Source organism: Streptococcus sanguinis (assembly GCF_019929145.1).
In the GTDB taxonomy this organism is placed as follows: domain Bacteria; phylum Bacillota; class Bacilli; order Lactobacillales; family Streptococcaceae; genus Streptococcus; species Streptococcus sanguinis_U.
Genome location: NZ_JAHZOW010000003.1, coordinates 1 through 115,343 on the forward strand (window position 1 = coordinate 1; position 115,343 = coordinate 115,343).

Annotated in this window: 102 protein-coding genes, 2 tRNA genes and 3 pseudogenes (1 of these 107 running past the window's edge); 13 read left to right on the top strand and 94 right to left on the bottom strand. The window is 43.4% G+C overall.

The window, feature by feature from the left end:
* Positions 1-223: 223 nt before the first annotated feature.
* The 7 genes from K1I94_RS07575 to K1I94_RS07605 form a co-directional block, all read right to left on the bottom strand.
* Complete coding sequence (locus K1I94_RS07575; RefSeq protein WP_223314951.1) at positions 224-1,150, bottom strand: ATP-binding cassette domain-containing protein; 927 nt, start codon at positions 1,148-1,150, stop codon at positions 224-226.
* A gap of 10 nt (positions 1,151-1,160) precedes the next feature.
* Entirely contained in the window at positions 1,161-2,228 is a 1,068-nt protein-coding gene (locus tag K1I94_RS07580; RefSeq protein WP_223314952.1) for an ABC transporter ATP-binding protein, read from the bottom strand.
* Positions 2,229-2,236: 8 nt separating this feature from the next.
* Entirely contained in the window at positions 2,237-3,163 is a 927-nt protein-coding gene (oppC, locus tag K1I94_RS07585; protein WP_002920135.1) for an oligopeptide ABC transporter permease OppC, read from the bottom strand.
* Positions 3,163-4,659, bottom strand: a complete 1,497-nt coding sequence (locus tag K1I94_RS07590) for an ABC transporter permease (protein ID WP_223314953.1) — start codon at positions 4,657-4,659, stop codon at positions 3,163-3,165. The genes oppC and K1I94_RS07590 overlap by 1 nt, the downstream gene beginning before the upstream one ends.
* A gap of 64 nt (positions 4,660-4,723) precedes the next feature.
* Entirely contained in the window at positions 4,724-6,700 is a 1,977-nt protein-coding gene (locus tag K1I94_RS07595; RefSeq protein ID WP_168956492.1) for a peptide ABC transporter substrate-binding protein, read from the bottom strand.
* Between the two features lie 233 nt (positions 6,701-6,933).
* Entirely contained in the window at positions 6,934-8,904 is a 1,971-nt protein-coding gene (locus K1I94_RS07600; protein WP_223314954.1) for a peptide ABC transporter substrate-binding protein, read from the bottom strand.
* 173 nt (positions 8,905-9,077) lie between these two features.
* A complete protein-coding gene (locus tag K1I94_RS07605; protein WP_223314955.1) occupies positions 9,078-11,033 on the bottom strand; it encodes a peptide ABC transporter substrate-binding protein in 1,956 nt (651 codons plus the stop codon).
* Positions 11,034-11,325: 292 nt separating this feature from the next.
* Here K1I94_RS07605 and pbp3 point away from each other — a divergent pair, with 292 nt between their 5' ends.
* Positions 11,326-12,594 (top strand): D-alanyl-D-alanine carboxypeptidase PBP3, encoded by a 1,269-nt coding sequence (gene pbp3 / locus K1I94_RS07610; RefSeq protein WP_223314956.1) that lies wholly within the window; start codon positions 11,326-11,328, stop codon positions 12,592-12,594.
* Between the two features lie 139 nt (positions 12,595-12,733).
* Here pbp3 and sufB read toward each other — a convergent pair whose 3' ends face one another.
* The 9 genes from sufB to K1I94_RS07655 all read right to left on the bottom strand — a co-directional run bounded on the left by sufB (position 12,734) and on the right by K1I94_RS07655 (position 22,986).
* On the bottom strand, positions 12,734-14,146 hold the full coding sequence (gene sufB, locus K1I94_RS07615; RefSeq protein WP_002893631.1) for a Fe-S cluster assembly protein SufB: 1,413 nt from the start codon (positions 14,144-14,146) through the stop codon (positions 12,734-12,736).
* 17 nt (positions 14,147-14,163) lie between these two features.
* Positions 14,164-14,601, bottom strand: coding sequence for a Fe-S cluster assembly sulfur transfer protein SufU (sufU, locus tag K1I94_RS07620; RefSeq protein ID WP_223314957.1), 438 nt, complete (start codon positions 14,599-14,601; stop codon positions 14,164-14,166).
* Entirely contained in the window at positions 14,588-15,820 is a 1,233-nt protein-coding gene (locus tag K1I94_RS07625; RefSeq protein ID WP_223314958.1) for a cysteine desulfurase, read from the bottom strand. The genes sufU and K1I94_RS07625 overlap by 14 nt, the downstream gene beginning before the upstream one ends.
* A gap of 40 nt (positions 15,821-15,860) precedes the next feature.
* A complete protein-coding gene (sufD, locus tag K1I94_RS07630; RefSeq protein WP_002898868.1) occupies positions 15,861-17,123 on the bottom strand; it encodes a Fe-S cluster assembly protein SufD in 1,263 nt (420 codons plus the stop codon).
* Between the two features lie 41 nt (positions 17,124-17,164).
* The gene (sufC, locus tag K1I94_RS07635; RefSeq protein ID WP_002893635.1) at positions 17,165-17,935 is read right to left on the bottom strand and encodes a Fe-S cluster assembly ATPase SufC; all 771 of its coding nucleotides are present in this window, start codon (positions 17,933-17,935) and stop codon (positions 17,165-17,167) included.
* Between the two features lie 89 nt (positions 17,936-18,024).
* The gene (locus tag K1I94_RS07640) at positions 18,025-19,191 is read right to left on the bottom strand and encodes a glycosyltransferase family 4 protein (RefSeq protein ID WP_317627939.1); all 1,167 of its coding nucleotides are present in this window, start codon (positions 19,189-19,191) and stop codon (positions 18,025-18,027) included.
* Entirely contained in the window at positions 19,182-19,934 is a 753-nt protein-coding gene (mecA, locus tag K1I94_RS07645) for an adaptor protein MecA (protein WP_002911767.1), read from the bottom strand. Before mecA ends, K1I94_RS07640 begins: the two co-directional genes overlap by 10 nt.
* Before the next feature lie 174 nt (positions 19,935-20,108).
* The gene (locus K1I94_RS07650) at positions 20,109-20,951 is read right to left on the bottom strand and encodes an undecaprenyl-diphosphate phosphatase (protein ID WP_223314959.1); all 843 of its coding nucleotides are present in this window, start codon (positions 20,949-20,951) and stop codon (positions 20,109-20,111) included.
* 139 nt (positions 20,952-21,090) lie between these two features.
* Positions 21,091-22,986: a DUF2207 domain-containing protein gene (locus tag K1I94_RS07655; protein ID WP_223314960.1), complete on the bottom strand. Its 1,896-nt coding sequence runs from the start codon at positions 22,984-22,986 to the stop codon at positions 21,091-21,093.
* A gap of 131 nt (positions 22,987-23,117) precedes the next feature.
* Here K1I94_RS07655 and K1I94_RS07660 point away from each other — a divergent pair, with 131 nt between their 5' ends.
* Both K1I94_RS07660 and K1I94_RS07665 read left to right on the top strand, forming a co-directional pair.
* Positions 23,118-24,683, top strand: coding sequence for an ABC transporter substrate-binding protein/permease (locus K1I94_RS07660; RefSeq protein ID WP_002908067.1), 1,566 nt, complete (start codon positions 23,118-23,120; stop codon positions 24,681-24,683).
* Complete coding sequence (locus tag K1I94_RS07665) at positions 24,680-25,420, top strand: amino acid ABC transporter ATP-binding protein (protein WP_002908066.1); 741 nt, start codon at positions 24,680-24,682, stop codon at positions 25,418-25,420. Before K1I94_RS07660 ends, K1I94_RS07665 begins: the two co-directional genes overlap by 4 nt.
* A 93-nt stretch (positions 25,421-25,513) precedes the next feature.
* Here K1I94_RS07665 and K1I94_RS07670 read toward each other — a convergent pair whose 3' ends face one another.
* From K1I94_RS07670 to K1I94_RS07915, 50 genes are all read right to left on the bottom strand, one after another.
* Positions 25,514-25,729: a capsule biosynthesis transcriptional regulator gene (locus K1I94_RS07670; RefSeq protein WP_002893653.1), complete on the bottom strand. Its 216-nt coding sequence runs from the start codon at positions 25,727-25,729 to the stop codon at positions 25,514-25,516.
* 108 nt (positions 25,730-25,837) lie between these two features.
* Positions 25,838-26,770 (bottom strand): SPFH domain-containing protein, encoded by a 933-nt coding sequence (locus K1I94_RS07675; RefSeq protein ID WP_002908065.1) that lies wholly within the window; start codon positions 26,768-26,770, stop codon positions 25,838-25,840.
* A gap of 56 nt (positions 26,771-26,826) precedes the next feature.
* Entirely contained in the window at positions 26,827-28,077 is a 1,251-nt protein-coding gene (gene ilvA, locus K1I94_RS07680; RefSeq protein ID WP_223314961.1) for a threonine ammonia-lyase IlvA, read from the bottom strand.
* 99 nt (positions 28,078-28,176) lie between these two features.
* Positions 28,177-29,199 carry a ketol-acid reductoisomerase gene (ilvC, locus tag K1I94_RS07685; protein WP_049547612.1) on the bottom strand — a complete coding sequence of 341 codons (1,023 nt, stop codon included), beginning with the start codon at positions 29,197-29,199 and terminating at the stop codon, positions 28,177-28,179.
* Positions 29,200-29,263: 64 nt separating this feature from the next.
* Positions 29,264-29,740: an acetolactate synthase small subunit gene (ilvN, locus tag K1I94_RS07690; RefSeq protein ID WP_002898887.1), complete on the bottom strand. Its 477-nt coding sequence runs from the start codon at positions 29,738-29,740 to the stop codon at positions 29,264-29,266.
* Entirely contained in the window at positions 29,733-31,433 is a 1,701-nt protein-coding gene (locus tag K1I94_RS07695) for an acetolactate synthase large subunit (protein ID WP_223314962.1), read from the bottom strand. The genes ilvN and K1I94_RS07695 overlap by 8 nt, the downstream gene beginning before the upstream one ends.
* A gap of 260 nt (positions 31,434-31,693) precedes the next feature.
* Complete coding sequence (locus K1I94_RS07700; protein ID WP_223314963.1) at positions 31,694-32,293, bottom strand: response regulator transcription factor; 600 nt, start codon at positions 32,291-32,293, stop codon at positions 31,694-31,696.
* Entirely contained in the window at positions 32,290-33,390 is a 1,101-nt protein-coding gene (locus tag K1I94_RS07705; RefSeq protein ID WP_223314964.1) for a sensor histidine kinase, read from the bottom strand. Before K1I94_RS07705 ends, K1I94_RS07700 begins: the two co-directional genes overlap by 4 nt.
* Positions 33,391-33,394: 4 nt before the next feature.
* Positions 33,395-34,129, bottom strand: coding sequence for an ABC transporter permease (locus K1I94_RS07710; protein WP_009660063.1), 735 nt, complete (start codon positions 34,127-34,129; stop codon positions 33,395-33,397).
* Positions 34,130-34,139: 10 nt separating this feature from the next.
* On the bottom strand, positions 34,140-35,015 hold the full coding sequence (locus K1I94_RS07715) for an ABC transporter ATP-binding protein (RefSeq protein WP_223314965.1): 876 nt from the start codon (positions 35,013-35,015) through the stop codon (positions 34,140-34,142).
* A 416-nt stretch (positions 35,016-35,431) separates the two neighbouring features.
* Positions 35,432-36,040: an SP0191 family lipoprotein gene (locus K1I94_RS07720; RefSeq protein ID WP_223314966.1), complete on the bottom strand. Its 609-nt coding sequence runs from the start codon at positions 36,038-36,040 to the stop codon at positions 35,432-35,434.
* A 109-nt stretch (positions 36,041-36,149) separates the two neighbouring features.
* A complete protein-coding gene (locus K1I94_RS07725; protein WP_223314967.1) occupies positions 36,150-37,814 on the bottom strand; it encodes a DAK2 domain-containing protein in 1,665 nt (554 codons plus the stop codon).
* Positions 37,815-37,816: 2 nt separating this feature from the next.
* Positions 37,817-38,182, bottom strand: a complete 366-nt coding sequence (locus K1I94_RS07730) for an Asp23/Gls24 family envelope stress response protein (protein WP_002893676.1) — start codon at positions 38,180-38,182, stop codon at positions 37,817-37,819.
* 141 nt (positions 38,183-38,323) lie between these two features.
* On the bottom strand, positions 38,324-38,512 hold the full coding sequence (gene rpmB / locus K1I94_RS07735; RefSeq protein ID WP_001140948.1) for a 50S ribosomal protein L28: 189 nt from the start codon (positions 38,510-38,512) through the stop codon (positions 38,324-38,326).
* A gap of 130 nt (positions 38,513-38,642) precedes the next feature.
* Entirely contained in the window at positions 38,643-39,317 is a 675-nt protein-coding gene (locus K1I94_RS07740; protein ID WP_002908050.1) for a LiaF transmembrane domain-containing protein, read from the bottom strand.
* Positions 39,318-39,321: 4 nt separating this feature from the next.
* On the bottom strand, positions 39,322-39,768 hold the full coding sequence (locus K1I94_RS07745) for a LytTR family DNA-binding domain-containing protein (RefSeq protein WP_002908049.1): 447 nt from the start codon (positions 39,766-39,768) through the stop codon (positions 39,322-39,324).
* 170 nt (positions 39,769-39,938) lie between these two features.
* Positions 39,939-42,626 (bottom strand): hypothetical protein, encoded by a 2,688-nt coding sequence (locus tag K1I94_RS07750; protein ID WP_223314968.1) that lies wholly within the window; start codon positions 42,624-42,626, stop codon positions 39,939-39,941.
* A gap of 586 nt (positions 42,627-43,212) precedes the next feature.
* Positions 43,213-45,009 carry a hypothetical protein gene (locus tag K1I94_RS07755; protein WP_223314969.1) on the bottom strand — a complete coding sequence of 599 codons (1,797 nt, stop codon included), beginning with the start codon at positions 45,007-45,009 and terminating at the stop codon, positions 43,213-43,215.
* Between the two features lie 175 nt (positions 45,010-45,184).
* Positions 45,185-45,257: transfer RNA gene (locus K1I94_RS07760), tRNA-Thr, on the bottom strand.
* 51 nt (positions 45,258-45,308) lie between these two features.
* Positions 45,309-45,767, bottom strand: coding sequence for a GNAT family N-acetyltransferase (locus K1I94_RS07765; protein ID WP_002893679.1), 459 nt, complete (start codon positions 45,765-45,767; stop codon positions 45,309-45,311).
* A 50-nt stretch (positions 45,768-45,817) separates the two neighbouring features.
* Complete coding sequence (locus K1I94_RS07770) at positions 45,818-46,603, bottom strand: ABC transporter permease (RefSeq protein ID WP_002920174.1); 786 nt, start codon at positions 46,601-46,603, stop codon at positions 45,818-45,820.
* Between the two features lies 1 nt (position 46,604).
* Positions 46,605-47,423, bottom strand: coding sequence for an ABC transporter permease (locus K1I94_RS07775; RefSeq protein WP_223314970.1), 819 nt, complete (start codon positions 47,421-47,423; stop codon positions 46,605-46,607).
* A 1-nt stretch (position 47,424) separates the two neighbouring features.
* Positions 47,425-48,417: an ABC transporter ATP-binding protein gene (locus K1I94_RS07780; protein WP_223314971.1), complete on the bottom strand. Its 993-nt coding sequence runs from the start codon at positions 48,415-48,417 to the stop codon at positions 47,425-47,427.
* Positions 48,418-48,621: 204 nt separating this feature from the next.
* A complete protein-coding gene (locus K1I94_RS07785) occupies positions 48,622-49,503 on the bottom strand; it encodes a class II fructose-bisphosphate aldolase (RefSeq protein WP_223314972.1) in 882 nt (293 codons plus the stop codon).
* 177 nt (positions 49,504-49,680) lie between these two features.
* Positions 49,681-49,766, bottom strand: a tRNA-Leu gene (locus tag K1I94_RS07790).
* Between the two features lie 144 nt (positions 49,767-49,910).
* Entirely contained in the window at positions 49,911-50,321 is a 411-nt protein-coding gene (locus tag K1I94_RS07795) for a GyrI-like domain-containing protein (RefSeq protein WP_223314973.1), read from the bottom strand.
* A 70-nt stretch (positions 50,322-50,391) separates the two neighbouring features.
* Entirely contained in the window at positions 50,392-52,005 is a 1,614-nt protein-coding gene (locus K1I94_RS07800; RefSeq protein WP_223314974.1) for a CTP synthase, read from the bottom strand.
* A 197-nt stretch (positions 52,006-52,202) separates the two neighbouring features.
* A complete protein-coding gene (locus tag K1I94_RS07805; protein WP_223314975.1) occupies positions 52,203-52,889 on the bottom strand; it encodes a B3/B4 domain-containing protein in 687 nt (228 codons plus the stop codon).
* Positions 52,890-53,009: 120 nt separating this feature from the next.
* The gene (gene rpoE / locus K1I94_RS07810) at positions 53,010-53,600 is read right to left on the bottom strand and encodes a DNA-directed RNA polymerase subunit delta (RefSeq protein WP_002898937.1); all 591 of its coding nucleotides are present in this window, start codon (positions 53,598-53,600) and stop codon (positions 53,010-53,012) included.
* 183 nt (positions 53,601-53,783) lie between these two features.
* The gene (tig, locus tag K1I94_RS07815; protein ID WP_223314976.1) at positions 53,784-55,067 is read right to left on the bottom strand and encodes a trigger factor; all 1,284 of its coding nucleotides are present in this window, start codon (positions 55,065-55,067) and stop codon (positions 53,784-53,786) included.
* 79 nt (positions 55,068-55,146) lie between these two features.
* Positions 55,147-55,710 (bottom strand): TIGR01440 family protein, encoded by a 564-nt coding sequence (locus tag K1I94_RS07820; protein ID WP_223314977.1) that lies wholly within the window; start codon positions 55,708-55,710, stop codon positions 55,147-55,149.
* 12 nt (positions 55,711-55,722) lie between these two features.
* Positions 55,723-56,205 (bottom strand): ECF transporter S component, encoded by a 483-nt coding sequence (locus K1I94_RS07825; protein WP_223314978.1) that lies wholly within the window; start codon positions 56,203-56,205, stop codon positions 55,723-55,725.
* Positions 56,195-56,956, bottom strand: coding sequence for a bifunctional hydroxymethylpyrimidine kinase/phosphomethylpyrimidine kinase (locus K1I94_RS07830; protein ID WP_223314979.1), 762 nt, complete (start codon positions 56,954-56,956; stop codon positions 56,195-56,197). Before K1I94_RS07830 ends, K1I94_RS07825 begins: the two co-directional genes overlap by 11 nt.
* Positions 56,946-57,695 carry a tRNA pseudouridine(38-40) synthase TruA gene (gene truA, locus K1I94_RS07835; RefSeq protein ID WP_223314980.1) on the bottom strand — a complete coding sequence of 250 codons (750 nt, stop codon included), beginning with the start codon at positions 57,693-57,695 and terminating at the stop codon, positions 56,946-56,948. The genes K1I94_RS07830 and truA overlap by 11 nt, the downstream gene beginning before the upstream one ends.
* Positions 57,696-57,949: 254 nt before the next feature.
* Positions 57,950-63,682 (bottom strand): ZmpA/ZmpB/ZmpC family metallo-endopeptidase, encoded by a 5,733-nt coding sequence (locus tag K1I94_RS07840; RefSeq protein WP_223314981.1) that lies wholly within the window; start codon positions 63,680-63,682, stop codon positions 57,950-57,952.
* A 320-nt stretch (positions 63,683-64,002) separates the two neighbouring features.
* Positions 64,003-65,136, bottom strand: coding sequence for a molecular chaperone DnaJ (gene dnaJ, locus K1I94_RS07845; protein WP_004192278.1), 1,134 nt, complete (start codon positions 65,134-65,136; stop codon positions 64,003-64,005).
* 198 nt (positions 65,137-65,334) lie between these two features.
* The gene (locus tag K1I94_RS07850) at positions 65,335-65,967 is read right to left on the bottom strand and encodes a DJ-1/PfpI family protein (RefSeq protein WP_223314982.1); all 633 of its coding nucleotides are present in this window, start codon (positions 65,965-65,967) and stop codon (positions 65,335-65,337) included.
* 227 nt (positions 65,968-66,194) lie between these two features.
* Positions 66,195-68,024: a molecular chaperone DnaK gene (dnaK, locus tag K1I94_RS07855; protein WP_223314983.1), complete on the bottom strand. Its 1,830-nt coding sequence runs from the start codon at positions 68,022-68,024 to the stop codon at positions 66,195-66,197.
* Between the two features lie 137 nt (positions 68,025-68,161).
* Entirely contained in the window at positions 68,162-68,698 is a 537-nt protein-coding gene (gene grpE / locus K1I94_RS07860; protein ID WP_002927775.1) for a nucleotide exchange factor GrpE, read from the bottom strand.
* A 35-nt stretch (positions 68,699-68,733) separates the two neighbouring features.
* Complete coding sequence (gene hrcA, locus K1I94_RS07865) at positions 68,734-69,768, bottom strand: heat-inducible transcriptional repressor HrcA (RefSeq protein WP_223315062.1); 1,035 nt, start codon at positions 69,766-69,768, stop codon at positions 68,734-68,736.
* 163 nt (positions 69,769-69,931) lie between these two features.
* Positions 69,932-70,660 (bottom strand): ABC transporter permease, encoded by a 729-nt coding sequence (locus K1I94_RS07870; protein WP_223314984.1) that lies wholly within the window; start codon positions 70,658-70,660, stop codon positions 69,932-69,934.
* Positions 70,653-71,510: an ABC transporter ATP-binding protein gene (locus K1I94_RS07875; RefSeq protein WP_223314985.1), complete on the bottom strand. Its 858-nt coding sequence runs from the start codon at positions 71,508-71,510 to the stop codon at positions 70,653-70,655. The genes K1I94_RS07870 and K1I94_RS07875 overlap by 8 nt, the downstream gene beginning before the upstream one ends.
* A 23-nt stretch (positions 71,511-71,533) precedes the next feature.
* Positions 71,534-72,106 (bottom strand): DUF2812 domain-containing protein, encoded by a 573-nt coding sequence (locus K1I94_RS07880; RefSeq protein WP_223314986.1) that lies wholly within the window; start codon positions 72,104-72,106, stop codon positions 71,534-71,536.
* Complete coding sequence (locus K1I94_RS07885; protein WP_004184227.1) at positions 72,106-72,429, bottom strand: PadR family transcriptional regulator; 324 nt, start codon at positions 72,427-72,429, stop codon at positions 72,106-72,108. The genes K1I94_RS07880 and K1I94_RS07885 overlap by 1 nt, the downstream gene beginning before the upstream one ends.
* 214 nt (positions 72,430-72,643) lie before the next feature.
* Positions 72,644-73,432: a M15 family metallopeptidase gene (locus K1I94_RS07890; protein ID WP_223314987.1), complete on the bottom strand. Its 789-nt coding sequence runs from the start codon at positions 73,430-73,432 to the stop codon at positions 72,644-72,646.
* On the bottom strand, positions 73,419-74,117 hold the full coding sequence (locus K1I94_RS07895) for a histidine phosphatase family protein (RefSeq protein WP_223314988.1): 699 nt from the start codon (positions 74,115-74,117) through the stop codon (positions 73,419-73,421). The genes K1I94_RS07890 and K1I94_RS07895 overlap by 14 nt, the downstream gene beginning before the upstream one ends.
* Positions 74,118-74,216: 99 nt before the next feature.
* Entirely contained in the window at positions 74,217-74,918 is a 702-nt protein-coding gene (locus K1I94_RS07900; RefSeq protein WP_125409126.1) for a histidine phosphatase family protein, read from the bottom strand.
* Between the two features lie 136 nt (positions 74,919-75,054).
* Positions 75,055-75,951: a hypothetical protein gene (locus K1I94_RS07905; RefSeq protein WP_223314989.1), complete on the bottom strand. Its 897-nt coding sequence runs from the start codon at positions 75,949-75,951 to the stop codon at positions 75,055-75,057.
* 132 nt (positions 75,952-76,083) lie between these two features.
* A complete protein-coding gene (locus K1I94_RS07910; protein WP_002905355.1) occupies positions 76,084-77,421 on the bottom strand; it encodes a PFL family protein in 1,338 nt (445 codons plus the stop codon).
* 10 nt (positions 77,422-77,431) lie between these two features.
* Entirely contained in the window at positions 77,432-77,698 is a 267-nt protein-coding gene (locus K1I94_RS07915; protein ID WP_002905356.1) for an ACT domain-containing protein, read from the bottom strand.
* A gap of 255 nt (positions 77,699-77,953) precedes the next feature.
* On the opposite strand from K1I94_RS07915, the gene K1I94_RS07920 reads away from it, so the two are divergent.
* Positions 77,954-81,052, top strand: a complete 3,099-nt coding sequence (locus tag K1I94_RS07920) for an LPXTG-anchored zinc carboxypeptidase (protein ID WP_223314990.1) — start codon at positions 77,954-77,956, stop codon at positions 81,050-81,052.
* Positions 81,053-81,110: 58 nt separating this feature from the next.
* On the opposite strand, the gene K1I94_RS07925 is transcribed toward K1I94_RS07920, so the two are convergent.
* Positions 81,111-82,145, bottom strand: coding sequence for an NAD(P)H-dependent amine dehydrogenase family protein (locus K1I94_RS07925; protein ID WP_223314991.1), 1,035 nt, complete (start codon positions 82,143-82,145; stop codon positions 81,111-81,113).
* Positions 82,146-82,231: 86 nt separating this feature from the next.
* On the opposite strand from K1I94_RS07925, the gene K1I94_RS07930 reads away from it, so the two are divergent.
* Complete coding sequence (locus K1I94_RS07930) at positions 82,232-83,068, top strand: MerR family transcriptional regulator (protein ID WP_060976568.1); 837 nt, start codon at positions 82,232-82,234, stop codon at positions 83,066-83,068.
* A 150-nt stretch (positions 83,069-83,218) separates the two neighbouring features.
* On the opposite strand, the gene K1I94_RS07935 is transcribed toward K1I94_RS07930, so the two are convergent.
* Complete coding sequence (locus K1I94_RS07935) at positions 83,219-87,445, bottom strand: GH32 C-terminal domain-containing protein (protein ID WP_223314992.1); 4,227 nt, start codon at positions 87,443-87,445, stop codon at positions 83,219-83,221.
* Between the two features lie 277 nt (positions 87,446-87,722).
* Positions 87,723-88,037 (bottom strand): annotated as a pseudogene (locus tag K1I94_RS07940) (ATP-grasp domain-containing protein); the annotation flags it as partial.
* 200 nt (positions 88,038-88,237) lie between these two features.
* On the opposite strand from K1I94_RS07940, the pseudogene K1I94_RS11380 reads away from it, so the two are divergent.
* Both K1I94_RS11380 and K1I94_RS07945 read left to right on the top strand, forming a co-directional pair.
* A pseudogene (locus tag K1I94_RS11380) lies at positions 88,238-88,475 on the top strand (hypothetical protein).
* Positions 88,465-89,601: a YcjF family protein gene (locus K1I94_RS07945; RefSeq protein ID WP_002898983.1), complete on the top strand. Its 1,137-nt coding sequence runs from the start codon at positions 88,465-88,467 to the stop codon at positions 89,599-89,601. Before K1I94_RS11380 ends, K1I94_RS07945 begins: the two are co-directional and overlap by 11 nt.
* A gap of 140 nt (positions 89,602-89,741) precedes the next feature.
* Here the strand turns inward: K1I94_RS07945 and K1I94_RS07950 are convergent, their stop codons facing one another.
* Entirely contained in the window at positions 89,742-90,254 is a 513-nt protein-coding gene (locus tag K1I94_RS07950; RefSeq protein ID WP_223315063.1) for a GNAT family N-acetyltransferase, read from the bottom strand.
* A 144-nt stretch (positions 90,255-90,398) separates the two neighbouring features.
* On the opposite strand from K1I94_RS07950, the pseudogene K1I94_RS07955 reads away from it, so the two are divergent.
* A pseudogene (locus tag K1I94_RS07955) lies at positions 90,399-90,578 on the top strand (tyrosine-type recombinase/integrase); the annotation flags it as partial.
* Positions 90,579-90,688: 110 nt separating this feature from the next.
* Here the strand turns inward: K1I94_RS07955 and rpsI are convergent.
* From rpsI to rlmB, 5 genes are all read right to left on the bottom strand, one after another.
* Positions 90,689-91,081, bottom strand: coding sequence for a 30S ribosomal protein S9 (gene rpsI, locus K1I94_RS07960; RefSeq protein WP_002902303.1), 393 nt, complete (start codon positions 91,079-91,081; stop codon positions 90,689-90,691).
* Between the two features lie 19 nt (positions 91,082-91,100).
* Entirely contained in the window at positions 91,101-91,547 is a 447-nt protein-coding gene (gene rplM / locus K1I94_RS07965) for a 50S ribosomal protein L13 (RefSeq protein WP_002893769.1), read from the bottom strand.
* A gap of 180 nt (positions 91,548-91,727) precedes the next feature.
* Positions 91,728-92,591: a DegV family protein gene (locus tag K1I94_RS07970; protein WP_223314993.1), complete on the bottom strand. Its 864-nt coding sequence runs from the start codon at positions 92,589-92,591 to the stop codon at positions 91,728-91,730.
* Positions 92,581-93,102: an NYN domain-containing protein gene (locus K1I94_RS07975; protein ID WP_002902298.1), complete on the bottom strand. Its 522-nt coding sequence runs from the start codon at positions 93,100-93,102 to the stop codon at positions 92,581-92,583. The genes K1I94_RS07970 and K1I94_RS07975 overlap by 11 nt, the downstream gene beginning before the upstream one ends.
* Positions 93,099-93,827, bottom strand: a complete 729-nt coding sequence (gene rlmB, locus K1I94_RS07980; protein WP_223314994.1) for a 23S rRNA (guanosine(2251)-2'-O)-methyltransferase RlmB — start codon at positions 93,825-93,827, stop codon at positions 93,099-93,101. The genes K1I94_RS07975 and rlmB overlap by 4 nt, the downstream gene beginning before the upstream one ends.
* A 152-nt stretch (positions 93,828-93,979) precedes the next feature.
* On the opposite strand from rlmB, the gene K1I94_RS07985 reads away from it, so the two are divergent.
* Positions 93,980-94,936, top strand: coding sequence for an aromatic acid exporter family protein (locus K1I94_RS07985; protein WP_223314995.1), 957 nt, complete (start codon positions 93,980-93,982; stop codon positions 94,934-94,936).
* A gap of 25 nt (positions 94,937-94,961) precedes the next feature.
* On the opposite strand, the gene K1I94_RS11385 is transcribed toward K1I94_RS07985, so the two are convergent.
* The 8 genes from K1I94_RS11385 to pnp form a co-directional block, all read right to left on the bottom strand.
* Complete coding sequence (locus K1I94_RS11385; protein ID WP_223314996.1) at positions 94,962-95,564, bottom strand: DUF6287 domain-containing protein; 603 nt, start codon at positions 95,562-95,564, stop codon at positions 94,962-94,964.
* 127 nt (positions 95,565-95,691) lie between these two features.
* The gene (locus tag K1I94_RS07995; protein ID WP_223314997.1) at positions 95,692-96,084 is read right to left on the bottom strand and encodes a Mini-ribonuclease 3; all 393 of its coding nucleotides are present in this window, start codon (positions 96,082-96,084) and stop codon (positions 95,692-95,694) included.
* Positions 96,077-97,420, bottom strand: coding sequence for a cysteine--tRNA ligase (gene cysS, locus K1I94_RS08000; RefSeq protein ID WP_223314998.1), 1,344 nt, complete (start codon positions 97,418-97,420; stop codon positions 96,077-96,079). The genes K1I94_RS07995 and cysS overlap by 8 nt, the downstream gene beginning before the upstream one ends.
* A gap of 17 nt (positions 97,421-97,437) precedes the next feature.
* Positions 97,438-97,959, bottom strand: coding sequence for a dihydrofolate reductase family protein (locus K1I94_RS08005; RefSeq protein ID WP_000301983.1), 522 nt, complete (start codon positions 97,957-97,959; stop codon positions 97,438-97,440).
* An 8-nt stretch (positions 97,960-97,967) separates the two neighbouring features.
* A complete protein-coding gene (locus K1I94_RS08010) occupies positions 97,968-98,732 on the bottom strand; it encodes a nucleoside phosphorylase (protein ID WP_223314999.1) in 765 nt (254 codons plus the stop codon).
* 13 nt (positions 98,733-98,745) lie between these two features.
* Positions 98,746-98,946 carry a YdeI/OmpD-associated family protein gene (locus tag K1I94_RS08015; protein ID WP_223315000.1) on the bottom strand — a complete coding sequence of 67 codons (201 nt, stop codon included), beginning with the start codon at positions 98,944-98,946 and terminating at the stop codon, positions 98,746-98,748.
* 49 nt (positions 98,947-98,995) lie between these two features.
* The gene (cysE, locus tag K1I94_RS08020; protein ID WP_002899011.1) at positions 98,996-99,613 is read right to left on the bottom strand and encodes a serine O-acetyltransferase; all 618 of its coding nucleotides are present in this window, start codon (positions 99,611-99,613) and stop codon (positions 98,996-98,998) included.
* Between the two features lie 91 nt (positions 99,614-99,704).
* Positions 99,705-101,906 (bottom strand): polyribonucleotide nucleotidyltransferase, encoded by a 2,202-nt coding sequence (gene pnp / locus K1I94_RS08025; protein WP_223315001.1) that lies wholly within the window; start codon positions 101,904-101,906, stop codon positions 99,705-99,707.
* A gap of 409 nt (positions 101,907-102,315) precedes the next feature.
* Here pnp and K1I94_RS08030 point away from each other — a divergent pair, with 409 nt between their 5' ends.
* Both K1I94_RS08030 and K1I94_RS08035 read left to right on the top strand, forming a co-directional pair.
* Entirely contained in the window at positions 102,316-103,677 is a 1,362-nt protein-coding gene (locus tag K1I94_RS08030) for an MFS transporter (protein ID WP_223315002.1), read from the top strand.
* Positions 103,678-103,753: 76 nt separating this feature from the next.
* Complete coding sequence (locus K1I94_RS08035) at positions 103,754-104,077, top strand: helix-turn-helix domain-containing protein (protein ID WP_223315064.1); 324 nt, start codon at positions 103,754-103,756, stop codon at positions 104,075-104,077.
* Between the two features lie 15 nt (positions 104,078-104,092).
* On the opposite strand, the gene K1I94_RS08040 is transcribed toward K1I94_RS08035, so the two are convergent.
* A complete protein-coding gene (locus K1I94_RS08040) occupies positions 104,093-104,539 on the bottom strand; it encodes a hypothetical protein (RefSeq protein ID WP_223315003.1) in 447 nt (148 codons plus the stop codon).
* A gap of 325 nt (positions 104,540-104,864) precedes the next feature.
* On the opposite strand from K1I94_RS08040, the gene pepF reads away from it, so the two are divergent.
* Entirely contained in the window at positions 104,865-106,661 is a 1,797-nt protein-coding gene (pepF, locus tag K1I94_RS08045) for an oligoendopeptidase F (protein ID WP_223315004.1), read from the top strand.
* A gap of 50 nt (positions 106,662-106,711) precedes the next feature.
* On the opposite strand, the gene K1I94_RS08050 is transcribed toward pepF, so the two are convergent.
* From K1I94_RS08050 to K1I94_RS08065, 4 genes are all read right to left on the bottom strand, one after another.
* Positions 106,712-107,122 (bottom strand): hypothetical protein, encoded by a 411-nt coding sequence (locus K1I94_RS08050; protein WP_223315005.1) that lies wholly within the window; start codon positions 107,120-107,122, stop codon positions 106,712-106,714.
* Between the two features lie 157 nt (positions 107,123-107,279).
* On the bottom strand, positions 107,280-107,594 hold the full coding sequence (trxA, locus tag K1I94_RS08055) for a thioredoxin (RefSeq protein WP_223315006.1): 315 nt from the start codon (positions 107,592-107,594) through the stop codon (positions 107,280-107,282).
* Between the two features lie 17 nt (positions 107,595-107,611).
* The gene (locus tag K1I94_RS08060; protein ID WP_002899027.1) at positions 107,612-107,833 is read right to left on the bottom strand and encodes a DUF4649 family protein; all 222 of its coding nucleotides are present in this window, start codon (positions 107,831-107,833) and stop codon (positions 107,612-107,614) included.
* Between the two features lie 188 nt (positions 107,834-108,021).
* A complete protein-coding gene (locus K1I94_RS08065) occupies positions 108,022-108,435 on the bottom strand; it encodes a YjdF family protein (RefSeq protein ID WP_223315007.1) in 414 nt (137 codons plus the stop codon).
* A 287-nt stretch (positions 108,436-108,722) separates the two neighbouring features.
* On the opposite strand from K1I94_RS08065, the gene K1I94_RS08070 reads away from it, so the two are divergent.
* Positions 108,723-109,649, top strand: a complete 927-nt coding sequence (locus tag K1I94_RS08070) for an alpha/beta hydrolase family protein (protein ID WP_223315008.1) — start codon at positions 108,723-108,725, stop codon at positions 109,647-109,649.
* A 577-nt stretch (positions 109,650-110,226) separates the two neighbouring features.
* On the opposite strand, the gene rpsO is transcribed toward K1I94_RS08070, so the two are convergent.
* The 6 genes from rpsO to K1I94_RS08100 form a co-directional block, all read right to left on the bottom strand.
* Positions 110,227-110,496, bottom strand: coding sequence for a 30S ribosomal protein S15 (gene rpsO, locus K1I94_RS08075; RefSeq protein WP_001018251.1), 270 nt, complete (start codon positions 110,494-110,496; stop codon positions 110,227-110,229).
* Positions 110,497-110,770: 274 nt separating this feature from the next.
* Positions 110,771-111,766 carry a hypothetical protein gene (locus K1I94_RS08080; protein WP_223315009.1) on the bottom strand — a complete coding sequence of 332 codons (996 nt, stop codon included), beginning with the start codon at positions 111,764-111,766 and terminating at the stop codon, positions 110,771-110,773.
* 320 nt (positions 111,767-112,086) lie between these two features.
* On the bottom strand, positions 112,087-112,809 hold the full coding sequence (locus tag K1I94_RS08085) for a transaldolase (protein ID WP_223315010.1): 723 nt from the start codon (positions 112,807-112,809) through the stop codon (positions 112,087-112,089).
* 8 nt (positions 112,810-112,817) lie between these two features.
* Complete coding sequence (locus tag K1I94_RS08090; RefSeq protein ID WP_223315011.1) at positions 112,818-114,200, bottom strand: PTS ascorbate transporter subunit IIC; 1,383 nt, start codon at positions 114,198-114,200, stop codon at positions 112,818-112,820.
* A 23-nt stretch (positions 114,201-114,223) separates the two neighbouring features.
* Positions 114,224-114,505, bottom strand: a complete 282-nt coding sequence (locus K1I94_RS08095; protein WP_032908242.1) for a PTS sugar transporter subunit IIB — start codon at positions 114,503-114,505, stop codon at positions 114,224-114,226.
* Positions 114,498-115,343, bottom strand: partial view of a BglG family transcription antiterminator gene (locus K1I94_RS08100; protein WP_223315012.1) — the final stretch only. The gene runs 1,206 nt beyond the window's last position; 846 of the gene's 2,052 nt are visible here — the last part of the coding sequence; its start codon lies beyond the right edge, outside the window; it ends in the stop codon at positions 114,498-114,500. Before K1I94_RS08100 ends, K1I94_RS08095 begins: the two co-directional genes overlap by 8 nt.

Genomic DNA, 115,343 nt, shown 5'->3' on the forward strand with positions numbered 1-115,343 from the left:
CACTTGGTTCGTCTTGTTCAGTTTTCAAAGGGCTTTGTCTTTCGCGACAACTATATTAGTATATCACCTATACCACCACCCTGTCAATACCTTTTTCCGATTTTTTTAAAAAAATTATTGTTTTTAAATTAGTGGTTGATATTACTTACCTTTGTGGCTGGTCAATTGACTTACATTCTATCTCTTTTTCATGAGCAAAAAAATGCCCTTTCGGACATTTTTTCTATTCTTGTTCTTGTTTATACTTTTCGAGTTCAGCTTTATTAGCCCAGACATAATGTCCTGGACGAATCTCAGACATTTCTGGCTTATCAACAGAATAATCGTGCTGTTCAGGATCATAGACCTTCAACACTTTTTTACGCTCTAAGATTGGGTCTGGGATTGGAACAGCCGAGAGCAGGGATTGTGTGTAGGGATGGACCGGATGGTTGAACAACTCCTCTGTCTCAGCCACTTCTACAATGACTCCTTTGTAAATTACGGCGATACGATCAGAAATGAAACGGACCACCGAAAGATCATGGGCAATAAAAAGATATGTCAAGCCTAATTCTTTTTGGAATTTTTTCAAAAGATTCAGAACCTGAGCTCGGACAGACACGTCCAAGGCGGAGATTGGCTCATCTGCAATTACGAAATCTGGCTGCATGACCAAAGCGCGAGCAATCCCAATCCGCTGACGCTGTCCACCAGAGAATTCATGAGGATAGCGGGTTAAATGCTCGGCCAACAAGCCGACTTCATTGATGATATCTTTGACTTTTCTTTGACGATCTTCTTCACTGTCAAACAAGTGATAATTGTAGAGACCTTCAGAAAGGATGTAGTCAACAGTTGCACGCTCATTCAGACTGGCAGCTGGGTCTTGGAAAATCATCTGAATCTTACGAATCAAGTCTGCTTCTTCTGCTTTAGACTTTTTCCCATTAATCTTTTTGCCTTCGTAGAAGATATCTCCTGCACTGGTGTCATTGAGGCCGATGATAGCTCTACCAATAGTAGTCTTACCAGAACCTGACTCTCCTACAAGAGAGAAAGTTTCCCCCTTATTGATGAAGAAATTTGCATTTTTTACTGCTACAAATTTCTTACTTCCTTCGCCGAAGGAAATTTCTAAATCTTTAATTTCAACTAATTTTTCAGTCATTTCCTTCCTCCTAAGCTTCTAATTGATTGAAGCCCATTTTTGAACGAATTTTTTCATGTAGGTTTTCGATAATCTCTGGTTTATGAACCTTAGGTGCATCTTCGTGGAGTAACCAGGTCTTAGCCCAATGAGTATCAGACACATTGAAAGGCGGCGCCGCTTCTTCAAAGTCAATTGACATAGCATAGTCAGACCGCAAAGCAAAGGCATCTCCTTTAATTGGCGAATAAAGGGACGGCGGAGTTCCAGGAATCGAGTAGAGCGCACCGTTTGCATCTGCTAGCTGAGGTAAGCTGGATAGCAAGCTCCATGTGTAAGGATGTTTTGGCTCGTAGAAAATTTCTTCAACTGTACCGTATTCGATAATCTCACCAGCATACATAACCGCAACCTTATCTGCAATACTAGCTACAACTCCAAGGTCGTGCGTAATGAAGATGGTTGTGAAATGATATTCTTGCTGCAAGGATTTGAGCAAGTCAATAATCTGCGCTTGAATGGTTACGTCAAGGGCGGTCGTCGGCTCATCGCAGATAAGAATATCCGGACGGCAAGCCAAGGCAATAGCGATAACAATCCGCTGACGCATACCACCTGAGTATTGGAAAGGATATTCTTCAAAACGTTTTTCCGCATCTGGAATTCCAACCTTACTCATGTAATCAATGGCCATTTTTTTAGCTTCTTTGGCTGATTTTCCTTGGTGCTTGATAATGACTTCTGTAATCTGGCTTCCAATGGTGTTAATGGGATCCAAGCTTGTCATAGGGTCTTGGAAGATAGTCGCAATTTTTGCACCGCGAATCGGCTCCCAATCCTTATTAGTCCGAAGAGTTGTCAAATCTTTGCCGCGGTAGTCAATGGTTCCTTTAGCTACACGGCCGTTTTCTTCTAACATACCAGTAAAGGTCTTGGTTAAGACAGATTTACCCGAACCAGATTCACCAACAATAGCCAGCACTTCTCCTTCAATCAAGTCCAATGAGACACCGCGAATGGCGGTTAAGACTCGGTCGCGAACATCGAATTCCACGACAATATCGCGAGCAGTCAATATTACATTTTCATTCTTTGTCATATTTACTCCTATCTATGCGTACGTGGATCGCTGGCGTCGGCTAAGTTTTGACCAACTACGAAGAAGGTAAGGGATACCAAAATCAGAGTTGTGAGTGGAATCCAAAAGAGGTAGGCATTGGTCGTCACGTTTTGAGAATAATCTGAGATCAAGCGTCCCAAACTTGGCACTGTTACAGGAAGACCTAATCCAAAGAAAGACAGAAAGGCTTCGTAAGAGATAAAGCTTGGCAGCATCTGTGAAGTAGTCGTCACGATAACGGATACTAGCTGCGGCATAATGTTCTTCGTTACAATCTTGAGAGTCGGTGTACCAAGGGTACGAGAGGCAAGGTTGTACTCCAAATCCCGATAGCGCATAATCTGCACACGGATAGTGTAAGCAATGCCAACCCAACCAGTAATCGTCATGGCAAAAATCAGATTCCAGAAACCAGCACCGATAGAGTAAGTCAAGACGATGACAATCAAGAGGGCTGGGATATTTGAAATGATATTGTAGACTTCCATCATGACGCGGTCAACTGTTTTGGAAATTCCCCAGATACCGCCGATGATAACTCCGATAGCCAGATTAATAACTGTCGCAATAATCGAAATAAGAATGGAGTTACGAGCACCAAACCAAACACCATCAAAGAGAGACTTACCATTACTATCTGTTCCAAACCAGTACTGAGCACTTGGCTTGATATAACGCATGCTAAAGTCGTTTACCTTACTCACGTCATTAAAGTCGAAGTTTGAAAACATTGGATAAATGAAGCTCATGAGAATAATGGCAATCAGAATCCCTAACATGGTAATGGTTGATTTCTTTTTCAGAAATTGACGCATGACTGATTTCCAGTAAGAGTAGGCTGGAGCATCAATCGTTTCAGAGGCAAAATCGTCACGTTTGACAAATTGGAATTTGCTTTTATCAATTGTAGCCATTATTTACCTCCTTTTGATGTTAACTTGATACGTGGGTCCAGTACAGTCATCAGAATATCACCCAGCAAGAGGGCAAAGATAGACAGACATGTGAAGATGAATACAAGACCAACAACCATAGAGTTATTGGATGCCTTAACGGAATCAATCAACATCTTACCCATACCAGGGAAAGCAAAGACTGTTTCTGTCAGAGTCGCACCTGCAATAACACCAACGATAGAAGCTGGGATACTAGATACCAGCGGCACCATAGCGTTTTTAAAGATGTGCTTGTTAGAAATTTCTTTTTCAGAGAGTCCCTTCGCACGCGCAAAGCGGACAAAGTCCTGAGACTGCAAGTCAATCATATACCGGCGAATCCAAACAGCTGTCCAAGGAGCACTCAAAAGCCCTAAAATAACAGCTGGAAGGACATAAGAACGCCAATCTCCCGCTCCCAAGATTGGGAAGGAGTCTGGAAGACCAACAGTAGACCCCGCCAAACGGACGATGTAGACCAAGGCGATGGTTGGAAGGGACATCATAAAGGTCAAGCCAGCAGTAGAAATGCTATCAAACCATGTATTCTTAAGTCGAGCCATGTAGGAACCGAGCGGAATAGCAATCAGATAAGACAGAGCCACACCAATCAAACCAATAATGGCTGAGCTGGTAATCATGGACGGATTTTGATAGTTGCTTTGAGTCGCTGTATAGGCATCTCCCTTACCAAACTTAGCAATGTCCTGTGAATCGGCTTTGCTTGGTGTCTTATAGGTACGAGAGTAAATGTTAACAGACGATGTCTTTTTACCTGTTGGGAATTGAACTTCAGAAGACTTAGTTTGTCCTTGTCCCTGTGTAATAACCTGCAGAACAGGGATATTAGCATAGGTCGGATAAGAATTACCTAAATTAAAGGTAATAAAGTTCTGGTGGACAAATGGAAACTGACCATTAAAGTAAAGCAAATATTTATGCTTGGTACCAGAACCCACAAGAGACCAGCCAACAGAAGGATCATTTTCAAACCGGATATAACGCTCTAGGTTTGGATTCTCCTCATCTTGGATAACATTTGGATGGTCAATTTGAATCAAATTAGCATAGAACTCAAAGACACGTTCATAAACAGGTACTTCACGTACAGCATAGAATTCTCCGCTCAGTGGGAATTTCTGCAATTTCCAGCCATTACCGAGTTTATCAATATACTTCTGATAAATCTTCTCGTTTGCTTCAGTAGCTTCTGTGGTAACAGAAGAATCTTCCTTACTGGCTTTCTCCTGCAGCTCCTTAGTATCATAATAGTCAATGTAACCCATCCGCTCAAAGATGGTGTTTTCATAGTTAGTCTTTTTATCTTTATTGGTCGCTATCTTATTATAGTTAGGATCCTGCTTGAAAATCAACCTTCTTGGCACCATAGTATAGATAATGGCATAAGTCAGGGTCGTCACCAAGAAAATCGACATAATTGAGCGTAAGATACGCATAAAAATATATTTTTTCATTTATCGTTTCCTTTAAATTCCAAAAGAACTTTCTCCTCTATTAGAGAAAGTTCTCTTAGCAAGCTTATTTCACGTGGTCTGCTAATTCTTCTTGAGCTTTTTTATTAGATTCCGCACGTTCTTTATTCCATTTTTCCTGAGCGCTATTATAATCTTTTGTCGTTACAGGCTCATCCTGCAATTTCATGTATTTATAACTTGCTGCTTCACGCGCCTTAGCACCAGACCAAGCAAACGGTGCTGAGAAAGGCACTACCTTAGTCAAGGTTGGACGACCTGTTCTAGAAGTTACCGGAATCAACAAAGCACTATCAGTCAGCCAAGCCTGAGCAGCCGCATATTTTTCATAACGCTTGTTCAAATCTTGCTTTTCTGCACCAGCTTCGTCAACCAGCTTGGTATATTCATCCAAACCAACTTGTTTCGCTGCGGCATTATCTGTGCCATCAAATCCTAAGAAGGTCTTGGTGTTTTCACCACCAGGTTTGATAACATCAAGATAGGTAGATGGATCTTGATAGTCCGGAGACCAGCCGACATTATCTGAAATATCCCAGTCCTCTTCAGCAGCAGAAGGAGCAAACAAGGTAATGTTAGTCACTTCATCCTTAGACAATTGGTGAACATCAATCACAACATTATCTGTTCCCAAAGTCTTCTCAATGGATTGCTTGAGGGATTGAACGCGCTGTACTTTAGAAGTAGCTGTTTGATCAACCGGAATGTCCAGATGAATTGGGAATTCCACTCCATCAGCTTTCAAAGCTTCTTTTGCTTTAGCGAATTCAGCCTTTGCTTTGTTCTCGTTATAGAGACCATCTTGACCATCTGAGAAGTCAACGTCTTTCCATTCGTCGCCATAAGTTACTACTTTTTCCTTAACTAAGTCACCGAAGGACTTGTCACCAGCCTGCACAAATGTAGGTGGGATGTAAAGGTTACGAAGAAGTTTGTCTGCTCCGTCCTTACCATTAATCTGAGATGCATAGGACTCACGATTGAAGGCAAAGGTCAAAGCCTGACGGAAGTCCTTGTTAAGCAAGGCTTTCTTAGTTGAAGTCTTTTGAGCTTCTGATGTCTTAGCCGTATGATTATAAGACTGGCGATCAATGTTAGTACCTACTAAGAAAGTTGAGGCATCTTGAGGTGTATAGACGATATTATCTTTAAAGTCTTTTTCAACCTTTTCATAAGTCGCACTAGTTGGGAAAAGTCTGGCTGTTGTCAATGCGCCTTGGCTGAACTGCTCAGCAGGTTTTCCTTGATCTTGTCCATCATAGAAAGAGAGTTTAACTGCATCTACGTGAACATTTTCTTTGTCCCAATAATTAGGATTCTTCTCAAATTGGATTTCAGATTTTGAAGTCAATGATTTGAGCAAGAAAGGTCCGTTGTAAAGCAAGCTTGTTGGATCAGTTGCTTGAGCGAACTTATCACCTTGGTTTTCCAAAAAGTCTTTGTTTACTGGGTAGAGAATTCCCATTGTAGTCTTAGAGTTCCAGAAACTTTCTGGCTCATTAAGAGTATACTCAACGGTATGATCATCAACTGCTTTGATTCCTACTTCTGAGAAATCAATCTTCCCAGAAATATAGTCCTTAAGCCCTTTTACAGAATCCTGAACCAAGTAGATTGTTTCAGATTTATTGTCTGCCGCATACTTAAGACCTGTGACAAAGTCTTCTGCTGTCACATCTGCGTACTCTTCACCTTCAGAAGTATACCACTTAGCATCTTTGCGAAGCTTGTATGTATAGGTCTTCCCATCTGGTGATACAGTCCATTTTTCTGCCATTGAAGGAACTAAGTTTCCATATTGGTCGTTTTCTAAAAGACCGTCAATGACATTTGCTGTCAAGTCTGTTGTAGCAGCTTTACTTGAAGTGAGATAGTTCAAGTTTTCAGGATCTGTCTCGTAGATATAATTAAAGGTGTTAGAACTGCCTGATTTTGTGTTTGGCTTAGAGCCTGAGCAAGCTGCAAGAAAGCCAGCTGCAAGAAGAGTAACTCCTGCTAGTGCAAGGACTTTGCTTTGTTTCATATGGGTTTCTCCATCTTTTAGATTTTTAGATTTAATTAAGATTATAGCATAGATAGTGCTAAAAGTAAAATAAATTTTCAGAATATTAAGTTAGCTCACTAATACCCTAAGATGTTTATGCAATTGGTTTTCTCGGATGTTTATTATCTAGGACTAGACAACCTTCAAGCTGACCCATTTCGTCTTCAAAAATCATCAAAAATCCCACTGTTGAACAATGGGATTTTCTTGATTTATTTGATATGTTCCGCGAGTTCTTCTTGAGCTTTTTTATTGGATTCTTCCTTTTCTTTTGCCCATTTTTCACGCGCTTTTTCATAATCTTTAGTCGTTATTGGTTTATCTTGGATTTCAACATATTTAAAGCTGTATTCGCCCTTGTTTCCAGTCCAAGCAAATGGTCCTGAGAATGGAACAACCTTACGGACACTTGGTGTTGCACCAGATGACCAAGCTGGCATCAACAGAGCACTGTCTGTCAGCCAAGCCTGAGCTGCAGCATATTTTTCGTAACGTTTGTTAATATCCTCGTTTTCCGCAGCTGCGTCTTCCAAGAGCTTGTCATACTCTTCAAAGCCGGCCTCTTTAGCTGCTGCATTATCTGTTCCAGGGTCAAAACCAAAGTAGCTGTCAACATTCTCACCAGTCTTAGAGCCAGTGATTTCCAGATAAGAAGATGGATCGTTATAATCTGGACTCCAGCCAAGATTATTATTCAAGTCCCAGTCTTCTTGGGATGCAGAGGTCGCAAAGTAGGTGATGTTATTCAACTCATCATCTGTCATCTGCTGAATATCAATCACCACATTGTCAGAGCCAAGATTAGCTTCAATAGACTGCTTCAGTGACTGAACACTCTTAACGCCATTGGTATCTGCTGAGCTGACCGGAATATCCAGATGAATAGGGAATTCCACTCCTTCTGCCTGCAGCGCTTCCTTAGCTTTGGCAAATTCTACCTTGGCTTTTTCTGGATTATAAAGACCATCCTGAGCGTCGTCTAATTTGACTCCCTTCCACTCATCACCGTAGCTAGCCAGATTTTCTTCTACAATGCTGCCGAACTCTTTACCATTAGCTTGAACAAAGGTTGGCGGAACAAAGGTATTACGAAGCTGCTTGTCTGCTGCTTCTTCGCCATTGGTTTGGGCAGAATAGGCAGTACGGTCAAAGGCAAAAAGCAGAGCCTGACGGAAATCTTTATTGAGCAGTGCTTTCTTAGTGGAAGATTTCTGTGCATCCGTTGTCTTGGAGGTATGCTCGTAAGACTGACGGTCGATATTAGTTGTGACAACGAAGGTTCCTGAACCTTGAGGAGTGTAGACGATATTATCGCCATACTGTTTCTTCACACTGGCAAAGTTGGAGCTATTTGGGAAAAGACGAGCAATGGTGTAGTTGCCGTCAGAGAAGCCACGCACCAGCGATTCTGTATCTTGCCCATCGTAGTAAGAGAATTTGACAGTATCAATTTTCACCTTTTCCTTATCCCAATAGTTTGGATTCTTCTCTAAACTAATTTGAGATTTCGAAGTGATGGATTTCAAGATAAACGGACCGTTATAGAGGACACTAGTTGGATCTGTCCCCTGAGCAAACTTGTCACCTTTTGATTTCAGAAATTCTTCATTTATCGGGAAAAGAATCCCCATGGTTGTCTTAGAATTCCAGAAACTTTCTGGCTGATTCAAAGTATACTGAACAGTAGAATCATCCACCGCCTTAACACCAACTTGGGAGAAGTCAGTTATTTTACCATTAACATAGTCGTCCAAGCCTTTAATGGATTTTTGAACGATATAGAGACCATCAGACTTGCTGTCTGCAGCATGCTTCAGACTGGTCACAAAGTCCTTAGCAGTTACATCTGCATACTCTTCACCATCAGAAGTATACCATTTCACTCCCTCACGAAGCTTATAAGTATAGGTCAGACCATCCTTTGAAACGGTCCAATCTTCCGCTAGAGAAGGCACTAAGTTACCATACTTATCGCTTTCCAGCAAACCATCTACTACATTAGCCATAATCTCATTGGTTGCCCGCTTATTGGACACAGTGTAATCCAGCGTATCTGGATCTGCCGTATAAACATAGCTATAGTTTTTCCCAGATGAATTGGAGCCGCCAAACGAACAGGCAGCCAAAATTCCTGCAGAGAGAATGACAAGCCCAGCAGCTGCAGCTAACTTAGATGTTTTCATAAACTTCCTCCAGTTTTCATTAAGATTACTTTCATTATAGCACTTCTGCGACAGGATGTAAACGCTTCAATGTAATGGAGGCCAACATAAAAAGAGAGAACAAAAATGTTCTCTCAACTAAATAACTTGATTCAGGACAGCCACAAAGAGACAAACTTTTGCTGTTCAAAATCTTATTTGATATGTTTTTCTAGCTCTTCTTGGGCTTTTTTATTGGATGCTTCCTTTTCTTTTTCCCATTTCTTAAGAGCAGCTTCATAGTCTTTAACTGTCACAATATCATTTTGGAGCTCCATGTTCTTAAAGACATAAGTATCCCCTTTGATTCCGACATAAGAGTAAGACTTGGTAAATGGAACAACCTTCTGAACGACTGGTGAACCACCCGCAGAAACACTAGGAATAACAATGGAGCTATCTGTCAGCCAAGCTTGAGCTGCTGCGTATTTAGTATAACGAGCGTCGGTATCTTGTTTTTCTTTATCCGCCTCATCCAATAACTCTTTGTATTCGTTCAAGCCGACTTTATTGACGATATCTTGATTTTTCCCTTTTTCTAATCCTATATTATCCAGAATATCACCAGTTTCTGGGTTGAAAATATTCAAATAGGTAGATGGATCTTGATAATCTGCTGACCAACCAGACATGTTGAGGTCGTAGTCTTTCTGAGCTGCTGTTTCTGCAAAGTAGGCTGAATTATCGTAGTCATCTGTGGACATTTGCTGAACATCAATAACGACATTTTCTTGACCAAGCGCTGCTTCAACAGACTGTTTGAAAGAGTTGGTCCGCTGTACCAAGACTTTGTCAGTCTGATCCACAGGAACATCGATATGGATAGGGAATTCAACGCCTTCTGCTTGCAAAGCTTCCTTAGCCTTAGCAAACTCTGCCTTGGCCTTGTCAGCATTGTAGATGGTATCTTGGGCATCTGTCAACTTGACACCGCTCCACTCATCGCCGTATGTAGGAAGTTTGCTCTCTACTTCATCTGAAAAATCTTTACCATCAACCTGCACGAAGCTAGGAGGAACAAGCAAGCTACGGATAAGTTTAGTCGCTCCATCTTTACCATTCATCTGAGCTCCAAAAGATGTCCGGTCAAAGGCAAAGTTAATCGCCTGACGGAAGTCTTTATTTTGAATAGCCGCTGTAGTCGCTGTCTTCTGAGCATCTGTGGTCTTAGACGAATGATTATAAGCCTTACGATTCAGGTTGAAGCTAAAGAAATAGCTGGTTGAGTTCTGTGGTGTGTAGATAATATTGTCTTTGTATTGCTTTTCTACAGAAGCGTAGTTAGAACTTGTCGGATAAAGCCGCGCTTGAGAATAGGCACCGTCTGAGAAGTTGCGGATCAGTGATTCTTGGTCTGAACCATCATAGTAAGTCAGTTTTATATTTTCAACCTTGACATTGTCCTTATCCCAGTAGTTCTGGTTTTTAGCATATTCAATGACAGACTTAGAAGTGAATGCTTTCAGAATATAAGGGCCATTATAAAGAATGGAAGAAGGTTTTACAGTACCAAAATCTTTTCCTTTTGATTCCAAGAATTCCTTGTTAATCGGAAAGAGAATCCCCATAGTCGTCTTGGAATTCCAATAACTTTCTGGCTGGTTAAGAGTGTACTCGACAGTATAGTCATCGACAGCCTTGACGCCAACTGTTGAAAAGTCATTTGACTCACCCTTGACATAGGCATCCAAGCCTTTGATAGAGCTTTGGACAATTGGAAGAGCCTCTGATTTTTCATCTGCTGCGTGCTTTAAACCAGTTACAAAATCCTGGGCTTTGACACTTTCATATTCCTCTCCATCTGAAGTGTACCATTTAGCATCTTTACGAAGCTTATAGGTATAGGTCAGACCATCCTTTGAAACAGTCCAGTCTTCCGCGATAGATGGAACCAGATTACCATACTTGTCATTTTCCAAAAGACCATCGACCAGATTTGAAGCCACATCAGAAGTCGTTGCCCGATTGGAGTTTACATAGTCCAAGGTATCAGGGTCAGCAATATAAACATAAGAGTATGTATTGCTGGCACTAGAGCTTCCACAAGCAGCTAAAATCAGTGTTGACACGACTGTCAGTCCCGTAATGGTCAACCATTTAGATTTTTTCATGAGCATTCTCCTTCTCAATTTATATTGTATTATTATACAATATTTTTTTATAAAAACAAACGCTTTATGTAAAAAAATAATAATTTTCTATTTTTCAGTCCGTTTAACTGTGTTTTTTCAAATATTTTTCTATTTTGTGAGATTTTGTGAAAGATGCTTTTATAAAAAATCTTTTAAAAGAGATTGCTCTACTTTTCTTTACATTTATTTTGTAATCTTTTATTATCCTTGATTTGTAAAAGAAAAGAGAATTTTATGATACAATGGTTATATCTTGTTTTAGGGGAAAGAAATGAAACGATTATTCCTATGTTTACTAGTTTTGGTCGGAATGACGACCAACAAGGTTGCAGCAGATGATTTCAACATTGCCGCTAAGAGTGCAATGGCTGTGGACGCTACTTCCGGAAAGATTCTCTACGAAAAAGATGCTAATACTCCAATTGAAGTCGGCTCCATCACCAATCTTTTGACCGTCTATCTAGTCTATGAAGCCATTGACAGAGGAGACTTGACTGCCGATACTTATGTTGATATTTCAGACTATGCTTACAATCTGACAGCTAATCCAAATATCAGTAATGTCCCTTTGGAAGCCAAACGTTACAAAGTCAAGGACTTGATTGCCGCCTCCTTGATGTCCAGCTCCAACAGTGCCACGATTGCTTTGGCTGAGAAGGTTGGAGGCAGCGAAGAAAATTTCGTCGAAATGATGAAGGCCAAGCTCAAAGAATGGGGAATCACAGATGCTACTATTGTGAACTCCACAGGGCTGAATACTCTTCTTCTAGAATACGCAACTGAAGAAACAGAGTATAGCACCTCAGCTAGCACAGCTAAAAAAAGCAAGGACACTGAAAACAAATTCAGCGCCTACGACTTGGCTGTTATCAGCCGGCATCTGATTATGGACTTCCCTCAAGTGACAGACATCACGTCCAAGTCTACAGCCAAAATCGCGGGCACGAGTCTTGAAAACTATAACTTCATGCTGGAAAACCAGTCCAACTTCCGCTCAGGTGTAGACGGACTCAAAGCCGGCAGTTCAGATAAGGGAGGCTCTTCCTTTGTTGCGACGACTACTGAAAATGGTATCCGCATGATTACTGTTGTGCTGGACGTTGAGCAAACCGACGGCGACCCCTACGCACGCTTTGTAGCCACAGCGTCTTTAATGAACTATGTTTCGCAAAACTTCACCCAGACGACTATTGTGGCTGAGGGGGAGGCCTACAATAAAAGCAAGTCAACCGTTATTGACGGCAAGCAAAAGACCGTTCCAGCCGTCGCCAGCAAGGATTTCACCATCATTGAGCGCATCGCCAATCAGGCTGAGCACAAGGTGGAATTTTCTACCAACGAAAAAGGCTTTCAAGCTCCGCTGAAAAAAAATACTGAACTCGGAACCTTGACCTATACCGACCCTGAACCGATCGGCCAAGGCTATCTGGAAAACAAAGCACCTTCTGTCACAATGGTGGCAGGCCAAGAGGTGGAAAAAAGTATTTTCTTCAAGGTCTGGTGGAATGACTTCGTCCGCTATGTCAACGAGAAACTATAAAAAACAGCCGCGAATCAAATGATTCGTGGCTGTTTTGTATACTTTGTAAATGTTGGACTAGAACTAGCAAACATCTTTGAATCTTAACTCGCAATGCGTGTCTTCAAGCAATAATTTAAAATTTCGCTTAGACAAAGCTTTATCCAACTGATCCTTCCATTTCATAGCTAATCAAGCGGTTAAGCTCAACAGCATACTCCATAGGCAGTTCTTTGGTGAAAGGTTCGACAAAGCCCATGACAATCATTTCGGTGGCTTCGGATTCGGACAAGCCACGGCTCATGAGATAGTAGAGCTGCTCTTCGGAAATCTTAGAAACCTTGGCCTCATGCTCCAGAGCCACCTGAGAGTTATGAATTTCATTAAAAGGAATGGTATCAGACGCCGAAATATCGTCCATGATAATCGTATCACACTCAATATGGCTGACGGATTTCTGTGAATTCTTTCCAAAGGTCACTTGACCGCGGTAATCCACCTTACCTCCGCCCTTAGCAATAGACTTAGACACGATAGATGAGCTGGTATGCGGAGCATTGTGAATCATCTTAGCCCCTGTATCTTGGTGCTGATTGGTATTGGCAAAGGCAATGGAAAGCATGGTCCCACGCGCTCCAGGTCCGTCCAGATAGACAGACGGATACTTCATAGTCGTTTTCGCACCAAGGTTCCCGTCAATCCACTCAACCGTCGCATCTTTCATGGCCCGCGCCCTCTTAGTCACGAGGTTGTAGACATTATCAGACCAGTTTTGAATAGTGGTGTAGCGCATATAGGCACCATCGAGGGCAAAAATTTCAACAATTGCCGCATGTAGACTATTACTAGAGTACGTTGGAGCTGTACATCCTTCTACATAATGGACGCTAGCGCCCTCATCAACGATAATCAAAGTCCGCTCAAACTGACCAGAATTTTCATTGTTAATCCGGAAATAAGTCTGCAAGGGAACGTCAACCTTGACACCTTTTGGCACATAGATAAAGGTTCCACCAGACCAGACGGCGGAGTTGAGAGCTGCTAGCTTGTTATCTGTCGGAGGAACCAGCTTAGCAAAATACTGCTTGAAGAGCTCTGGATATTCCTTAAGAGCTGAGTCGGTATCCGTAAAGACGATTCCTAGCTTTTGGAACTCTTCCTTCATATTGTGGTAGACCACTTCTGATTCATACTGGGCCGCCGCACCAGCGAGATAGGCTCTCTCCGCTTCTGGGATTCCAATTTTCTCAAAGGTTTCCTTAATCTTCTCAGGTACTTCATCCCAACTTCTAGCAGGTTTATCAGAGGCCTTTTGGTAATAAATCAAGTCATCAAAATTAATTTCTGACAAATCCGGCCCCCAAGTCTGCATCGGCATCTTCTTGAAAGCCTCGTAGGATTTGAGGCGGAAATCCAGCATCCATTCTGGTTCATCCTTGGCTGCAGAAAGCTCACGAATGACCGCTTCATTCAGCCCTTTCCCTGTCGAGAGGACAGGTTCAACATCGTCATGGAAACCAAACTTGTATTCACCGAGATCAATCGGTTTTGGTTCTACTCTTTCTTCTGACATAATTTCCTTTCACATTCTTACTTTTTATCTTCTTCAATTGCTCGCTTGAGGGCATTCCAACCCAAGGTCGCACACTTAATCCGCTGCGGGAATTTGGCAACGCCTGCTAAAAAGGCTCCATCTCCCAATTCTTTCTGGCGACTGTCTTCTTGGCCCTGAACCATCTGCGAGAAAACTTCTGCTAATTCCAGCGCCTGCTCTTTTGTCTTGCCCAGAACCGCATCCGTCATCATGCTGGCCGAAGCCGTTGAAATGGTACAGCCGGAATTCACAAAGGCAATATCCTCAATCTTATCTTCCACATTAAACTTCACAGACAGGCTGATGACATCACCACAGGTCGGGTTATTGAGGACTACCTGCTCCACATTTTCCAGTTTCCCATGATGATGGGGGTGAGCCGAGTGATCCGTCACAACCGCCTTGTAAAGACTGTCTAACTTAGAAAGTGCCATTGAAAAACTCCTTTGTCTTTTCTAAAGCATCTACCAGCTTGTCGCAATCCGCATAGGTATTGTAGATATAAAAGCTAGCCCGCACAGTTGCTGGCACCTGCAGATAGGTGAGCAGAGGCTGAGCACAATGGTGCCCTGCCCGAACAGCCACTCCTTCGTAGTCCAGAGCTGTCGCGACATCATGCGGATGGAGACTATCTAGGTTAAAGGCAATCACGCCTGAGCGCTGGGCCAAATCCTGAGAGCCATAAATGGTCAAACCTTCCACTGCCTGTAGCTTAGGAAATACGTAGGCAATCAGGTCCTGCTCATGCTGGGCAATAGCATCCATACCCAAGTCTTCCAAATAATCAATGGCCGCCGCAAGACCGATTGCTCCTGCCATATTCGGAGTGCCGGCCTCAAACTTCCAAGGCAATTCCTTCCAGGTCGCTTCCTGCTCATAGACGAAATCAATCATTTCGCCACCGAACTCGACTGGTGACATCTGCTCTAGCAATTCTTCCTTGCCATAGAGAACCCCGATACCGGTCGGACCAGCCATCTTATGTCCCGAAAAGGCAAAGAAGTCCACATCCAAATCCTGCACATCAATCTTCATGTGTGGAATGGATTGAGCCCCATCCACCACCAAAAGCGCTCCTTGCTGATGAACCAGCTGGGCAATCTCCTTGATGGGATTGATGACACCGAGGACATTAGAAGCATGAGCTAGAGAGACAAACTTTGTCCTCTCACTGAGCTTGGCACAGAAATCCTCCATATCCAGAGCACCGTCTTTGAGATAGACATATACCAGCTTGGCTCCAGTCTTCCTACAAGCTTCCTGCCAAGGAATGATATTGGAATGGTGCTCCATGATAGAAATCAGCACTTCATCACCAGGCTGCAACCTTTCAGTCGCAAACTGAGCCACCCAGTTAAGTCCCGTCGTGGTTCCTCGCGTAAAGAGGACTTCTCTACTAGAAGCCGCATTGATAAAAGAACGAACTCTTTCCCTGGCTGCTTCATAAGCTGCTGTCGCCCGCTCGGCTAGCGTATGCACACCGCGGTGGACGTTGGCATTGTCTCTAAGATAGTAGTTTTCAATTGCTGCCAGCACCTGCTTGGGTTTCTGGGTTGTCGCCGCATTGTCCAAATAAACCAAAGGCTCATCATTGACAATTTGGTCCAAAACGGGAAAATCTTGCTTGATTGCTTCTGCATTAAATCCAGTCATGAAGACTCCTATCTACTTACAAGGGACAAGGCCCAGCTTTTTATCTTTTTGCGAGAATAATATCGATATTTTCAATCATTTCATCACGAACTTCTTTAACAGGGATTTCTACAATCACTGAGCCCAAGAAGCCGCGCACGACCAAGCGTTCAGCCGTCGCCTTATCAAGACCCCGACTCATGAGATAATACATATCTTCTGGATCTACCTGACCGATAGAAGCCGCGTGACCAGCTGTCACATCGTTCTCATCAATCAAAAGGATGGGATTAGCATCTGAGCGAGCCTGGTCAGACAGCATGAGAACCCGACTTTCCTGCTGGGCATCCGCTCCCTTGGCACCTTTGATAATATGTCCAATACCATTGAAGGTCAGGGTTCCTTTTTCTAGGATAACCCCGTGCTGCAGGATATTTCCGATAGAGTTGCAGCCATAGTTAGTTACGCGGGTATCAATCCCCTGAACCTGCTTACCGCTTGAGAGAGCCACCACTTTCATATCCGCATGGCTACCCTTGCCATAGAGGTCGCTATCAAAGTCAGCCACGACATTGCCTTCGTTCATAACGCCGATGGCCCAGTCAATCATAGCATCATTATCCAGTTTACCACGACGACTGATATAAGCCGTTACATTTTCGCCCAAGCGATCAATAGCTGAAAACTTAATCTGAGCTCCAGCCTGAGCAATAACTTCGACAGTGATATTGGCTGTTACTGGAACAGAGCCCTCGCCGTAAGTTTCCAAGCGTTCCAAGTAGTTAACTTTGGAATGCTTGCCTGCGATAATCAAAATATGCTTGTTAAAAGGAACATCGCTTTCACTGTCCTGATAAAAAATTCCTTCAATCGGCTGGTCAATCTCAACATTGTCCGGTACATAAAGAACGGCACCGCTGTTGAAATAGGCAGTGTGGTAAGCTGCCAATTTGTCCTCGTCGTACTTGACCGCAGACATAAAATGCTTCTCTACCAGCACTGGAATCTCTTCTAAGGCAGTGTGGAAATCAGTGAAAACCACACCTTGCGCTGCCAAGTCAGCTGGCAATTGCTCCAGAACAGTATGAGTTCCCACCTGAACAAGCTTGAGATTGTCATCTAAAGCTGTAAAGTCTGGAACACTTGTCAGCGGCTCACTCTCTGAAATACGGCCGTCTCCCAGATTCCAGCGATGAAATTTAACCCGCTCAATACGTGGCAATTCTAACTGGTCAATTTTATCAAAGGCCTGCTGGCGCAGTTGAAAGAGCCAATCTGGCTCTGCATGTAGCTGTGAAAATTCTTGAATCAATTCTTTAGTCATGTCATTCTCCTATCTTTTATCAAAGTCAAAAGAATGTTTGACTAGGCTTCTTCGGTATAGGTGAAGCCCAACTCTTCAGCCAATTTAGCATAGCCTTCTTTCTCCAAGCGGACTGCCAATTCTGGACCGCCAGAAAGAACGACTTTACCATCCATCATGACATGAACCACATCTGGAGTGATATAGTTGAGCAGGCGTTGGTAGTGGGTGATAATCATAGCACCAAAGCCTTCACCGCGCATAGCATTAACCCCTTTGGACACAACCTTAAGAGCATCGATATCCAGACCTGAATCAATCTCATCCAAGAGCGCAAAAGTCGGCTCTAGCATGAGCAACTGCAGGATTTCATTGCGCTTCTTTTCACCACCGGAGAAACCTTCATTAAGATAACGCTCAGCCATTTCTTCTTTCATGTTGAGCAGTTCCATCTTTTCATCCAGCTTCATGATAAAGTCGCGGACAGAGATTTTTTCCTCGTCTTCCTTGCCAGCATTCATAGCAGCACGGAGAAACTCTGCATTAGTAATGCCAGGAATTTCACTAGGGTACTGCATAGCAAGGAAGAGTCCCATGCGAGCACGCTCGTCTACTTCCAATTCTAAGATATTGACTCCATCAAAAAGCACCTCTCCTTGAGTCACTTCGTAGTTAGGATTGCCCATGATGGCTGCAGACAAGGTGGACTTCCCTGTTCCATTTGGACCCATAATAGCTGCAACCTCTCCCGTTTTCAGAGTGAGATTCACCCCTTTGAGAATTTTTTTCCCTTCGATTTCAACATGAAGATCTTTGATTTCTAAGACAGACATTTCTTTTTCCTTTCTTTGCTTAGCTGATTTACATACTTTAGTATACCAAAAAAAAGCCCAAAAGGCTTTTATTTTGTTTAGAGCTATTCTTATTTATTACGCTTTTGACGCCATTTCCGCCGAACTTCCTCTCGGTAGGAGGAGTTCCCAACAAAGCGGAGAATATTGAGCAAAGGAGTACGATTAGGCCCCAAAACTCCGACCAACTCAGCAAAGAGCTCAACACCCAGAAGTAAGCCTATCATCAAGAGCACGCCACCAATTCGACTGGAAACATTCAGTAAGAGAGAGATCATGGCAAAGACCAGTGAAATCCCATAGATAACCAGCACTGTCCCTCGGTGGGTCAGTCCCAAGGACAAGAGCCTATGGTGAAGATGGTGCTTGTCAGGTGTGTAGAATTTCTGACCAGACAGAGTACGGCGGATAATCGCCAGAAAAGTATCCGTAATCGGCACCCCTAAGATAATCATAGGAGTCACGACCGCAACAGCCGTCGCATTTTTCAATCCTTGCAAGGACAGAACAGCAATCATAAAACCGATGAAGAGAGCCCCCGTATCACCAAGATAAATGATAGCTGGGTGGTAATTGTAAGGGAAAAAACCTGCAATTGACAAAACCAAGACGAAAATTGTCAGGGTCAAAAAGAGATTGTGCTGGGGCAAAAAGAAGTAAGAAACAATCCCCATCGTCACTAGTGAGATGATGGACACCCCACTCACCAGACCATCCAGACCGTCAATCAAATTAACTGCATTGGTGATAGAAATAATCCACACCACTGTCAAAATATAGGACAGCCAAGGCTCAAAATGCAGGAAAGGTCCGCCAAAAGGAAGCTTAAAATCATCCAATCGGAAATCAGTCAGCCACCAGATTAGGCTGGCCGCTAGAACAATTCCCCCCATTTTCAGCAGGGGCGACAGCTCTTTGATATCATCGACCAGCCCTGTAAAGGCAATAATCAAACCACCTAGAACGACCGGCCAAACATAATCAAAATAGGTCTGTCCAAAAAAATCTACAGCAACAATCTGTGGCATCAAGAGCAGAGTAGAGATAGAAAAAGCCGCTACAATCGCCAGCCCGCCACTGCTAGGCATGGGCTTTTTATTGATGCGACGAGCATTGGGATAATCTACCGCACCAATCTTAAAGGCTAGGAGCCGAACCAAGGGTGTTAGAATCACCCCGATAAAAAAAGTTCCCAGCAATACCAAGATAAACTTTAAAGGAAAAGTAATCATAGGCATTCAACCTTCTGCAGGCCAGAGACCGCATCTGTCACCAAAAGAAGATGACCGTGCTCCTGCAGCACTGCCCGAGTGATATCTGAATCATCTGCGAATTCACGCATCTTGGCCAAGAGCCAAGCTGGATAGCGCTCTGGAAAGCCCTCAACATCTACTAAAATCGTCAAATAATAAGCTGAATCATACTTATAAAGCTCTGATAAGTCAATCTTATAGTCCACCGTCTGGGCAAAAGCCGCAGCAGCTTTAATATCTTCAAAACGCAGGATGTAGTAAATGTAACGCTCTGCATTTTCCGCCGACTGCTCATCAGCCGCCTCCTGAGAAAGCTGCTCCCTTTCCTCTGCTTCGGCTGTTTCCAAAGATTGGACTGCTTCTATGTCTTCCTTACTCTTTTCAAAAATGCTCTTTTCCAATGTCTTGAGGAATTCATCTGGAGACATATGAGACAGCTCGTCCATGTCTGGCAGATCTGCCAAATCCTCAAAACTCAGATTCTTATCCAACTTAGATTTGGTAACAAAAACATCTACCTTATCTGGTTTAGGCGTCACTCGAAAACTCAGCATACCGCTGTCCAAAAAATTATCTGGCATCTCCAACTCATCTAAGATGGTATAGAAAAACTCTTCCGTCTTTTCTTGGGGAACCAAGAAATCAGCCATTTCCATGCCGCGCTCTTCCAAATCTTCCAGCTGAATCGTGATTTTTATGGTCGAATCACTAATCTGTTTCATTTCCATATCTCTACCTCATACACTTCTAGTCCTACTATTATACTAAAAAATCCCCCGTATTTCAAAAAATAGCTAGTAACGCTTTGAAAATGGAATTTGCAAGAAAAAACTCTCAGAAAATTCCGAGAGCTTCTCATTTCACTACATGAGATAGTTAAGGAAACATTAAAATTGCCTCTTTTATCCCATCAAGGCTTTGATTGCTGCATAAACCAGAAGCACGCCGCCTAGGCCAATCCGATATTTCCCAAAAATTGTAAAGTCATGCTTTTTGACGTAGTCTGTCAGAAAACGAATCACGACTAGACTGACACCGAAGGCCACCCCCATGGCAACTAAGAGCAAAAAGATTTGCCCAAATCCCAGACTGTTCCCATTCTTGATAAACTTGAGAATTTTCCAGCCACTAGCACCAAACATAATAGGAATCCCCAGATAGAAAGTGAACTCTGTCACGACAGAACGACTGACACCATTCAGGAGACCGCCGACAATAGTGGCACCAGAACGGCTAGTCCCAGGAAAGAGAGCTAGAACCTGAAAGAGGCCAATTTGCAAAGCAGTCTTATAAGGAAGGTATGCCAAATCTATCACAGCAGGCTCCTCATGCTCGCGCCTTTCCAGATAGATAAAAGCCGCCCCATAGACAATCAGCATCACTGACACAGAGACCAGATTATAGAAATGCGCTTCAAACCAATCATCCAAGAATAAGCCGATAACAGCAGCTGGCAAGGCTGCCACGACGACCTTGGCCCAAAGCTGCCAGGTCTTTTGAACCTGACGTGCTGACTTGCCTGATTGAAAAGGGTTGAGCTTGTCAAAATAGATGACGACAACCGCTAAAATAGCTCCCAGCTGGATAACAACATTAAACATTTCCATAAAGGCTGGACTTTGATTCTTAAACTGGATAAAGTCTTGAATTAAAATCAGGTGACCTGTACTGGAAATCGGCAGCCATTCTGTGATTCCTTCGATGATACCGTAAATAATAGAGATAAAAATTTCAATGATAAACATAGAATACTCCTGAAACAAGGGTTTACTCAAGGAAAGTCACAATTAAATTCCCAAAGAGTATTAGGTCTTATTATATCACAATTTCAAGGCTAGGAAAAGCCAGTACTAAGACTTTTCCGGATAGGCGGGGGCTTGTCTATCAGAAAGCTCCACCGCCTCCACCGCCTCCGCCACCAGAGAACCCACCACCTGAACTTCCGCCAGATGAGACGGAGAAATTGCTGGCCGTGGTCGCTACATGGCCGTAGTTTGAGAAACTGTGCATGCAGCTATAGAAGGCATAGTGCAAGTTAGCCTGAACATAGCTGTCCATAGATGGATTTTCCAAGTGAATCTGACGCAGAGCCATGACACGGCTGACACGATCTGCATAGCCAAAGAGGGTTGCATAGACCAAGAGACGGTTCCACAAGATAATGCCTTCGATTTCTGTCTTGTCCAGATGGGCAATATCTCGCAGCATATTTGAAAAACTTCTCCACAGATAGTAATCATGCGCGCCTTCATCATTCAGGACGCCATCTCGCCAATAAAGCTGTGCCTTACTAGCAAAAATGCAAATCATAACAAGTCCCACCAGTGCTAAGGGAATATATATCCAGATAAGGCTTTCAAAAGCTGCCATATAGACAAACAAAACTCCAATAGAGAACAACAAAACAGCACTAGCTAGAATAATGGCAGTAATCAGTAATCTCTTTTCCTGAACTTTAAGAGGCCGGTAGTGACCAAAGAGACCCAAACGCTTGCCTTCCGATCGCACTTCTTTAGATAAGGAGCGCAAACTGTTAGTAAATAAGGACTTGATATTACTACCTATGTTACGGATATAGGACTCATCCGCAGAAGACTTGTGCTTATAAATATCTTCTGAAATTTGATAGGCTGAAAAGAGATCTTTCACACTGGCTTGGGATTGCTTGTTGAAAGCCATGCCCAGAAAACGTCTTTCAAAGTCCGCCAGTCCATCATAGGTCGCTATTTGCAGAACAGGATTTTCAGCATCTCCCTGCAGGAGGAGATTGCCCCTATCCAGCAAGTCTAACAAAGTCGCCTGGACCATATTTTCAAAGTTCAGCACTGCCTTGCCGCCCCTAGTCGGATCGACATCCTCCATGTCTACTGCGTAAATATTTTCCGCCAAGACAAGGGGAGCCAAGTCCTGAGGAGCTTCGTATAGACGGGCATTCTTGGGATAAGACTGCTTAGGCTTGATCTTCTGGGCAAAGATAAAATAAAGGATAGCCGCTACAAGGATGACACATAAGAGCAGCAAGGGCATATAAATCTCTCCTAGCTGCCGGTAAAAGACCGTCTTGCGGGCAATTTTTTCTTCTTGAGCTTTAAAGGTTGGCAAGTAGTCACTCTCGTCTTCATTCTGGGACACAAGAGAGACCGCTTGTCGATCCCAATAGCCGTGGAGCTCGACATTATCGCCCGAGCCAATTCCATTGAGTTTGACCAGATAGTCAGTGCCATCCTTATCCACGAAAGGCTGGGTGCCAAAGTAGCCACTATGAGCAAAGAGCTCGCTCTTATCTGGATTGCTCAAGCCAGAAACTGTCAAGACGACCTCTCCTATCCCCTGGTCCCAGTCGCTGATAGGAGTCCAGTTGAGCTCAGCAATATCCCTGTGAAGAAAAAGGAGATTTCTCAGCTGCCAAGTTACAGTGACAACAACTCTGTCACCGTCGTTTCCGGAGTTATAGATTTTGACTTCATAGCCATCTCCCAAGTCTTTGACTTGGGGGTTAATGTCCATATCTGGTTCACCATTCGTCAGAACCGAGACCGTCGGATTCCCATCAATGGCAAAGCCATTAGGCATCTTTCCAGCAGAGCCCAGCGAAACAATCTGACCATTATAGTCGTCATTAAACTTGTAGGTCACTTTCTCTGTGTAGGTAGCTGTATTGTCCTCACGCAAGGCCAGATCGCCTTGATAGGATTCAATATCATAGTCAACAGCCGAGACAACCCGACCAAAACAAAGGCAGGAAAATAATACTAACAGGAGATAAAAATATCGTTTCATACTCAACCTCTCTTTACAGATATTTTGTTCTATTATATCATTTTTATCAAGTAAGGGCTTACTAGGATTGAAAAGAACGGTAATTTTCGATAGAATAGGAAGAACTATTATTAGATAAGCAGGAGAAACCCATGAAGAAATTATTACTCACTTTATTTACAGCCCTCCTGGTCACCTTAGGAACGGTCCATGTTATTCAGGCCGATGACTATCTGAGGATCGGTATGGAGGCAGCCTACGCTCCCTTCAACTGGACTCAGGATGACGATTCCAACGGTGCTGTAAAAATCGAAGGAACCAACCAATATGCCAACGGATACGATGTGCAGATTGCCAAAAAAATTGCTCAAGAGATGGGCAAGGAACCTCTGGTTGTCAAGACTTCTTGGAATGGCTTAATTCCTGCTCTGACCTCCGGAAAGATTGACATGATTATTGCGGGTATGAGTCCAACTGCCGAGCGGAAAAAGGAAATCGCCTTTTCCAACAGTTACTACACCAGCGAGCCAGTTCTCCTAGTTCGTAAAGATGGAAAATATGCATCCGCTAAGACTCTAGAAGACTTCAAAGACGCCAAAATCACTTCCCAGCAAGGAGTTTACCTCTACAATCTCATTGACCAACTGTCTGGTGCCAAAAAAGAGACAGCTATGGGCGATTTTGCCCAGATGCGACAAGCCTTGGAATCCGGGGTTATTGATGGCTATATCTCTGAGCGGCCAGAAGCCTTGACTGCTGAGACTGCCAACTCCAACTTCAAAATGATTCAATTTGAGAAAGGCTTTGAAGTCGGTGAAGAAGATGCTTCCATTGCCATTGGTATGCGCAAGGATGACAATCGTATCGAGCAAGCCAATGCAGCAATCGCTAAGATTACTACCAATGATCAAGTCAAGCTGATGGATGAGATGATTCAGAAACAGCCTGTTGATACGGATAGTGAAACAACGAATGAATCATTCTTCAGTCAAGTGGCTAAGATCCTGGCTGAAAACTGGCCGCAATTTTTACGCGGAGCTGGTTTGACCTTGCTTATTTCGATAACAGGAACCATCGCAGGTCTCATCATCGGACTGCTGATTGGCGTTTATCGGACAGCACCAGCTTCTAAGAATAAACTCCTAGCATCACTGCAAAAAATCTTTGGCTGGTTCTTAAATGTCTATATTGAGATTTTCCGCGGAACTCCCATGATTGTTCAGTCCATGGTTATCTACTACGGAACAGCTCAGGCTTTTGGAATTTCTATCGACCGGACTATCGCTGCTATTTTCATCGTCTCTATCAACACCGGAGCTTATATGAGCGAGATTGTCCGCGGTGGTATCTTTGCTGTTGATAAGGGGCAATTCGAGGCCGCAACAGCACTGGGTATGACCCACGGCCAGACCATGCGCAAGATTGTTCTGCCTCAGGTCGTCCGCAATATTCTGCCTGCAACTGGTAATGAATTTGTCATCAATATCAAGGATACATCTGTGCTGAACGTTATCTCGGTAGTGGAGCTTTATTTCTCTGGAAATACCATTGCTACCCAAACCTACCAATACTTCCAAACCTTTACCATCATCGCTGTAATCTACTTTATCCTGACATTCAGCGTAACACGCATCCTGCGCTATGTTGAAAAACGCTTCGACACAGACAACTACACGACAGGTGCCAATCAAATGCAGACAGGAGAAGTAAAATCATGACAGAAACCATTTTAGAAATTAAAAACCTCAAAAAGTCCTACGGTGAAAACCAAGTCCTCAAGGACATCTCCCTCACCGTTCATAAAGGAGAAGTGATTTCCATCATCGGCAGTTCCGGTAGCGGAAAGTCAACCTTCCTGCGCTCCATTAACCTTCTGGAAACACCAACTGGCGGACAGATTTTCTACCGCGGCAAGAATGTCCTGGACGAGAATTACGACCTGACCCATTACCGTGAAAAACTGGGCATGGTCTTTCAGTCTTTCAATCTCTTTGAAAATCTTAATGTCCTAGAAAATACCATCGTCGCTCAGACAACCGTCCTGAAAAAAGAACGGTCAGAAGCCGAGAAAGTCGCCAAAGAAAACCTCAACAAAGTTGGAATGGGCGAGCAATACTGGCAGGCCAAGCCTAAGCAACTCTCAGGCGGTCAGAAGCAGCGGGTCGCTATTGCCCGCGCCCTCTCCATGAATCCTGATGCCATCCTCTTTGACGAGCCGACTTCAGCCCTCGACCCTGAAATGGTCGGTGAAGTTCTGAAAATCATGAAAGAACTGGCTCAAGAAGGGCTGACAATGATTGTCGTGACCCACGAAATGGAATTTGCCCGTGATGTCTCCAGCCGTGTTATCTTTATGGACAAGGGCGTCATTGCTGAAGCTGGCAGCCCTCAGGATATCTTTACCAATCCCAAAGAAGAAAGAACAAAAGAATTCCTGCAGCGCTTCCTCAGCTAAACTATTTATTTTCAAAAGCAAAAAGGAATCTGGAACTAAGTCCAGATTCCTTTTTTGATTTAATGAGCAATATCAGTTGCACGATTTTGAAGTTTAGTCTTCAAATTTTTCATGGTTTTTGTCGTAGAAATCAATCAAGCCAAGAGCTGTTTCAAAAGAGATATTTTTCACTTTTGCACGTCCTTGAGCAAGAGCAATGATAGACATTTCACGTGCATTTGTTTCTTTACTAATACGGTAACCGGTGATCTTCTTATCACGTACCCAACTAACAACAGATTCTACTTTCTCGAAATTAGATTTAGCCATTTCTTACTCCTCTCTATTCTAGCTACATCAACTACTATAATTGTTTTTATACAGTTTGTCAACTTAAACAAACCAAATTCGAACAAATTAAATAATTCTGAATTTTCTTTACTTAGCTTTGAGGGCTGAAAGTATCTGAGTCCGAATACTTTCGACACCTTCTGGATTTGCTGGAAGGAAGATGGTATTATTACCCGAACTATCTGCAAAATTATTCAGCGTATCCAGGTACTGGTTGGTCAAAAGAATAGACATAATCTGCTCTTCTGTCAACTCAATATTGGCACCCTTCAATTCTTTGATGGAGTCAGCCAAACCATCCACAATGGCCTTACGCTGCTCAGCAATACCAACACCATGCAGGCGGTCTTTCTCAGCTTCCGCAGAAGCAGCTGTCACAATCTTAATCTTATCCGCTTCAGCCAATTCCTGAGCAGCCACACGCTTACGCTGCGCCGCATTGATTTCGTTCATAGACTGTTTAACTTCAGCATCAGGCTCAACCTTGGTAATCAAGGTTTTGACAATGATATAGCCATAGGTCGACATTTCTTCAGCTACCTGTTTTTGGACCTCTAGGGCAATTTCGTCCTTCTTTTCAAAGAGCTCATCCAAGGTCAGTTTTGGAACGGAGGAACGAAGGGCATCTTCAATATAGGACTTAATCTGTGCTTCTGGCCGCATAAGTTTGTAATAAGCATCAATCACGTTGTTTTCATTTACACGATACTGGGTCGCAACATTCATAGTTACAAAAACATTATCTTGTGTCTTGGTCTCAACGACAATCTCGCTCTGCAGCAAACGCAGCTGAACGCGAGCCGCTATCTTGTCAATCCCTAAAGGAAGACGGAAATTGATACCGCTGCTGCTGGTTTTGTGATAACGTCCAAAACGCTCAATGATTGCCACAGATTGCTGACGAACCACATAGACTGCACTAAGCAGCAAGAATATAAAGATTATGACCAATATGATAAAGAAAAATGGAATAAAAAACATGTTCAAGCCTCCTTGATTCACTATGGTATATTCTAACATATTTAATTTGCAGTTTCAAATAAAAGCATACAAATTAGGCTAAAATATATTTACAATTAGACAAGCATATTGTAGAGTGTTTCATTCCCGTTCAGATTGATAAAGGACGGATCGAACTGCTCAATACGGTTAATCAAAGAAGCATAATCATGCTTATCTGCCAGAGAAATACCAATCAAAACTGGTCCTGTTCCCTTGCTTGCCCGCTTGATATATTCAAAACGAGTGATGTCGTCATTGGGTCCTAAAATATCATTCACGAATTCACGCAAGGCACCTGGACGCTGCGGGAAGTTAACCACGAAATAGTGCTTGATACCATCATAAATAAGAGCCCGCTCTTCCATCTCTGGCATCCGGTTGATGTCATTGTTTCCACCTGAGATAATGCAACAGATAGTCTTCCCTTTAATATACTCACTCAGCACTTCCAAAGCAGCAACACTTGCCGCACCAGCAGGCTCTGCGACAATCCCTTGCTTGGAGTATAGATCAATGATGGTCTCTGAAATAAGCCCTTCATCTACACCGATAAGATTTTGAACATTCTTTTGTGTAACCTCATAGGTTGATGCACCGACCTTCTGGACTGCGATGCCGTCTGCAAATTTATCGATTTCTTTGAGCTTGACCGGACCTCCAGCTTCAAAAGCTGCTTTCATACTGCGGGCACCGTTGGCTTCCACACCAATAACTTCGATAGTTGGCTGACTTTCTTTGATATAGGTTGAGACTCCTGATATCAGTCCGCCGCCGCCAACTGGTACCAAAACAGCATCAAAATCGATAGCTTCTCTTCTGGCCTCGTCTAAGATTTCATAGGCCACTGTTCCTTGACCAGCTTGGACATCTTCATTATCAAAAGGATCGATAAAGGTGCGGTTTTCAGCCTTAGTATAGTCAAGCGCTGCCTTGGCCGAAGCATCAAAAGTATCTCCAACCAGCTTGATATCCACAAATTCACCGCCAAAGAAGCGAACCTGACCAATCTTCTGCTGAGGAGTCGTGATGGGCATAAAAATAGTTGCTGGAATTTTCATTTCCTTACAAGTATAGGCCACTCCTTGGGCGTGATTTCCCGCAGAAGCACAGACAACCCCACGCTGGCGCTCCTCTTCATTAAGTTGAGAAATGGCATAATAAGCCCCGCGGAGTTTAAAAGAGCGTACCCGCTGCATATTTTCCTTCTTCAGGTAAATCTTGGCCTGGTACTTCTCTGACAAATAGTGGTCGTAGTCAAGCGGTGTATTGACAACCACATCTTTTAACACTTTATGAGCATGAGTGATATCTTTTGCTCTGAGCATATTTTTTCCTTCCCTATTCTTCCAGTTTATTCTCTATCAAGCAAAACAAGGGGCTGGGAATTCGCATTCCAACCCCTAATGTCTTATATACTCTTTATCTTAATTGTAAATCTTGAAAGCATCGTCGTCGTTTTTACCAACGAATGGCATTGCTTTACGCAATTCTGCACCGACCTTTTCAATCTCTAGATTAGCAGCTTGCTCGCGGTAAGCAGTCAGTTTTGGACGACCAGCCTTGTAGTCATTTACAAAGTCATTTGCAAATTTACCATTTTGGATATCTGCCAAGACCGCCTTCATGTTTTCTTTGACTTGTTCAGTAATCACACGTGGGCCTGATACGTAATCACCGTATTCCGCAGTATTTGAAATTGATTGACGCATTTTCTTGAAGCCACCTTCATAGATCAAATCTACAATCAGTTTCATTTCATGCAGCACTTCAAAGTAAGCCAATTCTGGTGCATAGCCAGCTTCAGTCAAGACTTCAAATCCTGCTTCAATCAGGGCAGTCAGACCACCACAAAGCACAGCTTGTTCACCAAAGAGATCTTCTTCTGTTTCTTCTTTATAAGTTGTTTCAAGCAAACCAACACGAGCCGAACCAACTCCTTTACACCAGTCCATTGCGATATCTTTGGCATTTCCAGTAGCGTCTTGGTAAACTGCATACAGAGCTGGTACACCAAAACCTTCTTCGAAAGTACGGCGAACCAAGTGACCAGGACCTTTCGGTGCACACATAAAGACGTCTACATCGGCAGGAACTTTGATAAATTCAAAATGGATGTTGAAACCATGAGCAAATCCAACTGCGTTTCCAGCTTCCAAGTTTGGAGCGATTTCTGCTTCATAGAGATCTTGTTGGATTTCATCTGGAGCCAAAATCATGATAACATCAGCCAATTTAGCTGCTTCTGCTACTGTATAAGTATCAAAGCCGTCTTCTTTAGCCTTGTCAAATGACTTACCAGGACGAACACCGATAATCACATCGTGGCCTGTATCGCGCAAGTTTTGCGCATGAGCATGACCTTGTGATCCATAGCCGATTACGGCAATTTTCTTACCGTCAAGCGCTGCTACTTTTACATCTTTTTCGTATTCCATTGTTACTGCCATAAGTTTTACTCTCTTTTCTATTTTTATTGCCTATTAGGCGGTTTTAACAAATTAAAGGTTTGATTTAATCTCGGGTAAAGCCTGTCGCTCCAGTCCGAGCAATATTTTTAATACCATATGGGCGAATGACTCGAAGCAGAGCCTCGCTCTTCTCCGCATCACCAGTCATCTGAACGGTAATGGAGCTAGGTGCTACATCCACAACTGTCGCCCGGAATGGCTGGATAATAGACAGAATCTCTGCTCGCTTATCAGCTGGAGCTGAGACCTTAACCAGAATCACTTCACGCTCTAAGTGAGGACGGTCCGTGATATCTCGAACCCGAATCACATCAATCTGACGATTGAGCTGCTTGATAATCTGCTCGACTTCTGCCAATGAAGCCACATCAATGATGATGGTGATACGGGATACTTCCGGATTTTCCGTCGTTCCGACTGAGATACTCTCAATATTAACCTGACGTCTGGAAAGGACACCCGTGAAGCGGTTTAGAACACCCGAACGGTTTTGGAGTTTAGCTGTCAACATTCTACGCATGGAACTTCACCCCCAACATCTCATGATTGCTCTTGCCAGCTGGCACCATTGGAAGAACGTGTTCCTTGCGAGAGATATCCACCTCGATAAACATTGGTATATCTTCCTTTAAGGCTTCCAAATCCTGAACAATGGTCTCCGGATTGTCAAATTTATAGGATTTAACACCATAGGCCTGAGCCATGAGCTGGAAATCTGGCAATGTTTCAAAGACAGACTCAGAGGTACGACCATCATAGAAAGCTTCCTGCCACTGGCGCACCATGCCTAACGAATGATTGTTAAGCATGATGACCTTAATCGGAATATTATAGATATTGAGAATAGCCATCTCTTGGTTCGTCATCTGATAGCCACCGTCTCCAACAAAAAGAACTACTTCCTTATCCGGATTAGCAATCTTAGCTCCAATCGCTGCAGGTACACCGAAGCCCATGGTTCCTAGACCACCAGACGTTACCAGTTGGCGCTCATTTTTATATGGATAATATTGGGCGGCCCACATTTGGTGTTGACCCACGTCTGTTACGACGATAGCATCACCCTTGGTCAGCTCACCCACGCGCTCAATGACAGCTTGAGGCTGGACGACACGTTCTTTCTTATCATATGAGCGAACCCGCTCCTTGTCCTGAGTTACTTTTTCAATCCACTTGCTGGTATTATTATGCACCTGCTCTTCATTCAACAGCATCTGCAGGGCTTTCTTAGCATCCCCTACGATAGGAATATCTACGCTGATAATTTTTCCAATTTCCGCTGGGTCAATATCAATATGTGCTACTTTAGCGTTCTTGGCAAAGGTTTTCGGATTACCGGTCAGACGGTCATCAAAGCGGCAGCCGATACTAATCATAAAGTCAGCCTCAGTCATAGCAATATTGGCCGCAAAAGAACCGTGCATTCCACCCATACCTAAGAACAAAGGATGGTCTGTCGCAATAGTTCCCTGACCTAACAAGCTAGTGACCACTGGAATCTGATAACGCTCCGCAAACGCAACCAATTCCGCTGCTGCCTCGGCATAACTGATACCCCCTCCCGAAAGAAGAACCGGCTTTTTAGCATTAGAAATCTGCTTGATAATCTTCTTAATCTGCAATTCATTAGGCTCAATAGTCGGCTGGTAACTCGGCAGATGCAACTTGCTGTCGTAGATAAAGTCTGTTTCCAGAGCCGAGACATCCTTAGGCAAATCAATAACGACTGGCCCAGGACGACCTGTCGTCGCAATGTGAATAGCTTCTGTAATAATACGCGGAATGTCTGCCGTCTCCCGAACCTGATAATTGTACTTGGTAATAGGAGTCGTAATCCCAACAATATCCGCTTCCTGAAAAGCATCTTTACCGATCCCAGCCTTGGCTACCTGACCAGTAAAGACTAAAAGGGGGACGCTATCACTCATGGCATCGGCAATGCCGGTAATGGCATTAGTCGCTCCCGGACCACTGGTCACAACTGCAACTCCGATTTTCCCAGTAGACTTAGCATAGCCTTCTGCCTCGTGAACACAGCCTTGCTCATGGCGGCCTAGGATGTGACGGATGCCTTCAAAACTATAAATAGCATCATAAAGCGGCAGTACAGCGCCGCCGGGATAGCCAAAAATCGTATCAACACCAAGACTTTTCAAGGTTTCTAAAACAAGCTCTGAGCCTGTCTTAGAAGTTTCCAATTTGATTTTCTCCATTCTTCCCCTTTCATTTATTTACAATTTTCTAAAAATTCAAAAAGCTTTCTACTATGATAACATTTTTGAAAAAAATTGCAAGCCATGCAGAATGTTTTTCTACATTTTTTCTCTAAATCCGAATGTTTTTTCTAATAAAAGATAAAAAGTCAGAACTATATTTATAGTCCCGACACTCCGTTGGAATATACCTCACACAAATATTTTCTTTAGCTAAAAACTATCTTATCCCACCTTTTCTCCAAAGCTGAATCTCCCAGCTATAACCAGCCTTTCTCTTGCCCGATTCGGACTGCTTCTGTTCGATTTTCAGCATCTAGCTTGGTCAAAATAGCAGACATATAGTTACGAACCGTTCCATTTGACAGGTAGAGTTTTTCAGCAATTTCTTTATTGGACAGGCCAGTCGCCGCAGCTTGCAGGACTAGCCTCTCCTGCTGAGAGAGAGGGTTCCTACTGGTCATTAGCACCTCCATCAATTCCGGCGAATATTCCTTTTGCCCAGCTAGAACGGTCTGGATGGTTTTCATCAAATCCGCAATGCTGCGCTCTTTGAGCACATAAGCATCTACATCTGCCTTAACAGCTCTCTCAAAGTAGCCCGGCCGCTTGAAGGTTGTGACTATGATAACCTTGATATTGCGTCGATTGGCCTTGGCCCATTCGAGAACATCTAGGCCGGTCTGGTGGGGCATTTCCACGTCCAAAATAGCTACATCAACAGTTTCTGAGCTAAGACAGTCAATAGCCTTCTGCCCATCTGCGGCCTGATAGACTTCTTCGACATCTGGCTGCAGCTGCAAGAGCTGAGCTAAGGCATCTCTCAGCATACTTTGATCTTCTGCTAACAAAAGTTTCATGCTTCCTTCCCTCCGTATGGCAATTCAATCCGAATCCATGTTGGATCTTGGCTGCTAAGAATCTCAAGCTTTCCTGATAAGGCAGACAGCCGCTCTCGAATACTATGCAACTCCCGTCCGGTCAGCTTCTGAAAACCACAACCATCATCCTGAATGTCTAAAATAAGCTTTTCGTTTTTCTTTACCAAAGAAAAATTACTCTTTTTAGCCTTGGCATGCTTGATAATATTGGTAGCAGCCTCCAGCAAAATCATACTAATCGTTGACTGCTGACTCGGTGGGACACTGGCAACATTGAGCTGGTTATCCATTTCTACCTGAACACCGCTCATCTCCAGCATGGCACGAATTGTCACTAGTTCCTCGTCCAGCGTCCGATTCTTTAGATCATTAATAATCCGCCGAACATCAGCCATGGACTTCTTGCTGATCTCTTGCACTTCCTGCAGTTCTTTTGCTGCCTTGTCGTAAGCTTCCATATGCAAAAACTGCTGAGCCAGCTCCGCCTTAACACTGAGCATAGCAAAGGTATGCCCTAGACTATCATGTAAGTCTCGGCCAATCCGATTGCGCTCATTTTCTGCTAGAAAGAGATTCAGCTGGGCATTTTGTTTGGTCTTTTCTTCCTTGATTCGCTCGGTCGTCTGAATCCGATGGAGACCAAAGGTCAAACCATCCGAAAAGAGAAAAGTGACAATAAAGAAGAGTAGTTCTGCTGGACCAACATGACCCATCAAATAATTAGTCAGCACAATAGCAGGCTGCAAATCAATAAAGGTCCAAAAACGCCAGGATTTAAACGAGACATCATCCAGCTCATAAATCAGCAGATTAGATAGATAAAAAATATACCAGGTAAAACCTGTATTTAGCCAGACAGAACCATAGTATATGTAAACAACCAAGAACCACCAAGAAAAAAATTGAATAAGGCGATGGTTACTTAGCAAAACCGCATAGTAAGCCGCAACAAAAATAGCTGTCCCAAGCAAGAGGAAAAGCGGGTATTCCCCGCTGATTACTCCCGCCACTGGAAAGATGATAAAGACCAGCGCAATATGAAACATATAGTGGACTTGTTTAAGTTTTTCCCACATGAATTTATTTTACCTCAATTCGCTTTTTGAGCTGCAGCACAAGAATGCTAACCAAAACCGTATAAATCAGAACAATCAAAGCTGCCTTGCCATTGAACTGATGGTGTTCTAGATAAGAAGACACGACTTGCATCAGTTGATAACTTGGCGTCAACTTACCGATTGGCTGGAGCCATTTTGGAAACATAGTCAGAGGGAACCATAGACCGCCCAGAACAGCCAGTGCCATATAGACAATATTGCCCACTACAGACATGAGTTGAGCACTTGGCAAGAGGCTGACCAATACACCCATGGCAATAAAGACCACACTTCCTACCAGAAGGATCAAGGCAATAAGAAACCAGTCCACCATTGGCAGATTAACCCCGCGAACAAAATGCCCAATCGAGAAGACTACGATGATAGAAAGCATAAAAGTCAACAGCGTACTGCAAAGTTTTGATATATAATATTTTACCATAGAAATCGGCGAGTGCTGAATCATTTTTTGCCAATTATTATTTTTATCAGACTGCAAAGTGCTTGGAATGCTAAAGAAGGCACTAGACATGATACTAAAAAGAGTCATAGAGAAGAGGTAGCCTCGAAGCACAAGTTCAGACGTATCACTTCCAGACATCATTCCTGAGAAAATCAGGTAAAAGACGCTGGGCAGACCAATAGACAAGAGATAATAAGCAGCCTGCCGCTTCATTAAAATCAACTCAATCTTCATAAGACTTGCCATATTTTTCATGATTACTCTCCTATTCTTGTGTCGTTTCAAAAATACTATCCAAGAGGGTACGGTTACGTACTTCAATCTCTTCGATTGTACAGCCGTGTTCCTGAAGGACCTGCCAGACCTGTCCAGCATCTCTAGTAGCAAAAGATAAAGCCTTTTGCTTGATTTCTAAATCAGTCACATTATCCAGTTTTTCCAGCACAGACTGATAAGTCAGCGGCAAGGTAAAGTGTTTTTCCTGCTCCTCACTGCGCATGGCATAAGGCGTCGTGTCCCGAATCAACTCGCCCTTGTGCAGCACCAAAATCCGATCTGCCGTATGCTCGACTTCTTCGATATAGTGCGAAGAATAAACGATGGTCACTCCCTGCTGCTTGAGCTGATTAACAATTTCCCAGAAATGCTGACGAGTAGAGGTGTCCATAGCAGAAGTCGGTTCGTCCAAGAACAGAATCTTAGGACGGCCAATCAGACTCAGAACAAAAGAGAAGAGACGCTTTTGTCCACCAGACAGCTTGCTGGCCAACTGATTCTTTTGCTTGTCTGTAAATTGCAACAAATCATCAATTTCTTGATCAGACAGACTATTTAGATAAATAGCTTGGAAGAACGTCAAGAGTTCCTTGACCTTCAAATCCTCCACCACTGTATTTTCCTGTGGTAAAATCGCTACCGACTGCTTGAGATGGTTATCAGTTGGTTTGAGTCCCTGAATCCTTGCTTCACCTGCTGTCAGAAACTTATCGCCCAGCAAACAGTCCATGAGAGTCGTTTTACCTGCTCCATTGGGACCAATCAAGGCCACACAGTCACCTTGGGAGATTTCAAACGAAATATCCTTTAAAATCTCCTTACCATGAATGCTTTTTGAAAGCTTCTTTACTTCAATCAGTTCCATTTTGCTCCTCCTTTGATTTGATGAACCGTATGTACATCTTTCCTTTATTTTTCCAAAGCCGGAAGAATACTAAGCACTATCGCTTTTTCAATGCCTACAGCAACCTTTTATCATTTTGTTAACTATATTATAAGGCAAAGAAATTTTTCCTACTAGTTGATTTTGTCACCGACTGACATGACAAATGTCACTATTCTGCTTTTAGAGCACAAAGCTAGCAAATATTGGAATAATCTGTTTATCTCCCCTCTGCATGAAGACACAAAAAAGCCGGTCCCCCTCGTTGAGAGAAGCCGACTAGTTGTATGTCTGTTGCAATTTAGATAGAAACTGGAATCAAAGCAGCCTAATCTAAAAATTTTTCAATAAACTAGCTACTCAATTTGTAAGATGAGGTGACCAACGCTTTTTAAACTTTAGCTCTGCACCTCTTCTTTGAGACCATTGAGCTTCAGACTCAGAATGAACATCTCAGGTGTAATATCCTTAATGTCCTTCAGTCCAAAACCTTGGAAGAAACTGTTCTTTTCCACCTCTTCGACATTGACTTTTTGCAAATCGATTTCAATCAAGGTCTGCAATTTCTTCTCTGCTGTAACTGAATAATCAATATTAACACCTTCCAGACTCTTAGCTGCTACATAGTTTGAATCAGACTGCATTCCTTCACGAATGATAGTCGTCATTTCCTCTGGAGTCAAAGTAGCTGATGCCGCACTAGCTTCTTCTGGCAAGGAAGTGAGCAATTCCATCCGAAGATTCAAGATTTTCTTGCCCTGATAGGTAATTGTATCACGATGATGAATTTCTTCAATGTCTCCAACCAAGGTTTTAGAGACAATCTCTGTACTTTCGGAAGAAGAACTGGATGACTTGCTAGAGCTGGAGCTGGAGCTAGATTTAGTCCGCCTAGAAGAAGCTGCTGATTCAGAAGATTGTCTAGGACGATGCTTGCTGAAGCTAGGAAGCACGCAGCCCGTCAAGAGCACCGAAGCAGAAATAACAAGAATGAAAAATTTTTTCATAGTTCACCTTTTTTACTTTTTATTTGTTACAGTATAACATAATACCAGTTTCTTGTCTAAGTATTTTCTATAAAATAATAAAAGACAACCTTTCGATTGCCTTTTTATGCTATTCAACACTAAAAATATATGGATAAACCGGCTGACTGCCCTGATGAATTTCTACTTCTACATCCTCGAATTGTTCCATCAAATCTTGAGCAAGACTGCTAGCCAACTCTTCGCTGCCGTCTTCACCGATATAGATAGAGACAATCTCGCTGTCTTCATTGAGCATCTTGCTGAACGTTTCTTTCAAAGTTGCCAGCATATCTGGATTTGAAACAACAATCTTACCATCCACCATACCGAGGTTGTCATTTTCATGAATTTCTAAGCCATCAATCGTCGTATCGCGAACCGCATTCGTCACGCTGCCGCTGACTACTTCTGCCAAGGCGGCGGTCATACGCTCTTGGTTTTCCTCGATAGTATTGCCGCCATCAAAAGCTAGAAGACTGGTCAAACCTTGAGGGATTGTGCGAGTCTCAATAACAGCTGCAGGCTGTTCAATCACTTCTGCTGCTGATTGGGCTGCCATGAAGATGTTTTTATTATTTGGCAAGATAATAATATTACGAGCATTGACTTGCTCCACAGCCTTGATAAAGTCTTCTGTTGATGGGTTCATAGTTTGCCCGCCAGAGATGATGTAGTCAACTCCCTGAGCCTTAAAGATTTCAGCCAGACCTTCACCAGCCACTACAGCGATAATCGCAAACTCTTTTTCTTGAGCCGGCTTAGCTGAGCGCTCTTCCTTTTCAACCTGCGCTTCGTGTTGGTTGCGCATATTGTCAACCTTGACCTTGACCAAACTACCATACTTGAGACCTTCCTGCATAACCAGTCCTGGATCTTCAGTATGGACATGAACTTTGACGATTTCGTCATCGTTAACTACCAACAGGGAATCTCCCAAATCGTTTAGGTAGTTGCGGAACTCATCATAATCAAAGTCTTTTACATAGGTTGGTCCTGTCTTGAGAGCCACCATGATTTCAGTACAGTAGCCGTAAGTGATGTCCTCTGTTGCCACATGGCCAGCTACAGACTTATGATGCTCAGCATTGATCATCTCAGACATGGTCGCAGGTGTCGCCACAAAGTCCTCAGAAGCGATGTATTCGCCTGTAAGAGCAGACAGGAAGCCTTCGTAGATAAAGACCAACCCTTGACCGCCAGAGTCCACAACACCGACTTCTTTCAGAACCGGCAGCATATCCGGTGTCTTAGCCAAAGCAGCCTTTGCTCCTTCAAGAGCTGCTTTCATAACTTCTACAGCATCATTAGTGACTTCAGCTTTCTTCTTGGCTCCGATAGCCGCACCGCGGGAAACAGTCAAAATCGTTCCCTCAACCGGCTTCATAACTGCCTTGTAAGCCACTTCTACACCAGACTGAAAGGCCAGAGCTAGATCTTCACCAGTCAGCTCTTCATGCTCTTTCACACTTTGAGAAAAACCGCGGAAAAGCTGGGAAGTGATAACTCCTGAGTTACCACGCGCGCCCATCAAAAGGCCTTTCGCAAAGATACCCGCCGCTTCGCCAACTGTTGAAGCAGACTTATCTGACACTTCCTTAGCACCATTTTCAATGGTCATGCCCATGTTGGTCCCTGTATCGCCATCTGGAACCGGGAAGACATTCAAAGAGTTCACATATTCAGCCTGTTTATTTAAGCGAGTAGATGCCGCCTGCACCATTTCTTGAAATAAACTAGTAGTAATATTTGCCACGATTATTCTCCTACGACTTTAATATTTTGGATATAAACATTCACTGCATGGGCAGTAATTCCGAGCTTGTTTTCCAAACTGAATTTAACACGCTCTTGGATGTTTTTGGAAACTTCGCTGATTTTGACTCCATAGCTTAACACAGTGTAGACATCAACTGCGATATCACCTTCATCAGTCGCTTTCACAACCACGCCCTTAGCATAGTTTTCTTTTCCTAAAAGGGCTTGAAAATTATCCTTGATTGCATTTTTGCTGGCCATGCCAACTACACCAAAAATTTCAGTCGCTGCACCGCCGACGATTGTCGCAATCACATCATCAGTCAGCTCAATTTGACCATCTTTTGTATTAATTTTCACAGTCATAATTTGTACCTCAAAAGTATTTTATAGTTTATTCTACCATATTTTATACAGGGTGTAAAAGAGGAAGGGTCTAAATCAACTGTCTAGGCGGAAATTTACAAGCAAAAAAGGACGGAAAATTTCCATCCTTTTAAATAAAAATTAAACGCGTTCAACTTTACCTGATTTAAGGGCACGAGCTGAAGCCCAAACTTTTTTAGGTTTACCGTCAATCAAAACAGTAACTTTTTGAAGATTTGGTTTAACAGCGCGTTTTGTTTGGTTCATCGCGTGAGAGCGGTTGTTTCCTGATACAGTCTTACGACCAGTAAAGTAACATACTTTAGCCATTGATACTTATCCTCCTGATTAGTTTAAGGTGTTTTACCACATACTTATAAAGTCTACCATACTTTACCGAGTTTGGCAAGAGCTAGTTCCCAAGTTTTGCAAATAATCACCTTTTTAAAACAAGAAATAATTAGATATAAATCACTTTCAAATGACCGAAAGCCACGCTGCCTTCTAAATAGAGCGTTTTTTCTTTTTCACTGGTATCGCGAACTTGAGAAACACCGCCAAAAGCACAAGCAACCTTGCTGACAACCTGCCAAGAGCTTGGAACAAAGAGAGTGGCATTACCAAAAGCAACTTCCACTTTAAAAGTCGCTGAATCCCCAGCTATCTTAGCGTTGTCAAAGTAAACCTTGGCACTACCAAAAGAGCAAGTCAGCTCATCATAGCTAAAATTGTCCTTATTGACATAACGGGTGCCTGAGCCAAAGACAATGCCTTCGCCACCAATTTCTTCGCCAGAAAAATGTTTAGAAAAATGCCTTAATTTCCATTTTTTGCTAGGTTTGACCAAGAAATTGACACCGATACAGGCTAGAATACCAGCAAAACTAACTGCGCTTGCTGAGATATTGGGCAAGAGGTCGTAAGTGCTATTAGCAATGATAAAAGCGATAATGGCAAAGATAAAACCTAGCGGAATGTTGCCAGAATAGAAGCTCTCCGCTGAAAAATAGACAAAGCCCATAATGACCAACAAAGGCCAAACATTGATGTGAATAACGGGAATCCCGAAATTCCCCTGCAAAAGTACCCAAGCTGCTAGAAGTAAGCAAGCCAGTCCTAATATTGTTTTTCTCATGATGTTACCTCGTTTCGTTTAACTTTTCTTTTAAAATTTGATAATAGTGCCTAGACACATACACTTCCTTATGGGTATCGTAGAAACGGACGCTGCTACTGCCCGAAAAGGATTTTTCCAGCGAGTAAATCGCCTTACTATTGATAATGCTGGATTTGGATATGCGACAAAAATAATAGGGCAGGCGGTCTTCCAACTCATAGAGCTTGTGCTTGACTTCATAAGCATCCTCACGCGTATGAGCAAAAATCTTGCTACCGTCAGTCTCGAAAAAGAGAATATTGTCAATATCCAGAAAATATTCGCTAGCTCCCTTATAAAAAATAATGGGCGGTGCCGTTGCTTGCTCCAGAGCTTGCTGAATTTGCTCGAGCTGAGCATCAAATCGAGCAGCCCTGATGACAATCTCTACTTCCGCTAAATCCGAATCCAGTTCTACTCGAATTTTCATTGCTACCTCCTTTACTTTCTACGTTTATTATATCAGTTTCAAAATGAGAAACAAGGCTTTTTCAGTAAGTGGTCAATTTTGACCGGTAAGTGGTTAGCCGCTACGATTGACAAGAATCAAACATCAGAAAAACCGGGACGAGGCCCGGTTTTTTGACATGATGGGAGAGATTATTTTTTGTAACTATTACTATGTCCTTCAGAGGCTCCCTTTTGACTTCCCTTTACTCCTTTGAATATTCCAAACAGCGAGGGAACTCGATCCTCTGCTTTTCCAGTAATCGGATTGTAGCCTGTCATACCAACAATAACATCCAGAGGTTCTACACCTTTTTTTGCTCCAACAGCATTATTTCCAATAATAGCAATTCGACCAACTGCTTCAGGCAGAGGAGAACTATCTGGAACAGCATCTTTCCCTGTTAATGTCTTTCCAGTAACTCCAATGTGAGCACTGTCTATTATATTAGATGTAAATAAACTATCAACAACTTTAAGTCCATATCGCGCACCTGTTTCGCTTGTTTTGATTACTCCTGTTCCAATAACTGGCGGGGTTCCTATCATTGTATTATAATTTAAAGATCCAGTTGGTGTTAAAACTGAGTCAGGAATTGGCTGGGGATTTGGAGAGGTATATGTCCCCATTTCAGTAAGCGACACCCCTAACACTTTTCCTGCCAAGCCATCAATCTCATCATAAACCCCTTCTCCAACCTTACCTAAAAAAGTCGTTGGTTTAGAAAAAGGTTTCCCAGTATCTGTCCCCCACATATTAGGATTCTTAGTTTTTTCTTCATTTTTGGCCTTGGCAGCAGAAACCTTATTACTAGTGGTAGGAGCATGCCTAGCAGCTTCCAAAGCCTTCTGGACATCAGAATATCCAAACGTTTGCTGAGGGATATCTCCCATGGGAGTATGCACTACCGGCCCTGCAAACATCGCACCTGCTTGATAGTAGTCTTCTGGTGTTCGACTAAAAGTTTGAGATAAGCCTAAGTCAACCGTCGTTGGAAGAGTTTGGTTAGTGAGTGCGTCCTCTGTAGCCAGAGAATTGTTGAAAAGGGTTGAAGTAGGCTTACTTTCGCTAACCCGTTGCCAATCTCCGTCTAAAAATGAACCCGGCAATTGATTTTTTCCTGTTGCTGTCAGAGAGGATGCATAGTCTAAAGCAAAGCCTGGGAGTCCTTCCTTGCTCGTGGTTGTCTGCTTGAGCCCTGCCCAATCAGCCAAAGCCTCTGACATCGTTGGGGTGCTAACAGTTTTTGACTTCTCAGAGATATCAATCTGCTTCCAATCACCCTCGACTGGATTAAAGCCAGACCATTGATTTACTGATGATGTGCTAACAAAGTCCTCTGTAGGTTTTGTTGCAGAAAAAGTATATTCACCCTCCAATGGAGAGAGACTTGCTGTTCTTGACGCAGCATCCTGAACACTGGCCCAATCACCAAGTGTCAAATCACTTAGAGACTTACTTTTGTTGGAAACCTGGCTTCCAAATGCATCGGTTACACGAGTCCAGTCTCCTGTTGTAAAATCATCTGTTGCCGTGATAGTTGACGAAGCCGAATTGTTGAAAGAATCATTGATTCTAGACCAATTATCTGCCTCCAAATCACTATAAGCAGCGCTTGTTGAAGTTTTATTGTCGGTAAAATCTGATACATGCGACCAGTCACCTGCTGTAAAGTCGTTCAGACCTAAGCCACTTGTTGAAAATTTATCGCTTGATGAATCAGATACTTTTGACCAACCGCCTGGAGTAAAGTCACTCACTGTCTTGCTGGTTGATGAAGCATTATCAGCCAAGGTATCAGATGTTCGAGACCAATCACCTGTATCAAAATCACTAAAAGAGTCGGAAATCTCGGAAGATTTCTTAGCGGCTGAGTCGTTGGTGCTCGTCCAATTTCCTGCGCTCAAATCTGCAGAACTTGTATTGCTGTCAGAAATGCTAGACCAGCTTCCAGAACTATAATTGTTGCCCGATGAAATAGCATCACCAAAGCTAGAAAAGTCGCTGTTATCCTTAGACGAACTGGCATCTCCAATACTGGACCAGTTTCCAGATCCATTCGACAAGTCGCTGTCGCCAATACTGGACCAATTCCCAGAACTATCTGACGAGCCAAAGCTACTATCTGAAGTAGAGGTTCCAAGACTATCATTATCTGAAGTAGAATAGCCACCGAAACTGTTAGAATCAGAAGATCCGAAACTTCCAGAATCTGAGAAACCTAGACTATCACTATTTGAAGCAGAGGAGCCATAACTACCAGAATCCGAGGAGCTTGAACCGAAACTGTCGGAATCTGAGGAACCTGAACCAAAGCTTCCAGAGTTTGAAGAGTTTGAACCGAAACTGCCGGAATCCGAAGAACTAGAGCCAAAACCGCCGGAATCTGAGGAGCTGGAACCGAAACCGCCGGAATCCGAAGAATCTGAACCGAAACCACCGGAGTCCGAAGAATCTGAACCGAAACCGTCGGAATCTGAGGAGCTGTAACCGAAACCGTCGGAATCTGAGGAGCTGGAACCGAAACCACCGGAGTCCGAAGAATCTGAACCGAAACCACCGGAGTCCGAAGAATCTGAACCGAAACCACCGGAGTCCGAAGAATCTGAACCGAATCCGCCGGAATCCGAAGTACTGGAGCCAAAACCGCCAGAATCTGAGGAACCTGAACCGAAGCCGCCGGAATCCGAAGAATCTGAACCAAAACCACCAGAATCCGGAGTACTGGAGCCAAAACCGCCAGAATCTGAGGAACCTGAACCACCATCATAAGCCTGAACCTGCCCAACGTGGACAAATACAGCGCTCAACAAAATCAAAAGCATTAGTCTTTTCTTCACAAATGCTCCTCCTTTCTTTTTTTACTATTCTAATATACCATAATTTTATTATAGGCTGATGAGTTTTTTTGCCATGTAAAAATATTTTAAAGACCTTGAAATATTATGTCATATATAATTGACACCTTGTCCAGTAAAAAAGAAACCTTGCTTTTACAAGATTTCTAAGACCTATTTTTACCCCCCTGCAGGGAATTTTCTTATTAACCCAAATTTGTGACACCTAAAATTTTCGTTATATAGTGCTGCTCTTAAATTTGTGATAAAAATAATATCAAGCAGTACCTAAAAATTCCTGGTAAAGATACATATTGGATTTCGAACCATAAAAAACCTAAGCGTATATCACCCCAACTGTCTAAAAATAAGCTTAATGCTTCTAACTTCTTCTTAAGTAGGATATAAAAAATTATCTTTCGCTTGATGAACTAGAAAAAGCTACTATAGTCTATAGTGTTTGCTACAAAAAACGAATTAAAAGGACCGAATCCTGTTCAATATAGAATTCAATCCTTTCAATAATTATTGATCCAACGTTGAAATCTTAGTACAGAAACCTAGTTTTTCAATAAGATGTCAAAGAAGATTACTTTTCCTGCCTATTACTAGCTCCTTCGGAGCCCTCCTTTTGTCCCCCTCTCATTCCTTGAATTATTCCAAATAGCGAGGGAATGCGATCTTCTTTTTCTCCAGTAATGGGATTATAACCTGTCGTACCGATAACAACATCCAAAGGCTCTACATCTGTTTTAGATCCAACAATATTATTTGCAATAATAGCAATTCGACCAACAGATTCAGGCAGAGGAGAACTATCAGGAACAGCATCAGTTCCTGATAAAGTCTCTCCAGTAAGTCCAATGTAGATATTATTTGCTACATTATGGGTTAAATTATCAGCAATTATGCCGATGTATCGTGCACCCGTTTCGCTCGTTCTAATCACCCCTGTTCCAAGAACCGGAGAAGTTCCTTGTGCTATATTATAATTTAAAGATCCGATAGGGGTTAGAACTTCTTCAGGCACTGGCTGAGGATCAGGAGTCACGTATGTTCCCAACTCAGTAAACGTCACTCCAGCCAATTTTCCAAATGTGCCATCAAATACATCATAAACTTCTTCTCCAACAATACCCAAAGCAGTCGTTGGAGTAGAAAAAGGCTTGCCAGTTTCTGTCCCCCACATATTAGGGTTCCTTCTTTCTCCTGTATTTGTTGTATTTGTTGCAGAGACAGTGTAATCAGCCTCCAAGGGAGAGTAATTACCCCAAGCATCGTTTCCCAAAACGTTGAAAGTTTCATTTGAATCACCTGTCAAACCGCTGCCAAGGTCAACTGAAGATTCGGATCCAGTTCTATCGGCTGGTTTATCTGAAACGAAACTGCCTAAGCTGTCCGGATTAGCTGTCAAACCATTGCCTGCGGAAGCCGCAGTGCTTGATTCAGTTGCCGAATCTGTCAAATTAGGCTTGTCAGAGCCTGCCGAGCCTACTGGCTCAGTTGTAGAATCTGATTCTGAGATAAAACTACCTAGACTATCTGCATCTGCAGTCAAGCCACTGCCTAGGTCGGTAGAAGATTCGGAGCCAGTTCTATCGGCTGGTTTATCCGAAACGAAACTGCCTAAGCTGTCCGGATTAGCTGTCAAACTATTGCCTGCAGAATCCGCAGGGCTTGATTCAGTTGCCGAGTCTGCCAAATTAGGCTTGTCAGAGCTTGCCAAGTCTACTGACTCAGTTGTTTGATTAGCTGAATCTATAGGAGTCGAGGAAGCCATCGTTTCATCTGTAGTAGTGACAGAATTAGTTGCATCCGTAAGGGGTGTGGGAGCGGTCGCTACTGCTACATCTGGTGTGCCCGCCATTATCTCATCTGTGCTCGTTATTGGATTGGTTGATTCTGTAGAAACTGGGTCAGAAATATTCCCCAGATTAGTCAAATTATCACCATCATTTGCTGACGCATCCAAAGAATCAATAGTTGGAATATCTGAAGCGAAGTCTCCTAAACTATCCGGATTAACGGTCAAACCGCTGCCCAAATCAGAGGAACCATCATCAGATGTGTCATCGTCAGAATCCGAAGAGAAGTGACCTAAATCGTCTGCATCAGCAGACAAGCCGCTGCCCAAATCAGAGGAATCATCATTGTCAGATGTGTCATCGTCAGAATCCGAAGAGAAGTGACCTAAATCGTCTGCATCAGCAGACAAGCCACTGCCTAAATCAGAGGTATCATCATCGTCAGAATCTGAATCATTAGACGAGCTGAAACTACTAGAATCTGAAAAACTATCAGAGTCACCGCTATCAGCACGGACTTGTCCTATCCCAATAAATATGGAAATTAGTAAAATTAAAAAAAATAGTAGTTGTTTTTTCATAAACACCCACCCCTTTCTTTTTATACTAATTTACTGTACCATATTTCTCTTTGATTTTCTTGATTTTTCCACCATGTAAAGATATTTTAATCTCTTTGCATTCGAACTTTTATAATTGACACCTTGTCCAGTAAAAAAGAAACCTTGCTTTTACAAGATTTCTAAGACCTATTTATGCCGATTGCAGGGCTCGAACCTGTGACCTACGCGTTACGAGTGCGTTGCTCTACCAACTGAGCTAAATCGGCGCCTTTTCCCCTTTATTTTAGCATCTTGAGCTTTTTTGTCAAGGGAAAATTTCACAATTTTTTAACCCAAATCAAACAAGGGTTGCTTTTATCCCAAAGTTCAGGAAAGATTTCTAACTTTTTAAAGCCCTGAGCCTGATAAAAAGCGTTAGTCCTGTCGTAAGTAGGATAATGACCTGGTGCTACCGTTTTTACTTGCAGATAGGATGCTTTTTGACGAGCAGATTTTTCTAAAACTTCTAGAAGTTGACTGCCAATTCCCGCTCTATGATAGAATTTTTTAACAGCTAGGCAGTCAATCTCAGCACAATCTTCACTAGAGTATGATAAGCTTACAAAGCCAGCCAAATCACTCTCCTGATAGGCAGCCCAAACTTGCAAATCCTTGGCTCCTTCAATGTAAGCTCGTGTACTTTCAGGTATTCCAAACCATTCTGGTAGATCCTTCAAAACTTCGCTAACCACTATCATCTTTTGTTTTTCTTCCTTCACTTCTTCAATTACTATCATCTGAAAATCCTTTCTTGATTTAAGCTTTAGGACTAAACATATGTTCTATCTTACGAACCCGCACTCTCGTAGGCGTCTAAGCCTCTGTCCCATAGTTTCAAAGAAATGACAAAGAAGATAAGAGAAGTCAGAATCAAACCACCGATATTAAAGAGTCCATTCTTGTCCTGCAAGAAATAGCTAGCTGGATAGTAGGCCGTAAAGGCGAAAGGCACGATAAAACTAATCAACCAACGGATAAGCGAGTGGTAAATCGAAATCGGATACTTGGCAAAATCATTGAACATATAGAAAATGTAAATCATGGCGCCTGACTGCTTGGTCCAAAAAGCGATACTGGCTGTCGCGATTTTCAAAGAAGTATAAATCAAGGTCGCAAAAGGAATACAAACTAGGAAAAGCAAAAATTTAGGAAAGGTCCAGCTAATACTGGTGACCGTTGTCGCCAGAAGGATCCCACCAACCAAAAGTTCGCCCAAGGCATCAATCTGAAAAGTCTCGACTAGGATGTGAAAGAGAGGATTGATAGGCCGAGTCAGGTATTTGTCAAACTCTCCTTTTCGCACCAAGCGTTGCCCCAGTGCCCAGAGATTGTCAAAAAAGAGATGGTCCAGTCCCTTGGGAATCAAGGAAAAGCCATAGATAAAGGCAATCTCCTGAAAGGTCCAGCCTTCTAGCGATGGAATGTGTTGAAAGAGTACATTGAGAAACAAGAGGTTCAAGCCTTGGGTCAGGAAGACACCTAAAACACCAACCACAAAATCAACCTTATATTCCATGATTTGCTTGATGTATTGTCTGATAAAAATCAGATGCATGCGCTGATATTTTTTCATACTAACCTCCTTGAATGGTGATAAATGACTGGACTCTTTTCCAAATCAACTGAGACAAGCCCACCATCACTAAAAGCCAAAACAACTGCAGTAAAAGAGCCTGAAGAATCTGACTAGTATCGTATTTCCCAACAATGATCATGACCGGAGTGTAGATCAAGGATGAAAAAGGCAAAAAGGAAAGAATATTTGAAACAATCTTAGGAAAGAAAGCCAAGGGAATCAAACTCCCCGACATAAAGGCAATCAGAGAATTCTTGAGCAGATTAGAGCCCCATAGATTTTTAAAAACAAAGGCTGAAAACCCAAAGCAGATATTAAAGAAAAAATTGATCAGGTAGGCTAGCGTTAAGCTAAAGAGATAAATGACAGTTAATCCCAGCACTTCTAAAATGCCTTGTCCAGATAAGATTTTCATCAAAACAATCACACTTAAGAAAGGAAGTCCGACACTGATAAAAATCAACCACTTGGAACCAAGCTCGGTGAAGAGATAAGAGGCCGCAAAGTGCACTGGTCTCAGCAAGCGCATGATAATGGAGCCGTCCTTGACCTCCTCTCCAATCATAAAGGAAGAATCCGACTTGGTCAAAAGGTTAGTCACAAAACTCATGATGATGTAGAAGGTGATATCCGCCATACTGAAGCCCTGAATCAAAGACTCTTGCGACGAATCAAAGACTGCCTTCCAAAGATAAAAAGCAACAAAAGCTCCCATGACATCGCCAATTCGATAGAGAATAAAGTTGACTCGATAGGTAATCAACTCCTGAATTCCTGCATTGATAAAGGGTTTATAACGTCTCCACAATTTGACCATCTTAGAGCTCCTTTCGGTAGAAGCGACGGATAATATCCTCAATATCCGTATCCTCCATCTTCAAATCGCGAATCTCAAAATCAGACAAGGTTTGCTTGATAATATCAGCTGACTGGTAACGGGAACTATCAAATTCAATATTGAGGCTATTCCCTTGTCTATCAATGGTCATGTCAGGCAAACCTTCATAGTGAGAAACTAGATGACTTTGACCTGGTAGCAGTTCAAAGGAAAGAGTCTTCATCTTGCCAAAGGTTTCCTTGAGCTGGCTGACCGTTCCATCAAAAATCTCCTGCCCCTTGTCAATCATAAAAATCCGATCACAAAGTTGCTCAATATCACTCAGGTCGTGAGTGGTCAAGAAAATGGTTGTTTCTTCCTCCTGATTGATTTGGGTAATGGCCCGGCGAATGTTATCCTTGACCGAAACATCCAAACCAATGGTCGGCTCATCTAAAAAGAGAACTTTGGGATTGTGGAGCAAGGAAGCCGCAATGTCCGCCCGCATCCGTTGACCAAGCGACAGAGTCCGCACAGGGTCTTTGATAAAATCCTTTAAATCCAAGACTTCATTCAAAAAGTCCATACGCTTATGAAACAGCAAGTCTGGCACATCGTAAATCTCTTTCAAGACCGTGTAAGTCTCTTGCAGAGCCAAATCCCACCACAGCTGGGTGCGTTGCCCAAAGACTACTCCAATATCCTTGACATAGTCTTGGCGATTGTCCTGCGGAATCTTGCCGTTAATTCGACAAAAACCAGATGTCGGCTTCAAAATCCCTGTCAGCATTTTAATGGTTGTTGACTTCCCAGCACCATTAGCTCCGATAAAGCCTAAAATTTGGCCCTTGGGTACCTCAAAAGTCAAATCCTTGACCGCTTCAAAGGTCTGCTTTTCAGGATGAATAAAGGAACGCAAAGCCCCCTTCAACCCTGGTTCCTTGACTGTCTTCACAAATTTTTTCTGAAGATGCTCTACTTCTATCATTGCCATACGTTTCTCAATATCCCATCATTCAATTCATGTTACAGATCATTTCCCTACTTAACTCAGGAAAATAGAATCTTATCTCCTCACTATACTACCACTTTTACTTCCAAACTAACATAGGAAATTCAAAAATAAGTATCATATTTTATCACACACCAAAAAACCCACCCTTACGGGCAGGTTTCTGTTTTGTAGTCTTCAGCTAGATTAAGCTTTACCTTCTGAACCGAATACGTCGATACGTTCTTCAACTGATGCTTGGATAGCTTTTACACCGTCAGCCAAGAATTTACGTGGGTCGAAGAGTTTCTTCTTGTCGTATTCTGCTTCGTTTGCTTCGTAGTCGCGAGAAAATTTACGAGTTGCGTTAGCGAATGCGATTTGGCATTCAGTGTTAACGTTAACTTTCGCAACACCAAGTTTGATAGCTGCTTGGATTTGGTCATCAGGAATACCTGAACCACCATGCAATACGATTGGGAAGCCTGGAAGAGCTTCTGTCAATTTCTTCAAGTGGTCAAGGTCAAGACCTTCCCAGTTTGCTGGGTATGGACCGTGGATGTTACCGATACCAGCTGCCAAGAAGTCGATTCCAGTTTCAACCATTGCTTTAGCGTCTTCGATTGGAGCCAATTCACCTTTACCGATGATACCGTCTTCTTCACCACCGATAGTACCAACTTCAGCTTCTACTGAGATACCTTTAGCGTGTGCTTTTTCAACAACATCTTTAGCCAATTTAAGGTTTTCTTCTACTGGAAGGTGTGAACCATCAAACATGATAGAAGTGTAACCAACTTCGATACACTCAAGTGCATCTTCGTAGTGACCATGGTCCAAGTGAATCGCAACTGGTACAGTGATGCCCATTGATTCTACAAGGTTAGCGATCAAGTTACGAGCAACTTTGTAGCCACCCATGTATTTAGCAGCACCCATTGAAGTTTGGATAAGCACTGGTGCTTTCTTTGCTTCTGCCGCACGCAGGATAGCTTGAGTCCACTCAAGGTTGTTTGTGTTGAATCCACCAACTGCGTAACCATTGTCACGAGCTGCTTGGACAAATTTTTCTGCTGAAACGATTGCCATTCTTATCAGGCCTCCTCTTATTTTTTGTGGTTAAACCACTTACATTGTTTATTTTATCACTTTTTCACTAAAATTGCTAGTTTTTCCTGAAATTTTAAAGAATTACAGGGAGACACTCAGCCTTTTTAAGCGTCTCTATCGCAAAAAGAAAAAGCTGACCGAAGTCAGCTTACTTGATGCGGAGAGAGGGACTTGAACCCTCACGACCTAAAGCGGTCACAGGATCCTTAGTCCTGCGCGTCTGCCAATTCCGCCATCCCCGCGATTGAGTACCTTACTAGTATAACAGGACAGCTAAGGCTTGTCAAGAAAATTTTTTAGTTTATTTCAAAAAATCAACTTTCTACTCAATCAGTAAAATTGGGAAATCTAAGCGAAAATGAAGCTAAGGACGGAACACAGAAAACTCAAGGTTGCTGATTCGCAATAAAGACAGCCACCGTTTGGTCGGGATCGTATTTTTCAAAGTCGAAAGTGTAATCTCGATTAAGCTCACCTGTTTCTTCTGCCTGCCAAATCCTCTGCCAAGCATGAAGAATCGCTTGAGGATCCTCCTTATCCGCTTCAAACACTTGATAGGTCTGCTCAGAGGTATCAAAATCATAGACTTCCCCATTTGTCAAACGGCAGATAGAGAGACTATAGTCTCCTTTGTAATCACTGGCATAGTCATGATAGACAGCATAGACCGGCTCCCCTTGGGCAAAAGCTTCTTTCACAGCTCCCTCTTGTTCCTGCCAGAGAGCTTGGATTTTTTCTACACAATGCTCATCTTGGAAATTATTAGTACGAATACTAGCTAAAATGTTTAGAAACATCTTCTTCCCTCCTTTTGTTTTTCATTATAACATTTCTCTAGAAAAGTCGCTTAGGTCAGACAAAACTAGTCTATTTCTCCTGGCTCTTTTCTACCGCTGCTGTGATAAAGGCTGTATAAAGACCTTCAGGTCGGTTCGGTCGGCTGGAAAGCTCTGGGTGGTACTGACAGGCCACGAAGAATTTGTTTTCTGGGATTTCCACTATTTCGACCAAGCGATTGTCTGGTGAAACTCCTGAAAATGTAAATCCGGCTGCCTCAAACTGCTCGCGAAAATCATTGTTAAACTCATAGCGATGACGGTGACGGCGCTGCACGACTTCTTGATAGTCGTAAGCCGCTGCTGCCTTAGAGCCACTCTTAAGTTTAGAAGGATAGAGCCCCAATCTCAGCGTTCCACCCAAGTCTTCGACATCAATCTGATCACGCATGAGGTCAATAATCGGATACGTTGTGTCTGGATTGAGCTCCGCTGAGTTGGCATCTGCCAATCCCAAGACGTGACGGGCAAATTCGACACAGGTTAGCTGCATGCCCAAGCAAATGCCCAGCATAGGCATATCCTGCTCACGCGCATAGCGGATTGCCTGAATCTTACCCTCAGTTCCTCTCTGACCAAAACCACCCGGAACGATAATCCCATCCGCACTTCCAAGAAGCTCTGCGGCGTTTTCGGCCGTTACCTGATTCGCATCAATCCAGTCAATCTTAACCTCCGCATCATTGGCATAGCCGGCATGCTTGAGCGCTTCGACAACTGAAATATAGGCATCTGGTAACTCGACATACTTGCCGACCAGAGCAATACGTACCTGCTTTTCCAGACTCATCACTTTCTCTACCATGGCTGACCACTCTGTCATATCCGCTGCCGGCACATCCAGCTTCAGATGGTCACAGACGATTTGGTCCATCTTTTGCGTCTGCAAATTGAGAGGAATTTGGTAAAGATGCTCCACATCCAGTGACTCAATGACCGCCTCCGGCGCCACATCACAGAATTGAGCCAGTTTATTTTTGATATTTTGTCCAGCTGGCTTCTCTGTGCGGATGACCAGCATATTAGGCTGAATCCCCAGACCTCGCAGCTCTTTGACAGAATGTTGAGTCGGTTTGGTCTTCATTTCACCGGCTGCCTTGAGATAGGGCAGGAGGGTCGTATGGATATACATGACATTGTCTGCTCCGACATCTGCCTTCATCTGACGCAAAGCCTCTAAGAAAGGAAGAGACTCAATGTCTCCAACTGTACCTCCGACCTCTGTGATAATCACATCCGAGTCCGTCGTCCTTGCTGCCCGCTTGATCTTGTCCTTAAGAGCATCTGTAATATGCGGAATGACTTGGACCGTCGCCCCCAAATACTCGCCTTTACGCTCCTTGCGTAGGACTTCGCTATAGATCTTACCAGTGGTGACATTGGAGTATTTATTGAGATTAATGTCAATAAAACGCTCATAGTGCCCCAGATCCAGATCCGTCTCAGCTCCATCATCTGTGACAAACACTTCCCCATGCTGATAAGGGCTCATGGTACCGGGATCAATATTGATATAAGGGTCAAATTTCTGAATCGTAACCTTGAGACCGCGATTCTTTAAAAGCCGCCCCAAGCTAGCTGCCACAATCCCTTTCCCGATAGAAGAAACTACACCACCGGTGACAAAAATATATTTAGTTGACATACATGCTCCTTTTCATAAAACAATTCGTTCCAGCAACTAAAAGGCTACTGAAATCTTACCTTGAGGAGGATTTTCCATAATCTGTCTGAAAAAGAAAAATAGCTCCCTGGAAACAGGAAGCTCTGACCTCTAAAAGAGGTGCCCGAACAGTATGATATCGCAAACCTAAAAAATTGTCAAATGATTTCATTCGGTTTTCATCCATTTTCACCAATACTGATGACATGTGTTTCGAATTCTACATCGGGCATGCACTCTGCTAAATCATGTCGGATTCGTTCCAAGGCTTCCAGACGCATTTCGACAGAGGTATTGGCATTCCCCTGAATGATGAAAATGGCATCCTTGGTCTCCTCATCAAACTTATAATACTCGCTGTCACGTACATCCAGCCAAGCCAAAATGCCTTTGGCATCCCGATAGACATAGTCCGTCTTGGCAACATGCTTCTCCTTGGACAAAATAGGCAGAAAAACATCTTCCTTTTGGCTTACAGTGAATTCTATCTGACCTTCAATCTTATCAAAATCATGCCCACCAATAGCAAGCAGAGAATGCAGGGCTTCGACATTATAAATATCAATAATGCTATTAATATGAGGGAGCGAGCCTCGGTGCTGGATATTGCGAATCAGAGCGGGAACCGTCGGAGGATTTTTCTTGACACTGCGACCTACGCGCTGGAGTATTTCTATATAACCTTGAACCACAGGCGACTCAAGCACCTCATCCAAGTCACAGTCCAGAGCCCAGTCTTCCATTTCCTTTTTCTTTTTTAGAAATGAGGGAGACAGTTCTGCATGAGGATTGACATTCTTAGCAATCCCGATAACAACACTCTTAATGCCTAAATCACCCAGACTCTTATCAATGACAAATTTCATAGCAGTCTTCCTCCATCTATTCTTTATTAAATTTTATTAGTATTCTACACCTTCCGAACTTATATTTCAAGGAATATTAAAAGAAACAAGGGATTTCGCCCCTTGCTTCTTTTGGTTGATTTATTCTTCCTCTTCGGTCTCCGTGTCTTCGTCAGAGTAGTCATCATCTTCTTCGTTGAGTTCGACTTCTTCACCTAGATCATCTGGAGCGATTTCGTTGATTTCAGCATCGTAAGCTTCCACTTCATTCTTCTCATCGTCTGGATTTTCCTCATCGTATGAGAGAGCTGGATCTGCTTCGTAGCCGTCCTCATCTTCTGGATCGTCATCGCTGTAGTCAATGGCATCCTCGTCGCCATCCATAAAGGCATTGACGCGTTTCTTCTTACGTTTCTTAGGTGCGTCGTCCTCATCAGTCTCTTCCAAGGCGATGATTTCTTCATCTACTTCGTCGATAGCATACCATGAACGCAGGCCCCATTTATTATCTCCCAGCGGAATAAAGCTGCCGTCTACATTGAGTTCTGTATAGAATAAAGGCAGAGCATCACGAATCTCACTGTTTGATTTTTCCAGATAGTTTTGAATTTCATTGACCAGATCATTAAAATACATCTCATGGTCGCGGCCGCGGGCTTCCAAAATGGCACGCGCCACTTCAATCATAGAAAGCTCACTTTTTTCCTGTCCAGCAAATACTTCTAATTCCAAAGTTGATCTCCTTTAAGATTAAGTAAAGGCTTGTCGCCCTCTTGCAATTTTTCGCTACTTTCTATTGTACGATAAATTTCTATTTTCGTCAAAAGAAAATCCAGGAAAAATCACGGAACAAGTACAAAAAAACTAGTGCATTTATACACTAGTTTCAAATGATATCATTTTGAATGATGAAGCTTATTTCACTTTCGCAGTGCTTGTAATCACTTCAACAGCTTTCTTGATAGCGATGTCGTGTTTCAGCATATCTTCTGACAGCAATTGACGAACACGTTCTACTTCCATGTTGTAGTCTGTAGCCAATGAAGTTACTTCTGCTTCGATTTCTTCTGCGCTAGCTTCAAAACCTTCAGCTTTAGCAACAGCTTCTACGACAAGGTTTGTCTTAGTGCGTGACTCAGCATCTGCTTCGTATTGCTTGTGCAGGTCTTCCTGAGTAGTTCCAGTGATTTGGAAGTACATGTCAGGTGAGATTCCTTGGCGTTGCATGTTGCCCAAGAATTCATTAACAGCACGGTGTACTTCTTCGTGGACCATTTCTGCTGGCAAGTCAACGATTTCAGCATTTGCTACTGCTTGATCAATAGCTGCTGCTTCTACCGCATCCTTATAAGCTGTTTCCTTAGCTTCTGACAATTCTTTGCGGTACTTTTCTTTCAGCTCGTCAAGCGTTTCAACTTCTTCGTCGATATCTTTTGCAAGTTCATCGTCCAATGCTGGAACTTCTTTTTCTTTAACTTCGTGAATAGTTGTCACAAACTTAGCTTCCTTGCCTGCCAAGTCTTCTGCTTGGTAGTCTTCTGGGAAAGTTACGACAACATCCACTGTTTCACCTGCACTGTGGCCAACCAACTGCTCTTCAAATCCTGGGATGAATTGACCGCTGCCCAGTCCAAGTGAGAAGTTATCGCCCTTGCCGCCGTCAAATTCAACGCCGTCAACAGATCCAACAAAGTCAATCACAACTGTATCACCGTCTGCTGCTGGACCTTCTTTGAGAACCAACTCAGCCAAGTTGTTACGCTCACGCTCAATGCGCTCATCTACTTCAGTGTCAGTCACTTCTTTAGTAGCTTCAACAGTTACTTCCAAGTCTTTGTAAGCACCCAGCTTAACTTCTGGCTTAGTGACTACTTCAGCTTTGATGACCCAGTCTTGGCCTTTTTCCATAGACTCGACATCAAACTGAGGCTGAGCAACTACTTCGATACCTGCTTCTTTAACAGCAGCTTCGTATGCTTCTGGAAGAAGAGCGTTCAAAGCATCTTGGTAAAGGGCTTCTTCACCAAAACGTTGGTTGAAGATAGCACGTGGAAGGCGACCTTTACGGAAACCTGGTACAGCAATATCTTTTTTTACTGAGTTAAATACACGGTCCAAGGCTGGCTTGATTTTCTCTTGACTGATGCTAAAAGTCAAAAGGCCGCGATTTGTTTCTTTGTTTTCAAATGATACAGACATTCTGTCATTTCTCCTTAAAATTTATTGAATACAACCCATTATAGCATAATTAGAGTTTTTTTCAAAATTATTTTTCCTTTTATCCCTTCCTGATTTTATCCTCTGTATAGGCCGCTCTGGCGCCGCCAATTAGCTTGGGACGGCTGGCTAAAGCTGTGACATGGGCAGCTCCCAATTCCTTGAGAATCGGTCGGATAGGAATCTGCACATGCTTGACATGCATGCCAATAGCAGTATCGCCAATATCCAGCCCCGCCTGAGCAACAATAAACTCTACCTCAACAGGATCCTTCATGTATTGAAAAGCCGCTAGCTGACCGCTGCCTCCAGCATGAAGAGTAGGCAGAACATTGACTATCTCCAAATCCTTCTTGTTCGCCAAGGCTCTTTCGACTACGAGGGCCCGATTGAGATGCTCACATCCCTGAACTGCCAGAAAGATATCCTTCTCTTCTAAGATATCCAGTATGGTTTTGACAATGACCTGTCCGACTTCCAGACTGGAATTCTGACCGATATGGCCTCCGACAACCTCACTAGAGGATAGACCCAGAACAAAAATATCTCCCTCGACCAAGGCAGCCTTGTCCAAAACATCTAGAAGAATCTGACGAGTGTCTGCTCCAATCTTAGCTAAGTCCATGTCTCACCTCACTTATTTCACTGTGACTGTCTTTTTCAAACTCTCTGGGAAGGCCTTGTAAAAAGCAAAACCGACCGCTAAACCAAAAGCATTCTGCATAAAATTACTTAAGATTTCGGCTAGGGCAGCCCCGACACCATTCATGATACTACCAAAGAGGGCGTAGCCGCCGACCATAGCTGCTGCAGCCAAGACCAGCCCAAGGTAGCGTTTCTTACCCTCAAAGCCAGCAAAGAAACCTTGAAGTCCGTGGCAAATCAGACTGAAAATCATCCATTGGGGATAGCCGGCAATCATATCAATCAAAAAGCCCGAAAGTCCTCCGACAATAGCCGCTTCCTTGCGGCCAAAGTAGAAGGCTGTAAAATAAATCCCTGCATCCAGCAGCGTCAAAAATCCTGTCGCCGTTGGGATTTTCATAAAATTCCCCAAAACCACAGATAGAGCTGTGATAAAAGCTAAGATAACTAATTTTTTAACTTGATTATTTCTCATACTGAACTACCCCATATTGATCTGAGCGCTGAATCGCTCGGTAAACAAAATCTTTAGACACTTGAACTGCTTCAAGAGGAGACTTGCCGATAAGCAGCTGACTGGCAATGCTGGAAGCAAATGTGCAGCCTGCTCCGGTATTGTTGCTAGCCAGCACTGGCGATTCCATGATTTCAAAATTTTGACCGTCATAGTAAACATCCACCGCCCGCTCCTTGCTTAAGCGATTACCGCCCTTAATCACCACATGCTCGGCCCCCAAATCATAGAGCTCCTTGGCTGCAGCCTGCATATCCTCCAGACTTTTGATTTCTTTTTGGGTTAATAGCTGAGCTTCTGCCAGATTTGGCGTGATGATACTGACATAAGGAAAGAACTTGATGATTTCTTCTCTCAGTGCACTGACTTCCAAGTCATGATTTTCCTTGCAGACCAGAACAGGATCCAGCACAACTGGTATATCCGCATGCTGCTTGACAAAAGCCAAAGCCTGCTCTGCTATTTGCAGATTGGGTAAAAGCCCTATCTTAATAGCAGAAAAAGGAACATCCTTGAGACTGGCCAACTGCTGGGCAAAAACCTCTTCCTCAACTGGAATGACCTCAAATCCCTTATCAGTCATAGCCGTCAGGCAAGTCACAGCTACGAATCCATGCAGACCATTGACTGTATAGGTAGCCAAATCAGCGTGTAGCCCGCCGCCGCTGAAAATATCATTGCCCGAAAGGGCTAAAATCAACTTATTCTTCATAACGAATCTCCTTTAGATAGAGGCCGTTTGGACCAGCTGTTGGTCCTGCCAGATGGCGGTCTTTCTCCGCTAAAATCCTCTGAATCTGCTCCACCGGCATGCGCTTGTTGCCAATCTTGAGCAGGGTACCGACCATATTGCGGATCTGCTTGTAGAGAAAGCCATTGCCCGAAAAAGTAAAGACTAGAAAATTACGCTCCGCATCATAGCGGACCTTGGCCTCGGTGATGGTCCGAACCTTGTCTTCCACGCTGGTCCCCGAAGCCGTAAATCCAGTAAAATCATGCGTCCCCTCTAACTGAGCAATCGCCTCTTCTATCAGACTCAGCTCCAAAGGATAAGGATAATGCGTAGCATAATGGCGCATCATAGGATTTTTAGGCCGGCCAATATCCACCAAAAATTCATAGGTTTTGCTGTGCTTATTGTAGCGAGAATGAAAATCATCCGATACCCGCTCCACACTGATAAAATCAATATCTTCTGGCGTCTGGGTATCCAAGGCAAAACGCAATTTTTCTTCATCCCGCTCTTCTGGTAAATCAAAATGCAGGACTTGTCCTAGAGCATGGACACCGCTGTCGGTCCGGCCCGCTCCATGAATCACCACGGGCTGGCCGTTATTGATACGAGTCAGGGTCTTTTCAATCTCTTCCTGAACGCTTCTGGCATGGGGCTGTCGCTGAAAGCCAGCAAAGCCATAACCATCATAGGAAATAATCGCTTTATATCGTGTCATGTGTTTATTTTAGCAGGAAAAAAAGCCCCCAGCAAGCCCTAAAAGCAGGAACTGTCTGGGGACAGATTTTTATGAGAATACCGTATAAAATTAGGGATAATCTGTGCTTTGACTTGCTATTATCAACAAAACAACCCATCTGAATCAGACTGTCAGTGACGACACAAACAGAGCAAATTCAAATGGGTTATTGATTGCATATTGCTGAAGGTCATTATTTGCAGCTACTCATGTAGGCAATTAAACACTTTTTCTTAGGAACCCCAAATGGAGTTTTCATCCATAAAGCTGTTGGTGTTCTTGAGCAACTGCGTAAAGACAGCGTACTTGAAGTCCTTGGTTGCCCGTTCATCGACACGAGACTTCTTCAGATCCTTGTCAACAGCTTCTGCAAAGCCAGCTTTCAGCTCTTCATAAGTACTATAGACTTTTCCGTTGACAGTCACTGGCTTAATACCTGAGCTTTGTGCCTTATCCACAACTTTTCTGAAGTAAGCTTTCTTGAAGGCTTCCATGGTTTCAAATTCGCCTTCAGAAATTTGCTTGATGATAAAGTTGTCGCTCAAACCAGTCACACCTTGATCATTGGCTGTCTTACGGTGTTTATTGGAAGCATAGCTTACAAAGCCTTTTTCATAACCATAGTAACCCCAGATTCTGAAGGTATTGTGCTTGAACATCAAGGCACCTGGTGCTCCAGTATTGTTTTGACCACCACCATAGATACCTGTCATAAAGTCGATCGCAATGTAACTAGAGTCATAGTCAGCAGGGTTATAGGTTCGATTGTCAACCGCACGGTTAGACAGCAAGCCTTGGTCAACCAAGTCCTCTACAGAAGAGACTGACATGGCCGCTTTCTCCTCTGCTGTCAACTCTCTTACGACGTCATATTGGGTTCGAGGATCCACAACTTTCGGTTCAACCTTCTTGAACCATTTGGCTGCTGCTTCATTTCCTTTGGCAACAACAGCTTGACCTTCAAGGTAATCCAGCAGCATGAGGGTATCATTATAGCCCTTCATATAATGGTCGATGTCTGCTCGGTTCTTGAAGAGACTTGGCGAGCTATTGAAAATGAGACTACCATTATTTGGACGATCAAAGGCCATATTGAGACCCAGAGCACCCCAGCCTGGCTGATCAGGAACAGGCGATTGGAGCAGACCTTGGGCATAGCCTTCTGGTCCGATTCCTTGTCGTCTGCCATGTCCGCCCAGATAAATATAGCCGTCATTGACGTGGGTAAGCTCGTGCGTGAAGACGGACACACCGTATTCCGTCAAGAGGTCAAAGGCCTCGAAGTTCACACGGATTGAACCAGCAGCATGGGCACCATAACCATTGGACTTGTACCAGCCACCAGCTCTGCCACCAACTAGGTTAAAGAACTCGCGGGATGGTGCATAAGGATTGCCCTTATTATCATTTCCGTTGACATCAATCCAGCCACGTCCTTCTACATCAAAACCATCCCATACAGCCGTTACATTTTGCTTGACCATTCTGGACTTGATATCATCTGAGAGCAGTTTGTACCAAGTGTCTACGTGATTTCGATGCTGGGTCGCTACTTCCTTGATGCGTGCGTTAAATCGTTCATCAGACCATGACCGGCGCTTGTCTCTGTTGACAAAGGCCATCGTGCTATAGTTTGACAGAATAGCTAAGCGCGTATTCTTCAAGGTTAGCAACGGAAGGATATAGTTGCTGAAATATTCAGAGTTGAGGTTGTCAAAGACGCGATACTTAGCAGACTTGATCTCCTCGACTTCTGACTGGCGTTCTTCAAACTGAATAAAGCCTCGAGTTGCATCCTTGAACCAAGAATCCATGTCCGCAAAGTCAGTCAGCAGGCGACGGTTGTAATCCAAGTAAGCCACCAAATCACTAGACTTGGACTCAGCCTTCAACTGACGCGCAAACATATTGACATTGTCTGCCCCTTTCAGTTGATTTTCTGTCGAACGACCAATCTTAATCAAGCGATCCAGCAATGACACTTTTTCACCATAGAAGTCTGGTTTGAAGAGCACTAGCTCCTTGAGGTTATAGTCGCCAAACTTGAGATCGTAATAACGGTTGAGGTAGGTCAGACCGAGCATGATAGCGGTCTTGTTCTCTTCGATTTTAGCTTTCAGAGCTTCATTAGCTGCTGGATTGTCAGCATGGAATCTTGTCCATTCATTGGCCAGGAGCTTACCAAGCATATCCTGCAAGTTGGCTTTCACTTCAGCCAGAGATTCATCCAGGAAGAGGCGCTTCACTTTATTGACCTTGTCATTATCATTAGGCAGACCAACAGAACGATAGACTTCATCACTGTATAGTTCAAAACTCTTCAAGCTCTCAGTCAGCTGGGTCAGCAAGTCTTCCTTGACTGCCGTTGAGTGATTTGGAGTATAGACTGTACCAAGCTCTGCAATCTGATATTCCGGCAGAGCCGTCTCTTCAAATCGTGCTTGATTTTGAAGATTGTAAATAGTCTTGCTTCCGTCTGCAAAATGGACTAAGATCTTATCTGAATCCGTTCCGCCAGCAACAAACTGATTGCCCTTCAGGGCTTGAACTGCTAATACTTTCTTAGTCAACAGGTCGCCCGCCTTACCAGCATCCACCAGCTTATTGGCCTCATGAATCAAGAATTCTTGATTGTAGAAAGGCATAAAGCGCTCTAGGTTCTGATAAAGCTGTTCATTTTCTGCCTTGTACCCTGGCTTATCCTGATAAGTACTTGTTCTCAGGATAGCAGCATTTAGCTTCTCAGTTGTTACTTCATTTGCGCTGGTTTGTTCAAGAGCCGTAATCCGATAGCTCTTGACTTTTTGCTCCGCTTCAGCTTCTGTCAAGCGGCGGAACTTGGCATCTTTTCCTGTCTTGGTTCCAGAGCTTTGTCCCTGAACCCCAAAAAGGTTTTGGAGTTTTTGCCCCATCCAAGCGTCGGTAATCTCATTATCTGAGCTAAAGAGCTCTTTACCGTTCACTACTGTGGCATAGCTGACTGTGTCATTGATAGTTCCATACGGCCAAATGGAAGCAGCAATACCAGCTGCATTTCTTGAGCCTGCATCCTCTAACTTACCTTTGGCAACGGACTGAGTGAGCTTGCCCCAATTACCCCAGCCTGCACCTGAATAGTTAGTGAAGTTTTGAGCGACCAGCATACCTGCATTTTGACCACTCTTAACCCAAATATCTGCTTCGACATAAGCTCGGCTTACTAAGGACATGGCGTTGGTTCCTGCGATACCGGCGGTGACAGAGTTTCCACCCTTGGACTTAATACGGCCCTTAAAGGAAACATTTTCAACTCGAGATTGACCTTCTATATTGTTAACCAGACCGGCAATATGGTCTCTTCCTTCCAAGTATCCTTGGACATTGACGTTTTCGATTACTCCTTTATTCTTCAAGCGAGCAGCAATTGTCGCAATTGTATCGCCCGCTTGCGAATCTGGATAAACCATATTGACCCGCTTAAAGTCAATATCCTTGACCGTTCCGCCAGTAATCGTATCAAATAGAGGATGTGCCAAGTCTAAAATCGCATGACGCTCACCATTTTGCCCCCCAATCAGCTGGCCTTTGAATTCACCTTGCAGGTAAGACTTGCTGTTAGCTGGTTTGTCAATCAGCTTGGCACTGATACTGCGGCCCAGAATAAAGGTTCCAGAAGGATTTTCCTTGATGCCATCCAAGAGGTCTTGGAAATCATAGTAGACATTCCCTTCACGCTTCTTGGCCTTTTCCAGATAAAAATCAAAGCTGTTTTGAAGACCAGTTGCGCTTCTTTGCAGCAAGTCTGGCAGCTGAGCCTGGATCTTAAAGACAGGTTGGTTATCAACGACCTCTTCCTCAATAGAGGTAACCGGCAGGACAGTGTCCTTGAACTGATCAGATGTAAAGTGCAGATAATATTGGTCCAGATTTGCTGGTTTTTCAGCCAAAGTAGGCATCAATTTTGTCTGGCCATTTTCAACCTTCATCAAGGAGACATTAGTAATCGATTTGAGCTCTACTTTCTTCAGATCAAGCTGGACTGTCTCTTGAGCTAGTTCCTGACTTTCAGGGCCATTTCCTAAGTCATAGGACAGAGTCGTCTCAACCTTATACAGAGTATAGTAGTCCAAACCACTGAAGCTAGTAGTCAGCTGGCCTGCCGCCAAATTCTGCTCAGCTATCAGCTGGCCATCTTTCTTCAGACGAACATGAGCACTAGTAAAGGCTTGATCTCTGTCCGTCAGCTGGTATTGGACCTGAACTGATTTCTGCAACTCATCCTTCTTAACCGCTGAAACAGTCAGAGTTGGCGCTGTTTTAAGAGCCAATAAGTCGGCTAAAGCCTGCTTGAGTTGGTTGACACCCGCATCTATTTCATCTTGACTTGACGAAGTTTGATAAACCGTCGCAGCCATATTCTTAATTGCTTGCAGCTGCTGATAGGATTGATTGGTGTAAACTCCTGGATCCACAGCTGCTGCTAAAGCTAGCTGCTTGCTCAATTCTTCTTTATTGATGCGAGCCTTGCTACCTCGAGTGACCACTGTATCAACTGCTTCGTGCAAGATTCTTTCAGTAGTTTGCGGCTCTGATATGCGATTCCCGTCCAAGACTTCATAGCTGGTTACAATTTCTTTTTGTCCTGGAGTTCCATCGACAGTGGTCTCCTCATCAAGATACTTGCTATCATCTGTCTTGTTGACAACTTGAGGTTCTATCGTTTCTAGCTTGATGTCTGTATGTAGACTAGGCTGTTCTGGCTGAACTGTCGACTCACCATTAACGCCACCTGTGTATTCTGGCAAAGCTGGCTCAACTGGAGCCACGTCACTAACTGTAGCTACTGGAGCATCATAGACTGGATTGTCTGCTTGAAATGTCGATTCGCCGTTAACGCCGCCTGTATATTCTGGGAGAGCGGGCTCAACCGGAGCCAAGTCACTAACTGTAGCTACTGGAGCATCATAGACCGGATTGTCTGCTTGAACTAGCGATTCGCCATTAACGCCGCCTGTGTATTCTGGGAGGGCGGGCTCAACTGGAGCCGTGTCTCCAACTTTACCAACTGGGGCAGTATAGACTGGAGTTTCCGCTTGAACTAGCGACTCACCGTTCACAGCGCCGCTGTACTCTGGCAAGGCGGGCTCTTGTAAACTTTCCCCTTTCGCCGTTTCTATAGGTGGATTTGACGGCTGAGGAGCTGGACTAAGATTTGGAGCTGGAGCTGGAGTTGGAAGATTCCCTATCTGGCCAGAATCACTTTCATCAGGATTCAGCTGATACTGCAACCCTGCCTGAGCAGCTCGATCAATAGAATCAGAAGCCTCTTTTGCAGATTCTGACACTTCTGCTTGCGCTTGAGCCTCTTGACCAGCTGGCAGAGAGGCCGGCTTGTTATCTGTCAAAGTACGCAAATCAGAAGCTGTAAAGTAACCGATATAGTTATAGCCTGCAATAGTCACATCCGCTTCAGAAACTGCTGACGAAACCGCAACTTGACGGTTATAGGAAAGTAATTCCCGATTTTCTAGCGCAAACGCTTGAGGAGACTGTAACACAGTTTGTCCCAAGCTACCTAGCAAAAGCACTCCTAGTAACTTACCAGATTTCTTTCGTGAGAAAACCAGGACAGCCAAAATAGCCGTTCCCGCAAATAAGCCGAGAAGCGGCTGACCGTTATTTCCTGTACTCGGCAAGACAGTTTGCCCATCTTGCTTCCGATAAATCAGGTAATAATTTTCCCCTGTTTGCAGATTTTCAGGCAGACCTTTCTTAATCAGCCCTTTTTCCTGCTCTGTTAGCTCTTGCTCTTCAACATAAGTATAGTGAGCAGTCGCACCGCCTCCTACTTCATCCGCAGCAACAGTCGAGCTGGACAAAAAGCTCCCAAAAATCAGAGCTGCAATGGCAACCGAGCCCACACCGACTGACAATTTGCGAATCGAATATTTCTGAATTCGCTCCTGCACTTTTTCAAAACGTTTCACTTTATAAATCCCCTTTTTCCTAAAATGTATAAAGCTAATCTCCCAATATCTCCCTAGCCAACTCCCCAGCAGGCTAAAAAGATGCGTTTTATACATATAGTATTATCATATATCTTTTAGGAAATTTTTACAATAGATTTTACTTAAAAAAACAATTAATTTTTATAAAAGTAAAGAGAAAAAATCTCTTTACACTTTTTATAGATAATTTCTTTTAATTAAATGGCTGATCAAAGCTACTCTCTTTTTTGACTACATTTGCCCAATAGCCTTCTAGAAAACATAAAAAGAACAGCATTAGGCTGCTCCTTTTTATATGATTACAAATCTTCCAAGGCATCTTTCATTTTGTCGAAGAAGCCTTTTTTCTTAGGATTGACCGAGATATTGCCTGCTTCCGCAAATTCTTTGAGGGCCGCTTTTTGACGGTCGTTGAGACCAGTCGGTGTCACAACATTGACTGTAACATACTGGTCACCCATGCTTCCACCGCGCAGACTCGGTGCTCCCTTGCCACGCAGGCGGAAACGCTTGCCAGTCTGTGTTCCTTCTGGGATATTCAGCTCCACATCCCCGTGAACAGTTGGAATATCTACACTGTCACCAAGAGCTGCTTGGACAAAGTTGAGATTGAGCTTGTAGTAAATGGTAGAGCCATCTCGCTCAAACTTATCGCTCGGCTCAACTTGGACCACGACATAAAGATCTCCATAAGGACCGCCATTAAAGCCTGCTTCACCTTGACCAGACAGACGGACCTGCTGACCAGTTTCTACACCAGCAGGGATTTTCACCTTGACGCTGTGAGCCTGTTTTTCATGCCCCGTTCCATGACAGGTTTCACAAGGACTTTTGATTTCTTTTCCTCGGCCGTGACAGACATCACAGGTCACTTGCCGACGCATCATGCCAAGCGGTGTCTGGGTATCAACATTGATGACACCTGAGCCATGACAGCGGCCACAGGTAACAGGACTAGTTCCTGGCTTAGCACCAGACCCATCACAGGTCCGACAAGTCGCTTCGCGGTTATACTTGATTTCCTTCTCAGCCCCGAAAATTGCTTCTTCAAAGCGGAGATTCACACGATACTGAAGATCATCCCCTTGGCGCGGAGCATTAGGATTGCGAGTGCCACCACCGCCAAAGAAGCTGGAGAAGATATCTTCGAAGCCGCCAAAGCCGGAGCCATCAAAGCCGCCGAAGCCGCCTGCACCACCGCCAAAGCCACCATTAGCTCCCGCTGCGCCGTATTGATCATAGGCTGCCCGCTTTTGCTCGTCGCTCAGCGTCTCATAAGCCTCTTGGACTTCTTTATATTTGTCCTCCGCCCCAGCTTCCTTATTAATGTCGGGGTGGTACTTTTTAGATAATTTCCGATAGGCTCTCTTGATCTCATCCTGAGAAGCATTCTTAGAGACACCTAGACGGTCGTAATATTCTGTATTGTTCATGTAAGATACCAAGACCGTAAAATTCGACTGAAAAATAGGAAATCAGGCGACGGAGCGATGCTCCTAGACAGATTTCTCTCTTTTCCGAGAATTTAGGTCGGGTTCAGTTCCTTTCTTTTATATTGAGTCAGAATTTTTGGAACCCGTGTTCAGTTGCGAACACCCATGTTCCTTTCTTTAAATTTTAGAAAATATTGATCAGAGGGTATTTTCAAATTCATGCTTCATTTCAGCAAACTCTTCTTCTGATAAAGTGAATATCAAGTCCTCTTCCGAATACTGATTCCGTTCTTTAAAATAGTTGTCAGCATTATCTACCAAACCTAGACTAAGAAGCACTTTTCTCGCAAACACTTGATGTGCACAGCCAACAGCTGTAATGATGTTCTTATCTTGCAGGACCGCTTTAGCTTTGAAATTCTCCCGTGGAAGAAATTCAAAATAGTCAAAGAAGTTTTGCCAAATCCCACCAGTAAATTTAGTGTCCTTCAATAAACCTGCTTTCGCCAATAAAATGGGCGCTGAGGAAATAGCTGCAATCAAAATCTCTTGCTGATTCAAACTTTTTAGGAAAGAAATTAATTTTTCATCATGCAGAGCAGGAGCGATGTTTATCATTCCTGGCAAAATGACACAAGAATAGTCTTCGATGACTACTTCATCCAGTGTTCCAGTAGGTTGACAGGGAAGTCCATCTTCCGATCTTATAACATTTCTATCTGTACCAACATAATCAACCTCAACACCAAAAGATAGCGCTAAAGTACTGGTCAGACCAACTACTTCATAAAGTGAAAAATTAGGATAAATTAAACAGAGCACTTTCTTCATAAGCGTCACCCTCTAGTTTAGCGAAAAACAGAGGCTGGGTTGCAACCTCTGGATTTCTTCCTATCATTACGACGTGAAATTTTCAAAACAATATTTTTCGAAAAATTTTTGACGCGGTAGCTGATTGGATTTTAGGTTCGTCTTTCAGACTCCCAAAAATCCTAATCATCCTCGCGGGGGTTCGACTACGAACTAAAAACTTTCAATTTTTAGTTCTGTCTCACCGCCTATTTCTCCGTAAACTCTCCGTCTACGACATCGTCGTCTGCTTTAGTTGAGCCCGCGTTTTCAGCTCCTTCCGCTCCTGCTTGGGCTTGTTGAGCTGCAGCAGCTTGCTCATAGAGTTTCACTGCCAATGCTTGAGCTTTTTCGTTGAGAGCTTCCAATTTCGCTTTCATGTCGTCCAAATTATTGTCTTCTTGCGCTTTCTTAAGGTCATCAAGAGCAGCTTGGGCAGCGTCACGCTCTGCGTCGAAGCCTTTGCCTTCTGTTTCCTTGATAGTCTTTTCAGTCGCAAAGATAGCTTGGTCAACTTCGTTACGAAGGTCAACTTCTTCTTTACGTTTCTTATCTGCTTCAGCATTCGCTTCTGCATCCTTCATCATGCGGTCGATTTCTTCGTCAGTCAGGCCGCTGTTAGATTGGATGACAATGTGTTGTTCTTTTTGAGTTCCAAGGTCTTTAGCTTTAACAGATACGATACCGTTCTTGTCAATGTCAAATGTTACTTCGATTTGAGGGATTCCACGAGGAGCAGCTGGGATATCTGTCAATTGGAAACGTCCAAGAGTCTTGTTGTCTGCTGCCATTGGGCGTTCACCTTGAAGAACATGGATATCAACGGCTGGTTGGTTGTCCGCTGCAGTAGAGAAGACTTGTGATTTAGAAGTTGGGATTGTTGTGTTGCGGTCAATCAGCTTAGTGAAGACACCACCCATTGTTTCGATACCAAGTGACAATGGTGTTACGTCAAGAAGGACAACATCTTTAACATCACCAGTGATAACACCACCTTGGATAGCAGCACCCATAGCAACTACTTCATCAGGGTTCACTGATTTGTTTGGCTCTTTACCAGTTTCAGCCTTAACAGCTTCCACAACTGCAGGAATACGAGTTGAGCCACCAACCAAGATTACTTCGTCGATTTCTGATAAGCTCAAGCCTGCATCAGAAAGAGCACGGCGAACTGGTTCTTTAGTGCGCTCTACCAAGTCACGAGTCAAATCGTCGAATTTAGCACGAGTCAGAGTCATTTCCAAGTGGAGAGGTCCAGCATCGCCAGCTGTGATAAACGGCAAGCTGATTTGAGTAGAAGTCACACCTGAAAGGTCTTTCTTAGCCTTTTCAGCTGCATCTTTCAAACGTTGAAGCGCCATCTTATCATTTGACAAGTCGATGCCGTTCTCTTTCTTGAACTCAGCCACCATGTGGTCGATAATCTTTTGGTCAAAGTCATCACCACCAAGTTTGTTGTCACCAGCAGTTGCCAGTACATCAAAGACACCATCACCCAACTCAAGGATTGAAACGTCAAATGTACCGCCACCTAAGTCAAAGACTAAGATCTTTTCTTCTTTATCTTGTTTGTCAAGACCGTAAGCAAGAGCTGCTGCAGTTGGTTCGTTAACGATACGTTCTACTTCAAGACCAGCGATTTTACCAGCGTCTTTAGTCGCTTGACGTTGTGCATCGTTAAAGTAAGCTGGCACTGTGATAACCGCTTTGCTTACTTTTTCACCAAGGTACTCTTCTGCATAGCCTTTCAAGTACTGCAGAATCATAGCTGAGATTTCTTGCGGAGTATATTCTTTGCCGTTGGCAGCCACTTTTTCAGATGTTCCCATTTTTGATTTGATGGAAATGATTGTATCTGGGTTTGTCACTGCTTGACGTTTTGCCGCATCACCAACGATGATTTCACCATTTTTGAATGACACTACAGATGGTGTTGTACGATTTCCTTCTGGGTTTGCAATGATTTTGCTTTCAGTTCCTTCAAGAACTGCAACTGCTGAGTTTGTTGTACCTAAGTCAATACCGATAATTTTAGACATATTTTTACCTCTTTTTACTTTAATTTTATTTTCAATACTCTCTGGTTCGCTTCGCGCACTATTGCAAAGCTGAACAATTTTTTATCTTTCTTCATAGTTTATTGTCGTTTCGGACAAGATTTTTCAAGTTTTCTAGCCTAGTTATAGACCACTACCATTGCTGGGCGCAGGATACGGTCATGAAGTTTGTAGCCTTTTTGGAAGACCTGCGCGATAGTGTCAGCTGGGTGCTCATCGTCAGCTGGAACTGTTTGAATAGCCATGTGATAGTTATGGTCAAAAGCTCCGTCAGCTGGGATTTCTTCGATACCCTCTTCTTTGAGAGCATGAATCAAGCTTTCCTGCACCATTTCCAGTCCTTTTTTGACATCATCTGTCAGACCTTCAACGGCAAGTGCGCGCTCCAGATTATCTATCGAAGGCAAAATAGCTTTTGCCAAGTCCTGGCTGCGGTATCTTTGCAGCTGCTGGCGTTCTTCATTTGCTCGGCGCTGGATGTTCTGCATTTCTGCATGAGCACGGAGATATTTATTTTCAAAATCTTCTGCCCGCTCATTAGCTAGTTCTAATTCTGATTTTTCAGGACTTGCTGATTCAGCTTGTTCAGCTGTTTCTACAACTTCCTCTTTTACTTCCACATCTTCTGGATGTTCTTCTTGTTTATGTTTTGCCACAAGGCACCTCCTTTTTAGGAATATTTATACTATATTTAGTGGACTTCGTAGTGATTACTGCTAAGGTAACGATAGAAGTCGGTTAGTTTCATGGTCAGCACGCGGTTAACGACATTCATCTGACTGACGAGCCGTTGGTAGTCAAGGTTGACCGGACCGACAACTGCCAGCACTCCAAATCCTCGATAAGGAATCAGGAATTTGCTGGAAATTAGTGTCAAATCAGCCAAACAGTTTTCTCTACTGTCTGCCACGCGCACGCTTTGCATCTGATCTTCGGCCAAACTATCGCGAATTTCAAAGGCCACTTTCTGCGGGTCATCAAAAAACTGATAGGCCGTCAGGTCTGAAAATTCCAAGAGCTGAACCTTGCCAGACAGAATCACATTTTCCTTGAAAATATCACCAAAGATATGCTCAAAGAGCTGGATGACATTGTCCGTCGTAGTGAAATAGCGCTGGATAATCTGCGGAATTTCCGTCCGAATCTTGTAATGGATATCCAGCACTGTCTGTCCCAAGAACCGCTCACGTACCAAGCCTTTAAGCCTATCCAGGTCTTCTTTTAAGAAGTTGCGCGGAATCATAAACTGACTAGTGATGGTATTGGACTCATCCAAGGTGAAGACTGCCAGAGCCGTGTGCTGACTGAGCACAACAATATCAAAAGCTGTCAAACGCTGACGACTGGGTTCTACATCCAGTGCAACAACCGTGCATCCACTGAGCTTGGTTAAAAGGTCCGCTGCCTGTTGAAGAATGTCCTCCAAGTTGAAAAACTCATGGTCAAAGGCTTTGATAACCTCATAAAGTTCATTCTCAGCGAGACGATCAAAGGACAGAGAATGCTTGACAAAGTACTGAAAACCAGCCACGCTAGGCTTACGGCCGCTGGACGTATGCGCCTTTTCCAGAAGCCCCTGCTTTTCCAAAGCCGCCATATCGTTTCGGATGGTGGCGCTGCTGGAATTGATGGAATCCTGCAGGGCTTTGGAGCCTACCGGCTCGTGGGTCTTGGTAAAGATATCAATAATTAAATTCAAAATCTCATTTTGACGCTCCGTGACCACGGCATCACCTCCAATCAAGATTCTGCTGTTGATTAGCACTCAGCCGCCTCGAGTGCTAACTCATGATTCTATTATACACTCTTCTACTCCAAAGTCAAGACAAAAACTCAAAAAATTAGCACTCTTTTTACAAGAGTGCTAAAAATCAGTCTAGCGACCTAGATTAGTCGTCCAAAATTTGCAAACGGCGCATCAAATAGAAAGAAATTCCTGCAAAAAGAAGCAACCAAACTAGAAGAGCCAAAAATTCTCCGCTCCATAAATGGAAATGAGACCAATCTTTCATATAACTACTAAAGAGGCCCATAAAGCTATAACGCAGCACCTTAAATAACTCCTCGCTCATATTTGAAAACATAGGAATAAATGCCGCCAAGAGCATGGCTGGGACACTAAGAGATTGTGCCATGACCTGATTTTTACAAAACAAGCCAACCATTAAAAAGAAGAAAATTAAGACCAACATGGTCAATAAGAGAACCAAACCATAGCTGAATACATGATTAGAAAGCTTGGCTCCCACCAAAATTGGGGTAATGACGATATAAAAAATCCCAATAATCGCTGGCCAGATTAAAGCGGAGAGAATGTATTGACTAGCTGTCACACCAGCCAAGCGCAAACTTTGCAAATTATGTTTTTCTCTTTCCTCAGCTAGGATGATAATAATGGGTGTTCCAACAGACATGGCTAGAGAAAAAGGCAGGGAGATTGTAAGCAACATAGTAGCTAGTTTATCCGCTCCAATTTCCTTACCTGCTCCATTCAGAGAAAAAATAAATTTATAGAGAAAAATGAGGAAAATCGGCATGAAAACCTGCAACAGAATACTTTTATTAGCTAGCGTCACTTGACCTCTCAGCCAAATCATACCTTTTAATTTATTAGACATTTAAGGTACCTCCTGTCAAAGTGATGAAAACATCTTCTAAAGTTGGTTCGCAGGAATGAATACTGATAACATTGGACAAATCCAAACCTTCTTGCAGTTCTTCAAAAGCCACCGTCTTAGTCGTCAAATCTTCATATTCTAAACGAACCTTCTTATCTGTATTATACTTTTGGATTATCTCATGCGGACTGCCTACTTCGACTAGTTTTCCTTTACTTAGCAAGGCCAAGCGATCACACAAGAGGGTAGCTTCCTGCATGTCATGGGTCGTCAGAAAAATAGTTGTCCCCTGCGTTTTTAGTTCCAGCAGCAATTCGTGAATGGTGCGAGAGGTTGACGGATCCAAACCACTGGTCGGCTCATCCAAGAAGAGCAATTTAGGTCGATTAATCAAGGCACGTACCAGTAACATGCGCTGCTTCATGCCGGTAGATAGTTTTTCAGCCACCTTGTTGCGGCTATCATAGAGTCCCACTTTCCGGAGAAGTTCATCGACTTCTGTCATCTTAACACCAAAGAGCATAGCATAGGCCTTGAGATTCTTATAAAGTGACATCTTTTCATAAAAACCACTGCCATCGCTGACAATACCAATCTGCTCCAGGACTTCTACCTTAAAATCCTCAACCGGAGCAGACAGCACATGAGCTGTTCCAGCATCTGCAGACAACTGACCAGTCAAGATATTGATAGTCGTCGTTTTACCAGATCCAGACGGTCCTAGGAAGCCAAAAATTTCTCCCTCTTGGATGGAAAAATCGATTCCTGCCAAGGCTTCTTGTTCCTTGAATTTCTTTTTCAAGCCTTGCACTTCAATAATGGTCTTGTTCATTGTTTTCCTCGCTTTCATAACAGTATTTAACAAAACCGCAATCAATCTTTCAGTTCCTGCCTCATTTTCCAAAAACGCAAGGCAATATGGACCAGTTGACAGAACAGAATGATCAATATAAGACAGTCTATTGCTAAGATTGATTTGAATAATAGACTTGCTTTCAAACTTTTCTGGGAAATATCTAGAATGAGATAGGTAGTGACACACAAAACCATGATGGCTGGCAAAAATCGCCATACAAGCAAACGCTTGACCATCTCTAGCTTAGACCATGCGTCATTATAGATTTCAAGATCGCTGTCTGCATCAAGCTGAGAAACCGGCTTGCGGAAATAAGAAAATTGATTAAAGTTTGCAATATGCTCCCAGCCACAATCCTCAAACAGTTGATAATAGGATTCTTGCTCCGCCTTCTTTATGGGGCGAAAATCTAATTGATAGGCCACGTCCTGAGGCGGACATGCTTCAAAAGTATAACGAACCGCAACAAGAAAGGGAGAATAACTTACTTTTTTCAATTTCCAGCCTTGGCTATGCATTTGTTTAAAATAAGCTGCTTCTCTGTCATAGTCTGCAATGGTAAAGATTTTATAGACAATTCTCTTTTCCATCAAACTTCCTCCTTACTATTGCGGTAAAGGCGCTCAATCCGCTGGATTTCCAACTCTAAAATCTGCTTCCCAAGCTCCGTGATAGAATAGAGTTTTCTCTTTTCTTCCTCGCGAACAAAGGCAATCAGACCATCTTTTTCCATCTTTGCCAAGGTCCCGTACATGGTTCCTGGGCTAATAGATAGCTTTCCTTCTGTCAGCTCCTTGACTTTTTGAGTAATACTGTAGCCATGCCTCTCTTTCTGAAGACAGAAGAGGATATAAAAACCTGTCTCTGTCATTGGCACATAGACTCTCCTAAGTTTTTCTGTCAATCCACTCATCTTTTTATCTCACTTTCACCTCGATATATCGAACCTTGATATAAAGATTATATCGCAGTCCGATATAGTTGTCAAGGATTTATAAATATTTTTTACAAAAAGTGGTTCGTTTTTGTATCTCTATGTTTGTTGCTAAAGCTGCTTTAATCAGAAGCTAAAAGGATTAGAAATCTAAATCAGCATAAAAAAAGCCAGGAGAACCTGACTTACTTGTTTATTTTCCTGCTGCCTTAAGCAGGGCGATGTATTCTTCCAGAACCAGATTGTGCTTCTGCATATACTGGGCATTCTCCACACCGACATAGCGGTAATGCCAATTCTCAAAGTCAACTCCGGTAATATCACTCTTGCCATCCGGATAGCGAAGGACAAAACCATACTGGGGAGCTAGCTCCGCAATCTTGGCAGCCAATTCATCCTCCTGACCTTCTGGTGCGCTCATATCAATAGCCAAGCCCGTTTGATGCTCGCTGGCTCCTGGAAGCTGCACCTGCTTCAGCACGATGCTGACTGCTTCTTCATTTGACAAGCCTTTGGCGACTTCCCCAGCAACTTTTTCGTTATAGAGCTCCTCCTGCTCTGCTCGGCTGCGATAGCCAGAGATTAGAGTTTCTTCAGGAGCTATCGCCTGGGCTGCTGCTAGGAATTGCCGAGTATTTTCAGCAATGCGGCTGTCGACCTGTACCTCTCCGATCTGAGTCAGATTAGGTGTTTTTTCTTCTTGCTGGTTGTCACGATTGACTAAAATCAAATTCCAGTCAGTAGAAGAAACCTTAGGCAAATCAGACTGCGAACTCTCTGAGCTAGAAGAGCCTTTCGTAGCAGAGCTGCTAGACGAACCCGAAAACTGAATCTTTGCAAGCAGGTCTTGTAACAAGGACGGACGGAAATAAATCGCCGTTCCTCCAGCTGCCAGACACAAGACGATTAACAGCAAAAGCGTTAACCCAATCTTCTTAGACTTCGATTTTCTCTTTTCTTTGCGATGTTTAGCGCGCTTCAACTTCTTCCTCCATTACTTTGGCACCGACCTCTCGATAAGACATGTCTCCGACGCAAGCTACTGTGAATTTACCGTCTTCATAGTCTACAACAGTCACACTGCCATTGTCCAAACCATGAGGCCGAGTTCGATTGATTAGATAGACAAAGGTTCCGATGGTCATGCCGTGGCTGACTACAAGAGCATTGCCACCACCAGCAGCTTCCAGCTCCTCAGCTATGGCTGAAAAACCTTCCCAGATTCGGCCGCTGAGCTTTTCCCAGTTTTCCGCCCAGCCTGCTGTATCGACTTCGACAAGACCCTCAGCCAACTCAGCATAGCTGAGCTGATGGACATGCTCAATATTAAAAACTCGGGGCATCACACCCATAAAGAGTTCTCCATCATAGCCACCATCAAAACTGCCAAAGCACCATTCGCGAATCCGTTTGTCAAAGGTATAAGGAATCTGATCTGTCAGGCCCAGTTCCTCTAGAATAATTCCCATGGTCTGAATAGTTCGGCCGCTGTCGCTGGAACGGGCCAATTTGAAATCAAGCCCAGCTTCTCTCAGGCCGATGCCCAACTCATGAATGCCACGTTCCCCGACTTCAGTCAATGGGGTATCGGACCAACCTTGAGCTCGGCCGATAGTATTAAACATGGTTTTGCCATGACGAACCAAGTATAATCTTGTTTTTGCCATTTCATTTCCTCCGTTATTCTTTTCATATTATACCATTTTATGAAGAAATTGGCTCCATCTGGCTTTCAAAGCAAAAAGCAGGAGTCTCAAAACTCCTGCTCATTCTTGATTTTCTCGATCCAATATAGCTGCACCAACCTGACGGTAAGACACATCACCCAAGGCCTGGATGCTAAAGCGACCATCTTCATACTCCAGCACTGTGACACTGCCATTGTCGACATTAGGATTTTTCGTGATATTCTCATCAACCAGATAAGCCAAAGTACCAATGGTCATACTGTGGCTGACGACCAGAGCATTGCCGCCGCCTGAGGACTCCACCTCTCTAGCAATGGCTTCAAATCCTTCTAAAATCCGACCGCTAAGCTTGTCCCAAGGCTCAGCCCAGCCAGCCGAATCCACTTCTACCAGGCCATTCGCCAAATCCGGCCAACTGAGTTCTTTGTAATTATCCGTCTTAAGAACTCGTGGGATAACGCCATGAAAGAGCTCACCACCATAAGCACCATCAAAACTGCCGAAACACCACTCCCGGATGCGCTTGTCATAGCGATAGGGAATCTGACCAGTCAGGCCCAGCTCCTCTAGGATAATCCCCATGGTCTGAATGGTCCGACCACTATCACTGGAAAAAGCCTTGACAAAAGGCAAACCAGACTCTCGCAATCCGATACCCAGCTCGCGAATACCGCGCTCCCCCTTAGCAGTCAGCGGGGTATCAGACCAACCTTGAGCCCGGCCGATAGTATTGAACATGGTCTTGCCATGACGGATAACATAGAGTCTTGTTTTTGACATAGTTTACCTCTTTTATTTTTGTTTGTTATAGTATATTTTGAAAAAGGCCTTCGAATTCTTTATGATAAAGAAGAGGGAGAACCCGGTTTCCCACTATGATAGACAGCGGCTTACCGTGAAGCCGGCATCTAATTAACTATAGAGACTTAATATGAACTTTTACGGCACTGACACACCCAAGAATAATGTACAGATAATGGAGCCAATAATTAAGACCAAACTGTCCGGATAAAGCGGCTTCATTGATAGCAATAATGGCTTGCAAAATATTGCCTTCCCCTTGGTAAAAAGAATTGGCATAACCAATTTGAACAGCTACAAAGCTCATCGCTAAAGTAAAAAAGAAACTTGCCACAATTCCTAAAACAGAAATACCTTTGACAAACTTTTCATAGCAAGCAATGCTAAATAACAGTGTAAAACCTGATATGAAACCCATGGCCAAGGATGCACCTGTCAGAAAGAAGACAAGACATGCACCAAGTAAGCTCGTCAAGAATGCTCCGAGAACACCCAGAAAATAATGTATTTTCTGCGGACTTTGATGAGGAAGGGAGCGCTTTGTCACCTTATCCTGCGAGATGGAAACCATCCGCTCATAGCTAGATGGCGTGAGAAAGAGCCAATCTCCTTTGATCTGATACAAGTCCACATCTCCGGTTTCACCGGTTTTTTCACAGGCGCTAACCAGCCCTTGCCCCTCAAAGTAGCGGGTGCAGTCTTCGATAGCCTCCTCCAAAATATCCGGCAGCAGCTCCCGATCCTGATTAGCTAAAATCTGACAGGCCAGGTTATAGCCAGCTCTCTCAAAATCAATCAAAACCTCAGAATCATTGATCAAAGCTTCCAAGGCATCTCGACCGATATAGCCCTGCTCACATCTGACTGAAAAGAAAATCGCAAATTCATCGCCATCTGTTATGGTCTCTAGATAAAAAGCATAATCCCTTCTACGGCCATATATAATGCCGCTCTCCTTATCAAAATCCAAACCTAAATCAAGGGCCAGCTCAGCTAGCTCTCTTTTATTCATAACCTAAACAATCTCCTTATAATCCCCTATCTTTCAAGCATCCAGCTAGACTCAATCCCGCAAACTCCTAATCAGAAACTGAATAGCTGTCCTTTATGATGCTTTCTTAAAAGCTGTTTCAAATCTAACTTTTTAGTTTTTAAAGCTGTGAATGGGCGCTGGAATTTGACCGCCCCGCGCGATAAAGGCAGCTGACGAAGCCTGATTGACTTTCATGACCGGAGCTGTTCCCAAGAGCCCGCCAAATTCAATCATATCGCCTTCCTTGCCCTTTGGAATAATCCGCACAGCTGTCGTCTTTTGGTTAATAACGCCAATCGCTGCTTCATCCGCGATCATGGCCGCGATGGTTTCAGCCGGTGTCGCTTCTGGAATGGCAATCATATCCAAACCTACCGAGCAGATAGCTGTCATAGCTTCTAGCTTTTCTAGATTGAGCGAGCCATTTTGGACAGCCGCAATCATGCCCTCGTCTTCTGACACAGGGATGAAAGCACCAGACAGTCCGCCAACCTGATTGCAGGCCATGACACCGCCTTTTTTGACTTGATCATTGAGCAGGGCAAGCGCCGCTGTCGTGCCATGAGTACCGACTGTTTCCAAGCCCATTTCTTCCAAGACACGGGCTACCGAGTCCCCGACTGCCGGCGTTGGAGCCAGACTCAAGTCAACAATCCCGAACTTGACACCCAGACGCTCGCTGGCCATCTGCCCGACCAACTGACCGATACGGGTGATTTTGAAAGCTGTTTTCTTGACCGTTTCAGCCACCACGTCAAAGCTCTCACCACGGACCTTTTCCAAGGCTCGCTTGACAACACCAGGCCCAGAAACACCGACATTGATGACCACATCTGCTTCACCGACACCATGGAAGGCGCCTGCCATGAAAGGATTGTCCTCTACCGCATTGGCAAAGACGACTAGCTTGGCCGCACCCATGTCAGAAAGCTGGGCAGTTTCCTTAATAATCCGCCCCATATCCGCAACGGCCGTCATATTGATGCCAGTCTTGGTTGAGCCGATATTGACAGAGGAGCAGACCTTGTCCGTCTCAGCCAAAGCACGCGGAATGGAATTAATGAGGATTTCATCGCCTTTTTGATAGCCCTTTTGGACCAAGGCAGAAAAACCACCGATAAAGTCAACGCCGATTTCCTTGGCTGCCTTGTCTAAAGCCTTGGCCAAAGGCACATAGTCTCTGCTGTCTGTTGCTGCCCCAATCAGCGAAATCGGAGTCACTGAAACCCGCTTGTTGACGATAGGAATCCCAAGCTCTGCAGCAATTTCATCCCCAACTGCCACCAAGTCTTTCGCTTTGGTCGTGATTTTTTTGTAAATCTTCTCCGCCGCCCAATCAATATCTGTGTCGATACAGTCCAAGAGTGAAATACCCATGGTGATGGTCCGAATATCAAAATTCTGCTCCTCAATCATGGCAATGGTTTCTGTTACTTGTCTAATATCCATCCTTCACTCCTTAGATATTGTACATGGCATCAAAAATGGCTGCGCTTTGAATGTTGATTTTAACGTTGAGCTCTTGGCCGAAAGCTTCAAACTCATTGCGAAGGGCCGTAAAATCTTGCTTTTCATCGCTGGACACCAAGGCCATCATGGTAAAATATTCCTCCAAAACGGTTTGGGAAATATCATCAATATTCAACCCCAGCTCCGCAATCTTAGTGGAAACTCCGGCTACAATCCCTGTTTTATCTTTTCCGATAACGGTAATAATTGCTTTCATGCTTGGCTCCAATCATTTTTAGTTTGTCTCATTGTAGCATAAATTCGAGGATTTTGTATACTATTTCAGAAAATAAAGACAGAAGGTTCGGATATTGCAAATAGCGCTCGGAACAAGGAAGATCCCCCTATGCTCGGCAATTCACCTGAAAAACTATTTTGAACATCTTTGTATGTTTTTTCTATTTTTATTTGAAAGCGCTTTCGATATTTGTTATACTAAATATAGAATATTTTACACAAAGGAGATTTCCTAATGAACGATTCATACAAGAAGCGTCTCTATACACAGGCTTTAAGTTTATCAGCCGCTGTATTAATGGCTGTCTTAGCTCAGGGCAAGGCCGCAGCTGACCAGCAGAACAGCACTGAGTCACAGCCAGTCGCCAATCAGGTAGAGGCTGTAACTCCTGCAACAGAAGCTGCTCCAAATCAGACAGGAGAAAAAGAGCAGGCTCCTGCTCCTGCAGCGGACAATCCAGCTGTCTCTGCAGCAGCTCAAACAAGAGCAGCTGCTTCTGAAGAAGCCAAGACCCAACTGGCCGACAGTACCGTTTATATGTCCGAGCCTGCAGAGCTCAAGGATATTGTCCAAGAACAGGCTTCTCAGGCAGGCAAGCTGACCTGGACTCTGGATAATAAACCGATTGCTGACTGGAAAACCTGGAACATGGACACTGGCACCTTTACTGGGCAACCCTTTCTCACTATTGAGGAAAAGGCCGACGGGAACGATCTTCATCTGAATCTGCAGTTTCAAAAGCTTTTCGGAGACGATCTCAGCCTTCGCTCTCCCCACAATATCCGCCGGACCTATCGAAACTTCATTGGCAGCCATGAACTGGTTGGTACGAGCCAGGACTTGAGCTTGACCATTCGCAAAAATATCGTCTTGCGCCCTTATGAAGACTTCCACAGCCATGAAGAGATGCTAGCATCCATCGAAAAGAGCAGACAGGATGCCAAAACAGATCGTTTGGTACAGATTGAGAACATTGGAAAGAGCGCTCAGGGGCGCGATATCAAGCTGGGTATCATCAGTTCTGACCAAAAGAGCATCGACGACTACCTCAGCACAACCAATCCGCAGGCCTTGACCAAACCAGCAGAAATGCTGGCAGCTCTCAAAAATGGCAACTTAGACTATAAACTGCCTGTGCTCATTAACAACACTCACGCTGATGAACAGCCTGCTATTGATATTATCACAGGTCTCTTTAAAACTTTTGCAACTAAAGACCAAGTCAGCTTCAAAACAACCGCTGCCGATGGTTCTGAAAAACTTGTCACTCTCAAAATCCAAGATTTACTGAAGAAGTTTATCTTCCTCTTTGACTTTACAGAGAACCCTGACGGCGATGTCCTCAACACTAGGGCTCTGGCCAATGGCCTTGACCCTAACCGTGATACTGGCTACCAAGCCAATCCTGAAACCCGTACCGTTGCTGGATTGATTAACAAATGGAACCCGATTGCTCTCTATGATATCCACGGCTTTATCAAGGAATTCCTGATTGAGCCGGCAACCCCGCCTCACGATCCTAACTTTGAATATGACCTTTTAGCTGACCTCATGCTGGACAATGCTCATCATATGGGACGGGCCGGCGTTGCCAACTCTGGCTACGACAAATACATCATTCCAAAACTGGACTGGGGAGACGGATGGGACGATTCCTTCTCCGGCTACACAGCGGTTTATTCTATGTACCATGGCATCCTGGGACATACTATCGAAATTCCGGAGGGCAATCAAGAGTCCTACAAGGCTGGATATTATGCAGTTTTAGGAGGCCTTGACTATCTGGCTCAGAACCCAGATAAGCTCATGGAGATGCGTCTCAACTTCTACCTGCGCGGAATCAATAAAGTCGAAGATCCTAAGGCAGAAAATGAACTCGTCGGACCAGATGGTCAAGTCGTAGGCCGGATTAAAAAAGGCCAGGAAAAATTCTTCCCAGACTACTATGTCATCCCAATGGGAGTGGACAAGGACAACGATACCCAAGAAGCCTTTAATATGATTGACTATTTCAAGCGCAACGGTGTCCTGGTCAAAGAACTCAAGGAAGACAGCGGCAACTATAAAAAAGGCGATTTGGTTGTCGATATGGCGCAGGCCAAGCGTGGCTATGCCAATCATGTCCTCTACAAAGGCTCAAATGAATCCAAGTGGGCAGCTATGTATGCGGAATTAGTCGTCAATTTCCCTGATATGAAAGGTTTCAAAGCCCAGCCAGTCTTTGGCGACAAACTCTTTGAAGGCAAGCTAGGCGACGTGACAGCCCTCCGTGCTGCACGTACCAGTCAGGTTGATCATAAAGCGCCTTATTACGTCATTGCCAATACGTCTGAGAGCGCGGTCAAGGCCGTCAACCAAGCTCTTGCTGAAGGCAAGAAAGTCTACCTGACAGATGACGGCTACATCGTTGATACACCGACCTTTACCAGCCTCCTAGATCGTTATGCTATTTACGGCGACGCCCTTTATAAGATTCCACAAGGACCGACTCTGAAGCCTCTCAAGGTCTATGCACCGCCGCATCAATTTTACTGGGCAGGTGTGGACTCACCGGCTCACACTGCTTTGGCTCTGAAAAATATGGGCTTTGAAATCGTCGACAGTCCAGAAGAAGCGGACGTCATCGTTCTTGAAAGCAACAACTATGATAAGTCTCTTGTCGGACTCAAGCCAACCATCGTCGTCGGAGGCTCTGCTATGCAGCGCTTGGAAAAACTAGGTATCCTAGATGGATTTGACGCTGAGCGCTTCAAGAACGGCAGTGACTATGAAGGACTGATGAAAGCCATTATACAAGACCAAGACCCGCTGACCAGCGGCTACAAGAAGGATGGACTCTTTTACTCCAACTCTGGTAACTGGATTGCTAAGATTCCTGCCAACTTTAGGACTCTTGCCAGCATTGCTGGCAGCGACTTTTATATCGCTGGCTGGTGGCCTGGCAATGAACAACTGGCTAACAAAGTCGTAGCTATTGCCGGTACTTATAAAGAACAGCCTCTCTTTGTCTATGCTGGCAATCCGACCAATCGGCTTCACCCTGTTCACTTCTACCGCTGGATCTCCAACGCTATCTTTGGCAGCCAGTTGGCCGAGCTGACAGACCTTCCAAGTCCTGCGGCACCTGACCCAACCTATCAAGCGCCAAGTCAGACTGTCCTTGACTGGAAGCCTGCTACAGTGAATCCACCGGCTCAAACGGTAGCCCTGACCTACAAGAGTCAGACCCTTCCGCAGACCGGCAGTCAAGAAAAAACTGCTAGCTTTGCTCTAGCTGGACTCCTAATCGCAGGGGCAGCTGGACTCTTACTTTTAAAGAAAAAGGAAGACTAATACTTAAAAACACACCTCCCAATTGATGCGGGAGGTGTATTTTTAGTTATAAGCTTTGTTATTTTTCCACATAGGTATGAAGTGGATAAGTCGGATAGGCCAACTCACGCGCTAACTCTGAAGTTACATAACCTGCCGGTGCGTCTAATACAGAAGGGATTCGATTGACGATAGTGGCACAGGTCAAGGCGACGGTATCAGGCTTGCTGACTGAGAAGACTAGATTGGGCTCACCAGTAATTTCCCAATCACACATATCTCCGTCATTTTCACGATAGACCTTGCCAATACACTCTACTTCCAACTCAATTCCCTGATGGGTATGAATGGTTGTCACAGCTGACATACCTGTTACTTGCCCCGCCGGGACTGTGCGTCCCAACGTTTCAGAATAAACATCTTCATCCAAAATGTAAGGAACGCTCTTTTGTGAAATATCCTGAATGCTCCAGTTCATCTTAGAGCAAATAGCTTCAGCAGCATTCCACATATAGGACGGCAGACTCTCAGCACTGGCAATTTCCTTTTCAAATCGCTCTGAATCGTAACCAGCACCATGCGCTTCTGCCAAAGCCAGACCATAATCTTCCACATTATAGCTGACAATCCCTTTCACCTTTTGAATGCGATTAAGGCCAGACATAGCCAAGCAAGGCATATTAATCCAGTAAATATCCTGCATGCCAGATCCCATTATAGTGACACCATATTCTTTGGCCAGCTTGTCCAAGCGGTTTGTTTCGGATGGCGATGTCGTCCAAGGGTAGATGGCTTCCTCACAGGTCGTGATGATATTAACTCCATGCTTGATGGCTGTTTCAAAAAAATCATACATTTCCGGCATATAGGAAGCAATGGTGACAATGGCAATGTCAGCGTCACACTCTCCAAAGACACGTTCAGCATTATCAGAAATCAGGACACCAGTCTTATAGCCTAGCCCTGCAAAATCACCAACATCCTGCCCTACTACAGCAGGATTGTTATCAATAGCTCCTACGATTTCTACACCGTGATCCAGCAGATACTTGAAAATCACTTTAGACATCTTGCCGCAGCCATACTGAACAGCACGAATTTTTGTATTTCTCATGGCAAACCCTCCATTGATTGTTATTATTTTCACAATTATAGTATAATATCTCTAGTAACTAGAGAGTCAATAGAGGGTTTTAAAAAATGAAAAAAATTTTGCGTATCGGAGAGTTTTCCCAAATAAATCAGATTTCCATCCAAACTCTAAGATTCTACGACCAAATCGGTCTTTTAAAACCCTATAAAGTCGATCCAGAAACCAACTATCGCTACTACCACATCAATCAATCTTCTCTGGTTGACTCCATTCAGTACCTGCGTCAACTGAATTTTTCTCTAGAAGACATCAAAGAAATCCTATCTGATAAGGACCATTTTCAACTGAACCAGCTTATCGAGGAGCGCTATCAGCGCCTTCTAGAGGAAAAAGAGAATTTAGAAAAACAAATCCAAGAAATTGAAATCTTTCGGTCTGGTGCCCGTATCTATGGCGAAAAGCAGAGCGAGCAAGAGCTGGAAATCCTAACTTTTTCTGAACGGCAGCTGCTTACTTTTGAAATTAATCAAAATATTTATCAAATGAAAAGTGAGGAATACGAACTTGCTCTCCGCTGCTTCAAGCAAGAAATCCTGCGTTACAGTCCTTTTTTCACTCATTTCAGCCGTGTTGGCTCCATTATGAAACAAGAAGATTTCCAAAAAGAAAGATGGATTTCCAAACAACTCTGTCTCTTCCATCATACTCCCAATGAACTCCCTCACTTAAATCGAATGTTGCTGCCGGCAGGAAATTATGCTGTTGCTTACTGCTCTTCCTTTGCAGATGAACTTAAAGCTCTGCCGCATTTTCACCAGGCTCTGACCCAAGCTGGATATACTCCTGTGGGCGATTATATCTGCGAGGTGATTCATGAACAGCCACAACTCCAGGAGCAGCACCGCGATATGTTCATCCGGATGCAAGTTCGGATAGAGGATTAAGAAAGGAGGAAAGAGGATGTAGCGAAATTTCTTGCCAAATACTGGAGCATGCTCAGCTAGAAACGAATCATTTCGCAAGCCATAATTATATCAAAAAAGGACGGGAAAACACCCATCCTTTTTATGTGCAAATAACCATTGCTTAGCACCTTAGTCTTCTTGCTTCTTCCTTCCAGCTAGAAGACCCATTCCCAGAAAAGCTAAACCAGCCAGAGGCAGAAACTTATCTTCTTGATTACCAGTCTTAGGCAGAGCTGAGTCGGGAGCTGGCTGCAATCTTGGCGACGAAATAACTTTTCCTTCCTTACCTTGATTGAGAGCTTGAGGCTGGGCTATTGTTGAAGGCTGTTTAGCACTTTCAGCCACCACCTTGCTGCCGACTTCTACTAGTTCGTCAACTGCTAGAGAGAGCACTTCCTGACCGAAGACGGTTCGCTGACCGTTCAAGACTTCTACAAAGACTCGCTTTTGGCCTTTTTGGCCGGCTACAAGTATCCGCCGCTGCCCTCTTTCCAGTTCTGAATTTTCCTGTTCTTGAGTCTGATATGCAATCTCTTCCATTACGACTTCTAAGAACGGCTTTTCTTCCACTAGGTCCTTTATCCCTTCTTCCGGAGTGACCTGATGACTTGGTTTCAGAGCTAGGGCTGCAAGAGCTGCCTTCAGATCCTGCTCTGCTCTATCTAAATCTGCCTGCTCCGCTTTTTCATCTGCCAAGAGAGACTGGGCTCGAGCCAAGGCTGACTGGTAAGCCTGAACTGTCTCATCTGTGTAAAGGCTTGGATCTAGACTAGCCGTACTGTCTACCACTTTCTGCAGAGAAGCCTTATTAACTGCTGGGGCATGAAGATTGGTCACAAAGAAATTGCGCGCTTCCAAGTCCCCATCCCAGAGTCCCAGACCGACGTAGGCATCATTATAATAAGGCTCAACCGTATCAAATTGGTGGTTCAGGTATTCTACACCGTCCACAGATACACTGACACCATTTTTAGTTTTCACTAGCTTAACATGGTGGAACTGGCCGTCATTAAGATGCTTGCCATTCATGCTACTTTCTGCAATCGTCTCTCCCATAAAGCGGTAAAGTCGAATCTTATCATTATCGCCAAATTGAATAGAATAAGCATTGCGAGGGTCAACATTTTCAGACGCATAGAAAATATTAATCAAGCCTTTTTGATACTTGAGATCCACATCCAAGTTATACTCAGGGAAAGGAATCTTCTGACCTCCCATATAATAATCATTGGCGCTGGTATTCTGATTATAGAGACTTTCACCGTCGACATACCACTTACCGGAAACAGCTTTTAGATCTGGAACATTGGTCTTAAAGTCATTGCGGCTGATATTGATGGTGAAGACCTTGGAAAGGCTTGGATTTTCCTTAGAGGTCGCCGTTACCTTGACCACACCCCTTTGCAGAGCAGTCACTCGCAGCTTATTGCCATCTTCCGCGACAGAGACCAGATCTGGCTGATCCACACTCCAGCTGACCGCTTGAGAGACACTTGCTGGCATGACATATGCTTTCAAATCCAAAGTATCGCCGACATAAATATTATTTGTTACAGGAGAAGCCTGCACTAGTTCCAGTGGTTTGGTCACTGCCTGCTTGTCTTTCCAGATGCCCTTCAGCGGATAAAGAGCAATGTCAGCCTTAGCTGCACCACCTTCTACAAACACACTAGCGGCAAGACTATTTGGCGCAGGGAATATCTGATTGGCACCTGCCACAGTATATCCTTTGGCAAAGACTTCTAGGCTGGAACGATCTATGTAGAGATGCAGATCTATGCTGCCATCCGCATTGCGTTTGACGGACTGACTATCCACCTGAGCAAATTTATTACTGAGAAGAATGCCGGACCGGCTGCGGTCAATAGAGAGAGTTTCCTTTTCTAAATCATAGGTAACTCTAGTCACTTCTCCATCTCCAACCCGTAGGTTAAAACCGACTTTCTTGGTCGTTTCACTCGGACGGAAAGTAGAGACAATTTCATACTGATCACCTGAAAAATCTTTCAACAGCCCATTCTTCTCACTAACTTCCACGTCTTTATACAACACAGCCTTGTCTTCCTGACGCAGAGACTGATAAGCTGTAATTGGTGTCTGAGTCAGCCGATAGCTGCCGTCTTGCTTGATAAGGCCTAGTTTGAGGTTAAGATTGAAGGTGCCGTTGAACTTCTGACCGACGGTATCGGCTACCAGATTACAGTAATCTTCCCAGGTATTCATCCAGTTAGACGCGATAATGTCGGGTAGGGTTGGATTAGCCTTGCTGCCAAAGTCCTGAACGTAGTAAGTCATGGCCGCATAAGAGTCTTTACCAAAGTTCATGACCTGATCAGCCTGAGCAAACTCAGCATCTGGGACGAAAGTCCACTTGCCCGCCACCTGTCTAAAATCACCGACCTTATAGGAGCGCCCGCCACGAGACAGGATCCACTTAAGGCTGCCATCGTCTGCTAGTAGAGGATAGAGATCTGGGCACTCCGTATGGAGATCCGCATAAGTTGACTCCACCTTCCAATTACGCAGATTATCAGACGAATAAATTCTCAGCGGTCCGCCTGCAACGACCATAAACCATTTGCCCTCCCAACGGAAGACCTTAGGGTCACGAAAATCTTGAGATTGCAGTGGATCATCCGTCCAGTCAGCTGCAATTTGATCAAGCTTCGTCCAAGTCCGGCCCTCATCCTTACTGTAGGCTAACTTGATGCGCTGACCGTTTCCATCGGCAGTAATCAGCGCGACTAAACCGCCCCGGTCATTGTCAAACAAACCAGAGGAATTGGTGGTATCTGCTACAATAGAGCCTGAGAACATAGCCCCATTAGCATCCGGATAAATGGCAATCGGCTGTTCTTCCCAATGAATCAAATCCTTGCTGGTCGCATGGCCCCAGTGCATAGGCCCCCACTTGGTATCGTCATAAAACTGATAGAAGAAATGATAGACTCCCTTGTAATAAACCAGCCCGTTGGGATCATTGGCCCAACCGTCCTTGACCGAATAGTGATACTGACCGCGATAGAGCTCATTGTAGTATACCTCATCTGCCTGCCGACGATGGACATTGAGCCGGTAAGCCAGGCTGACCTCCTGCCCATCCGCATCCGTCACAGTACTGGTCACAGTCAGATAGTTTGCCCCCACTGCCAGCGGGATATTCTTCAAATCACTATAAACCCTACCTGCAGCATCGGTCACGCTTACCTTGGCAGCAGGATTTTTCGCTACGGCGGTCAAGTCTACAGTCTCAGCGTCATGTTTGACATACTGGATGGTAATAGGAGCACTAAACTGACCTTTCTGTTCCACTTTCCCAACCGAAGAAGTCACCCTTATATCCTCCAACTCAGGATTAGACTGAGGATTGATTTCTTTATAAAAGGTATTTTGAAAAAACAGCTCGCTGTTCCAGTTAAGTAAGCCAAAATAGCCTTCTGACAGATAAGTATTCTGCCCCTTATCATCTCTCTGAATCGTGTAATCTCCTGAGCTGGCCACTAGAATATCATTGACATAGTAGGATACCCAAGAGCCAATAGAAACGACCTTGAGTTGATATTTATTATCATTCGTTGGCTCGATATGCTTTTCATTGATAAACTGATAGTCACGCCCGCCTTGCCAACGCCAAAACTTCACATTGTTGCTGCCACCATCAATATTAACTGCATAACTGCTCTTGTCATCCGGATTATTATTACTGCGGAAAATGAGGGCTGCCGCCCCTTCCTTACTGAGGAAAGTTACATCCGTTGAGTAAACAAAATTCTTGCCCTGACTTTGAGAGTAAAGGAAACTATCACCTTTGCCTCTGGCATCACTATAAAGACCTTGTTCCCGGACTTCCCAAACTCCATTTTTGTCTCCCTTGGCTTCTGCCAAATTAGTATTGAAGCCTAACTGCTTATCCACAGTCTCTACGGCAGGGAGTTTTTCCGAAGCAACTTCCTTAGCTGCTGGCTGTTCGTCTTCTTCCTGTTTGGTCTCTTTGGCATTTGCTGTGACTTGATTTTCCTTATCAGCCTTTTGATTGGCTGACTCTACTGCTGCATCCGGACTACCTGCTTCCGTCGCTGCAGTTGCACCAGTCTCCCCAGCTACAAGGTTCTCTGTCGTATCGGCATTCCTTGTAGGAGCAGCTGTTTGCCCGCTCTCAGGCTCCGAGACAGCTGATGAGTCAGTCTGCAAGATCTGAGCTGGAGCTGGATTATCCTTACCCTCATCCGCATAAACCACTCCGCCACCATCTAACAAGAAAGCTCCAAAAGCAAGCAGAGCGCACCCAAACACCCAACGCTTGCCGCTTTTTCTCATAAACCAATTTTTACACACTTTTTCCTGATGATTTTTCATGACATACCTCAATATTCTAAAAATAAAATCAGACTCCTCACAACCAAATTACCTCTACATAACGCACTCCTTTCACCTTTTCTTGTTCAAAATGAACACCTCGTTTAGCACCTAACTCCTTTATAAAAAAGATCAATCTCAATAATCTAAATATAACAATTTTTTGTAAGCGCTTCACCTAACGTTTGTCACAAAAACAAAATGACAGATGTCATATTTTAGAAACGAAGAAAAAACAAAAAACCTCCAAAACGGAAAGCTTTTGTTTGTTTTAAATTTATTCTGGATAGGATGCTGCCAGCTCGTTCTTTAGATATTCTGCCAAGTTCTGATGAGCAAAAATTCCTGCTTTTTCTTCTGCTGTCGGATTATAGTTGGTATTGGTGTTCACATCATAGACATAAATCTGACCGCTCTCCGACTCTACCCACTCAATAGCCGCCACATCAATACCAGCCTGAGCTAGAAAGGTTTCATAAGCCTGACTTTGACTAACAGGCAGCGGCTCCGTGATTTGAAACTTATCCGATGTTTCCAACTGAGCAGGCTTTTGCCCAATCTGACACCCATCTGCCGGACAAAGCTGAAAGCCACATAACTACTTTTCTATCTTCAAGATCTTTGCCCCCTCTTCATTACACCTAATAGATCACTGCTAACATTACTTCAATTTCTATCGAGGAATTTGTTCTAAAAGCTTTAAAACAAAGAGATAAACAAAATCATTAAATTGGCTCTTTTAATTTCTTATATGATATAATTATTTTAAATATCATATTAGTAAGAAATATTATGTCAAAGACAAAAGGTAACAAAAAAAAGAAATTCTTCTAAAGTCAAATATATCTTAGGAAGCGGAGCTTTAATTTTAGCTTCTACAGTGATTCTGCCTAAAGTTTTGAAAAAAACAACAAATTATTTATATAAAAAGCAAGTAAAAATAACTAATCATCGAAAAGTAACTTTTGATTGTAAGGACAAATTGGTTAAAAAATCTGAATATAAAAAGGTAGAAGATCATGCAAATTAATACTGACAATATTGCGCAACAGTGCCTTAATGCGATTAATGATAGAATTCACAATTTAAAAAGATTAAACATCATTGTAATTGGGAAATCAGGCGTCGGTAAAAGCACACTAATCAACAGTTTGTTTAGAGGTAATTTTGCTGATACTGGATTGGGTCGACCGGTTACTCAAGAAATTCGCAAAATTGAAAAAAATGGATATCCTTTGGCTATCTATGATACACCCGGCTTTGAATTATCATATACCCAACAGGAGAGTGTCAAAGATGAAGTGATTAACCTAATTAACAACGGTTACTCTTCTAATGATATCAATGAGGTGATCCACTGCATTTGGTATTGTATTAATGTCGGTTCAAACCGTACTTTCGATAGTTCGGAAGTGGAATGGCTAAGAGAGTTTTCTGAGAAGAATAAAACGTCTAAGGTACCAATCATTGTTGTCCTTACTCAATCTGTACCTAAGAAGAAAGCATTAGAAATGAAAGCTCATGTTGAGCAGGAAAACTTAGACGTCTGTAAAGTTGTGCCAATTTTAGCTCAGGATATGGATTTTGATGAGGAATATGTCGCTAAAGCTTTTGGATTAGATACTTTGATTGATGTAATGTCTGAGGTATTGCCAAATGAGCTACAAGATACTCTCCAAAATATCCAAAAAGTATCTCTGGAATCTAAAAAAAAACATGCTAGGGCAGTCATTGCGACTGCAGTAGCAGCAAGTTTTGGCGAAGGTTTCGCTCCGGTTCCATTCGCAGATGCATTCATGCTTGTTCCAACCCAGATAAGCATGATTACTGGCATTACTGTAATATTTGGACTTGATATAAATAAAACTTTTCTAACCGCCTTTGTATCCTCAACCTTAGGGTCTGGGGGAGCAACATTCCTCGGAAAAACAATTGTCTCCAATATACTCAAATTTATTCCCGGAGTAGGAACAGCAGTTGGAGGAACGATTTCTGGAACCACTGCTGGATTAATTACAACTGCTTTGGGCGAGGCTTACCTGTTTTTAATGGAACAAATATTTAAAGGAGAAATAAGTAAAGAAGCACTAGGTACTCCTGCCGGACAAAAACAAATGACAAAACTTTTTAGAGAACAATTATCTAAAAAAAGATAATACACCAAGATTTTGAATCTTGGTGTATTTTTAGGTTAAATTGCTTTTTACATCAAAAAAGACATCCCAGAGAAAATTCTTGAATGTCTGTAAAGGTTGATAAGTCCATCAGTCCTACCAGTAAACTGGGAATGATAATACTATAGATTCCTTATCTCAAATACTGCTGTATGAATCCACTCATTATTCATTTGTAAGTCATTTTCTATGATTCTACTAAAGGTGAAACCATTTTTTAAAAGCACTCTCTTAGAGGCCAGATTATCCGTTGCTGTTCCCGCAATGATTCTATTTAAACCATAAGTACTAAATGCCTTATCTAAAACAAGTTTAACCGCTTCGCTTGCATAGCCTAAATTAGTATATTTTTCTCCAATCCTATATCCAAGTTCTGAGGTTTTTCTATCACTCCCTAAAACACTTAAATTAATCCTTCCGACCATAACGCCTCGCGAATCTCTAATAATATGCATGTAAGTATCATGATTTTCTTGTTCCGTTAACAATTCCCTTGTAATTTCTTTAAAACCTTCTGAATCAAAATAGTTATCTGGTCTAGGAGGTAAATTCCGCTCAAAATACTCCCGATTTTCTTTTTCAAAAGAATAAACATCTATACTATTTTCTTCAGACATCAGCTCTAAACTTATCATTGCAAACCATCTCCCATCATTATCTACATTCAAATTTTCTCATGTTTACTAAAAGTGAAATTTGCAGTATCTAAACCAATACTTTTTTTCATATCGTTTCTACATTATAACACAAAAGACTATTTACAAAATAATATCCAGGGTAAACCACATAAACTAAGACATACAGTAGCAACCCTTGCTAAACAGGCAAGAACATCATTGCAAGCAATTTCAGAGGCTCTTACGCATAGTGATACGATTACGACTAAGACTTATGTCAACACTTCAAATGTAATCCCAATGACTGTTGGAGAGATTGCTTATCGTTCCTTAAATAAATAATGATGTGAATTTGGTGTGAAAAGTGGTATGAATTTTGCTAAAAATCATCAAAAAAACACCCCAAGGTGTGAACCATGAAGTGCTTTGAAACGTTGATATAATTGTATTGATTAACGTTTTGAGAATTGTGAAGCTTTACGAGCTTTCTTAAGACCTGGTTTCTTACGTTCTACCATACGGGCATCACGAGTAAGAAGGCCTGCGCGTTTCAATGAATCGCGGAAGTCTGGGTCTACTTGAAGAAGGGCACGAGCGATACCGTGACGGATAGCTCCTGATTGACCAGCGTAGCCACCACCATCAACGTTTACGAAAACGTCGTATTGACCAACAGTTGAAGTAACTGCGAATGGTTGGTTGATAACCAAGCGAAGGTCAGCGTGTGGGATGTACTCTTCAACATCTTTTTTGTTTACAGTGATTTTACCAGTTCCTGGAACAAGGCGAACGCGTGCAACAGCGTTTTTACGACGTCCAGTACCTGCATATTGTGCTTGTGACATAGCTTATTTGTTCCTTTCCTTAGATAAGTCCTGAAATATCAAGAACTTCTGGTTGTTGTGCAGCGTGAGTGTGCTCAGCGCCTACAAATACTTTCAGCTTCATACCTTGAGCGCGGCCAAGAGTATTGTGCGGAAGCATACCTTTAACAGATTTTTCGATCAAACGAACAGCGTTCTTAGAGCGAAGCTCACCTGCTGAGATTTGTTTCAATCCACCTGGGTACATAGAGTGAGTGTAGTAAATCTTATCAGTTGCTTTTTTACCAGTCAATTTTACTTTTTCAGCGTTGATAACGATTACGAAGTCACCTGTATCAGTGTGTGGTGTAAAGGTTGGTTTGTTTTTTCCGCGAAGCACGCTTGCTACAACAGCAGAAAGGCGTCCAAGAGGGACATCAGTAGCGTCCACTACATACCATTTGCGTTCAACTTCACCTGGCTTAGCCATGTATGTTGTTTTGTTCATGATTTCTCCTATGAATATCGTTTTTGTTTACAGGGCGGATGTTCCGGTCCGCGAGTTATTTGAAAGGTTCCGGGGCCTTACAAATGGGGTAAACAATACCGCCTACTATCATATCAAAAATAGTAGGCAAAAGCAATAGATTTGAAGCAATTATTTATGAAATAGCGATTTCATATTTTCTTAGTCTTGAATGTCTTGGGCGATACTAAAGAGTCCCAAAGTTCCAGGACCAGTATGAGTAGAAATGACAGGCCCCAGAGGCATGACGAGAACTTCCTCTACTTGGTCGCTTTCCAGCAGCTGGGCTTTCAAACTCTCAGCAACCTCTTCGGCACCTGCATAGGCGATGACCACTCGCGGATCAGCAACTCCTTCCAGAGTCATGCGGACTACTTCGGCCTGCGCCTTCTTCTTACCGCGAACCTTAGCGACCGAGTCCAGAGTTCCATCTCCCTTGACAGCGATAATCGGCTTGATATTGACCAAACTCCCCATAAGCGCAGCAGTTTTGGAAATCCGACCGCCCCGCATGAGGTGATTGAGGTCATCAACCAGAAAATAAGTCTTGACCTTAGGCACCAAGCTCTCAATCAAGTCTGCTGTCTGCTCCAAGGTCTGGCCTGCAGCTCTAGCTTCTGCTGCCTTCATGACTAAAAGTCCTTCCCCCATAGAAGCTGCTTTGGTATCAATGATACGAATCAGTGCATCTGGAAAATCTTCCAAGACTATCTCCCTTGCCATGACTGCGCTCTGATAAGTACCCGATAGGGCTGAGGCAAAGGCTACATAGAGAACTGGTATCCCTTCCTTGGCATAGCTGCGAAAGACATCTTCAAACTGGCCGACATTGATCTGACTGGTAGTCGGCTTACTGCCGGACTCCATCTTATCCAGAAGTTCTTGGCTGGTCAGCTTGCCTGCGCCAACTGTCTCATAAGTTTGGCCATCTAGCTGAATGGTCAGGCCTAGGACCTGCACATCATTTTCCTGGGTCCAGTTTTCTGGCAGGTCTGCTGTTGAATCGGTTAAAATTTTAAAGGTCATCTTTTTTCTCCATCATTTTTTGTAAATCGCGCAAAGATTGGCTGTCCATTGGTCGCAAGGGCGGTCTTTGCAGGTTGATTTGTCCGCTCAGTTTATTGAGGTCTGATTTGGTAACGGCCACTCGCTTCTCTAGCTCTCTAGCGGATACTCTCAGAGCCCCTTGGGCAAAGACAGTCCACTGCTCATTGAGATCGCTGGTCGCAACCGACACCTGATTTTTGGGTGTATTGAGTTCAGCTGCCAAGCGCTCGATATAGTCATCCGCCGTTTCCTCCTCCTCGGTGAAAACAACCGTTACATTAAACTCCTCATAGGTCTGCCGAACTCCCGGCATATACTGGGCATCAAAGACGCAGATAACTTCCAGTCCTTCAAAACTGGCATAATTGCTGAGCTTCTGGAGCAGAATCGTCCGTGCGGCATCTAGTTCTCCGCGGTTAAAGTAAGGACGAGTTTCCCGCCAAAAGGCCGTCATATTGTAGCCGTCCACCAGTAAGATTTTTCTTTTCATAGGCGATTGCGAAAGACTTCATACATGAGAATTGCCGCTGCGACACTGGCATTGAGGCTCTGGACATGTCCATTCATGGGAATGGAAATCATCTCGTCCACCTGTTTTTTAATATTGCTGGAGATTCCCTTACCTTCGTTACCGATGATGAGGGCCAGCTTGCCTGCTGTATTCCACTTATGAGAAGGCGTCCCCTGCATATCCGTACCGAAAATCCAGAAACCATCTTCCTTGAGCTTGTCCAGAGTCTGGCTGAGATTGGTCACACGGGCAATGGGAATATGCTCAATAGCGCCAGTTGAGGTCTTGGCTACGACTGGTGTTACACCGACGGCCCGGTGCTTGGGAATGATGACTCCAGCTACATTAGTCGCGTCAGCCGTCCGCAAGATAGAACCCAGATTGTGCGGGTCAGTCAGCCCGTCCAAAATCAATAAGAGAGGATTGTCTTCTTGCTCTGCTTTTTTCAACAGCACCTCGAAGTCAGTATAGGCGAACTCCGCCACCCGCAAGACAAACCCTTGGTGAACAGCCCCGTCAGTCATTTCCTGTAAGGTCTTCTTAGGCGTCCAGGAGATGGAAACCTTCTTTTCCGCTGCTAAATCTTTGATTTTATCGACTTTTTTACCACGCAGGTCATCTTGAATGTAGAGTTTATTTCCAGTGTTGGCTGCGAGAGCTTCTGTCACCGCATGCACACCGTAGACAATATCGTTTTTTTCCATAGGACTAGTATAACACAAAGGCGAAAAAATGGCGGCAGGATTTACTCGGGCGAGACAGAATTCTGCTCTGATAAAAAGCAATCAGCAGTCCCCAAGATTCCCCACTAGTCGTGCTATAATAAAAAGAAGTCTAAAAAAGGAAACTCTTACTCATGTCTCTCCTCCAACGCACCATCAAGCTGGTACTGGCTACCTGTTTAGCTGCTTGGCTGGCTGACTTTTTAGGTCTGGCCTACTCAACTTCAGCCGGAATTATTGCCATCCTCAGCGTGACCGATACCCGCCGCAGCACTGCTAAGCTAGCTGGTAATCGCTTTTTATCTACCCTGCTGGCTCTGGCTATCGGAAGCTTGGCCTTTCACTTTCTAGGTTTTCATCTCGGAGCATTGGCCATCTATATCGCGATCTATGTGCCTCTAGCCTTTCGCCTTGGCTGGGAAATTGGTATTACCCCCAGCACCGTCCTAGTCACCCATCTGCTCTTAGAAAAATCCACCTCCTGGTCACTCCTTGGAAATGAGCTAGCGCTATTTCTTATTGGAACCGGATTTGCTCTGCTAGCCAATCTCTATATGCCCTCGCGCCAGCAAGAGATTGACAGCTACCACGAGAAAGTGGAAGAACAGCTGAAAAAGATTTTGCTACGCTTTGAATATTTCTTAAAATCTGGAGACGGCCGAAATGATGCAGCTCTGATCAAGGAGCTGGACAAGATTTTGCAGCAAGCCTTGCAGCTGGTCTATCTGGACCACTCCAACCACCTCTTTCACCAGACCAACTACCATATCCACTATTTTGAAATGCGGCAGGCCCAAAACCGTATCTTGCAAGACATGGCCAGCAATATCAACAATTGCCATCTAGCAGCCAGTGAAAGCTTGATTTTAGCCCGCCTCTTCTCCCAGACCGCTAAGCAGCTGAGCCAAGAAAATCCCGCCCGAGACCTCTTGGGCGAGATTGACAACTATTTGACCCTATTTCGCGAGCGGCCGCTCCCTAAGACCCGCCAGGAATTTGAAACCCGCGCCATACTTCTGCAGCTCCTGCGAGACTTGGAAACCTTTATTAGAATTAAGGTGGAATTTTACGAAAATTATAAAGAAGACTAGCTGCCATGGAGGACAGCTAGTCTTTTCAGTCTATTTTATAATAAAAGGAATTTGGATCTGTATTGGTTCCAAGTCCTTGACCCGCCCATATCCGATCTCGTTCATGGTCTGATGCATCTTTATATGTTTCTCCTGCATTAGTGATAGTGTAGTCTTTTCCTTTAGGTATAAAAGCTATTACATAACCACCTGCACCTTGCTTAGGGAGGACTCCAATACTAACAAAACCATACATATCTCTTGCACCATATTCACTCAAATGTTGAGTTTCGCTCACCAAACCATTGGAGTCAAATACCAAGGTAGAGCCATTGCCATTTTTCCAAGTGCCTGCGATGCTAGAGTAGTCGCCGTTTTTTATCTCTTCTTCATTCATGGAAGATCCAGAACTTTCTGCTGCTGGCTCACTTGTGTCTTCAGAACTGGATACTTCTATGCTGCTAGAAGAAGTTTCCTGAAGGCTTGCTTGCTCTGAATTCTGGCTACTGCTAGACGCCTTGGAAGAAGTTGTGCTAGCACTACTGGTCTTTCCAGAAGAAGTCTCGATTTGCTTGATATTTCTGTTGCTATACGCCCATAGCAGAAGCAAAACTAAAGCTATTGCCGATATAACCAAATATTTTTTCACGATATTCTCCTTAACTAGTTTTTATTATTATAGCAAATACAGACACTAAAGAAAAGAGCTGCCGCAGCAACTCTGTTTTAGATATCTTCAATTTATCTAGCTTGTAAACGGAGCTAGAAAATCTTTTTTATTTGCTTTCCTCCACCCGTTTGATACACCAGTCAATTAGTTCTTCCAGTCGCTCAATGTCTTCGGTCATATGCAGGTAGCCCATGACCGCCTCAAAGCCGGTAGACATCCGATAGGTGACGATATCTGTATTCTTAGCCTTGGTGTGGCTGTTGGCATTGCGGCCACGCTTGTAGATATCCTCTTCCTTTTCCGTCAGAATCCCTTCTTCCAGCATGAGAGAGATGAGATTAGCCTGAGCCTTGGCAGAAACGTACTTGGTCGCTTCCCTATGCAGCTGATTTGGCTTGGTCAGCCCTTGAAAAATCAGGTGTCGCCGAATATACATGGAGTAGACGGCATCTCCCTCAAAGGCGAGCGCAATGCCGTTAATCAGGTTGACATCAGTCACGGATCCACCTCACTCCGTCCTTTGTATCCAAAAGCTTGATGCCCTGAGCGGCCAACTCATCCCGAATACGGTCTGCAGTCGCAAAGTCTCGATTAGCCCGCGCCACTTGGCGTTCCTCAATCAAGCGCTCAATGTCCGCGTCCAAGACTTCTTCTACAAAGACGATACCAAAAACTTCTAAGAGCTCGGCAAAGGCTGCCTTGACTTGAGCTGTGTAGTTGCCAGAGTTGATCCACTTGGCTAACTCGAAGACAACCGTGATACCGTTAGCCGCATTGAAATCTTCGTCCATAGCAGCGGTGAACTTGTCCAGAAAGGCTTGAAGCTGAGCCGAATCTGCCTGACCAGTAAAAGGCTGCTCATAGGTATTCTTCAAATACTTAAGATTGGTCGCTGCATCATGAACAGCTTTTTCCGTGAAATTGATCGGCTTACGATAATGCTGGGTAGCAAAGAAGAAACGCAGCACCTGACCATCAATTGTCTTGAGGGCATCGTGAACAGTGATAAAATTGCCTAGAGATTTAGACATCTTGACGTCATCAATGTTGACAAAGCCATTGTGCATCCAATAGTTGGCAAAAGTCTGACCAGTCTTGGCCTCTGACTGAGCGATTTCATTGGTGTGGTGAGGAAATTCTAGGTCTGCCCCGCCCCCGTGGATATCAATGGTATCGCCCAAAATCTCCGTCGACATGACCGAACACTCGATGTGCCAGCCTGGACGACCTGCTCCCCAAGGACTGTCCCAGGAAATCTCGCCCGGCTTAGCTGCCTTCCAGAGAGCAAAGTCAACTGGATTTTCCTTACGAGCAGTCTCTTCATCTGTCCGACCAGAAGCACCCAACTCCAAGTCTGCCAAGGTTTTGTTGGCTAATTTGGCATAATCACGAGACTTTTCGACGCGGAAGTAGACATCGCCCTCTGACTCATAGGCGTAGCCCTTGTCCACCAAAGTCTGCACGAAGTCAATGATTGCCTCCATAAAGTCAATCACGCGCGGATGCTGAGTAGCCGGCTTGACACCTAAGGCCGTCACATCCTCACGAAAAGCAGCGATATACTTGTCAGCCACTTCTTTGGGAGTGATGCCTTCTTCCTTGGCGCGATGGATAATCTTATCATCTACATCTGTAAAATTGGAAATATAATTGACCTCAAATCCCCGATACTCAAAATAGCGACGAACTGTGTCAAAAGCTACTGTTGAGCGGGCATTGCCGACATGGATATAGTTATAAACCGTCGGACCGCAGACATACATGCGAACCTTGCCCTCTTCAATGGGCACAAATTCACGTAGGCTGCGGGTCATGGTGTCGTAAATTTTAATCATGCGGTCCACTCCCTTCTCTATTTCTGACTTTTTCGGCTGAAAACCAGCTCTGCAAAAGGGCCAAATTGTCTGAGGCTATCCAGTTGGTAAAAGCGCTGCCCTTCCTCTTGGGTAAAGAGGGGAACCCCCTTTCCTAGGATAAGGGGCGCTATCTGAATAATGAGGTGGTCGAAAAGATCCGCATCCAAGAGCGGTCCTACCAAGGAATTACCACCAATCACAAAGACATTTTTGCCTTTGTCAATCTGGTGAACAAAGTCCACCACATCCCCAGCTACTGGCTGGTAATTACTGACAGGCAGGTGCCTATCATGCGTAAAGACATAGTTTTCCGTAGCTTGATAAAAACTTTCTACATCTTGCAAATCTTGGATTTCCTCAAAGGTCCGCTTGCCCATGATGGTGATATCCATTTGCCTGTAAAAGTCATCATAGCCTGTATCCTCTACAGAACTAAGCTGATGCAGCCAGTCTATCCTGTGCTGGCTGTCTGCCAAGTAGCCATCCATGGTGATACAGCCGTAAAAATATACTGCCATTCTTGTAGTTACCTTTCTAGTTCCTTTGCTATTGTCAAAGCGATAGTGAAAAAAGTCATGGCATCAGCTGTCCGCTCTTCATGGCGGGCATCCCAGGTTCGGTTATGATGATCCACATAGTCAGCTGTGTAGAAGAACTGATAGACTTTACTCTTGCGAAATTGACTCCAAGCCATGATAGCTGAAGCTTCCATGTCCACCACTTTGGCTCCAGCAGCCAAGCGACGCTTGACCTTATCAGGCGTTTCTCGATAAAAGGCATCAGTCGTCCAAGACTTGGTGCGGATATGCTCGATATTGTGCTTGTCAAAGATAGCTTCCAGCTCGACCAGCAGAGACTCGTTATAGGCGACTTCATCACCCGGTGGGGCATAGTGATAGCTAGTCCCTTCATCTCGCAATGCGGCCGCAGGCAGGATGATTTTATCCGCCTCAATTGAGCGATCCAAAACGCCACAGGAACCTAAAATGATGAAATTCTTGAAGCCTCTGGCCGCTAACTCCTCCAGCTGGCCGACTATCATGGGAGCCCCAATCGGAGCCAACATAACTGCTAGCTTGCTAGGACCTTGGCGGTAAATATACCATGGATGCTGTCCGTTTATGCTTTTCAAATAGCCTCCTGGATAGACTTCTTCTGACTCAATCAAACGTTTCAGAATTTCCCCGTTAAAGGATAGGATGATGGTTTCACACACTTCACCCTTATCAATAATCTGCCTATCTGTTGGCTCAATAACTCCAGCTACATCTTCAAATTCCTCTAATAGCATAAGTTCTCTTTCTTTAAGGCTTCAGCAAATCCACCTTCATCTTTTCTATGCGGCGCAGCTTGGTCTCATCTTTTTTGGCTTCACTGATATATCGGGCCCATTCACGCTGGTGGCTATGTGGCAGTTTGATAAAGCGCTCCTTAGCAAGACCAGCCAAGTGTTCTTGCAACTCAAGAACTGCCTGGTTCAAAATTGCATCTGATAAATCTGACATAGTTCTTACCTCCTGTCATATTTCACTTCGATAACTTTGCCAACCTTTTCTAAAGACTTGATGAATGGTGACTGGCTTCGCGGGCATGCTCTAGCTTGTCTAGATAATATTCCCGCTTCTCTTCTACCTCGTGAATGGTTGGCTCGTCTTTCTCACCGTGGACACGGACAATCTTTGCCGGAACTCCGACCACCGTCACATCACTTGGAACATCAGCCACGACAACTGCACCGGCTCCGACCTTGGCTTTTTCACCAATCTCAATTGGTCCAATGACTTGGGCATGGGCAGAGACCAATGCACCCCGACGCACGGTCGGATGGCGTTTACCTGTATCCTTGCCCGTGCCGCCTAAGGTCACACCATGGTAAAGCATAGCCCCCTTCTCCACAATAGCTGTCTCACCAATCACTAGGCCACTGCCATGGTCGATGAAGACACCCGACTCAATCTGAGCGCCGGGATGAATCTCAATCTGGGTCCAGAAACGCCAGAACTGACTGTGCATGCGCGCCAGCAGCTTGAAGCCGTGCCGCCACAAAAAATGCGAGAGGCGGTGGGCCGCCAAAGCTTTAATGCCCGGATAGGTTAGTAAGACTTCCAACGACGTTCGTGCCGCCGGGTCATTTTCTTTTACGATATCAATGGATTCCTTCCACCAACCCATGCTAGCCTCCTTCCTTCTCTAAACAAGGAGAGACGAGAACTAGGCTCGCCTCTGCCGATTTCTGATGAGGTCTGTAGGAATAAGCGACCTCTTATTCTTCTGTTTTAGGGCTTTCTTGATGATCCTTATGACCCTTGTGCTCCTTGCGGGGATGATGCCCCTTGTCATGATGATGTTTTGGCTTATCAGGCTTTGGTGGACGCGGCAGCAATACTTTCATGGAAGCATCTACTCGGCCTTTGGCATCAATCTTGATAACCTTGACATCCACTTCATCACCGATTTGTACGACATCTTCGACGTTGTTGGTCCGAGTCCAAGCCAGCTCTGAGATGTGAACGAGGGCATCCGTCTTGTCAAAGAGATTGACAAAAGCACCGAATTTCTCAATCCGAACAACCTTGGCGTGGTAAACTTCATCCACTTTTGCTTCGCGGACCAAGCCAGCAATGATTTCCTTAGCACGATTGATGGCGTCTTGGTCGCTAGAGTAGATGGACACATTTCCTTCTTCATCAATGTCAATCTTAACACCAGTCTCAGCGATAATCTTGTCGATGGTTTCCCCGCCTTTTCCGATGACAATCTTAATCTTGTCCACATCAATTTTGATGGTGTCGATTTTCGGAGCTGTTGGAGCCAACTCAGGACGCGGAGCTGGAATCGTCGCCTCAATCAAATCAAGAATTTCAAAGCGGGCTTTCTTAGCCTGAGCCAGAGCTTCTGTCAGGATCTCAGCTGTAATTCCTTCAATCTTGATATCCATCTGCAGGGCTGTAATACCTTCACGAGTACCAGCCACCTTAAAGTCCATATCACCAAAATGGTCTTCCAAACCTTGAATGTCCGTCAGAACCGTATAGTTGCTGCCATCTGAAATCAAGCCCATGGCAATTCCGGCAACCGGTGCCTTAATCGGCACACCACCTGCCATCAGAGCCAAAGTCCCCGCACAAATAGAGGCCTGTGAGGAAGAACCGTTTGACTCCAAGACTTCTGCCACCAAGCGGATAGCGTAAGGAAACTCTTCCAAACTAGGCAAGACTTGCTCCAAGGCACGTTCCCCAAGAGCACCGTGTCCAATTTCACGACGGCCAGGAGCCCCATAACGGCCTGTTTCACCGACAGAGTATTGCGGGAAATTATAGTGGTGCATGAAGCGTTTCTTGTATTCTGGATCCAAGCCGTCCACGATTTGCGTTTCGCCCATTGGTGCCAAAGTCAGAACAGACAAGGCTTGGGTTTGCCCGCGAGTAAAGAGACCAGAACCATGCACACGCGGTAGATAATCCACTTCCGCATCCAGCGGACGGATTTCATCAACCTTACGGCCGTCAGGACGAACCTTATCTTCGGTAATCAAACGTCGCACTTCTGCATGCTCCATTTGTTCCAAGATTTCAGTCACATCACGCATGATACGGTCGAATTCTTCGTGGTCTGCGTATTTCTCTTCATAAACCGCTGTGACTTGGTCTTTGACAGTCTGGGTTGCGGCTTCACGCGCCAGCTTTTCTTCTACCTGAACAGCCTTTTGCAAGTCGCTGTTATAGGCTGCGATAATCTCTGCCTGCAACTCTTCATCAACATGCAGTAATTCTACTTCCGCTTTTTCCTTGCCAACTGCTGCAACAATTTCTTCTTGGAAGGCAATTAATTCTTTAACCGCTTCGTGCCCTTTGAGAAGAGCTTCCAGCATGATATCTTCAGACAGCTCCTTGGCTCCAGACTCTACCATATTGATAGCATCTTTGGTGCCAGCCACTGTCAGTTCCAAAAGTGAAACTTCTTTTTGTTCCTTGCTAGGGTTGATGATGAATTCACCATCTACATAGCCAACCTGAACTCCTGCGATAGGGCCATTAAAAGGAATATCTGAGATAGAAAGAGCCAGAGAGCTACCGAACATAGCAGCCATTTGAGGCGAAGCATCTTCGTCATAAGAAAGAACTGTATTGATAACCTGAACTTCATTGCGGAAACCTTCTGCAAACATGGGACGAATCGGGCGGTCAATCAAGCGGGCAGTCAAAGTCGCATCTGTTGACGGACGGCCTTCGCGCTTGTTAAAACCACCAGGATATTTCCCAGCCGCATACATTTTTTCCTCATAGTTGACCTGCAACGGGAAAAAGTCACCAGTAGCCATCTTTTTGGACATGGTTGCCGCAGTTAAAACGGTACTTTCTCCATATCGAACAACGGCGCTGCCATTTGCCTGCTTTGCAACCTGTCCGGTTTCAACTACCAGCTCACGGCTTGCAAAAATAGTTTTAAAAACTTGTTTTGTCATAAAGACTCCTTGCCGAGCACATGCTCAAATTTTTTCATACGCCTTGGCTACAAAGATCAAGATATTAAGACGTTAAGCAACTCATAGGACGTGTTCAGTTAGCACTGTGACTTTAATATCATAGCCTCAGTAGCTTATTATATCCTCATCTTTGTATCAAGCACGTATAGACCTTATTTTACCACAATTTCAGGCAAAAGAAAAAGGCTGAAAATGGCTTTTTTCTATAAAAGTACTGAAAATCTATTTTTCTTTTCTATAGCTGATTATAGTTGGCTGTCGGAGTTCGTTTTTTCCCTTTCGATTCGTCAAATAAGATGGCGGTATAGCCACTATTCACTTTTCAAAGAGGACTTCTTGCTTTATAATAAATACAGTGACTCATTTCAAACATGTAAAGGAGACAATCGTGCCAGATCATCAAACAGTTGAAAAGAAAGATTTTTTCTCGCTCCTTGCGACAGCCTTAGTCTGCTTTGCAGGCATCTTATCTGAAACCAGTATGAATGTAACCTTCCCGCATCTAAGTAAGGTCTTTGGGTTAGGATTGGGAACGCTGCAATGGATTACGACAGGGTATTTACTAGCAGTGGCCATTACGATTACTTTAGGAGCAACCTTAGCCCACAATTGGAAAGAGAGGACTATTCTCTTTACCGCTTTGGCCAACTTTTGCTTGGGCACACTGATTGCCATGTTGGCTTCAAGCTTTCCCATCTTGATGATAGGGAGAATCCTGCAAGGAGGAGCTACTGGATTAGCCATTCCTTTGCTCTTTAACTTGATTGTTGAGCGTGTTCCTAAGCAAAAAATTGGAACCTACATGGGCTTGTCTGGGATGGTGGTCAGCCTAGCACCAGCAATTGGACCGACTTACGGTGGTTTTATGATTAGTCGTTTTGACTGGCATATGATTTATACCTTTATTCTTCCTGTCCCAATCATTTCCTTTATCCTTGGCTTTTTCTTTTTAAGAAATTCTGAGAAGTCTAGGAAACGCACCTTTGATCTTCTCTCATTTCTCCTCTTAGCAGGCTCACTCGTCTTTGCCATTGTAGCCATCTCCAGCTTAGAAGAAGGACATATCGATTGGCTCTATCTTGTTCTCTGTGTAGTGCCACTAGCTTACTTTATCTATCGGAGCTTGAAGATTGAACATCCATTCCTAGATATTCGTATCTTAAAGCAACCAACAGTTTTATTGGCTATTTTACCCTTTTTCATTTTTCAGTTTATCAACCTATCGGCTAATTTTCTGATTCCCAACTTCCTGGTCATAGAAAAAGACATTTCAACAGCTCAAGCAGGCTTCGCACTGCTTCCAGGAACCATGCTCGGAGCCTTCCTCTCTCCTGCCTTTGGCAAACTCTATGATACAAAAGGTCCTAAACCAACCCTTTTTACAGGAAATTCACTTCTTTTCCTGGCTGTACTCTTGCTCCTTATCTTCACAAAAGAACTCACCCTAACAGCTGTTATTGCGATTTATATTTGCTTTACCTTGGGGCGAAACATGGCCTTTAATAACACACTTGCCCTAGCGACGACTCAAGTTGATAAAGAAAAAACTGCAGATACGACCGCGCTCTTTCAGCTGGCCCAGACCTTTGCGGGCGCTATAGGTACTGCAGTTACAGCTGTCATCGCCAATCAAGCTCCCAATATGACAAAAGGAACTCAAAACGTCTTTACCCTTTTATTGGGCCTGGTTATCTTCGTCTTCTTGTCTTATATACTGCTTTTTAAAAAGATTGCTGCAAAGAAACTTTGACTTTTATCCTCGATCTGATAAACAGCTAAAAATTACTGACTTATACTGCTCCTCCAATTAGAAATAGTGGGAATATATTAAAAAAGCCCGTCTAGATGCAAGACTTACTCAATTAGAAGTTGCTGAAAAGTTAGGTGTGGCTCAAGCCCAGTATGCTAGGTGGGAAAACGGAGGAAGAAATCCAAAAGATGAAACAGTAGAGAAACTAGCTAAAATATTTAATACTTCTTTTGAAACATTGAAAGGACGTGATGATGGACTAGAAGAAATTGTTAGTTTATTGAGGGAGTATGAACTGACAGAAAAGGAGAAAAAAGAAATTATTAGTGTTTTAAAGCAATTTTTGATGAATAAGAAACAAGCTCATAAGAATAATCTTATGAGCTTGTTTTATAAATAACTGTGTTATTCATTCTTAAAGTGTAACATATACCATATAAGCATTCCCAGAGATACTTTGCAATAAATCTTTGCCATTTACGGAAGTATATGTGTCCGGCTCTATTCTAATACGCTTTACATTATAGAGTGCGAACCAGTGCATGTTTTCCGGTTCTTTTTCCCAGATTGACGGAACTGTATAGCCATTGGGGATTGGTTTTTTTGTTCCTTTGCTTGTATCTTCTACATCTGCAATAATTGCATAACTACCGTCTTTTACAGTAAGAATGATTTTTTTAATCATGTGTCTATATTCTTTTCTTGGTCCTCTCTCCATGGTTAAAAGGACTTTCCCATCGTGTTCCTTGGCGTGAAGGGCATAAATATTTATTCCTTCCCTAGCGCTAAGTTCCCCATCAAATCTCTCACCAAATTTGTATACAAGTCCCAATCCATTTTCATATTGTTCTATATTTAACATGATAGAACCTCCTATTGTATATTCTAGTTCCCACTACTCTTAATCTAGCGGAAATCTAGTTACAATTAGTGTACCATGCTTTTGCGCTTCTGTCAATAGATTTAAAAAATTTTTTTCTGAGAGATTGCTGACAACTTGGGAAAAAAGACTAGACATTTTTGGTAGCTTTTGGTAGCTAAACAGACAAATTGTTTTATTATTCTCACAGTGAACATAAAAAATGTTGATTTATCAGCTTTCTTTTTCATTTCAAATCAATTCTAGGAAAGACATTTTGGGGGATTTTTTGCTATACTATTTCTATATATGACAAAAGGAGTAGACTATGGAACAAAAACATCGTTCTGAATTTCCGGAAAATGAACTCTGGGACCTAACAGCCCTTTACCAAGACCAGGAGGACTTCCTGCGAGCCATTGAGAAGGCCAGAGAAGACATCCAGAAATTCGTCCGTGATTACCAAGGCAAGCTTAGCACTTTCGAAGATTTTGAACAGGCATTTGCTGAGTTAGAGCAGATTTATATCCAAATCAGCCACATCGGCAACTACGGTTTTATGCCACAGACCACTGACTTTGGCGACGAGAGCTTTGCGCAGATTGCCCAAGCAGCCATGGAGTTTGAGACGGAAGCCAATGTCGCACTCAGCTTCTTTGACGACGCCCTAGTCGGTGCAGATGAAGCTGTCTTGGAGAAACTAGGCCAAGAGCCCCATCTGACCTCAGCCATCCGCCAGGCTAAAATCAAAAAAGCCCACTATCTGGGAGCAGATGTCGAAAAAGCCTTGACCAATCTAGGTGAAGTCTTTTACAGTCCACAGGATATTTACACCAAGATGCGGGCCGGCGACTTTGCTATGGCTGACTTCGAAGTAGACGGCAAAGTTTACAAAAACAGCTTTGTCACCTATGAGAATTTCTATCAAAACCATGAAAATGCAGAAATCCGCGAAAAAGCTTTCCGCTCTTTCTCTGAAGGGCTTCGTCAGCATCAAAACACTGCTGCTGCTGCCTATCTGGCTCAGGTCAAGTCTGAAAAACTACTGGCTGACATGAAGGGCTATGACTCTGTTTTTGACTACTTGCTAGCTGAGCAAGAAGTTGATCGCTCTATGTTTGACCGGCAGATTGACTTGATTATGAGCGAATTTGCCCCAGTAGCTCAGAAATACCTCAAGCATGTCGCTAAGGTAAACGGACTTGAAAAAATGACCTTTGCCGACTGGAAACTGGACTTGGACAGCGAGCTCAATCCCGAAGTCAGTATTGATGACGCCTACGATCTGGTTATGAAGTCAGTCGAGCCACTCGGACAAGAATACTGCCAAGAAGTTGCCCGCTATAAGGAAGAACGCTGGGTCGACTTTGCGGCCAATGCTGGAAAGGATTCTGGAGGCTATGCTGCTGATCCTTATCGGGTTCACCCTTATGTCCTCATGAGCTGGACTGGACGTATGAGTGATGTCTATACTCTGATTCACGAGATTGGCCACTCCGGTCAGTTTATCTTCTCTGACAATCACCAAAGCTATTTCAACGCCCACATGTCCACCTACTATGTGGAAGCACCGTCTACCTTTAATGAGCTCCTGCTCAGTGATTATCTGGAACGCCAGTTTGATAACCCTCGCCAGAAACGCTTTGCCCTGGCTCACCGTCTGACGGATACTTACTTCCACAACTTCATTACTCACTTGCTGGAAGCTGCCTTCCAACGCAAGGTCTATACTTTGATTGAAGAAGGCGGAACCTTCGGTGCAAGCAAACTCAACGCTATCATGAAAGAAGTCTTGACAGAATTCTGGGGCGATGCCGTTGAAATCGACGACGATGCTGCCTTAACTTGGATGCGCCAAGCCCACTACTACATGGGACTCTACAGCTATACTTACTCCGCAGGCTTGGTCATCTCTACCGCTGGCTACCTACACCTGAAAAATGACGAAAATGGTGCCCGTGACTGGCTTGAGCTGCTCAAATCTGGCGGCAGCAAGACTCCGCTTGAGTCAGCTATGATTATAGGAGCAGATATTTCGACGGATAAACCACTCCGCGACACCATCCAGTTCTTGTCCGACACAGTTGATCAGATTATTGCTTACAGCGAAGAGTTGGGGGAGTAAAGAATAAACAAAATCAGCTTGAATTTCGTTCAAGCTGATTTTTAAATAGTTTAATAAAAATAAAGAGATCCAAAAAAACGGAGATAAAGTAAAATATAGGCACTAAAACAAGCGATAAATATAAGCCATCTTGTCCAGTACTGTGACTTAGTATAACTCTTCATTCGCAATAGCCCGATGAAGAACCAGATCAGACTCCAAAAAACCAGGCCTAATATCTGAGGAGCAAAATACGAAATTAAAAGTAAAACAGGAATCAACAAAGCCAATACTAGTATGATTCTTTTTTGCGTTATCTGCTCTCTAGGAATCATCCAGCCTACAAAAAAACACAAAACCGCTGGAGCGATGAATGGTGTAAAAATCATAAAGACAAATAAAAGATGTTTTAGCAACTCAATAATAATCATTATCTCATTCCCATCATGTTTTAGATAACCCAGCTCTCTAGCGCAACCCATTGGAAAAAATTTACCTCTACTTATTATACCTTAAAATATGCATTTCCAAACAAAAATTTTAAATTGACTCATTATTGTTATAATCGAAATAAAAAAACCGCTCCAAAAACAAGAGCAGTCTCATTTTAAAACAGGCCTATATAACCGTAATCTTACTTTATCCCAACTCCGCCACAATGGCTTTAATCTGCTGGGCAGTATGAACACCCGCTACCTGCTTGACGACCTGACCGTCTTTTTTAAAGAGCAAGGTCGGGATAGACATGATGCCAAAAGCGCGTGCTGTAGTTGGATTTTCGTCCACATCCATCTTGACAATCTTGAGCTCATCTTCGGAAACTTCCTCTGAGAGCTTGTCAAGGATTGGCCCCTGCATGCGACAAGGTCCGCACCAAGTGGCCCAAAAGTCAATGAGCACTAATCCATCTTTTGTTTCTTGCTCAAATGTTACATCTGTGATTGCTTTTACCATTATTTTCTCCTTTATTCTTAGTCAAACTTTGTCAAATCCTGCTTCATCAGGAAAAAGAAGACATCGCCATAAGTACCCTGATAGTTCAAATCATGACCTTTATAAGTCAATTTTTTAACTGGGTAATAATCTGCCACTCCAATCAAGCAGGCCTGCTGGGACTGCTCAAACTCTTGATAAGACTCAAAGGTCATCTTGCGCTCCTGCTTGACAGCATCCAAATATGTAATTTCAATCATAACTTCTCCTTTTTAAAACTACGCTTGTAATTTTTATTTTATGATTATATTGTAATATCTTTTGTTACATCTGTCAAATGAAACGACTTGGAGAAATCACTTCGCTTTTCAAGCCACTCACCGATTGCCTGACAAACAAAAAAGCCTCCCATCGGAAGACTTTCCCATATAAATAAGAAAAAGCAGGCTCAATGCCCCTTGTGCTTTTCCAATCGTTTTTGCTGTTTGAGTTCGAATTTCCTTTGCTTAGCCAGTTCTTTCTGCTGCTTGCGCTTGACTCGAGCAATTTTCTTTTGCTCTTCAAACTGCAGACTCAGCGCTTCCTGAGACTTTGAAGAACGCGAAGCCATCTGCTCCTTTTTAGCCTGTCTCTGCAGGCGTTTAGGACTGACCGACTTAGTTTTCTCCTTCACTCTGATGCTAGGACTAAACTGCAACCGATGATAATAACGGTTTAGAAAATCCAACAGCTCCTGCGTGCTTGGCTCTGCGCCAAAGGTGACTCGGCAAACTCTATAAGATTGAGCATATTCCTGCTCGAAAAGACCGTGCCAAAAGCCCTCTTCAAAATAAACTGTCAGCGTCATTGAAATCTTATCCATGACAGCACCTCCTTTAAAAACCCCTAAGAATGGACAACCAAGGAGGAAGGTTACTGACAAAAATAGACTTTTTGCGTCTGGACTACCAACCAGAACTGTGTTTTTATCTTAGTAGCTACAGTCTAGCAAGATTTTCTAAAAAATTCAAGGTTATCTGAATCTCGCTTGGATAAATGAATTGGATTTTCTTATATGAAAGGCAGAAAAATCAAAAAACAAGAAAGCTCTCTTCTTGTAAAATACATTCATTTCCGCTATAATACTACAAATACTGAAAGGAGAGAACTATGAAGTATATTTGGGCTTTCTTAGCAACCTTGAGCTTGGCTGGACTGGTTCTTTTCTTCTGGCATTCCCAAACCAAATCAAATCCTACTCCTCCTAAGCCAGAAACCACACAGACAGCTTCTAGCGAGAAAATGGACAATCAACCGACTCCAACAGAAGACATCGTGTCTGAAGAATACAGCGTTTCATACGATGACAAGCAGCTCTACGGAAAGATTACTGCTCCTTCTGACTACAAGAGTAAAAAATTGCCGACTATTGTTATCGCACATGGATTGAATAACACCCTTGAGCAATATGAAATGTATAGCCAGCTGTTGGCAAAGCAAGGTTATCTGGTTTACAGCTTTGATTTCTACGGCGGCAGCCGCCAATCGAAAAGCGGTGGACAGGATATGCTGAATATGTCGGTCAAGACCGAACTAACAGACTTGACCCAAGTCATGGAAAAGCTTCGTTCTGAGGCCTTTGTAGATAAAAGCAAAATGAGCTTATTCGGTGCCAGTCAAGGCGGCGTTGTTGCCAGTCTTTATGCTGCTGCTTATCCGGACCGCGTGCACAAACTCCTGCTCATCTTTCCAGCTTTCGTTCTTTTCGATGATGCCAAGGAGACCTATCGTGAGCTAGGGAGCCCTGACTTCGACCAACTTCCTGATAGCCTGACATACCACAATACTACTTTGGGCAAGATTTATCTAATCGATGCCTTAGACATTGACATCCAAGCAGAGCAGGCCAAAATCACAGCTCCGACTCTGATTATCCATGGTACCGATGACGCAGTCGTGCCCTATCAGTATGCCGTTCAAGCAAGTCAGACCATTCCAAATGCAAAGCTGGTCACTGTAGAAGGTGGGGAGCATCGTATTGACGAAAGATTTGCTATCACAGCCGCTCCTGCGATCCAAAAATTCTTGAAAAAGTAAATCTGCTGATAGAAAAAGTTCTTCTAAAGAAATAGAAGGACTTTTTATTTGGAAAAATTAGAAGAATTAGACTAGGAAATGATATTTGAAGAGCTTACAACGAATTAAGAGGAGCGATGAATAAAAAAAACTCTGAAATCAGAGAACTAATTTGAGATCGGGCTAAAATCCTAGTGAAAAAGAAAAGCTACTCTTTTGTAGAACAGCTTTAACTTTTTGTATTCAATTGAACACGGGCTGAGCGAGTTGCTAAAATAAAAAAGCTCCCCGAAGGGAGAAAATCTGGTCTGTTTTACCTTACAGTGCCAGGAACCGTAACCGAAGATAATATTTGAGTATATCGAGGTAAGGTGACGTAACAGAAAAAGCTCCCTGGAGACAGAGAGCCAATTTGAGCTCGGGCTAAAATCCTAGCGAAAAAGATGAAACTCCTTGTGTTCATCGAACACGGTGCCGTTTCCCTATTTTCATACGGATTTTTGACGCCCTTAGCATCATGATTCTTGCTAGATAAAACGTTTATAAACTAGGCGATGAGGCGAAGTCAACGAAGTATAGAAACGTTTTAGACGCAAGATTAGCGACGAAGTCCAAGAGAGTTGATCAACTCACGGTAACGGTTAACGTCGTTCTTACGAAGGTAAGCCAAGAGGTTACGACGGCGACCGATTTTCTTCATCAAACCACGGTAAGTAGCGTGGTCTTTTTTGTGTTGTTTGATGTGTTCGTTGAGGTGGTTGATTTCCCAAGTAAGGACAGCAACTTGTACCTCTACTGAACCAGTGTCACCTTCGTGACGTGCGTATTGTGCAATGATTTCATTTTTTTTCTCTTTTGAGATTGCCATGATATACTCCTTTTCTTTACGCTTCATCCGAGTGACAGGTTTGGCATGGCCTGCAACCAAGAAGAAGTTATTTGTCATTACGACATTCTTATTCTACCAAGAAGGTTTACCTTTGTCAAATGATTCTACTCTATCTTCTTCCCATCTAAATTGTAATTTTTTCTAGATAGCCAAGCATAGGCGGCTATTCCCCAGCAAGCAAATAAAGAGATAATCTGATCAGGATAGTCATAAAAAACCAGCCTCCTAGGACTGGTTAAAAACTTTAGTTCATCTATCTTTCTAAACTTGCTCTGATTGTACCACCAGTATCAAGAATAAGTATTTTTTTACCATTTTGAACTACCACGAAATAATTGTTAGAATTGATATCAATGTAGATATCCTTATTACTTTTGACTTGATAGCCTTCCTCACTGACTGATTCTTTAATCATGGCAATCTTTTCCCCAACTTCTTTTTCACTCAGTTTCTCTTCAGGATTATCAGCAATCAATTTCGTATATTCTACAAAGGGATAGAGTCCCAATCTACTCGAATCACTAGAATTATATTCTTCATCACTATCGGATTTTATATTTACAATTCCAACATCAGAGATACTCACGTTCTTTGGATCTTCACTATTTTTATAACGAATTTTCCACTCACCAACAAATGCCTTAGGATACTGAACTTTATAAAATCGAAGACGCTTGATATACTGTGAGTCATTTGAACTATTGATACCTGAACGACTATCATAAATAATCATACTTCCATCATTTTGCAGAAGGTGGTAAATCTTGTTTTCGTCAATATAAGCAGAAAAGATAGCCTTGGTATTGAGTTTGAAATGCTTATCAAAATCAGCTAAGGTCTTAATTTTTGGATCGTTTTCTTCCTTAATAAATTTTTCAAAATCAGCCTTAGCTTTGTCTCCTTCAGCTAATTTTTCAATATCTTTTTTACCATTAAGTAGTTTTTTCTTATCATTCAGTTCATAAACAAAAGAAATAGAGTCAGCAGGATTAATCCACACGCCATCAAGATCTGAAATTTTCGGTCCCATGCCAAATAGGACGAACACCAAAATTCCTAAGACTGTAACAGCGATTGAAATCCCCACTATAAGGTTACGGCGCTTATTCTTAGCTTGAAGCATCGTTGTTGCTTTAGGAATTTCTTGAGTTCCAAACTGCCCACTTGTCTTTGCCGCTTGGAACTCTTGAGCTGTTGGTTTTCGATGATAAGTCGCTTCAAACTGCGCAACCCACTCATTCTGATTCATAACATCCTCCTCTATAATGATTTTAACAGTGAATTCTCATTGCTAGCAAACTAACTATTTACTATCTTGAAATTTATTATACCATATATAATAACTAGTAAAACATTCACTAGTGAAAAAATTTATAACTTGGGCTAGCATTTGGTAGATTATAACCATATGAGATGCAAAAAAATAACTGTGAAGTACTATGTTATTTACAATTCAACCCCAAAGATTTCTAAAGAAAGTATCTCTGCCTCGGTCAAGGAAACAAATTAAAACCCCAGCACTACTTCATTAAGAACTGGGGTTTAAGGTTAGGATTTTAAAATATTTAATCAGTCATCTAAGATTTTAAAACCAAGACTAGTACTATCTTTCAAAAACATCTGAACTGTTTCTAGGGAATATTCTGTCAAATCTTTACCATTTAACGATAATTTTTGAATTAAATCTGAGGTACAGGTAATAATATCAACCCCTAACTCATCCGCTTGATAAATATTATAGGTTTCGCGCGGACTAGCCCATAACAACTCTACTCCATCTTTTTGACGACAAATAGACAGTGCTTCTTTCATAATCGGCACAGGATCTACACCCGTATCTGCGATACGTCCAGCAAAAACTGACACTATCCCTGGAGTCCCTGCCCTCAATGCTCCAACTACCTCGCGAACTTGTTCAAGAGTGAAAATAGCCGTAGCATTGATTTTAACACCTTTTGCTGCTAGACATTTCATTAAATCAACAGTTGATTCCCCTTTAGAATTTGTCACAGGTATTTTTACATAAACATTCTCTCCCAGTGAGGCTATTTTTTCTGCTTCTTTTTCCATTATTTCTATGTCATCAGCAAACACCTCAAAAGAAACGGGAAATTCCTTAATATCCTTTAATACTTCTTTAGCAAATCCTATATAGCTGGTAATCCCTGCTTTCTTCATTAAGCTAGGATTAGTGGTAAATCCCGATACCAAACCAGAATTTAGGTCCTTAAGCATAGTTTCCAAAACTGCGCCATCTGAATAAACTTTAATAGATAATTTTCGTGCCATCATTCGCCCTCTTATTCTTCTTCGTCGCAAACATTATTCAGTGCTGTATCTGATTTGCTGAGGAAATTTGGTAAAAGCAATATAACAGCTAGAACTGCTACTATCACATAAATACCAACTTGACCAACAGAATCCCCTACACGACCTAACAAAATACCAAATACACCAAAGTCAAAATCACCAAAGGTCGTATTTGCAAAACCTAGTTCACCTAATACTGGCAAAACTGCTGCAGGTAAAAAGGCTAAGAATAGGCCGTTTACAAAAGAACCTAAAATAGCTCCCTTGCGTCCTCCAGTTGCATTGCCATAGATTCCCGCTGTTGCACCACAGAAAAAGTGAGGAACCATACCGGGAATAATCAGCACACCACCTATTGCTCCCAGAATGAACATACCAATCAGTCCACCTAAAAAGCTAAAGGCAAAACCAATAATAACTGCTGTAGGCGCATAAGGGAAGAATACAGCACAGTCCACAGCTGGTACAGCATTCGGAATAAGCTTAGTGGCGATACCTTGAAAAGCAGGAATCAAATCAGCAAGTATCATCCGCACACCTGCATATACAATAGCGACACCAACCGCAAAAGTTAGACCACTGACGATAGCAAATATAAAAGGATTCTTACCAGCTGCTAACTCTTCAACTGTTTTAGGACTACGAATCAGACAAGCAATTGTTGCTATTAGATAAAAGACAACCATGACAATACCTGTTGATATTGTAGTATTGCGAAGAAAACTCCATTTTTCTGAAATTTTCAACTCCTCTGTACTGGTGCTGCCTTTTCCTACCTTAGATCCAATCCAGGCTGAGAGATAGTAACCCAGACTGCCAAAATGTCCCATTGCAATCTCGTCTCCGTCCGTTACCTGAAGAGTATATTTCTGTCCAATAGCTGGAGAAATAGCTGACCAAGCACCTAATATAAATCCTCCTACTGCAATCATGGCAGCTCCTTTAAAGCCAATTGCTCCTAAAACGGCTGACAATAAACAAGCCATAAAGAAACTATGATGCCCTGTTAAAAAGATGTATTTAAAGCGAGTAAAACGAGCAAATAATAAATTTAGCAATAAGCCAACAATGAGAATTGTCATCGTCTCAACACCCAGTATTTTCTGAGCAACTGATGTTACAGCTTCATTATTGGGAACAACACCTGTAATACCAAACCCTTTTTCAATCAAACTAGCTAAAGGAGATAAATTATTTTGAATAACTCCTGCTCCAGCGGCTAACATTAAATACCCTAGAATCGGCCCTAGTGTTCCAGTCAAAACTTTATGACTTGGAGTTCGAAGAGCTACTAAACCAACAAAAGCTATCAGTCCCATTAAAAAGGCTGGTTCACTTAAGATATTTTGAAACAGCGTGAGTATACCATTCATGGCTGAACCTCCATTCTTTCTTCTTATTGATTTCTCATTTCTTCTAATACAGGAACAAGGTCTGCTTCGATTTTTTTGCGATTAGTATAGCTCTTAACGATACAAACCTTTGTTCCCTCAGGAAAGATATCTTGAAATTCTTTCACTGTCACATATAGGTCTGCTCCCTTTCCGACCGCTGCATTAGAATCACAAGATTCTGCTTCTACTTCTATTCCTAAATCTTTGGCAATGGCTTCTACTTTCATCCGAAGAAGTAAGCTGCTGCCAATACCATTTCCACAAACTGTGACAATTTTAATCATCTTTTTCTCCATTCTTTATTGTTTCGGTAATGATTTCCATTATTTCATCTGGATTTTCTGCTGCAATTAACTGTTCTATGGACTCATCGTCATCTAAAATCATAGCAAGCTCTTGTAAAGCTTTCAAATGGGCAGTTGAATCAATGGCGGCAAGTACAAAAATCAACTGAACTTGTTTTTCCTCATCTCCTTTTACATCAAAATCAACTGGCTCTGCCACCTGCAGCAAACTCATTCCTAACTTGTTTACCCCCAAATCAAGAGCAGCGTGAGGAACAGCGACTTTCGGTGCTAGTACAATATAGGCTCCTAACTTCTCCACAGAAGCAATCATTCCTTCAATATAAGACTGCTCAATATAATTTCCCCTCAGCAAAGGTGCGGCTGCCAAAGAAATAGCTTCTTTCCAATCCTTGACCTGATTAGTCTGTTGAATAAATTCTTTTTTTAATAATTCTGTCAAACCATATCCTCCTCTCGTCTGACCTTTTTGCCAGCCTATCAAGTAATTCGATAGTTCTCTCATTAGCTCAGGATAGTGATGAATCGTTGTATGTCGCTCTATAATTTCTATCAACCCGTCTAAGGAAATTCCTTGAGTTTCAATCCAAGAAAATTGACTGATGACTCTGCGTTTTAACATGGTCTTTTCAACAGCCTTCATAACAGGCTGCAGTATATAGACTGGTCTTTCTGATTCAAACGGAACTGTTGAAAAAGCAAGGTCATATTCTTCAATGTCTATCTTTTTAGCTTCATCAAGCTGGTGAACAGGCTTAAACATCATATTTGGAAAAAGATGCTTTAATTCCGCCTGAAGAATCAGGGAAGAACTCAC

Excerpts from the sequence above, each read along its gene's own strand:
- ilvN (WP_002898887.1), bottom strand. The coding sequence starts at position 29,740 with ATGCGTAGAATGTTGACAGCTAAACTCCAAAACCGTTCGGGTGTTCTA.
- rpsI (WP_002902303.1), bottom strand. The coding sequence starts at position 91,081 with ATGTCACAAGCACAATATGCAGGTACTGGACGTCGTAAAAACGCTGTT.
- K1I94_RS07805 (WP_223314975.1), bottom strand. The coding sequence starts at position 52,889 with ATGAAATTTGTCATTGATAAGAGTCTGGGTGATTTAGGCATTAAGAGT.
- K1I94_RS07745 (WP_002908049.1), bottom strand. The coding sequence starts at position 39,768 with ATGAAAATTCGAGTAGAACTGGATTCGGATTTAGCGGAAGTAGAGATT.
- ilvA (WP_223314961.1), bottom strand. The coding sequence starts at position 28,077 with ATGCTCAGAGCAAAAGATATCACTCATGCTCATAAAGTGTTAAAAGAT.
- K1I94_RS07775 (WP_223314970.1), bottom strand. The coding sequence starts at position 47,423 with ATGGTCAAATTGTGGAGACGTTATAAACCCTTTATCAATGCAGGAATT.
- K1I94_RS07985 (WP_223314995.1), top strand. The coding sequence starts at position 93,980 with ATGTCTCTCCTCCAACGCACCATCAAGCTGGTACTGGCTACCTGTTTA.
- K1I94_RS08065 (WP_223315007.1), bottom strand. The coding sequence starts at position 108,435 with ATGGATAAGATTTCAATGACGCTGACAGTTTATTTTGAAGAGGGCTTT.
- K1I94_RS07605 (WP_223314955.1), bottom strand. The coding sequence starts at position 11,033 with ATGAAAAAATCTAAATGGTTGACCATTACGGGACTGACAGTCGTGTCA.
- K1I94_RS07715 (WP_223314965.1), bottom strand. The coding sequence starts at position 35,015 with ATGGAACTGATTGAAGTAAAGAAGCTTTCAAAAAGCATTCATGGTAAG.
- K1I94_RS08070 (WP_223315008.1), top strand. The coding sequence starts at position 108,723 with ATGAAGTATATTTGGGCTTTCTTAGCAACCTTGAGCTTGGCTGGACTG.
- K1I94_RS07915 (WP_002905356.1), bottom strand. The coding sequence starts at position 77,698 with ATGAAAGCAATTATTACCGTTATCGGAAAAGATAAAACAGGGATTGTA.
- K1I94_RS07640 (WP_317627939.1), bottom strand. The coding sequence starts at position 19,191 with ATGCCTATGATTACTTTTCCTTTAAAGTTTATCTTGGTATTGCTGGGA.
- K1I94_RS07930 (WP_060976568.1), top strand. The coding sequence starts at position 82,232 with ATGAAAAAAATTTTGCGTATCGGAGAGTTTTCCCAAATAAATCAGATT.
- K1I94_RS07910 (WP_002905355.1), bottom strand. The coding sequence starts at position 77,421 with ATGGATATTAGACAAGTAACAGAAACCATTGCCATGATTGAGGAGCAG.
- K1I94_RS07780 (WP_223314971.1), bottom strand. The coding sequence starts at position 48,417 with ATGGCAATGATAGAAGTAGAGCATCTTCAGAAAAAATTTGTGAAGACA.
- oppC (WP_002920135.1), bottom strand. The coding sequence starts at position 3,163 with ATGGCTACAATTGATAAAAGCAAATTCCAATTTGTCAAACGTGACGAT.
- K1I94_RS07825 (WP_223314978.1), bottom strand. The coding sequence starts at position 56,205 with ATGAGAAATAATCAAGTTAAAAAATTAGTTATCTTAGCTTTTATCACA.
- K1I94_RS07925 (WP_223314991.1), bottom strand. The coding sequence starts at position 82,145 with ATGAGAAATACAAAAATTCGTGCTGTTCAGTATGGCTGCGGCAAGATG.
- K1I94_RS07895 (WP_223314988.1), bottom strand. The coding sequence starts at position 74,117 with ATGGCAAAAACAAGATTATACTTGGTTCGTCATGGCAAAACCATGTTT.
- K1I94_RS08005 (WP_000301983.1), bottom strand. The coding sequence starts at position 97,959 with ATGGCAGTATATTTTTACGGCTGTATCACCATGGATGGCTACTTGGCA.
- pepF (WP_223315004.1), top strand. The coding sequence starts at position 104,865 with ATGGAACAAAAACATCGTTCTGAATTTCCGGAAAATGAACTCTGGGAC.
- K1I94_RS07785 (WP_223314972.1), bottom strand. The coding sequence starts at position 49,503 with ATGGCAATCGTTTCAGCAGAAAAATTTGTCCAAGCAGCTCGTGACAAT.
- K1I94_RS07665 (WP_002908066.1), top strand. The coding sequence starts at position 24,680 with ATGACAGAAACCATTTTAGAAATTAAAAACCTCAAAAAGTCCTACGGT.
- dnaK (WP_223314983.1), bottom strand. The coding sequence starts at position 68,024 with ATGTCTAAAATTATCGGTATTGACTTAGGTACAACAAACTCAGCAGTT.
- K1I94_RS08015 (WP_223315000.1), bottom strand. The coding sequence starts at position 98,946 with ATGTCAGATTTATCAGATGCAATTTTGAACCAGGCAGTTCTTGAGTTG.
- K1I94_RS07705 (WP_223314964.1), bottom strand. The coding sequence starts at position 33,390 with ATGTGGGAAAAACTTAAACAAGTCCACTATATGTTTCATATTGCGCTG.
- cysS (WP_223314998.1), bottom strand. The coding sequence starts at position 97,420 with ATGATTAAAATTTACGACACCATGACCCGCAGCCTACGTGAATTTGTG.
- truA (WP_223314980.1), bottom strand. The coding sequence starts at position 57,695 with ATGACACGATATAAAGCGATTATTTCCTATGATGGTTATGGCTTTGCT.
- K1I94_RS08085 (WP_223315010.1), bottom strand. The coding sequence starts at position 112,809 with ATGATGGCACGAAAATTATCTATTAAAGTTTATTCAGATGGCGCAGTT.
- K1I94_RS07720 (WP_223314966.1), bottom strand. The coding sequence starts at position 36,040 with ATGAAAAAATTTTTCATTCTTGTTATTTCTGCTTCGGTGCTCTTGACG.
- K1I94_RS07830 (WP_223314979.1), bottom strand. The coding sequence starts at position 56,956 with ATGAAGAATAAGTTGATTTTAGCCCTTTCGGGCAATGATATTTTCAGC.
- K1I94_RS07975 (WP_002902298.1), bottom strand. The coding sequence starts at position 93,102 with ATGAAAAGAAAAATCTTACTGGTGGACGGCTACAATATGACGGCCTTT.
- K1I94_RS07710 (WP_009660063.1), bottom strand. The coding sequence starts at position 34,129 with ATGAAAAATATGGCAAGTCTTATGAAGATTGAGTTGATTTTAATGAAG.
- rplM (WP_002893769.1), bottom strand. The coding sequence starts at position 91,547 with ATGAACAAAACAACATACATGGCTAAGCCAGGTGAAGTTGAACGCAAA.
- K1I94_RS07770 (WP_002920174.1), bottom strand. The coding sequence starts at position 46,603 with ATGAAAAAATATCAGCGCATGCATCTGATTTTTATCAGACAATACATC.
- rpsO (WP_001018251.1), bottom strand. The coding sequence starts at position 110,496 with ATGGCAATCTCAAAAGAGAAAAAAAATGAAATCATTGCACAATACGCA.
- K1I94_RS07850 (WP_223314982.1), bottom strand. The coding sequence starts at position 65,967 with ATGAAGAAAGTGCTCTGTTTAATTTATCCTAATTTTTCACTTTATGAA.
- K1I94_RS07590 (WP_223314953.1), bottom strand. The coding sequence starts at position 4,659 with ATGAAAAAATATATTTTTATGCGTATCTTACGCTCAATTATGTCGATT.
- trxA (WP_223315006.1), bottom strand. The coding sequence starts at position 107,594 with ATGGTAAAAGCAATCACAGATGTAACATTTGAGCAAGAAACAAAAGAT.
- K1I94_RS07595 (WP_168956492.1), bottom strand. The coding sequence starts at position 6,700 with ATGAAACAAAGCAAAGTCCTTGCACTAGCAGGAGTTACTCTTCTTGCA.
- K1I94_RS07765 (WP_002893679.1), bottom strand. The coding sequence starts at position 45,767 with ATGATAGTAATTGAAGAAGTGAAGGAAGAAAAACAAAAGATGATAGTG.
- sufD (WP_002898868.1), bottom strand. The coding sequence starts at position 17,123 with ATGACTAAAGAATTGATTCAAGAATTTTCACAGCTACATGCAGAGCCA.
- K1I94_RS07880 (WP_223314986.1), bottom strand. The coding sequence starts at position 72,106 with ATGGAAAAGAGAATTGTCTATAAAATCTTTACCATTGCAGACTATGAC.
- K1I94_RS07870 (WP_223314984.1), bottom strand. The coding sequence starts at position 70,660 with ATGTCTAATAAATTAAAAGGTATGATTTGGCTGAGAGGTCAAGTGACG.
- K1I94_RS07730 (WP_002893676.1), bottom strand. The coding sequence starts at position 38,182 with ATGACTGTGAAAATTAATACAAAAGATGGTCAAATTGAGCTGACTGAT.
- rlmB (WP_223314994.1), bottom strand. The coding sequence starts at position 93,827 with ATGGAAAAAAACGATATTGTCTACGGTGTGCATGCGGTGACAGAAGCT.
- sufU (WP_223314957.1), bottom strand. The coding sequence starts at position 14,601 with ATGGCACTTTCTAAGTTAGACAGTCTTTACAAGGCGGTTGTGACGGAT.
- K1I94_RS07875 (WP_223314985.1), bottom strand. The coding sequence starts at position 71,510 with ATGAAAGCGAGGAAAACAATGAACAAGACCATTATTGAAGTGCAAGGC.
- K1I94_RS08010 (WP_223314999.1), bottom strand. The coding sequence starts at position 98,732 with ATGCTATTAGAGGAATTTGAAGATGTAGCTGGAGTTATTGAGCCAACA.
- K1I94_RS07935 (WP_223314992.1), bottom strand. The coding sequence starts at position 87,445 with ATGAAAAATCATCAGGAAAAAGTGTGTAAAAATTGGTTTATGAGAAAA.
- K1I94_RS07575 (WP_223314951.1), bottom strand. The coding sequence starts at position 1,150 with ATGACTGAAAAATTAGTTGAAATTAAAGATTTAGAAATTTCCTTCGGC.
- K1I94_RS07900 (WP_125409126.1), bottom strand. The coding sequence starts at position 74,918 with ATGTCAAAAACAAGACTCTATGTTATCCGTCATGGCAAGACCATGTTC.
- K1I94_RS08090 (WP_223315011.1), bottom strand. The coding sequence starts at position 114,200 with ATGAATGGTATACTCACGCTGTTTCAAAATATCTTAAGTGAACCAGCC.
- K1I94_RS07660 (WP_002908067.1), top strand. The coding sequence starts at position 23,118 with ATGAAGAAATTATTACTCACTTTATTTACAGCCCTCCTGGTCACCTTA.
- dnaJ (WP_004192278.1), bottom strand. The coding sequence starts at position 65,136 with ATGAACAATACAGAATATTACGACCGTCTAGGTGTCTCTAAGAATGCT.
- K1I94_RS07675 (WP_002908065.1), bottom strand. The coding sequence starts at position 26,770 with ATGTTAGAATATACCATAGTGAATCAAGGAGGCTTGAACATGTTTTTT.
- sufB (WP_002893631.1), bottom strand. The coding sequence starts at position 14,146 with ATGTCAGAAGAAAGAGTAGAACCAAAACCGATTGATCTCGGTGAATAC.
- rpmB (WP_001140948.1), bottom strand. The coding sequence starts at position 38,512 with ATGGCTAAAGTATGTTACTTTACTGGTCGTAAGACTGTATCAGGAAAC.
- K1I94_RS07800 (WP_223314974.1), bottom strand. The coding sequence starts at position 52,005 with ATGTCAACTAAATATATTTTTGTCACCGGTGGTGTAGTTTCTTCTATC.
- K1I94_RS07820 (WP_223314977.1), bottom strand. The coding sequence starts at position 55,710 with ATGGACTTAGCTAAGATTGGAGCAGACACTCGTCAGATTCTTCTAGAT.
- K1I94_RS07600 (WP_223314954.1), bottom strand. The coding sequence starts at position 8,904 with ATGAAAACATCTAAGTTAGCTGCAGCTGCTGGGCTTGTCATTCTCTCT.
- pnp (WP_223315001.1), bottom strand. The coding sequence starts at position 101,906 with ATGACAAAACAAGTTTTTAAAACTATTTTTGCAAGCCGTGAGCTGGTA.
- tig (WP_223314976.1), bottom strand. The coding sequence starts at position 55,067 with ATGTCTGTATCATTTGAAAACAAAGAAACAAATCGCGGCCTTTTGACT.
- K1I94_RS07755 (WP_223314969.1), bottom strand. The coding sequence starts at position 45,009 with ATGAAAAAACAACTACTATTTTTTTTAATTTTACTAATTTCCATATTT.
- K1I94_RS08040 (WP_223315003.1), bottom strand. The coding sequence starts at position 104,539 with ATGTTAAATATAGAACAATATGAAAATGGATTGGGACTTGTATACAAA.
- K1I94_RS07580 (WP_223314952.1), bottom strand. The coding sequence starts at position 2,228 with ATGACAAAGAATGAAAATGTAATATTGACTGCTCGCGATATTGTCGTG.
- K1I94_RS08050 (WP_223315005.1), bottom strand. The coding sequence starts at position 107,122 with ATGGGTTGCGCTAGAGAGCTGGGTTATCTAAAACATGATGGGAATGAG.
- K1I94_RS07885 (WP_004184227.1), bottom strand. The coding sequence starts at position 72,429 with ATGAGTGGATTGACAGAAAAACTTAGGAGAGTCTATGTGCCAATGACA.
- ilvC (WP_049547612.1), bottom strand. The coding sequence starts at position 29,199 with ATGGCAGTAACAATGGAATACGAAAAAGATGTAAAAGTAGCAGCGCTT.
- K1I94_RS07700 (WP_223314963.1), bottom strand. The coding sequence starts at position 32,293 with ATGAAACTTTTGTTAGCAGAAGATCAAAGTATGCTGAGAGATGCCTTA.
- K1I94_RS07945 (WP_002898983.1), top strand. The coding sequence starts at position 88,465 with ATGCAAATTAATACTGACAATATTGCGCAACAGTGCCTTAATGCGATT.
- K1I94_RS07625 (WP_223314958.1), bottom strand. The coding sequence starts at position 15,820 with ATGACTGGATTTAATGCAGAAGCAATCAAGCAAGATTTTCCCGTTTTG.
- K1I94_RS07950 (WP_223315063.1), bottom strand. The coding sequence starts at position 90,254 with ATGATAAGTTTAGAGCTGATGTCTGAAGAAAATAGTATAGATGTTTAT.
- K1I94_RS07695 (WP_223314962.1), bottom strand. The coding sequence starts at position 31,433 with ATGGAGAAAATCAAATTGGAAACTTCTAAGACAGGCTCAGAGCTTGTT.
- K1I94_RS07650 (WP_223314959.1), bottom strand. The coding sequence starts at position 20,951 with ATGTTTATCATTGAAATTTTTATCTCTATTATTTACGGTATCATCGAA.
- K1I94_RS07655 (WP_223314960.1), bottom strand. The coding sequence starts at position 22,986 with ATGAAACGATATTTTTATCTCCTGTTAGTATTATTTTCCTGCCTTTGT.
- K1I94_RS08060 (WP_002899027.1), bottom strand. The coding sequence starts at position 107,833 with ATGATTGAAATTACATATTTGGATGCTGTCAAGCAGGAGCGCAAGATG.
- K1I94_RS08080 (WP_223315009.1), bottom strand. The coding sequence starts at position 111,766 with ATGAATCAGAATGAGTGGGTTGCGCAGTTTGAAGCGACTTATCATCGA.
- sufC (WP_002893635.1), bottom strand. The coding sequence starts at position 17,935 with ATGTCTGTCTTAGAAATCAAAGATCTTCATGTTGAAATCGAAGGGAAA.
- K1I94_RS07670 (WP_002893653.1), bottom strand. The coding sequence starts at position 25,729 with ATGGCTAAATCTAATTTCGAGAAAGTAGAATCTGTTGTTAGTTGGGTA.
- mecA (WP_002911767.1), bottom strand. The coding sequence starts at position 19,934 with ATGGAAATGAAACAGATTAGTGATTCGACCATAAAAATCACGATTCAG.
- K1I94_RS07740 (WP_002908050.1), bottom strand. The coding sequence starts at position 39,317 with ATGAGAAAAACAATATTAGGACTGGCTTGCTTACTTCTAGCAGCTTGG.
- K1I94_RS07920 (WP_223314990.1), top strand. The coding sequence starts at position 77,954 with ATGAACGATTCATACAAGAAGCGTCTCTATACACAGGCTTTAAGTTTA.
- K1I94_RS07795 (WP_223314973.1), bottom strand. The coding sequence starts at position 50,321 with ATGTTTCTAAACATTTTAGCTAGTATTCGTACTAATAATTTCCAAGAT.
- K1I94_RS07970 (WP_223314993.1), bottom strand. The coding sequence starts at position 92,591 with ATGACCTTTAAAATTTTAACCGATTCAACAGCAGACCTGCCAGAAAAC.
- cysE (WP_002899011.1), bottom strand. The coding sequence starts at position 99,613 with ATGGGTTGGTGGAAGGAATCCATTGATATCGTAAAAGAAAATGACCCG.
- K1I94_RS08095 (WP_032908242.1), bottom strand. The coding sequence starts at position 114,505 with ATGATTAAAATTGTCACAGTTTGTGGAAATGGTATTGGCAGCAGCTTA.
- pbp3 (WP_223314956.1), top strand. The coding sequence starts at position 11,326 with ATGAAACGATTATTCCTATGTTTACTAGTTTTGGTCGGAATGACGACC.
- K1I94_RS07905 (WP_223314989.1), bottom strand. The coding sequence starts at position 75,951 with ATGAATAAAAGAGAGCTAGCTGAGCTGGCCCTTGATTTAGGTTTGGAT.